This is a genomic window from Variovorax sp. SG517, from assembly GCF_013376045.1.
In the GTDB taxonomy this organism is placed as follows: Bacteria; Pseudomonadota; Gammaproteobacteria; order Burkholderiales; family Burkholderiaceae_C; genus Variovorax.
In genome coordinates this window covers 567,985-675,904 of the sequence record NZ_JABMJG010000003.1, presented here as the reverse complement: position 1 = coordinate 675,904, position 107,920 = coordinate 567,985, and the positions used below count along the sequence as shown (strand labels likewise).

Sequence of the window (107,920 nt, the reverse complement as noted above, 5' to 3'; positions counted from 1 at the left end):
CCCCTACTACCGCATGGTGCACAACAGCTGGGGCCAGAAGCTGCGCGAGGTGTTCGACAGCATCGAGGACCCGGTGTGGGACGACGCCCAGACCGAGCATCCCCTGAAGATGCCGGCCACGCGCCACAGCCCGCTGCGCAAGATCTCGACCCCCGACGAAAAGCTCATCTAATCCAGTGCCGCCCGTCGTCTTCTCGCACGGCAACAGCTTTCCCGCGAGCACCTACCGAGTCGTCCTCGACAGCCTGCGCAACCGCGGCTTCGAGGTCGACGCCATCGAGAAATTCGGGCACGACCCGAAGTACCCCGTCACCGACAACTGGCCGCACCTGGTGCAGCAGCTGGCCGACTTCGCCAAGCCACGCGCCGAGCGCGCCGGCGGCCCGGTATTCCTCATCGGCCATTCGCTCGGCGGCTTCCTGAGCCTCATGTGCGCCGCGCTGCACCCCGAACTGGCGCGCGGCGTGCTGCTGATCGACTCGCCCATCCTCGGCGGCTGGCGCGCGAACACGCTCAACGTGGTCAAGCGCACGCCGCTCATGAAGAGCGTGTCGCCCGGCGCCATCAGCCGCAAGCGCAGGAACAGCTGGGAACACCGCGAGGCCGTGTTCGAGCACTTCCGCAGCAAGAAGGCCTTCGCGAAGTGGGACGAGCAGGTGCTGCACGACTACATCGACCACGGCACCTTCGATGCCGACGATGCTCGCGCGCTGAGCTTCGACCGCGACGTCGAAACCGCCATCTACAACACCCTGCCCCACAACCTGGGCGCCCTGCTGCGCGCGCACCCGCTCAAGTGCAAGGCCGCCTTCATCGGCGGGCGCCAGTCGGCCGAGATGAAGCGCGTGGGCATGGCGATGACGCAGCAAGTCACCAAGGGTCGCATCGCCATGCTGGACGGCACGCACCTCTTCCCCATGGAAAAGCCGCTGGCCACCGCGGCGGCCATCGAGGCCGCGCTGCGCAACCTGCTCTGAGCCACCAGCCGACGGCCCCCGTCACGCCTGCGTGACGTGCACGCCCGGCCGGCGCCCCGCGTTCCACTTGCCGCCCAGCGCCCGCTCGATCTGAGCGGCCAGCTGCAGCAGCAGCCCGTCGTTCGCCTGAGCCGCCTGCGCCTGGATGCCCAGCGGCAGGCCGTTTTCCTGCTCGGCCATCGGCAGCGAGATGCCCGGCATGCCGCACAGGTTGGCCAGCGGCGTGTAGGCGAAGTTCTGCCAGAGGTTGGCGAACCAGTCGTATACCGAGGGGTTCGTGCTGGTCGTGAGGTATTCGCTGGTGCCCACCTTGGGCGTGGGCAGCGCGGTGATCGGTGTGAGGATGATGTCCCAGCGCTGGAAGAAATCGCCGAAGGCGCGCGAGGTGGTGTTGAACACCGCCTGCATCTTCGCGCGCTCGGTGTACGAGGTGTGCAGCCCGGCTTCCCAGATCTTGATGTTGATCGGCTCCAGCAGCTCGGCCGGCGGGCGCTCCAGGCCCAGCCGGTGCAGGTGGCCGTCGATGACCTGCGCGAAGTTGCTGATGTAGCAGGTGGTCTGGGCGTCGAAGGCGGTGCGGAAGTCCACCTCCGGCAGCGCCCATTCGACATGGTGGCCCAGCTCTTCGAGGAACCTGCCCGTGCGCTCCAGCTCGGCCACGAAATGCGGCGTGGCGCGAAAGTCGCCCCACTCGTGCGACAGCGCGATGCGCAGCCGCCCCGGATCGCGCTTGATGAGCTCGCTGTACGGCTCGGCCGGCGACCAGAAGGGCATGAACTCGCCGGGCGCGCCGCCGCGGCAGTGGTCGACGAAGGCGGCCGTGTCGCGCACGGTGCGGCTGTGGCAGCCCTGGATCGACACCAGCCCCGAAAGATCCGACAGCCCCGGCGCCAGCGAGAACACGCCGCGCGACACCTTCAGCCCGATGTTGCCGTTCACGCCCGCCGGAATGCGGATGGAGCCACCGCCGTCGGTGGCATGCGACAGCGGCAGCACGCCGGCGGCCACGATCGCCGCCGTGCCGGCCGAGGAGCCGCAGGTGGTGTATTCGAGGTCCCACGGGTTGCGCGTGACATGGAAGGCGTTCTCCGCCGAGCTGCACACGCCGAACTCCGGCGTCGTGCTGCGGCCCACGATGTTGAGCCCCGCCTTGCGCAATTGCTGCGTGAGGAAGCTGTCAGCCGCCGGTCGGTGGCCCTGCATCATCATCGAGCCGAACTCCTGCAGGCGGCCCTTCAACGTGGGGCCCAGGTCCTTCATCAGGTAGGGCAGCCCGGCGAAAACGCCTTCGGGGTTCATGCCGTCCTTGAGCGGATCGGCCACCACGTCGTCGAAGACCTCGACGACCGCGTCGAGCTGAGGGTCGAGCCTCGCGATGCCGGCAGCCGCCTGCGCGGCCAGTTCCGTCGCCGTCACCTCGCCCTTGCGCACCCGTTCGGCCAGGCCGATGCCGTCGTGGTCGGCCCATTCGCTCCAGCTCATTGCCAGCGTCATTCGCAGTGCTCCATTTCTTGTTCGGTGAGGAAAGTGCGTCCGATTTTGCCGAGCGTGTCGGCGCGACGCATACTCATCCGTCCTTGGGTGAGCAGGAACGAAGGACAAACAAGCGCACCGCATGACCGACACCGCCTGGATCGCCACCACGCTGACCGCCTCGCGCCCGCGCGCGGTGGCCGCGCTGCTTCGCTACTTCCGCGAGCTCGACATGGCCGAGGAAGCCTTCCAGGAAGCCAGCCTGCGCGCCCTGCGCCACTGGCCCGAGAGCGGCCCGCCGCGCGACCCGCTGGCCTGGCTGATCTTCGTGGGGCGCAACGCGGCGATCGACGAGGTGCGCCGGCGCGGCCAGCACAAGCCGCTGCCCGAGGACGACGCGCTCATCTCCGACCTGGACGACACCGAAGCCGCGCTCGTCGAACAGCTCGACCAGGCGCACTACCGCGACGACGTGCTGCGCCTGCTCTTCGTCTGCTGCCACCCCGAGCTGCCGCTGACGCAGCAGATCGCGCTGGCGCTGCGCATCGTCTCGGGCCTGTCGGTGCGCGAGATCGCGCGCGCCTTCCTGGTCGGCGAAAGCGCGATGGAGCAGCGCATCACCCGCGCCAAGAAGCGCGTGGCCACGGCCGGCATTCCCTTCGACACGCCGGGCCGGCGCGAGCGCGACGAGCGGCTGGCAGCCGTGGGCACCACGGTCTACCTGCTCTTCAACGAAGGCTATTCGGCCAGCGGCGGCGAGGAGCATGTGCGCGCCGCGCTGTGCGAAGAGGCGATACGCCTCGCGCGGCTGCTGCTCGAACTGTTCCCCGGCGAGCCCGAACTGATGGGCCTGCTCGCCCTGCTCCTGTTGCAGCATGCGCGCGCCGCCGCGCGGCTCGATGCCGGCGGCATGGTCGTGCTGCTCGAGGACCAGGACCGCGCGCGCTGGAACCGCGCGCTCATCGACGAGGGCCTGGCGCTGGTCGAAGGCGCGCTGCGGCAGCGCAGGCCCGGCCCCTGCCAGCTGCAGGCCGCCATCGCCGCCACCCACGCGCAGGCCGCGCGTGCCCAGGACACGGACTGGGCCGAGATCGACCGGCTCTACGCCGCGCTCGAAGCGCTGCAGCCCTCGCCCGTCGTCACGCTGAACCGCGCGGTGGCGGTGCACAAGCTGCACGGGCCCCAAACCGCGCTGGCGCTGACCGAGCCGCTGGCCGGCGCGCTGGACGGCTACTTCCACTTCCACGGGCTGCGAGGCGCGCTGCTGATGCAGCTGGAGCGCGCCGACGAAGCCCGCGCCGCATTCGCGCGCGCCCTTGGCATGGCCCGCACCGCCGCCGAGGCCGCGCACATCCGCACGATGCTCGACCGCCTCGGCACGCCCGGCTGACCCGAACCAATCCGCCCGCCACGAACCACGAAAAGAAAAGGAAGACCATGCTCTATTCCATCCTCATCTACGGCTCCGAATCGACGGTGGCCTCCTGGGAGCCCGGCGTCGAAGAGGAGATGCTCGAGCGCCACACCGACCTGCGCGAGGACTTCCAGGGACAGGGCAAGCTCGGCACCGTGCTGCGGCTGATGCCGAACGTGGCCAGCACGGTGCGCCGCGCGGGCGACCTGCATCCGCTGGTCACCGACGGCCCCTTCGCCGAGACGAAGGAGCAGCTCATGGGCATCTACGTCGTGGAGTGCGAGTCGGTGGAGGAAGCCACGCACGCCGCGCACCGGCTGGCCTTCGAGGGCGGCGTATTCGAGATCCGGCCGATCACCTGGTACGACCCCGGCGTGATTCCGGCGCGCATTCCGCAGGTCTGACGGAAAAAACCTGCCGGCGATGTCGGATCGGGCCGCCGCCCCGCGTCCTTGCTTGGAACGCCCGCATGTCGCGGGCGGCAATCCGAGGAGAAAAGACGATGTCGCAGGCATTCAAGGACAAGTGCGTGGTGGTTCACGGTGGCAGCGGTGCCATCGGCGGCGCGGTGGCCCGCGCCTTTGCGCGTGAAGGCGCCAGGGTGTTCATCACGGGGCGGAATCGCGCCAGGCTCGACGCGGCGGCGCGAGCCATCGAGGCCGAAGGCGGGCGGGCCGAGGCGGCCGTGGTCGATGCGCTCGACGAGCAGGCCATGCTGCGCCATGCCGCCGAAGTTGCAGAGCGCGCCGGCGGCATCGACATCGCGCTCAACGCCATCGGCGTGATGCACGTGCAGGGCACGCCGCTATCGGCGCTGGCGCTGGAAGACTTCTTCCTGCCCGTGCAGGCCTACACCCGCGCCTGCTTCCTCACGGCCAGGGCCGTGGCGCCGCACATGGCGAAGCGCGGCGGCGGTGTGATTCTTTCGGTGTCGACACCCGCTTCGCGCATGCCGGGCCCGGGCTACCTGGGCCACGCGGTGGCCTGCGCGGGCGTGGAGGCGCTCTCGCGGCACATGGCGGGCGAGCTCGCGGCGTTCAACATCCGCACCGTGTGCATCCGCTCGCACGCCATTCCCGAGGCGGTGACCGCAGGCTCGCACGCCCGCGAGGTGTTCCGCCCGGCGGCGGAGAGCATGGGGCTCACGGTCGAGCAGATGCTCGCAGCCAAGCCACCCGGCCTGCTGGTGAAGCGGCTGCCCTCGCTCGACCAGATGGCCGCCACCGCACTGTTCGCAGCCTCGGAAGGCGCCAGCGCGATGACCGGCGCGGTGCTGAACCTGAGCGGGGGCATCACGCTGGACTGACGCGGGGCCAGGCCCGGCTCCCTAGAATCGCCCGGGTCATTCCCGAACCTTGCCGATTCCGCATGCAGCCCGAATTCCCGTCAGCGCCCGCGCTGGCCGACGCCCTGATCGTCGACCCGTTCTATCTGGCGATCTCCGTCGATTTCGAGCACGACATGCCGGCCCGCAAGGCGGTGCTCGCCGACTACTTCGCCTACTCGCTGGGCGAGGCATCGCGCACCGGCCGCTACCTCACGGCCGAGGACGCCCGGCTCGGCGCGGCGGCCTGGCTGCTGCCTCGCGCGGAGGCGGTCGACGCGGCCGAGTCGGCGGCGAAGGGCGAATACCTCGCCGCCACGCTCGGCCCGCGCGGCCACGGCAACTACCGCCGCATCGTCGATTTCATGGCCGCGCGCTCGCCGGACGTGGTGCCGCCTGAAGCGTGGTACCTGTCGATCCTCGGCATCTCGCCGGCCGCGCAGGGGCGCGGGCTGGGCGCGCAGCTGCTGGCACCCACCCTGGCCGAGGCCGACGCGGCGGGCGTGCCCTGCTTCCTGGAGACCTTCACGCCGCGCAGCGTGGCCTTCTACGAGCGGCTGGGTTTCCGGGGCGAGGCGGAGCACCGGGAGCCGGTCACGAACTCGGCCTACCTGATCATGTGCAGGCCGGCGCGGCAGTAATCGGCAGTAATCGGCAGCAAACGGGAAAATTGGTAGATACGTTCCACTCGCCGCGCCAGGTCGGCCGAAGATTCCGCCGCATGTCCTCTCTCCCTGTCGAAGACGCCGAACCCGTTTCGCTGAGCCCCACGCTGATCGTCGAGGACGAGCCGGCCATGCAGGAGCGGCTGCGCCACGTGCTGTCCACCCTCGGCTGCGACGAGAACCGCATCGCGGTGACCGACAGCGTCGCCGGCGCCCGGCAGCTGCTCGACGGGCACGACTACGGCGTGGTGCTGGTGGACATCGGCCTGCCCGACGGCAGCGGGGTCGAGCTCATCGGCTGGCTGCAGGCCAACCGGCCGGCCATCCCGGCGGTGGTGATCTCGGCCTGGCGCACCGAGGAGGTCATCTTCGCGGCGCTGCGCGCCGGCGCCATCGGCTACCTGCTGAAGGAGCGCGACGACGTCGAGCTGGGCATTGCGCTGCGCAGCATCGAGCAGGGCGGCGCGCCCATCGATCCGAGCATCGCGCGCCATATCCTCGCCTGGGTGGCGACGCACCAGCCGCCGCCGCCGGCCGAGACGGCGACACAGCCCTCCGGAGAAGCACCGGCCGCGCTCACGCGCCGGGAGCGCAGGATACTCGAGCTCGTCTCGCAGGGCCTGAGCAACCGCGAAATGGCCGAGTCGCTATCGATCTCCAGACTGACCGTGGAATGCCACACCAAGAACATCTACCGCAAGCTCGCCGTCAGTTCGCGCACCGAAGCCGTCTTCGAAGCGCGAAGGCATGGCTTGCTGCGCTGACCGGCGCGGTCGTCCTGCTTCTTCTCGCGGCCTGCCCGGCCATCGCCGCCGGAGAAACCGCCGCTCCGACGCTGCGCGCGGAGGCCGTGCGCGGCACCGGCTGGAACGACACCGCCCCGCCCGCCGAGGGCTGGACGCCCGTCGCCCTGCCCGACAGCTGGGCCACCCGCTGGCCCGGCTTCGACGGCGTGGTCTGGTATCGCCTGACATGGGAGCAGCCCGAACAGCTGCGTGAAGCCGGCCTGCTGCTGAACTACCTGAACATGGCCGGCGAGGTGTCGCTCAACGGCACGACGATCTCGCGCGACGAAAGCCTGGTCGAGCCGCTCACGCGCGCCTGGAACACGCCGCGCTACTGGCTGCTGGCACCGCCTCTGCTGAAGCCCGGCACCAACACGCTGCTGGTGCGCGTTTCGGGGTTGGCGCCCTACCAGGCGGGGCTGGGGCCGGTCGAGGTCGGCGAGCCGGCGGCGATGCAGTCGCGATTCGAACGCGAGCGGCTGGTGCGGCGCGACCTGCAGGTGCTTGGCCTCGCGGTCAGCGCGGCGGTCTCGGCCTTCTTCGCCGCCTGGTGGTGGCTGCGCCGGCGCGAGACGGCCTACGGCTGGTTCGCCGTGATGTCGGTGCTGTGGCTGCTGTTCGCCTACAACCAGATCGCGACCAGCCCCTGGCCCTTCAGCTCCAACCATCACTGGCAGGCACTCAACACCTCGCTGCTGCTGGTGTTCAGCGTGTCTTACCTGCTCTTCGTGCTGCGCTACTGCGGGCGCCGCCTGCCACGGCTCGAAGGCGCGGCCGCGCTGGTGGCGCTGGCCGGCGTGCTCGACCTGTGGCTGGCGCCCGAGCCGTCGCTGGCGGTGCACCGGGCCATCTGGACGCTGGTGGGCGGCCTCACCATCATCGCGGTGAACAGCTACGCCCTCGTGTACGGCTGGCGCCATCGCGGCAGCCCGGTGCGCTCCATCGCGCCGTTCATGGCGATCTCGGCCGTGACGGGCGCGCACGACCTGCTGGTGTTCACGCAGGTGATCGACAGCAACGTCTACTACACCAACATGTCGTCGTACGTGCTGCTGCTGGGCATGGCGCTGACGCAGGCCGCGCGCTTCGCGCAGAGCCTGCGGCGCATCGAGAACTTCAACACCGAGCTGATCGAGGAAGTGAACGCGGCCAAGGCCGAGCTTGCCGCCACGCTGGCGCAGCAGCATGCGCTGGAGCTGGCGCATGCGCGCATCGGCGAGCGGGTGAACCTGGTGAGCGACCTGCACGACGGGCTCGGCGGCATGCTGGTGGGCAGCATCGCGACGCTGGAGCGCAAGCCCGAGAACCTCAGCGCGCCGGAGCTGCTGGCCATGCTCAAGCGCCTGCGCGACGACCTGCGGCTGATCATCGACGCCACCGGCCACGACCACGGCGCCCGCGCGCTCGGCGAGCTGCTGGTGCCGATGCGCCATCGCAGCGCGCAGCTGCTCGACGCCAACGGCATCGACTGCCGCTGGCAGGTGTCGGGCATCGAGACGCTGGAGCTGCCGCCATCGCAGAGCCTGGACCTGATGCGCTTCCTGCAGGAGGCGCTGACCAACGTGCTCAAGCACAGCGCGAGCCGGCGCGTGGACGTGACGGTGGAGCGCGCGGGCGCCGAGCTCCAGCTCAGCGTGCGCGACGACGGGCGCGGCTTCGCGGTCGATGACCAGACGGCGGGCGCAGGGCTGCGCAATCTGCGCACGCGGGCCCGCCGACTCGGCGCCGAGCTGCACCTGCAGTCGCGCCCCGGTGAGACCCGGGTGGCGCTGCGGATGCCGCTCGCCACCTGAGCTGAGACCTCAGAGCTCCAGCACCAGCCGCCCTTCGCAGGCGCGTGAGCAGCAGGCCATCATCTTCGTGTTCGCGTCGCGCTCCACCCGCGTGAGCACCACGTCGCGATGATCGACCTTGCCCGCGAGCACGCGTACTTCGCAGGAGCCGCACAGGCCTTCCTCGCAATCGCTCTGCACGTCGACGTTGGCGGCGCGCAGCGCGGTCAGCAGGGTCTGGTCGGGCGGCACGGTGAGGACGAGGCCCGAATCCTTCAGCTCCACCTCGAAGGCATGTTCCTTCGATGGATCGAGCGTGGCCAGCGTGGATTCGAAATGCTCCACGCGCAGCGCGCCCTCGGGCCATGCGGCGCAGCACTCTTCCAGCGCCTGCAGCATGCGCAGCGGGCCGCAGGCGTAGACCTGCGCGCCGGGCACCGGCTGCGCGAGCAGCGCCTGCAGGTCGTTGCGCCGGCCTTCATCGGCGACGTGCAGATGCAGCCGGTCGCCATGCAGCGCAGCGAGTTCGTCGACGAAGGCCATGCTGCGGCGGCTGCGGCCGCTGTAGTGCAGCTCGTAGTCCATGCCCAGCGCCTTGGCGCGGCGCGCCATCGCGCTCACCGGCGTGATGCCGATGCCGCCGGCGATGAAGATCGCCTTCTTCAGCGATTCGTCGAGCCTGAAGTGATTGCGCGGGCCGCGGATGCGCAGCCGGTCGCCCGGCTTCACATTTGCATGCACCCATGCCGAGCCGCCGCGCCCCTCGGGCTCGTGCAGCACGGCGATCTCGAAGGCGCCCGTGTCGTCGGGGTCGCCGCACAGCGAATACTGGCGCGAGAGTTCGGGCGTTCCGCATTCGACGTCGATGTGCGCGCCGGCGGTCCAGCGCGGCAGCGGCTTGCCATCGGGCGACACGAGGCGCAACCTGACGATGCCCTCGGCCACCGGCGTCACGCCCTGCACCACCACCGGCCGCGCGATGGAATGCGCCGAGGGCTCGCCGATGCGCACCGGCACGCGCACGTCGCGCAGGCCCGGGTTCTTGCGCTCGGGGTTGGCGGCCGGGTCCCATTCCACCCACAGGTGCTCGGGACCGCGGAACGAGGTGTTCGGCACGTAGGTGAAGCGCTGCTCCGACAACCGCATGTGCGGCAGCCGGCGCGTGAACTCCTCCAGGAAAATCTGCATCTCCATGCGCGCCAGGTTCTTGCCCATGCACTGGTGCGAGCCGTAGCCGAAGGTGAGATGGTCGCTGGCGTTGTCGCGGCGGATGTCGAACAGGTCGGCATCCGAGAAATGCCCCTCGTCGTGGTTGGCCGACGAGGTGACGATGAGCAGGCGCGAGCCCGCCGGCAGGTCGACGCCGCCGACCTGGGTGTCCTTGGTGACCATGCGCCGCCACGCGGCCACCGAGCCGTTGTGGCGCAGGCACTCCTCCACCGCGTTGGGAATGAGCCCCGGGTCTTCGCACAGCTCGCGCCACACCTGCGGGTGCTGCAGCAGCAGCTTCATCGCGTTGGCGGTGGCGTTGGCCGTGGTCTCGTGCGCGGCGACGATGCCGGCCATCATCATCGAGTGCAGGTACGAGTCGGTCACCACATCGGGTTGCTGCATCTGCTTGCGGATGCCGTACTGCATCCAACCGGGTGCGTCCGGGTCCTGGCGCATCTTGTCGAGCACCTTGCCGGCGTACTGCCAGAAGTTGCCGACCGCGTGCGCCACCGCCACCTGCTCCTCGGGCTTCGGGCGGCCCCAGGTGTTGACGGTGTGGGCGATGGAGTACTTGCGCAGCGTGTCCATGTCTTCCTCGGGCACGCCGAGGAAATGCAGCGCCACGGTGAGCGGGATCTCCCACAGCATCTGATCGACGAGGTCGGCGCGGCCGTCGTCGATGAAGCGGTCGACGTACTCGCGCGCCAGCTCGCGCACCATGGGCTCGTGGTGCTTCAGCGCCTCGGGCGTGAAGGGGTCCATCAGCGCGCGGCGGCGCGGCATGTGGGCGGGCTCGTCCTCGTTGACCAGCGTGCGGTTGAGCGCGAAGCCGTACGAAGCCAACACCGCGTTGGCCTCCTCGCCCGTGGGCGTGATCTTCTCGAGCGCGATCGACGGGCTGAAGGTGATGTTGTCGCGGAACACCGCCTTGATGTCCTCGTAGCGCGTGAGCACCCAGTAGCCCAGCTTGGGGCTGTAGAAGATGGGCTCCTGTTCGCGCGCCCAGCGCACGTACTCGGGCGGGTCCTGCTGGTAGCCGTCCTCGAAGGGGTCGAAACCGGCGGCGCGCTGGCTCACGGGGCAGCCGGTGGGCGTGCGCTCGGAGGACAGCGGCCCGTGCGCGACGGGGCAGCCGGAGGCGCGCGATGGCGTGACGGTATCGGACATGGCAGGCAGCTTCAGTCGAGGGTGATCTTCAGGTCGCGGATCAGCTTGTGCCAGCGCTCGGTTTCGCTCCTGAGCAGCGCGGCGTACTGCGCGGGCGTGTTGCCGACCGGCTCCACGCCGAAGTCGACCATGCGCGTGCGCACAGAGGGCTCGTTGATGGCGGCGACCAGCTGGCGGTTGAGCGTGTTCACCACGTCCGCGGGCGTGGCCGAGGGCACCACCACGCCGACCAGCGCGGCGGCCTCGACGTTCTTGTAGCCGAGCTCGGCGAAGGTGGGCACGTCGGGCAGCTGCGGCAGGCGCGTCGGGTTGGCAACCGCCAGCGCCTTCACCTTGCCGCCCTTGATGAAGCCGGAGCCCGCGGCCAGGTCGACCATCATGGCCGGCAGCTGCCCGCCGACCACGTCGGCCAGCGCCGGCGCGGCGCCGCGATACGGCACGTGGACCATGAAGAGCTTGGCCTCCACCTTCAGCAGCTCCATCGCCAGGTGGTGCGGACTGCCCGCGCCGGCCGAGGCGTAGTTGATGCCGCCCGGCTTGGCGCGGGCCTGGGCGATGAAGTCCTTGGCCGAGCTGAAGCCCGAGTTGGCGCCGACGACCAGGATCATCGGGAACTTGCCCATCAGCGTGACTGGCGCCAGATCCTTCGTGGGGTTGTAGCTCAGCGACTTGTAGAGCGCGGGGTTGAACACCAGCGTGCCGTTGTCGGCCGACAGCACGGTGTAGCCGTCGGCCGCGGCGCGCGTGGTCTCGGAAGCGGCCAGCGCGGTGTTGCCGCCGGGCTTGTTGTCCACCAGCACCGGCTGCCCGACCTGGGTCGACAGCGTCTGCGCAACCGTGCGCGCCAGGAAGTCGGAACCGCCGCCGGCTGCATAGGGAACGATCCAGCGGATCGGCTTGGCGGGATAGGCCTGCTGGGCGCCGGCGCTGGCGGCCGCGGCAGCCAGCGAAAGAACAGCGAGGCAGCGGGCGATGTGCTTCTTCATGAGGGAGTTTCCGTGAGGGATTTTGTGTATTGCGTAATTATCATACGCATAGCGTAATTCACGGATCGCGGGTTTACCCGGCCTCCCCGGGTGAGCACCTAACATCCAGCCGTCATGACCCAGCCCAACGAGTCCGAGCCCCTCTCATCCGCCTCCCCCGCCCGCGAACGCCGCCAGCGGGTGCAGTCCGCCGAGACCGGCATGTCGGTGCTCAAGGGGCTGGCGCACCTGGGCGGGCGCAGCAGCCTGACCGCGCTGTCGGCGCACGTCGCGGAGAGCCCGGCCAAGGTGCACCGCTACCTTGCGAGCCTGATGGAAGCCGGCCTGGTCCTGCAGGACGCCGTCTCGCAGCACTACTACCTGGGCACCGAAGCCATCCAGATCGGCCTGGCCGCCATGCGTCAGGCCGACCCGATCCGCGCGGCCGAGCCCTGCCTGATCCGCCTGCGCGAATCGCTGGAGGTGACCTGCTTCGTGGCGGTGATGGGCAACAAGGGCCCGACCATCGTGCGCTTCGAGGAGCCGGGCCTGCCGGTCACGGTGAACGTGCGCGCCGGCTCGGTGATGTCGATGCTGTGGTCGGCCACCGGACGGGCCTTCCTGGGGCTGCTCGACGAATCGCGCGTGGTCGCGCTGGCCGAGCAGGAACTGGGCGAGGCCACGCCGGAGATGCGCGCGCAGCTCGACGCGAAAGACCCAATCGGACAGCTGCGCCGCGAGGTGCGCCAGGCGCACTGCGCGAGCGTGAAGGACACCTACCTGCGCGGCATCAGCGCCGTGGCGGCGCCGGTGTACGACTACGCGGGAAGGGTCTGCGCCGTGATCACCGCGCTGGGTGCCACGGGCGGCTTCGATCCGTCGATCGACGGACCCATCGCCGCTGCGGTGCGGCAGGAAGCCAGGGCCGCGAGCGCCCTGCTGGGCGCCGCGAACTGAAGTTTCAGGATCGGATCAGTCGGCCCAGACCACGGTGCCGGTCCACGCGGTGGCCAGCACCAGGATGCCGAAGGCGATGCGGTACCAGGCGAAGGGAATGAAACTGTGGCTGCTGATGTACTTCAGCAGCCAGCGCACGCACAGCCAGGCGCTGATGAACGAAAACACCAGGCCCACGGCGAACAGCGGCACGTCGGCCATCGAGAGCGCCGCGCGCTCCTTGTAGATGCTGTAGAGGCCCGCGCCGATCAGCGTGGGAATGGCCAGGAAGAACGAGAAGTCGGTCGCCGCCTGGCGCGACAGGCCCAGCAGCATGCCGCCGATGATGGTCGAGCCGCTGCGGCTGGTGCCCGGGATCATCGCGAAGCACTGCACCAGGCCGACCTTGAGCGCGTCCCACGGCGTCATGTCGTCGACATGCTCGACGCGCACCGATCCTGGCGGACGCTTCTCGGCCCACAGGATGATGAAGCCGCCGATGATGAAGGTGCTGGCCACCACGGTCGGGATGAACAGGTGCTCCTTGATGACCTTGCCGAACAGCAGGCCCAGCACCACCGCGGGCAGGAAGCCGATGAAGATGTTGAGCGCCAGGCGCTGGGCCTTGGGCTGGCGGGGCAGCGCGACGACAGTCGATCGGATCTTCTGCCAGTAGACCAGGATCACCGCGAAGATCGCGCCGGTCTGGATGGCGATCTCGAAGACCTTGCCCCGGTTGTCGCCGAAGCCGCCGAGCAGGGAGCCCGCAAGGATCAGGTGGCCAGTCGAAGAGATGGGAAGAAATTCGGTGAGGCCTTCGACGATGCCCATGACGGCGGCCTTGGCCAGCAAAACAATATCCACGCGTACTCCTTTTCAAGTGCAGCCATTATCACGAGGGGGCAGGTCAGCCCCGGCTCAGCATCCCCTGTTTCGGTGATGTTCAGGCCCCCTGCATTGACACACAGTCACGTATCAGGGTGTGTGTGAGACGCCCGCAGGAGTCATCGGTAATGCGAACGTTCACGCGCAGCGACAGGCTGGAAGAACACGCGTCGACTTTCGACGATCACGGCGAGGACCGCCGCAAGAACGCCCAGGACCTCGAATGCGAGCAGCGCGCCTCGATGCGGCGCGTGGTCGAGGCCACGGGCGCATCGGCCCACGAACTGCAGCAGCTGATGCAGCGGCTGCTCGACATCGACCGCTCGGGCTCCAGCGCGGGCATCGTCGCGCAAGGGCACATCGAGGCCGACCGCATGCAGTCGGGCATGGCGGCACTCGACCTGGGCGACGGCAACGTGGCCGAGCAGCGCGGCGACGCCGTGCAGACCATCGATTTCTGGCTGCTCGAGCCGCTGGACCCCGCGCACGACAAGAAGTGGTACGCGCGCTGGAAGTTCTGGAGCTTCATCCTCGGCGCGGCCGGCTCCGAGGCCGCCCTCACCCTGCAGGGCCTGGCGCTGCGCCCCACAGAGCCCGGCGACACGCATGCCGATTTGGTGGCGAAGGCGCGCAAGGTGCTCGAGAGCTGGCGCCGCACCTCCGAGCCGCTCTTCTGGTCGGCCGTGGAGTGCTACGTGCGGCAGCAGTCGTTCTCGCTCGAGACACAGGCCTACCTGATGCACTGCATCGCCGTGGTGTTCGCGGGCGATCCGATGAAGCTGTCGAACGAGCAGAGCGAGCAGCTCGCGGGCGTGCTCGCCGACACGTACTGCGACGCGCTGGGCACCTCGGCGTGCATGCCCTCGGCGGACATCTACCGGCGCCTGTCGCAGGGGCTGGAAGCGACCGACCGCGAGACCGGCCTGGTCCGCAACCTGGGGCGCAGCGACGCGGCCCAGATCGCGATGACGGCGCTGTTCTCGGTGATCGAAGGCTCGCGCCTACGCTGAGCCCGAAGCGGTGCGCCGGCGCAGCGCGCGCACCGCGCTGTCGACCGTGGTGAGCACCGGCAGGCCGCTGGCCGCCTCGCACGCAGCGCGTGCCCGCGCCATGCTGAACTGCGCCAGCGCGATGCGCGTGCAGCCGCGCTCCCGCAGCGCGACCGCCTGCGCGGCGATCAGGGCGTCGTGGTGCTGCGTGTCGCCCGCGTTCAGGGCATCGAGCGCGCCTTCGGCAAGCGCGGTTTCCAGCGCGACCTCCGAAGGAAACTCCGGCGGCATCGACGCCAGCGTGGGCGCGAAGGTGGCGATGAGGCCCAGCCTGCCCTGCCCCTGCACCGCCTCGTCGATCATGGCCTCGTTGGGCTTGAGTACCGGAATGCCCGCGTGCCGCCGCGCCACCGCCTCGATGCACGGCCCGAAGGCCGAGCAGGTGAAGAGGATGCCCTGCGCGCCCGTGTCGACCGCGTACTGCGCCAGGCGCTGGAAGCGCTCGTGCATGGCGTCGTCGAGCCCCTTTCCATTGCGCGCCAAATCGGCCGAGAGGCTGTCGTCGAGCAGGTTCATGCGCACGGCCTCGGGCCAGTCGCGCGCGAAGGCTTCGTTGATGGGCGCGACGGAATGCGAGAGCGCGTGGATCAGGGCAATGCGGGTCATGAGCTCGGGGGAAATCGTTCAGATGCCTTTGGAGGAAGGATTGGCGAAGGCCTCCTTCGTCTCGGCATTCAGCGGGTAGTTGATGTTGATGCCCTTGGGCGGAATGGGCGACATGAACCACTTCGCATAGAGCTTTTCCATCTCGCCCGACTTCATCATGCCCGAGACCACGCGGTCGACCAGCGCCTTGAAGACCGGGTCATCCTTGCGGAACATCAGCGACTGGTTCTCGGTGCGCAGGCTCTCGCCGGTGATGATGAAGTCCTTGGGGTTGCGCGCATTCGCGATCTGCCCGGCCAGCAGGATGTCGTCGAGCACGAAGGCCTGGGCACGGCCGCTTTCCACCAGCAGGAAGGAGTCGCTGTGGTCCTTGCCCGCGAGGTTGGTCACTTCCAGGTTGCGGCCGCGGTCGGCCTCGCGCAGCAGGCGGAACGAGGTGGTGCCGCTGGTGGTGGCCACCGTCTTGCCCTGCAGGTCGGCGATGCTTTTGATGCCCGAATCGGCCTTCACCAGCATGCGCACGTTGTAGCGGAAGATGTCCGGCGAGAAGGCCACCAGCTTCTGCCGCTCGACGAGGTTGGTGGTGGAGCCGCACTCGATGTCGACCGTGCCGTTCTGCACCAGCGGAATGCGGTTGGCCGAGGTGACGGCCTGGTACTTGATCTCGACGGCCGGCATCTTCAGCTCGCTCTTCACCGCCTCGACGATGCGGTTGCAGATCTCGATGCTGTAGCCGATGGGCTTGAGGTTGGCGTCGAGGTACGAGAAGCCGAAGGACGACTCCCGGTAGCCGAAGGTGATGGAGCCGCTGGCCTTGATCTTGGCGAGCGTGTCGTTCTCCTGCGCCTGGGCGGCGGCAAAGGGCATGAGCACGGCCGCAAGCACGGCGGCGAAGGAAAACAGCGGACGAAGCTTGGGCATGGAACGCTCCTCGGAACGATGGTTGGGGGAAAACGAACGGACGGAAAAGGGAGCGCTCAGCGCGCCGCGGCACGCGTGACCGCGTCGATGGAGGCCGCGAGCCGCGCGGCGATCTCCTGCAGATCGGCCCGGGTGGCGATGAAGGGCGGCGCCAGCAGCACGTGGTCGCCCTGGCGGCCGTCGACCGTGCCGCCGAAGGGATAGCACAGCAGGCCGCGCGACATGGCGTCCTTCTTGATGGTGGCGTTGATCTTCAGCGCCGGATCGAAAGGCGCCTTGCTCGCGCGGTCGGCCACCAGCTCGATGCCCCAGAAGAAGCCCCGCCCGCGGATGTCGCCCACGTGCGGATGCGAGCCCAGCGCCTCGGCCAGCATCGCGCCGAAGGCGATGCCGTCTTCCCGCACCTTGGCGACCAGGCCGTCGCGGCGGATCACCTGCTGCACCGCGAGCGCGGCGGCGCAGGCCATGGGGTGGCCGAGGTAGGTGTGGCCGTGCTGGAAGAAGCCGCTGCCCTTGGACATCGCCTCGACGATGCGGCGCTGCGCCAGCACCGCGCCCACCGGCTGGTAGCCGCCGCCCAGGCCCTTGGCGACGGTCATGAGGTCGGGCACCACGCCCTCCTGCTCGCAGGCGTGCAGCGAGCCGGTGCGGCCCATGCCGCACATCACCTCGTCGAGGATCAGCAGCACGCCGTACTTGTCGCACACCGCGCGCACCGCCTTGAAGTAGCCCGGCACCGGCGTGAGCACGCCGGCCGTGGCGCCGCCGACGGTCTCGGCGACGAAGGCGATCACGCGGTCGGCGCCCTGCGCGACGATGGCCGCCTCCAGTTCGGCCGCGAGGCGCAGGCCGTACTGCTCGGCGCTCTCGTCGGCAAGCTGCTCGCGGTAGGGGTAGCAGGGCGACACGTGCGTGGCCGGCACGAGGATGGGCGCGAAGGGTTCGCGGCGCCATGCGTTGCCGCCCACGGCCAGCGCGCCCAGCGTGTTGCCGTGGTAGCTCTGGCGGCGCGCGATGAAGTGCGTGCGCTGCGGCTGGCCGATTTCCACGAAGTACTGCCGCGCCATCTTCAGCGCCGACTCCACCGCCTCGGAGCCGCCGCTCACCAGGTAGACGTGGCTCATGCCCTCGGGCGCGGAGCCGATCAGCTCGTCGGCCAGCTGCTCGGCCACTTCGCTCGTGAAGAAGCTGGTGTGGGCGTAGGCCAGTTTGTCGATCTGCGCGTGCATGGCGGCCATCACCTCCGGGTGCGCATGGCCGAGCGACGACACGGCCGCACCGCCGGAGGCGTCGAGGTACTCGCGGCCCTCGGCGTCGCGGATGAACATGCCCTGGGAGCCCACGGCGACGGGCGGGGTCTGGCGGAGATGGCGGTGGAAGACGTGTGTCATGGATGGGGGTTTGGAACTAACGTTTCCGCCGAATTATTGTTTGGAACATTTGTTCCGTCAACCTCCAGAGTTCCACGCCTCCGGTACATTTGTTCCAGACAGGCCAAAGAGAGACACCGCCATGGGCGCCAAAGAGCAGATCCGCCAGCGTTTCAACGAACTGAGCCCCGCCCTTCAGCAGGTGGCGCGCTACGTGCTCGACCATCCGAACGAGGTGGTCACGGGCTCGATGCGCAACGTGGGCACGCGTTCGCAGAGCACGCCCGCGACGCTCGTGCGTTTCGCGCAGCACATGGGCTTCGAGGGCTGGCCGCAGCTGAAGGAGGCTTTCGCCGCCGACATGGGCCTGGGCTCCGAGACCTACGGCGGCCGGGCCAAGCAGCTCGTCGGCCGCGCCAGCGACCAGACACTGACTGGCGAGATGTTCGAGGTGCAGCGGCGCAACCTGGAGGCCACGCACCAGCAGAGCGAGCAGGCGTTGCAGAAGGCCTGCGCGCTCATCGAGAAGGCGCCCACCGTGCACGCCGCCGGGTTCCGGGCCTGCTTTCCGATCGCGTTCTCGTTCGTGTACGTGTATCGGATCTTCCGCGCCAGCGTGCATCTGGTCGACGGCCAGGGGGGCTCGCTGGAGATGCAGCAGCGCGCCTTCGCCAAGGGCGACGCACTGGTGGTGGCGAGCTTCGCGCCCTACTCGCGCGAGGCGCTGCAGGTAACGCAGGCCGCAAAGGCGGCCGGCTGCCGCATCGTCGCCATCACCGACAGCGTGACGTCGCCGCTGTCGCTGCTGGCGGACGAGACGCTGCTCTTCACGATCAACAGCCCTTCTTTCTTCCCCTCGGTCGCGGCCGGGGTGGCGGTGACGGAAGCGCTGGTCGAGCTGCTGGCCAGCCGCGCGGGCAAGCCGGTGATCAAACGCATCGACCAGGCCGAGGCGCAGCTCTTCGAGTCGGGGGCCTACCTGCCGGCGCCGGCCGCGCGCGGCGGCCAGGGGAGCGCCTGAGCTTCTTTCAGACCAGCGCCCGAACGCGGGTCGGGTTCTTCTGGCTCAGGTAGAGCACCAGCAGGTCGCGATTGGCATTGACGTGGTCGCGCATGGCGACCTCGGCGGCGGCGGCCTCCTGCCGGCCCAGCGCCTCGACGATGCGGCAATGCTCCGCGAACGCCTGAAGGGCCTGCTCGTGCCGGTGCAGCAGCATCGAGGCCTCGCGGTTGTGGGGCCGCAGCTTGCTGTCGAAGATGATCGGCAACTGGCTGGCGCGCTGCACCGCCTCGGTGAGCCAGCGGTTGTCCGCCAGCGCCAGCAGCTTGTAGTGGAAGGCCTGATCCAGGTCCTGCCAGCGCGCGCCGCGGCCTTCGGACCATTCCCCGGTGTGGTGCAGCAGTTCGTGCTGCTCGTCGAGCATGGCCGTCAACTGCGCCAGCGCCGTGCCGTCGAGGCCGACATCGCCGATCAGCCGGCAGCACATGCCCTCCAGCGTGGCGCGCACGCTGAAGGCGTCGTGCACGTCCTTCGCGTTGAAGCGCCTCACCTGGAAGCCCTTGTTGGGCAGGTAGACCAGCAGCCCCTCGTCCGCCAGCCGTGCCATCGCGCCGCGAACCGGCGTGCGCGAGACGCCGAGCTCGGTGGCCAGCGATATTTCCATCAAGTGGGAGCCGGGAGCGATCTCGCCGTCGAAGATGCGGTCACGCAGCGTATCGGCCACGGACAACGCTCGTGTCCGGGAGGGATCTGGGGAAGTCATCGAAAGTCGGGAACTGGGGGAGGCCGGAAGCAGGCCGCGCGGATGGTACGGCGGAGTACAAAAGCTTCATATCCCCTGTTTCCGTAAAAATTTTATTTCGCGACTTTTTCGATGAATACGGAAATTTTCTTAATTTTTGTAAACAGCCACGCAGCAAAAAGCGTTACCGCGCTCTTCCCCCGGCTTTCGGCCCCATCCTGGCCAAAAACCGGCCCGTCAGCTCGCCACCGACCCGGCCGCGAGGTGGATCGCGGCCCGGATCCGCGGGTAGGTCCCGCAGCGGCAAATGTTACCGCTCATGGCGCTGGAGACGTCCTCGTCGCTGGGCTTGGGCGTCTTCCTGAGCAGCGCGCAGGCCGACATCAGCTGGCCGCTCTGGCAGTAGCCGCACTGCACCACGTCGACCTCGCTCCAGGCCCGGCGCAGGGCGTCGGCCTCCTTGCCCTTCAGCCCCTCGATGGTGGTGACCTCGCGGGCGCCCACCGCCTCGATCGGCGTGACGCAGGAGCGCACCGCCTCGCCGTCGAGGTGCACCGTGCAGGCGCCGCACAGGGCCTTGCCGCAACCGAACTTGGTGCCGACGAGCTTCATCTCGCCGCGCAGCACCCACAGCAGGGGCGTATCAGGCTCCGCATCGACGGTGGTGGTCTTGCCGTTGACGGTGATCGTGGTGGTCATGGCGTCTCTCTCTTGGATGGAAGGTACGAATGTCGGGAGTCAGACAAGCCGCAGCGGCAGGCTGCGCAGCCGCTGGCCGGTGAGCGCGAAGACTGCGTTGGCCACCGCCGGCGCGATGGGCGGCGTGCCGGGCTCGCCCACGCCGCCGGGCTCCTCGCTGCCGGCGACGATGTCGATCTCGATGACGGGGCACTCGTTCATGCGCAGCGGCATGTAGTCGTGGAAGTTGCTCTGCTGCACCTGCCCCTTTTCGACCGTGATCTCGCCGTGCAGCGCGGCCGAGAGGCCGTAGACGATGGCACCTTCCATCTGCTGGCGCACGAGGTTCGGGTTGACGGCCACGCCGCAGTCGATGACGCAAACCACGCGATGCACGCGCACCTGCTTCTCGGGCGAGACCGACACCTCGGCCACCTGCGCGACGATGCTGCCGAAGGAGCGATGGATCGCGAGGCCCCGCGCCCTCTTCGCGCCATCGGGCCCCGCTGCGGGCGGCTGGCCCCAGTTCGACAGCTCCGCCACGCGTTTCAGCACGCGCATGTGCCGCTCGTCCTTCGCGAGCAGCGCGGCGCGAAAGGCCACCGGATCCTTGCCGGCGGCGGCCGCGCATTCGTCGATGAAGCTCTCCACGAAGAAGGCGTTCTGCGAATGCGCGACGGAGCGCCACACGCCCGTGGGCATGGCCGATTCCACCGGCACGTGCGCCACGCGCGCATTGGGAAAGGCGTAGGCCGTGTTCCAGGCGCCGTCGGTGGCGGTGTCCATGAGCGAGGGCGCGCCCATGCTCGAACCGGCCGTGGTGGTCTGCCAGGCGACCAGCGCGCCGGCGGCGTCGAAGCCCGCCCTGCAGCGCGCCACGTAGGCGGGCCGATAGAAGTCGTGCGCCATGTCCTCCTCGCGCGACCAGAAGAGCTGCACCGGCGCGCCTGCGGTCTCGCGCGCCAGCGTGGCGGCCTGGGTGACGAAGTCGGTGCTGTAGCGCCGGCCGAAGCCGCCGCCGAGGTAGGTCACGTGCAGTTCGACCTTGTCCGCATCGATGCCTAGCGCCTTGGCCGCCGCGCTGCGCGTGAAGCCCGGCGCCTGCGTCGGCGCCCAGACTGTCGCCTTGCCGTCCTTGAACTGCACGGTGCAATTCATCGGCTCCATGGTCGCGTGGGCCAGGAAGGGCACGCGGTACTCGGCCTCGATGGTCTTGGCGGCCGAGCGGAACGCGGCGGCCACGTCGCCGTCGTCCAGCCGGGCGTTGCCGGGGCTGGTGCGCAGGGTCTGTGACAGGCGATCGATCATTTCCGCGCTGGAAAGACTGGCGGCCGGGCCGTGGTCCCATTCGATGACGAGTGCCTTCACCGCGCGCATCGCGTGGTACGGCGTGTCGGCGATCACGGCCACGCCGCCGGGCGTGGCGCCGGTGCCGATGAGCGTGGCGCCGACCGGCTCCAGCGCCATCACCTTGCGCACGCCGGGCAGCTTCTGCGCGGCGCTGGCGTCGAAGCTCGCCACGCGGCCGCCGGTGGTCGGGCACATCGCGATGCTCGCGTACAGCAGGCCCGGCGCAAGCACGTCGAGGCCGAAGGTGGCGGAGCCATCGAGCTTGGCCGCGCCGTCCATGCGCCGAGCGGGCTGGCCGATGAGCTTGAAGTCGGCCGGCTTCTTCAGCGCCACCTGCGCCGGCAGCGGCTGTTGCGCGGCCTTCGGCGCCAGTTCGCCGAAAGTGGCGCTCCTGCCGCTTGCCTGGTGCAGCACGCGCCCGGCCTCGGCGCGGCATTCGGCCGCCGGCACCTGCCACTGCGCGGCGGCGGCGCCCACTAGCATGACGCGCGCCGACGCGCCGGCTTCGCGCAGCGGCATCCACTGGTCGGTGATGCTCGACGATCCGCCCGTACCCGAAAGCCCCGGGATCGCGCGCAGCAGCTTGCCCATCACATGCTCGGTCGAGCGCTTCATGGCGCCCTCGTCGCCGGGCCGGAAGGGCAGCGCGTCGAGGATCGCCGCCTGGTTGTTGTAGATGGCGTCGGAGCCGGCCGTCTCCAGCCGGATCTGCTCGAGCGAGGCGCCCATCTCCTCGGCCAGAAGCATCGAAAGGCCCGTGTGCGTGCCCTGCCCCATTTCCGACTGCGACATCATCAGCGTGACCGTGTTGTCGCTGCCCACCTTGACCCAGCCGTTGAGCGCGACCTGCCCAGGGGCCGTGGGCAACGGTTGGGCGGGCACGAGCCGCGGGGCAACCGGCGTGGCCGACCAGCCGACGACGAGGGCGCCGACGGCCCCTACGGTGCCGAGGACGAAATGGCGGCGCTTGAGCTTGGGCATGGTGCGGTTTTCTTTCGTGGGAATCTGCGTGCGTGGAATCAGGCGACGACGATGCCGCGCCAGAAGGTTTCGAAGCCGGCTTCGCAGTAGTCGGCGCGCCCTTTCCTGCTCTTCGTCTGCGCGACGAAGACCATCGTGGCCTCGGCCATCGCGCCCAGCATCGCGCCGAGGAAGGGCAGCGGCTGGTCGCGGATCAGCTTCTTGCTGATGCATTCCTTGGCGAGCACCTCCAGCCGCAGGAACGGCGCCATGCCTGCGGCCTTGCTTTCGTCGCTCACCTGGTCGGACACCTTGAGCTGCGACATCACCTTGAATTTCTCCGGGTTGTCGACGCCCCAGTAGACGTAGCCATCCCAGATGTGGCGGAACTTGGTCCTGGGGTCGGCCTCCTCGGGCCAGTCGGCGAGCATGGCTTCGGCGAGTTCGGTCTTCAGCTGGCGGTAGAGCTCGTTGACCAGCACTTCCTTGTTCGCGAAGTAGGTGAAGAGCGTGCCCTCCGCCACGCCGGCCGCGCGCGAGACGGCCGAGGTGGGCGTGCTCCACGCGCCGCGCACGGCGAACTCGGCAATGGCTGCGTCGAGGATCGCGTTGCGCTTGTCTTCGCTTCTGGGTCTGGCCATGGTTCGCGGCGGCAGTCTTTATTGATTGAGTACGTACTCAATTATAGAAATGCCTCGTCAGGGCTGGCAATGGGCGTGAAACCCCGAGGCCGCAAGGCCACCGCGAGCCCTCATAATCGCGCCCTTTTTTCCGAAGGGAGCCGGGGATGAAACTGGAAATCGCGCAATCCACGCCGACCGCCGCGAGCATCGCGATGCTCGTGCAGGAACGCTACGGCCTGGGCGAGGTGGTCGAGAGCGAGTTCCTGCGGCGCAGCTTCAACCAGGTCTACCGGCTGGGCTTTGCCGAAGGGCGCCGCGTGGTGGCGCGGTTGAGCGCCGATCGACCCCGCGGCGGCCCCAACCTGCAGTTCGAGGCGGCCGCGCTCGACCACCTGGCCCGCTCGGGCTGCCGCGTCTCACGCTGCGTGCCGACCGCCGACGGCAAGATCGCCATCGAGGCGCCGCTGCCCGAAGGCCCGCGTGCGCTGATGCTGTTCGAGCACCTGTCCGGCGAATTCACCGGCGACGCCGCTCCCGACATCGAAGCCTTCGCCCGCGGACTCGCAGCCCTGCACACCGCGGGCGAAAGCTACCGGGGCCCGGCGAGCATCTACCGGCTGGACCTGGACTACCTGCTGCTACGGCCGCTGCAAGGCCTGCTGCGCGTGCCGACCATGACGCCCGAGCTGCGCCCGCAGTTCGAGGAACTCGGCGAGCGCCTGCATGCCGCCATCCTGGCGCTCGGCGAACTGAGCCAGGTGCTGTGCCACGGTGACGCGCATGGCAGCAACAACTTCATCGTCAGCACAGAGGCGCAGGGGCTGCGCGAGGCCGCGTTCTTCGACTTCGACGAGGCAGGCCCCGGCTACCTCTCCTACGAACTGGCGGTCTATCCATGGGTGCTGTATCCCCGTGCGGACGATGAGGTCCTGAGCGACAAGGCCGCGCAGCGATGGCGCCATTTCATCCGCGCCTATCGCGAGGCTCGGCCCATGTCCGAAGCCGACCTCGCCGCCATCCCCCGCTTCATGGCGGCGCGCCAGTTCTGGCTGCTGGGCGAGTACGCCGGCCGCATCCCCGTCTGGGGCTCCCAGGCCATGCCCACCGACTACCTCCGCCGCCAGGTGACCATGCTGCGCAAGTGGGAAACATTGGAGTTGCCACTCTAGGCGCCACGCCCCGCCGGCAGGAACCCCTCCCCCGCAGTGCGAGTCAAAAAACTGTCGCGGCGCCTTGTCGCGACAGGAGGCTATGACCATGAAGCAATTGAAGCATTGGCAAGACCCCGTCAACGCCGCCGCCGGCGCCTGGCTGATCGTCTCGCCCTGGGTCCTGGGCTTTTCGGGCATGACGGCCGCCATGTGGACGATGGTGGCGACGGGCATCGTGCTCGGCGCGGTGGCGCTGGGTGCGACCTTCGTGCCACGGCAGTGGGAAGAATGGACCGAGGTCGCGCTGGCGGCCTGGCTCGCGGTGTCGCCCTGGGTGCTCGGCTTCCGCGGCAACGAGACGGCGATGGTCAATGCGGTGCTCGTCGCCGCGGTGATCCTGGTGCTCGCGCTGTGGGTGCTCGTGACCGACAAGGACTACCTGGGCCACACCATCGACCGTACGGCGCATTGAACTGAGCACCGGCGCGCGCCGCCGATGGCGAGCCGGAGGACGGGCCTCATTTAGGCCCCTCCTCCACATCGATCAGCCGCTCACTGCGTGCGGGGAGCGGCGGGCTGGGTTGCTGCTGCCTGCGCACCGGCATTGCCCCCGCCCATCCACTCCGCCTGCCAGCCCCCGCCCATCGCCTGGATCAGCGCGACGGCCGTGGTCTGGCGGCTGACCTGCAGCTGCACCAGCGTGCGCCGCGCACTCAGCGCGGCCGCCTGCGCGGTGACCACGTCGGTGTAGCTCACCTGCGCGGCGCGATAGCGGTTCAGCAGTTGCTGCTCGGTCTTGTCGGCCGCGGCCGAAGCCTCACGGCGAAAGCCCTCCTGCTCGGCCAGCGCCGCGCTCGCGGTGAGTTGGTCTTCCACCGCCTGGAAGGCCGTGAGCACGGTCTGGCGGTAGCGCGCCACGCTCGACTCATAGGCGGCCTTGGCCGAATCGACGTTCGCGGCGATGGCGCCCGCGTCGAACACCACCTGCGCCACCGACAGGCCCAGCGACCACAGCGAGTTGGCGGAGCCGAACAGGTCCTTCACGCGGCTCGCGTTGCTGCCCACCGAAGCCGTGAGGCTGATGTTGGGGAAGTAGGCCGCGCGCGCGATGCCGATCTGCGCATTGGCCGCCGCCACCGAGCGCTCGGCGGCGGCGATGTCGGGCCGGCGCTGCAGCAGCGTCGAGGGCACGCCCAGCGGCACGCCGGGCACCGTGGGCGTCCATTGCGCGGCCGGCAGGCTGAAGTCGGCCGGCGCCACGCCCAGCAGCGCGGCAATCGCATGCTCATAGGTGGCCCGCGTGCGCTGCAGGCCGACGCGCTCGGCCTTGGCGTTGACGAGTTGCGTCTGCGCCTGCAGCACGTCGGTCTGCGCGGCGATGCCGGCGGCGTAGCGGTTGCTCGTGATCTCGAAGGCCCGCTGATAACCCTGGATGGTTTCGTCGAGCAGCACGATTTCCGCATCGGCCTCGCGCAGCGAGAAGTAGCTGGTGGCCAGGTCGCCAATGGCCGACAGGCGCGCGGCGGCCAGGTCGGCCTCGCTCGCCTGGGCGTTCGCCTGCGCGCTGCTCACGGCTTCGCGCAGGCGGCCCCACACGTCCGGCGTCCAGCTGGCGCCCAGCGTGGCCGAGAAGGCGTTGGCCGGGCTCGACGTGCTGCTGCCGCCCACCGTGCCCGAGCGCTTGCCGCTGCCGTCCAGCGACACCGACGGGAACAGCGCCGCCCGCTCGCCGCGCACCAGCGCCTGGGCCTGCGAGTAGTTGGCCACTGCCGCGGCGATGTTCTGGTTCGACACCTGCACGCGGCCGGCCAGTTCGTCGAGCTTGGCGTCGCCGAAGAGCTTCCACCACTCGCCGCGGTCGAGCGCATCGGCCGGCGCGGCGGGCAGCCAGCCTTCGGCCGCCTTCTGCTCCTTCCAGTTGACGGAGGCCGCGGTGGTCGGCTGCTCATAGCGCGGGCCGACCGCGCAGCCCGCGAGCACCGCGGCCACGGCAAGCGCCGAGAGCCGGAAGCGGCATGCGCGAAAGGGGCGAAAGGGGCGAAGGGAATAAGGAAAAGGCGATGCGTTCATGGCGATGTCGTTCTCAGGCTTGCGGCGCGACCTTGCTCAGTTCGTGCTCATGCTTGCCGCGGCGGCGCAGCTTGTCGAGCAGCAGGTAGACCACCGGCGTCGTCAGCAGGGTCAGCAGCTGGCTAGCGATGAGCCCGCCGATGATGGCCACGCCCAGCGGGCGGCGCAGCTCCGCGCCCTCGCCGAAGCCGATGGCCAGCGGCAGCGCGCCGAGCGCGGCCGCCATGGTCGTCATCAGGATCGGGCGGAAGCGCAGCAGGCAGGCCTCCCGCACCGCCTCCAGCGGCGTGAGCCCGCGCGAGCGCTCGGCTTCGAGCGCGAAGTCGATGATCAGGATGGCGTTCTTCTTCACGATGCCGATCAGCAGGAACACGCCGATCAGCGCGATGATGGAAAACTCCATGCGAAACATCAGCAGCGCCAGCACCGCACCCACGCCGGCCGAAGGCAGCGTCGAGAGCACCGTGATCGGGTGCACCAGGCTCTCGTACAGGATGCCCAGCACGATGTAGATCACGATCAGCGCCGCCAGGATCAGCATCGCCTGCTGCCCTTGCGACTGCTGCGCGCTCGCCGCCGTGCCGGCAAAGGAGCCGCGCACGTTGGTCGGCATCGCGATGTTGGCCTCGGCCTTGGCGATGGCCTCGCGCGCGTCGCCCAGGTTGGCGCCTTCGGCGAGGTTGAACGAGATGGTCGTGGCCAGCTCGCCGTCTTCATGGCTCACCGAGGTGGCCACCGACTGTTCCTCGAACTTCGCGACCGCCGACAGCGGCACGAGCGCCGTGGCCGTGTTGCTCAGCACGTTGCCGGTCGATGCGTTTCGCAGCGCCGCGTTGGCCGAGACCGGCACGCTGGCCGTGGAGGACGCCGAGGACGTCGACGATGAAGACGACTTCGACGCCGTCGATGACGATGACGATGACGACGAAGAAGAGCTCGACGTGCCGCTGGCCGCCACCTGCGTGGTCACGGTCTGCCCGCCCACCACCGACGTCTTGGTGGCAGGCACGTACACGTCGGCCAGCGAGTTCGGGCTGCGCGTGTAGCGCGGCGCCCACTCCATCACCACGTGGTACTGGTTCAGCTCGGTGTAGATAGTGGCCACCTGCCGCTGGCCGAAGGCGTTGTAGAGCGCGTTGTCGATGGCCGTGGAAGTCAGGCCCAGCCGGCGCGCGCTGTCGGGGTCGACCTTGGCGACCGTTTCCACGCCGTTCTGGTCCTGGTCGGTGTCGATGTCGGTCAGCACCGGCTGCGTCTTCAGTTCGTCGGACAGCTTCACGGCCCAGGTGCGCAGATCGGCGACGTTGTCGCTCTTGAGCGTGTACTGGTAGGTCGAGTTGCTGGCGCGGCCGCCGGAGCGCACGTCCTGCACGGTGCCCAGGAACACGCGCAGGCCGGTCACCTGGTTGAGCTGCGGGCGCAGCCGCGCGATCACCGCCAGACCGCTGTCCTTGCGCTGGCTGGCGGGCTTCAGGTTCACGAACATGAAGCCGCCGCCTGCCCGGCCCGCGCCGGTGAAGCCCACCACGGTGTCGACCGCCTCGTCCTTGCGGATGATGTCGACCACCTGCCGCAGCTTCTCTGCGAGCGCCTGCGACGAGATGCTCTGGTCGGCGCGCAGGCCGCCGTTGAGCTGGCCGCTGTCCTGCTGCGGGAAGAAGCCCTTGGGCGCCGCGCTGAAAAGGTACACGTTGAGCCCGACCACCGCCACCAGGATCAGCATCACCAGCGCCTTGCTGTCGAGCGCCCAGTCGAGGCTGCTCTCGTAGCGCTTGAGCACCCAGTCGTAGCTGCGCGCGGCCATGCGGCCCAGCCTGCCCTGCGGCTTGTTCCTGTCGTGCTCGCCGCCGGGCTTGAGCATCCAGGCGCACATCATCGGCGTGGTGGTCAGCGAGATCACCAGCGAGATCAGCACCGCCGCGGAGAGCGTCACCGCGAACTCGCGGAACAGCCGCCCCACCTGCCCGCCCATGAACAGCAGCGGGATGAACACCGCCACCAGCGACACGCTGATCGACAGCACCGTGAAGCCCACTTCCTTCGCGCCCAGCAGCGCCGCCTTCATGCGCGTCATGCCCGACTCGATGTGCCGGCTGGTGTTCTCCAGCACCACGATCGCGTCGTCCACCACGAAGCCGGTGGCCACCGTGAGCGCCATCAGGCTCAGGTTGTTGAGGCTGAAGCCCAGCAGGTACATCACCCCGAAGGTGCCCAGCAGCGCCGCCACCGTCGCCACCGCCGGCACGATCGTCGCTCGCACGCTGCGCAGGAACAGGCTGACCACCAGCACCACCAGGATCACGGAGATGACCAGCGTGAGCTCCACCTCCCGCAGCGAGCCGCGGATGGAATTGGTGCTGTCCGACGCCACCTGCAGCGTCACGTCCGGCGGCAGCTGCGCCTGCAGCTCGGGCAGCAGCGCGCGCACGCTGTCCACCGTCTCGATGATGTTGGCCGAAGGCTGCCGCGTGATCAGCACGATGATCGCCGGCTCGCCGTTGAAGAGGCCCAGCGTGCGCGTGTCCTCCACGCCGTCGATCACCTCCGCCACGTCTTGCAGCCGCACCGCCGCGCCGTTGCGCCAAGCGATGACCATCGACGCGTAGTCGCTGGCGCGCAGGGCCGGCGTCTGCGTATAGATCTGCAGCTTGCGCCCCTCGCCCTGCACCATGCCCTTGGGCCGGTTGGCGTTCGAGGCCTGGATGGCGGCGCGCACGTCGTCGGTGCTGATGCCGTAGCGGCTGAGCGCGAACGGCAGCAGCTCGATGCGCACGGCAGGCAGCGAGCCGCCGCCGATCTCCACGTCGCCCACGCCGTCGACCTGCGAGAGGCGCTGGCTCACGATGTTCGAGACGGCGTCGTAGATCTGGCCAGGCGTCTTCGTCTTCGACGTGAGCGCCAGGATGATCACCGGCGACGCCGCCGGGTTGGCCTTACGGTAGGTCGGGTTGCTGCGCAGCGTGGCGGGCAGGTCGATGCGGCTGGCGTTGATGGCTGCCTGCACCTCGCGGGCCGCGCCGTCGATGTTGCGGCTGAGGTCGAACTGCAGCGTGACGCGGGTGGAGCCTACCGAGCTGGTGGACGTCATTTCGTTGACGCCTGCGATGGTGCCCAGGTGGCGCTCCAGCGGGGTGGCTACGCTGGTGGCCATCGTTTCTGGGCTGGCGCCCGGGATCGCGGCTCTTACGGAGATGACTGGGTAGTCGACCTGCGGGAGGGGGGAGACTGGGAGGACGAAGAATGCGGCTATGCCGGCCAGGGCTACGCCTATGGTCAGTAGGACTGTGCCTATGGGGCGGCGGACGAAAGGTAGGGAGAGATTCATCTCGCTGCTCCTTCTGGGAGCATGCTGAGGGTTTGTTTCCCGAGGCCGGGTCTCGGCCCGGCGGCCGACCTACTTTTCTTTGCTTCGCCAAAGAAACGTAGGCAAAAGAAAGGCGACCCCACTGTCTGCGACCCCTTCGCTGCGCTACGGGGCAACCTGCGGTGCTCGCGTTTCGCGGGGTCCGCAGAACTCGCTTCGCTCAAACAGCTGCGGCCCTGATCCGCGAAACGCTCCGCTCCTCGGCGCAGCCAGAGGGGATTGAAGACCTGCGGGCCATCGCTGCGCTCGGCCACCAAGGCACAGCAAGCGCTTTGCGCTTGCTGTGCTTGGAATGAGGGAGCGACGGTGTGAGTGTCGGTGTCGGTGTCGGTGTCGGAGTCGCCGGAATCGGGCGCGCAGCCGAGCGAAGCGAAGGCCCGCGGAGGCTGTTCAGACGCCGAGCGAAGCGATGGCGCGTCCCACTCCCTTCTGGCTGTGCCGAGGAGCGCAGGCGCGGGAGGGATCAGGGCCGCAGCTGTTTGAGCGAAGCGAGTTCTGCGGACCCCCTCCTGCGCCGAGCACCGCAGGTTGCCCGTAGCGAAGCGAAGGGACACAGACAGTAGGGTCGCCTTTTCTTTGCCTACTTTCTTTTGGCGAAGCAAAAGAAAGTAGGTCGCCCGCCGGGGCGAGACCCGGCCTCGGAAAGCAAAACAACCAGAGGCGAACAAGATCAAACCGCCTCCTCCTCAACCTCAACCCGCCGCGAGCTCCCCCCACCCAACCGATCAAACGCCAGATAAATAACAGGCGTAGTGAACAGAGTAAGCAGCTGACTGACGATCAACCCCCCAAAAATCGCCAACCCCAAAGGCCTACGCAACTCAGCCCCATCCCCAAAACTCAACATCAACGGCACAGCAGCAAACAAAGCCGCCAACGTAGTCATCAAGATAGGCCGAAACCGCAACAGAGCAGCCTGGTGAATCGCCTCCCGAGGAGACTTCCCCTGAGTCCTCTCGGCATCGATGGCGAAGTCGATCATCATGATCGCGTTCTTCTTCACGATGCCGATCAGCAGGATGATCCCGATGATCCCGATCACCCCCAGGTCGTTGCCGGTGATCATCAGCGCCAGCAGCGCGCCCACGCCCGCCGAGGGCAGCGTGGACAGGATCGTCAGCGGATGCACGTAGCTCTCGTACAGCACGCCCAGCACGATGTACACGCAGACGACCGCCGCAAGAATCAGCCACAGCTGGTTGGACAGCGACTTCTCATAGGCGCCGGAAGCGCCCAGGAAGGTCATGGTCAGGCTGCTGGGCAGGCCGATTTCCTTGGCAGCGGCGCGAATGGCGTCGACCGATGCGCCGAGCGAGACGCCGGGCGCTGTGTCGAAGTTCAGCGTGCTCGCCGGGTACTGCGCCACGTGCGTGATCTGCAGCGGCGCCTGCTGCTCGGAGATCTGCGCGATGGCCGACAGCGGCGTGGCCGTGCCCGAGCCCGCGATCAGGCTCAGCTGCCCCAGCGTCTGCGGCGTGTTCACCATGCCGGGCTGGGCTTCGAGGATCACGCGGTACTGGTTGGTCTCGGTGAAGATGGTCGAGACGATGCGCTGGCCGAAGGCGCTGTAGAGCGCGTCGTCCACCGTGCTCGCAGTGATCGACAGCCGCGCCGCGGTGTCGCGGTTCACGTTCACGAAGGCGGCGAGGCCCTGCGCACCGGCGTCGCTGCTCACGTTGCGCACCTTGCTCGACTCCTGCAGCTTGGCCACGAGCTTCTTCATCCACTCGGTGACGGCTGCACTGTCGACGCCTTCGAGCGACATGCGGTACTCGGTGGGGCCGGTCTCGGCGTCGATGGTCAGGTCCTGCGTCGGCTGCAGGTAGAGGGTGACGCCCGCCACCTGCCGCACGCGCTCGCGCAGGCGGTCCATCACTTCCTGCCGGCTGTCGCGGCTCTTCGCCAGGTTGATGAGCATGCTGCCGGTGTGCAGCATGGTGTTGTTGGCGGCATCGACGCCGACAAAAGAACTGAGGTTCTCGACCGCCGGGTCTTCGAGGATGGCCTGGGCCGCCTGCTTCTGCAGCTGCGACATGCGCTCGAACGAGACGTCCTGCGCGGCCTGCACGCGGGCCTGCAGCTGGCCGGTGTCCTGCGTGGGGAACAGGCCCTTCGGGATCGAAAGGTAGAGCACCACCGTCAGCACCAGCGTCAGCAGCGCGACCAGCAGCGTGAGCGCCTGGTGCTCGATCACCCAGTGCAGCGAGCGGTCGTACCGCACCATCACGCCGCCGAAGAAGCGCTGGGCGCGCGCGCCGAAGCCCTTGTTCGAGGGCTCCTTCTTCTCCTCGTGCTTGAGCCATCGCGCCGACATCATCGGCACCAGCGTGAGCGACACCACGGCGGAGATCAGGATGGTGATGGCCAGCGTCACCGCGAACTCGCGGAACAGGCGGCCCACCACGTCGCCCATGAACAGCAGCGGGATCAGCACCGCAATGAGCGACACGGTCAGCGAGATGATGGTGAAGCCGATCTGCGTGGCGCCCTTGAACGCGGCCTGCAGGGGCTTCTCGCCCTCCTCGATGTATCGCGCGATGTTCTCGATCATCACGATCGCGTCGTCCACCACGAAGCCGGTGGCGATGGTCAGCGCCATCAGGCTGAGGTTGTTGAGGCTGTAGCCCAGCAGGTACATCAGCCCGAAGGTGCCGATCAGCGAGATGGGCACCGCGATGCTGGCGATGACGGTGGCGCGCAGGCTGCCCAGGAAGGCGAAGATCACCAGCACCACGAGCACCACGGCCAGCACCAGCTCCATCTCGACGTGCTGCACCGAGGCGCGGATGCCGGCCGTGCGGTCGCTGAGCACCTCGATCTTCAGTCCGGCGGGCAGGCCGGCCTGCAGCTCGGGCAACTGCCGCTTGATGGCGTCGACGGTGGCGATCACGTTGGCGCCGGGCTGGCGCTGCACGTTCATGATGATCGCGGGCGAGAGCCTGGTCGTGCCGTCGGCCTTGTTGCCGGCCCAGGCGGCGAGCTGGTTGTTCTCGGCGCTGCTGACCACCTGCGCCACGTCGACCATGCGGATCGGCGCGCCGTTCTTGTACGAGACGATCAGGTTCTTGTAGTCGTCGACCGTCATCAGCTGGTCGTTCGAATTGATCGTGTAGGCGCGCTTGGGCCCGTCGAAGCTGCCCTTGGCGCCGTTGGAGTTGGCCGCCGAGATGGCCGTGCGCAGCGTGTCCAGCCCGATGCCGTTGGCCGCCAGCGCCTGGGTGTTGGCCTGGATGCGCATGGCCGGGCGCTGCCCGCCGCTGAGCGACACAAGCCCCACGCCCGAGACCTGGCTGATCTTCTGCGCGAGCCGGGTGTTGACCAGGTTCTGCACGTCGGTGAGCGGCAGCGTGTCGGAGGTGATGGACAGCGTGAGCACCGGCGCGTCGGCCGGGTTGACCTTGGCGTACACCGGTGGCGCCGGCAGGTCGGCCGGCAGCAGCGAGCCGCCGGCGTTGATGGCGGCCTGCACTTCCTGCTCGGCCACGTCCAGCGTCTGGCCGAGCGAGAACTGCAGCGTGATGATCGACACGCCCGCGGCGCTGGTCGAGCTCATGCGGTCGAGCCCCGACATCTGGCCGAACTGCCGTTCCAGCGGCGCGGTGACGGTGTTGCTCATCACCTCGGGGCTGGCCCCGGGGTAGAGCGTCTGCACCTGGATGGTCGGGTAGTCGACCTGCGGCAGCGCCGACAGCGGCAGGAAGCGAAACGCCACCAGGCCGGCCAGCACGATGGCGACCATCAGCAGCGAGGTCGCCACCGGCCGGAGGATGAACGGACGGGACGGACTCACCGGGAAGCCTCCGCGCGATTGCGTTCAGCGCCGCTCGTCATGGGCCGCGCCTGCCCTGTCCGCCTTCGCCGCGGCCTTCGGACATGCGCTGCCAGCGCTCCAATGCCGCCGGATCGCCGCGGTCGAGTGCTTCAAGGAAGCGCTTGCGGCGCTCGAGCTGCTCGGGGTTGTCCTTGGCCGAGTCGAGCATGCGCTGGCGCTGCTCGGCGGTCGGGAGCTTCGCAGGCGCCGGGGCTGATTCGGCCGGGGACGGGGCGGCCGGAGCAGCGGGAGCCGTTGCAGCCGACGGCGCAGCCGGTGTCGCGGGTGTCGCGGGTGTCGCAGGAGCCTCGCCCTTCGGCCGCGCCTCACCGTTGGCGCCGCCAGCACCGCCATGCCGGCGCCCGCCGCGCGCACCGCCGGCGGGTGCCGACGCCGCGCCGGCCGGCCGGTCGACCTGGGTCTGCACCCGCGCGCCGTCCTTCAACCGGTCGCCGCCCTCGGTCACGACCTGCTCGCCGGCCTTCAGGCCGGACATGATCGCCACGTTGTCCACGCTCGACTCGCCGCGCGTCACCGGACGCTGCGACACCGTGCTGTCGTCGTTCAGCACATAGACGTAGTCGCCGTTGGGCCCGTGGCGCAGCGCCGTGACGGGCACGACCACTGCGCTGTTCACCGTGCGCAGCAGCAGCCGCAAATTGACGAACTGGTTGGGGAACAGCGCGTTGTCGGCGTTGGAGAAGCGGGCCTTGGCCTTCACGGTGCCGGTGGCGGTGTCGACCAGGTTGTCCAGCGTGGAGAAGGTGCCGTCGGCCAGCCGCCGCGTGCGGGTGCGGTCGAAGGCGGTGGCGTCGAGCTTCGCGCCCTGGCCCAGGCGCTCCTGCACCTCGGGCACGCGGTCCTGCGGAATGGCGAATTCGACGTCGATGGGCGCGATCTGCGTGATGGTCGCCACGCCGTTGGTGGTGCCCGTGGAGATGTAGTTGCCCGCGTCCACCGGGCGCAGGCCGATGCGGCCGCTGGCCGGCGCGGTGATGCGGCTCCAGGCGAGGTTGAGCCTGGCGGTGTTCTCGTTGGCGCGGTCGATGGCCACCGTGCCTTCGAGCTGCTTGACCAGCGCGGCCTGGGTGTCCACGTCCTGCCGGGCGATGGAGTCCTGGCCCAGCAGGGTCTGGTAGCGCTGCAGCGTCACGCGCGCCGCCGCGAGCTGCGCCTCGTCGCGCTGGCGGGCACCGGCGGCCTGGTCCAGCGCGTTCTGGAAGGGCTGCGGGTCGATGGTGGCCAGCACGTCGCCCTTCTTGACCATCTGCCCTTCCTGGAAGAGCACGGCCGTGAGCACACCCGACACCTGCGGCTGCACGATCACGTTCGCCAGCGGCGTGACGGTGCCCAGCGCCTCGAGCTGCACCGGAATGTCGGCCTGCCGGGCCGTGGCGATGCCGACCGTGCTGGAGGCCGCGCCGCCACCGCCGCCACGCCCACCCGGGCCGCCCGGACCTCCGGGACCGCCCTGCCGCCCGGCGCCCGGGCCCGCACCGGGGCCGGCGGCCGGCATCTTCGAGCGCTGGACCAGATACCAGGCGCCGCCGCCCAGCACCGCCAGCAGCAGCAATGCCAGCAGGCTGCCCATCCAGCGGCGTCTGCGTACCGTCGGATGCGTGGGGGACACGGTGGAAGGCAGAGGCTCGGTTGGTTTTTCTTGTTCCATGGACGGTGCGTGCGAAGGGTGCAGAGGTGCGGACCAGCGTAGTACAGCGCGGATGGTAGTCCGGCTCTTTGCTGGGCCGTAAAGCGACGGTAAAGCTGAACGGGAGCCTCTTGCGGCCTCCTCGATGTCTCCTCAGAGCCTCCTCGAAGTTTCCCCAAACCCGCTCGAAACCCCGCAATTCGCGCTGCCGGGCTGCAATTCGCGCCGCCTGCGCGCATTCCGTCGCACGCCGGTGGCCGGGGCGGGCGGGCATCGGCACAGTCCAACCCATCGATCCCATCCCCGCAGTCTTTTCAGTTTTCCTTCACCTTCCACGGAGTGCCGCCATGCTGATGCAAATCATCCTTCACACGCCCAAGTGGGTGTTCGCCGTCTTCTTCCTGCTGCTGTGGCTCGGCGCCCGCCAGCTGCTGACCAACCAGGTGAGCCTGACCCGCGTGACGCTGATGCCCCTCGCCATGGGCGGCCTGTCGGTCTACGGCGTGGTTTCGGCCTTCGGCGATTCCTTCGGCGCCCTGCTGGGCTGGGCCGCCGCCGCGGCCGCGATGGCGGCGCTGGTGCTGCAGCGCCCGCTGCCCGCCGCCACCCGATACGACGCGGCCGCGCGCCAGTTCCAGGTGGCCGGCAGCCCGGTGCCGCTGATGCTCATGATGGCCATCTTCCTGACCAAGTACGTAGTGGCCGTCGCGCTGGTCCTGCACCCCGAGCTGCGCCAGCAGGCCGCCTTCGCCATTGCGGTGCCCGTGCTGTACGGCGCGTTCAGCGGCGTCTTCGTGGCCCGCGCGGTGCGCCTGTGGAAGCTGGCCATCCGCACTGACGCTATGTCGGCCGCCGCCCGCGCCGCCTAATATTCCCGGGCCACGACTTCCAGAAGAAGACACGCCGCCATGAACGCGCTCTTGCTGATCCTCAAGATATCCGTCACGGTGGTGCTCGCCGCCTCCTTCGCCGAGGCCCTGGTGCTCTCATGGCGCAACGGCTGGCGCAGCTACGACTGGAAGGCCGCCGGCGTCTCGGTGTTCGACTTCCTGGTGCGCGAATACCCCCTGCGCTGGCTGCTGCCCCTGGCCTTCTGGACCGGCGCGATGGACTGGTTCTACGCCCACCGCCTCTTCACCCTGCCGATGGACCACTGGACCGGTTGGGCCGCCTGCTTCATCGGCCAGGAGTTCTGCTACTACTGGTACCACCGCGCGGCGCACCGGGTGCGCTGGTTCTGGTGCACCCATTCCATCCACCATTCGCCGAACCAGCTGAACCTGTCGGCCGCCTACCGCTTCGGCTGGACCGGCCGCCTCACCGGCACCCTGGCCTTCTTCATGCTGGCGCCGCTGCTGGGCATGCCGCCGCGGGTGATCCTGCTGATGCTCACGCTGAACCTGCTGTACCAGTTCTGGATCCACGCGACCTGGATCCCGCGCCTCGGACCGCTGGAATGGGTGCTCAACACCCCCTCGGCCCACCGCGTGCACCACGCCTCGAACCTGGAATACCTGGACGGCAACTACGGCGGCGTGCTGATCGTGTTCGACCGCCTGTTCGGCACCTACATTCCCGAGCGCGCCGACGTGCCCTGCCGCTACGGGCTGGTCAACCCGGTCACCACGCACAACATCCTGGAGATCGAGTTCGGCCAGTGGCGCGCTCTCTTTCGCGACCTCGCCTCGGCCCGCTCGGTGCGCGCCTTCGTCGGCTATCTCGTGAAGCCGCCCGGCTGGAAGCCCGACGGCCCCGGCGACACGACCGAGGAGCTGCGCCAGCGCGCGGCCCTGCAGGCGGCGCCGGCCGGCCAGCCTGCCGTTGCCGCCGCCGATTTCATTCCTGTCCAATACAAGGAGCTGTCATGACTTCCTACGCATCGTCCGATTCCTCCCGCTCCGACATCGAGCGCCTCGCCCGCCGCCGCGCCGGCGCCAAGATGGGCTGGTACGTCCATGCCTTCGTCTACGTGCTGGTCAACCTGGGGCTGGTCGCCATCTCGGCCGCCAACGGCCGCAGCTGGGCGATGTATCCGCTCATGGGCTGGGGGCTGGGGCTGCTGATCCATGGCGCGGTGATCTGGTTCATCGCGCCCGGCGGCGGCTTCTACGACCGGCTGGTGGAGCGCGAGCGCCGCGCGCTGGGCTCGCGGAACCACGGATGAGCCTGGTCCAGCCCGCGGCCGACGTTCCCGGCAGGTTCAGGCTCGAGAACCTGAAGTCCATGCTGCGGCATGGGCTGATCACCGCCGTCTTCTGCTGCCTCATCGCCACCGCGATGACCATCACGGGCGGCGACAACTGGGCCGGCCACCTTGTCTATTCGCTGGCGATAGGCACCGTGAGCTGGCTGTTCATCGACATCGGCCGGCTCCTGATCAGCGGGCACGGCGAATCGCTGTGGCCCAGGTGGCCGTGGGGATTCGTGCTGGTCGCGGCTGGCGCGACGGTCGGCTTCGTGGTGGGCAACCTCATCGGCGACGCCCTGTTCGGCGCGCCCCGGTACGACTTTCTCGACATCAGGGGCCACAAGCTGGCCACCGGCGTCACGATCACCCTCATCGCGACCGTCGGCATGTGCTTCTTCTTCTACAGCCTCGGCAAGAGCAAGCACATGCAGAGCCAGATCGAGCTGGCCCAGCGCAACGCCACCGAGGCACGGCTGAAGCTGCTGGAGACGCAGCTGGAGCCGCACATGCTCTTCAACACGCTGGCCAACCTGCGCGTGCTGATCACCGTCGATCCGCCGCGCGCCGTGGCCATGCTCGACCGGCTCAACAGCTACCTGCGCATGACGCTCAGCGGCTCGCGCGCGCTCTCGCATCCGCTGTCGGCCGAATTCGAGCGGCTGGGCGACTATCTGGAGCTGATGTCGGTGCGCATGGGCGACCGGCTGCGCTACACGCTCGACTTGCCGGCCGACCTGCGCGACGTGCCGGTGCCGCCGCTGCTGCTGCAGCCGCTGGTGGAGAACAGCATCCGCCACGGCCTGGAGCCGAAGGTGGAAGGCGGAGAGATCGTCGTGCGCGCGCGCACGGAAGCCGGACAGCTGGTGATCGAGGTGAACGACACCGGCGTGGGCCTCGGCGCGGCGCCGCCTTCGGAAGGCAGCGGCTTCGGGCTGGAGCAGGTTCGCGAGCGGCTGGCCACTGTCTACGGTGCGCAGGGCCGCATGAGCATCGGGCCTGCGCCCGGTGGCGGCACCAGCACCACGCTGAGCTTTCCGGCACCGGCCTGAATGCGAACAGCCCACACGACAACAACGACAAGATGACCAACCCGACCGCCCTCATCGCAGAAGACGAACCCCTGCTCGCCCAGGCCCTCAAGGCAGAGCTGGCCGCCGCATGGCGCGGGCTGCAGATCGTCGCCACCGCCGGCGACGGCCGAAGCGCCGTGCGCGAGGCGCTGAGGCTGCTGCCGCAGGTGCTGTTCTTCGACATCCGCATGCCCGGCCTCGACGGGCTGGGAGCCGCCGCCGAACTGGCCGACAGCTGGCCCACCGACGAGGCGCCCATGCCGCAACTGGTGTTCGTGACGGCCTACGACGAATACGCCGCCCGCGCCTTCGAGGCACAGGCCATCGACTACGTGCTCAAGCCGGTTCAGCCCGACCGCCTGCGCAAGACCGTTGGCCGGCTGCAACAGGCGCTGGCCGCGCGCCAGCCGGCGCCCACGCCCGCGCTGGCAGACGCGGCGCTGGAGCAGACGCTCGCCCAATGGCGCCAGGTGCTGGGGGCCGCCGGGGCCGGAGCCGCTTCGGCCGCGCCGGCTCCCCTGCGCATGATCGCCGCCAGCGACGCCGGCGGCAGCACGGTGCGCATGGTGCCGATCGACGAAGTTCTTTACTTCGAGGCGGCCGACAAATACCTGCGCGTGCTGACCGCCGCGCACGAGTACCTGATCCGCACCCCGCTGAAGCAGTTGCTGCCCCAGCTCGACGCCGACACCTTCTGGCAGGTGCACCGGGCGGTGGTGGTGCGCAGCTCGGCCATCGAATCGGTGCACCGCGACGAGGCCGGCAAGCTGCACCTGATGCTGCGAGGGCGGGCCGAGAAGATTCCGGTCAGCCGGCTCTACGCCCATCTTTTTCGCGCCATGTGAAATCAGGCGGGCGAGCGCCCAAAGAAAAGCCGGCCCTTTCGGAGCCGGCTTTTTTCATTCAGTCACGATTGCCGTGGCGTTTTAACGCCAGTGGCCATGTCCGCGGTAGTAGCCACGACCGTAGTAGCGCGGGCCGTAATAGGCCGGCGGACCGTAGTAGACCGGGGCCGGACGGTAGTACACCGGCGGCGGCGGCGCGTAGTAGACGGGAGCCGGCGGCGCGTAATAGACAGGTGCCGGCGGCGTGTAGACCGGGGCCGGGTAGTAGGCCGGGCTGCCCACGCCCACTGCCACGCCCGGAACGCCGACGCCGATCGACCAGCTCACATCGCTGCGGGCGCTGGCCGAAGTGGCGGCAAACAAAGCACCGGCTGCCACGACGCCCGCGGCGGCCCACTTGAAAAAGGTTGAACGCGTGAAGTTCATGATCCTGCACTCCTTGTATGGTCGGGCTGCGTTCGGGTATGAACCGCCCATGTGGTGTATTGAACGCGGCAAATGCAAAGAGGGTGCACTCGGCATTGTGAAGAAAGTTGCCAAAGGTAACCCATAAGGGGTGCACCCTAAAATGCAACGATGACCTCCCCGACCGACAAAAACGGTAGCAAAACAACCGCCGCCCCGAGCAATTTCCTGCGCCATGTGATCGAGAACGACCTCGCACAGGGTGCTTATTCTGGCCGCAAGTGGGGCGGATCGCCCGGCAACGCCGCTCATCATGCGCAGGGCATGGCCGATCCGGCCAAGGTGCGCATGCGCTTCCCGCCCGAGCCCAACGGCTACCTGCACATCGGCCACGCCAAGAGCATCTGGCTCAATTTCGAGCTGGCCAAGGAATACGGCGGCGTGAGCCACCTGCGCTTCGACGACACCAACCCCGAGAAGGAAGACCAGGAATACGTCGATTCCATCCGCGACGCGGTGAAGTGGCTCGGCTACGAGACCTACCTGGCCGACCGCCCCTGCGCCCCCGGCACGCTGCAGCCGCACGAGTATTTCGCGAGCGACTACTTCGACTTCATGTACGAGGCCGCCGAATACCTCATCGGCGCCGGCCTCGCCTACGTCGACGAGCAAACGGCCGAGGAAGTGCGCGCGAACCGCGGCGACTTCAACACGCCCGGCACCGACAGCCCCTTCCGCACCCGCACGCCTAAAGAGAACCTGGCGCGATTCCGCGCCATGCGCGACGGCCAGGTGGCCGACGGCGCCGCCATCCTGCGCGCCAAGATCGACATGGCCAGCACCAACATCAACATGCGCGACCCCGCGCTGTACCGCGTGCGCCGGGCCCACCACCACAACACCGGCGACAAGTGGTGCATCTACCCGATGTACACCTACGCGCACCCCATCGAGGACGCGCTGGAGCAGATCACCCACAGCATCTGCACGCTCGAGTTCGAAGACCAGCGCCCCTTCTACGACTGGCTGCTCGACCGCCTCGCCGAAGGCGGCCTCGTCGCCAGCCCGCACCCGCGCCAGTACGAATTCGCACGCCTGAACGTGACCCACGTGCTCACCAGCAAGCGCAAACTGCGCCAGTTGGTCGAAGAGAAATACGTCGACGGCTGGGACGACCCGCGCATGCCCACCATCGCCGGCCTGCGCCGCCGCGGCTATACGCCCGAGGCGCTGCGGCTGTTCTGCGAACGCAGCGGTACCACCAAGTCGGGCGGCTGGATCGACTACGCCAGCCTCGAAGCCGCGCTGCGCGACACGCTCGACCCCGTCGCACCGCGCGCCATGGCGGTGCTCGACCCGGTCAAGCTGGTCATCACCAACTGGGGCGAGCTGATGGGCGGGGACGATGCGCTCGACGACTGCTCCGCCCCGGTGCACCCGCACCACCCCGAAATGGGCCACCGCGAGTTCAAGCTTGGCCGCGAGGTCTGGATCGAGCGCACCGACTACGAAGAAGTGCAGCCCAAGGGCTTCTTCCGCCTGTTCCCCGGCAACAAGGTGCGGCTGAAGTACGGCCACGTCATCGAGTGCATCGGCGGCACGAAGGACGCAGATGGCAAGCTCGTCGAAGTGCAGGCCAAGCTGGTGCCCGACACCAAGAGCGGCACCCCCGGCGCCGACGCGATCAAGGTGAAGGGCAACATCACCTGGGTGGCGGCCGCCGACGCGGTGCCGGCGGAGGTTCGGCTGTACGAACGGCTGTTTGCCGCCGCCAACCCGGGCAGCGGCGAACTGCTGGAAGAGCTGAACAAGAACAGCCTGGAAGTGTGCTCGGCCTTCGTCGAGCCCTCGCTGACCAAGGCCGAGCCCGGCGTCGGCATCCAGTTCGAGCGGCACGGCTACTTCGTGCTCGACGCGAAGGCCAGCGGCGCCGTCGGCAAGCCGGTGTTCAATCGCGCGGCCGGGATGCGGGACAGCTGGGGCAAGTAAGCCCCACCGGCAGCCTCTATTCGGGCCGCTTGTAGACCACGCCCATCACCGCGCTGTTCTCGTCGGTGGTGCACACGGCGGATCTTCCCTGCGGCCCGACCTTCAGGTTGACCGTGTAGACGCCGTCGCGCGGCGTGCTGCCCTTGTCGGCCGCGATGCTGCCCGGCGGCACCCTGAGTTCGCGCGCAGCCGCCGCCACGCAGTTCTTCGCGCTGGCCTCGGGCGCGCCGCCCACGCGGATGGCCGTGCTGTTGCACGCCGCCAGCAGCAGGCTGGCCATCGCCGCGCAGGCGAGTTGGATGGAGCTTCGCATCGTGGTCGTCATACCGGATTCCCTGTGTCTCGAGTGAACAGGTCCATTGGAGCCTCGCCGGCCGCCGGAGGTTGCAGGACAGACCCGGGCTATCCTGTCGGCACATGAATCGTCCGAGCCCTTCTTCTCGTTCATCGTCCTCTTCCTCGCGGCTGATCCGCTTCAACAAGCCTTATGGCGTGCTCAGCCAGTTCACGCCCGAAGGCCGCTGGCGCGGCCTGAAGGAGTTCATCGACATCCCCGGCGTCTACGTCGCCGGCCGGCTCGACGCCGACAGCGAGGGCCTGCTGCTGCTCACCGACGACGGCAAGCTGCAGGCGCACATCGCCGACCCGCGCTTCAAGATGGAGAAGATCTACTGGGTGCAGGTCGAAGGCGAGCCGACCGAAGAGGTGCTCGCCGCCCTGCGCTCGGGCGTGCAGCTCAACGACGGCCCCACTCGCCCGGCTCGCGCCCGGCTGCTCGATCCGCCCCCCGAAGTGTGGGAACGGCAGCCGCCCATCCGCGAGCGCAAGAGCATTCCCACAGCGTGGATCGAACTGGGCATCCGCGAGGGCCGCAACCGGCAGGTGCGGCGCATGACGGCGGCCGTGGGGCTGCCAACGCTGCGGCTGATCCGCGCCGCAATCGGGCCGCATACGCTCGAAGGACTGGCGCCGGGAACCTGGCGCGAATAGCGCGGCCCTCCCCTCATCCAACCGAACCACTGCCTTTTTCTCAATGAAGCACATACCCGCTCCTCCTCGCGACTTCGCCGCTTTCGCCCTGAACCGCCGCAGCGCCGTCCTCGGCACCGTCGGCCTCCTCGCCACGATGCATGCCGGCGCTGCGACCCAGGCCAAGGCGAAGAAGCAACCGGCGGCGGCACCCGACGTGTGGCCCCACGCATCGCAGGTGCCGGGCGGCGTGGCCCGCCTGTCGCTGGGCCCGTCGGCCAAGCGGCCCCAGGCCTTCTCGGGCGACATCCCCGTGCTGGTGCTCGGCGACACCATCGAATGGACCGCCGTCGTCGGCATTCCCCTCACGACGGAACCCGGCGAAGCCCGCATCACGGTGCGCACCGAAGGCAAGCCCGAACGCCAGATCGCCTACACGGTCGCCCCGAAGCAATACCGCGAACAGCGCCTCACCGTGGCTCCGCGCACCGTCGACCTCTCGCCTGAGGACGAGGCCCGCTACGTCAAGGAGCGCGAGCACCTCGCCGTGGTGACGGCCACCCTCACCGACATGCGCCCCGACACCGTGCTGAAGATGCGCGTACCGGTGCCCGGCCGCCGCTCCAGCTCCTTCGGCCTGCGCCGCGTGTTCAACGGCCAGTCGCGCAATCCGCACAGCGGCATGGACATCGCCGCCGGCACCGGCACGCCGGTGCTCGCGCCAATGCCCGGCAAGGTGATCGATACGGGCGACTATTTCTTCAACGGCGGCACCGTCTGGCTAGACCACGGCGGCGGCCTGCTGACGATGTACTGCCACCTCAGCCGCATCGACGTGAAGGTGGGCGACGTGATGAAGACCGGCGAGCAGCTCGCCGGCGTGGGCGCGACCGGGCGGGTGACGGGGCCGCACCTGCACTGGTCGGTGATGCTGAACCGGGCGATGGTGGATCCGGCGTTGTTCATTGCGGCCTGACACGGAACCGCCGCGACGATGTCCGCCGCCCCCGCTTTCACCGAAGCCTGCCTCGCCACGTCGATCCGTCCCGGCAGCCGGCGAGACATCCTTGCGCTGCTCAACGAGCGCCTGCACCCTGCGCTGCAGGCCATCGTCGCGGCCGAGGTCGCCTCGGGAAATCGCGTCTGCGACGCCGGCACCGACTGGCCCGACACCGGTTCCGTGCACATCACGCTCGACAGGCACTTCGACAACCGCCACGCCAGCGCAGAGGCCGTCTTCAGCCCCTGCGACGACCCGCACTACTGGCATGCGGACTACAGCACCGTGGACAAGCCCCGGCACCTGCTGATCTGCTGACTGGCTGGCTGACCGACCAGCCTCGCGGTCTGAGGGCCCTGGAGCAGCCAAACATTACACTCGGCTCCATGCGCCCCTCCGAAGCCCTGTCGCTGCATCGTGATCGCATCCGCGAGATCGCATTGAGCCATCACGTCAGCAGCGTGCGAGTGTTCGGTTCAGCATTGCGCGGCGAGGACAGCGCCGACAGCGACCTCGATCTACTGGTGGAACCCACGGCGCAAACCACGCTCATGGACATCGGGGCCATCAGGCATGAGCTGAAGAGCCTGCTGGGCATGGAAGTGGACGTACTCACGCCCAACGGCCTGCCTCCCAAGTTTCGCGATCAGGTGCTGCGCGAGGCTGTGCCGGTATGAGCCGAAGAGATCCGCAACGGGTGGCGGATTATCTAGGTCACATCCTGCAAGCGATCGACAGCATCCGCGACTACACGAGCGGCGCTACAGCCGACAGTTATCTGGCCGATCGCAAGACCCAGGACGCGGTGGTGCGCAACCTGGAAGTCATCGGCGAAGCCAGCAACAACATCGTGAAGCATCACGCGGAATTCGCGGCGGCCCACTCCGCTGTTCCATGGCGCTTCGCCTACGAGATGCGCAACGCGCTTTCCCACGGCTACTTCACCATCGATCACACCCTTGTCTGGCAAACCGTCCAGCACGATTTGCCGTCGCTTCGCGAGCAGATCGTGCGGCTGTTGAAAAACTGAGCCCCCGTGCCCCTGGTTGGCGTGGGGACGCCGGGTATCAGATCGGCTTGGTCAGATACACCGCCTCCCGCCCCACGATCGTGCGCTGCGCTGGCATGAAGATCGTGCAGTCATCGCACAGCGCACGAATCTCCTCCTCGCCGTTGGTCGCGATCAGTTCGCCCTTGGCGAAGGTCTCGAAGCCGATCAGCGGGCGCACGAAGGCGAAGTCCGGCGACTTGATGACGTAGGTCTGCAACAGCTGGAAGCGGCGCTGCGGCTCGAGCGGCGGGCTCGCCGGGTCCTTGTCGACGAGGCCGAAGTAGGCGAGGAAGTCATACGTGACGGCGGTGGCGAGGTCGGAGGCCGAGCGCAGGAAGTGCTGGCCGCACTCGACCACCATCGCCACGCCCTTGCCATCGGGGCCGCCGTGGCTGCCGTACTGGATGAGCGGCGTGCCCGAGCCCAGGCCGTCGGGCATCACGAGGTGCACCGAGGGGCGGCCGATGGCCTGCGCGACCTTGGCGTTGCGCTCGAAGGCCGGGTACACCCAGAAAGGCACGACGGGCTGGCTGGTCGAGTGGATGTCGAGGATGTGGTCGGCCGCCTCCACCACCGGGCGCAGGATGCGCGCGCGGCTCAGCTCGGGGCTGTCTTCGGTGCCGTCGAGCCATTCGGGCGACCAGATGCGGTTGAGGTTGTGCACGAGCTGCCGGCTGTCGAAGGGCAGCGCCTCGTTGAACGACTCGTACGCCGCCACGTTGGCGAAGCTCACGGTGAGCGTGCCGGTCTTCGGGCGCACGTTGTTGTCGAGCAGGTGCGTGGCCGCCGTCATGCCGCAAATCTCGTTGCCGTGCGTGAGCGCGTTGATCAGCACGTGCGGGCCGGGCTTGCCGGACTCGAAGCGGTGCACGTAGTCGACGCCTACGTTGCCCTTGCGGTAGGCGGAGAGGTCTCGGGGGAGGACTTCGAGGGCGGGAGGAGCTTGGGTCATGGGGCGGATGGATGATGAAAGCGAAGCAGCCGGCCAGTTTGCTACAGGGCGCGCATTCGCGCCCGCGCTCGTCGCAACACCGGGCCGCGCCGCTCAAGCTTCACCGGTGGCTCATCGCACCTGCTGGTAGTCCACCGGCACCCAGACGTAGCCCTTGCCCTCGGCCCGCACGTGGCCCAGCCCCGGGAACGGCAGGTGTGCGCTGCCGACCAGGTAGCGGCCCTTGGCTGCATCGGCGTATGCCTTCTTGCGCTCGGCCGCCGCGGGCTTGGAGTCGACGTCAAAGGAAATGGTGATCTGCGGCTGCGCGAACTGCACCGCGGCCACGTGCATCAGGTCGCCCCACAGCACCAGCTTCTGGCCCTTGGACTCGACGACGTAGATGTTGTGGCCGGGCGTGTGGCCGTGGGCGGGCACGGCCTTGATGCCGGGCGCCAGCTCGGTGCCGCCCTTCATGCCCTTGAACTTGCCGGCTTCCACGTACGGGTTGAGCGAGGCCATCGCGCCCTGGAAGAAGCCCTTCATCTCGGCCGAGGCCTTCTCCAGGTTGGCCTTGTTCAGCCAGAAGTCGGCGTCTTCCTGCCCGGCGTGGATGGTGGCGTTGGGAAAGACCAGCTTGCCGTCCTGCACCAGTCCGCCGACGTGGTCGCCGTGCATGTGGGTGATGAGCACGTCGTCGACCTGCTCCGGCTGGTAGCCGGCGGCTTTGAGGTTGGCCTGCAGGTTGCCAAGCGTGGGGCCGAAGAGGCCGCCGGCGCCGGTGTCGACCAGCACCAGCTTGCTGCCGGTGTTGATGAGGTAGCCATTCACCGAGGTGGGCACGGCGTCCTTCTCGAAGCCGCGGTCGAGCAGCTTGCCGACCTGTTCCTGGGTGGTGTTGGTGAGCAGCTTCTTGGGCTCGAGGTCGAGGGTGCCGTCGAAGAGCGCCGTCACCTCGAAGTCGCCGAGCATCATCCGGTAGAAGCCCGGCGCCTGGGTCTTGACCTGCGGCGCGCCGGCGAGCGCCGTGGAAGAAAACAAAAGCATCAGCAGGCTGCCGGCCATCGCGGCGATGCCCTGGCGCAGCCAGCGAGCGGGTGTTGTTGTCATGGTTCGGCTCCTCGGTAGTTTGAAGGGGCGCCGAGAATAGCCGAGGCAGGCCGGCCCTGCAGCGTGCCTGCCTACCGGCTGGCTACCAGTTGACCTCGCGCTCCGGGGTCGCCGAGATGTGATGGATCGACAGGTCGGCGCCGTCGTACTCCTCTTCCTGCGACAGCCGCAGCCCCGCCACCGCCTTGAGCGCGCCGTACACCGCCGCACCCGCCAGCGCGGCCCAGGCCACGCCCATCACCGTGCCGATGAGCTGCGCCCACACGTTCACGCCGCCGATGCCGCCCAGCGCCTGCGTGCCGAAGATGCCAGCCGCGATGCCGCCCCAGGTGCCGCACAGGCCGTGCAGCGGCCACACGCCCAGCACGTCGTCGATCTTCCATTTGTTCTGCGTGAGCGTGAACAGCTTGACGAAGATGCCGCCCGCCACGCCGCCCACCACCAGCGCACCCAGCGGATGCATCAGGTCGGAGCCGGCGCACACCGCCACCAGGCCGGCGAGCGGGCCGTTGTAGACGAAGCCGGGGTCGTTCTTGCCCATGGCCAGCGCCACCAGCGTGCCGCCGACCATCGCCATCAGCGAGTTGACGGCCACCAGGCCGGAGATCTTGTCGATGCTCTGCGCGCTCATCACGTTGAAGCCGAACCAGCCCACGCACAGCACCCAGGCGCCCAGCGCCAGGAACGGGATGTTCGACGGCGGATGCGCGCTCAGCGAGCCGTCGCCCCGGTAGCGGTTGCGCCGCGCGCCCAGCAGCAGCACCGCCGGCAGCGCCAGCCAGCCGCCGACCGCGTGCACCACCACCGAGCCCGCGAAGTCATGGAACTCGTGGCCGGTGAGCGAGGCGATCCAGCCCTGGATGCCGAAATGCTTGTTCCAGGCGATGCCCTCGAAGAGCGGATAGACGAAGCCGACGATCACCGCCGTGGCAATGAGCTGCGGCCAGAACTTGGCCCGCTCGGCGATGCCGCCCGAGATGATGGCCGGAATGGCCGCCGCGAATGTCAGCAGGAAGAAGAACTTCACCAGCTCGTAGCCGCTCTTTGCCGACAGTTCGGTGGCGCTCACGAAGAAATGCGTGCCGTAGGCCACGCCGTAGCCGACCAGGAAATACACGATGGTCGAGACCGAGAAGTCGACCAGGATCTTCACCAGCGCATTGACCTGGTTCTTCTTGCGCACGGTGCCCAGTTCCAGAAAGGCAAAGCCGGCGTGCATGGCCAGGACCATGATGGCGCCGAGAAGGATGAACAGCGCGTCTGCGCCCTGTTTGAGTGCGTCCATTGGAGCTTGTTGCGGGTTTTTGGTTTGAATTGGTGCGTCGCACCGGAATCAACCAGCGCGACCGGCCAATGAAGCAAAAATGGTGCCTATAGGCTCTTCGATGGTGCGACATGAACCAATAGCGGGCCGATCAAGCCCCGCCACGCACCGCTTCAGCCCGCGCCGACGCCTGTCCGCAGCGCGTCCCTGTATCGCCGGCTGCAGGGCACGGTGGTGCCGTCATGCATGTGCAGCCGGGCGTCGCCGCCGTCCAGCGGCTCGATCTCCTTGATGCGCCCCAGGTTCACCGCATGGCTGCGGTGCACGCGCACGAAGAGCGCGGGGTCGAGCTGGGTCAGGAAGTCGGTCAGCGTGGATCGCAGCAGGTAGTCGTGCCCGTTGACGTGCAGGCCGACGTAGTTGCCCTCGGCCTGGAGCCAGTCGATGTTGGTGGCGGCGATGAGGAATTCGCGGCGCAGCTTGCGGACCAGGAAGCGCTCGGGGCGCGATGGCGGCGGCGCAGGAAGCGCTTCTGCGGCCGGGGGTTCAAATCCCCCCGCCTCCGCCGAGTTCGGGCCCGAGGCAACAGCCGGCGCGGCCACCGCCCCATCCTCCGGCACGTCCAACACTCGCGCCTCCCCCTGCAACCGCAGCAGGAACAGCCGATACGCCCAGATGCCGAAGACGATGCTCACGTACACCCGCACGTCCTTGAGGTACTCGTACCCCCACTGGCTCACCCAGCCCCCGAAGTCGTAGCGTTCGCCCGCCATGGCGTACACCAGCGCCCGCAGCCCGAACATGCCCACCACGTGGACCACGCTGAACGCCAAGCTCGCCACCGCATGCCAGGCAAGGAAGCGCAGCAGGTGTGTGCGCACCAGCGGCGACAGCCGGCGTTCCACCATCGCCAGCGCCGGCACCAGGAGCAGCAGCATCAGGTGGCTGGACACCTCCCACGTCGCGACCTCCCAGTTGGGCCGGGGCACGGCGCGCGTGCGCATGTCGACGATTGCCACCATCGTGCTGAACACGGCCTGCAGCGTCAGCAGCACGATCCAGAAGGCCACCTCCAGCGGACGGCGGATCCGCGCGTAGCGTTCGTACAGGTTCTTGCGGGGGTCTCCCATGCGGGGAATTTTCGCGAAAAGGCCCCGGGGACGGCCGGTTCGGGCCGGATTTCGTCCCAACCGGCCACCGCTCGTCACAAAGCGGGGGCGATCCATCCCCTGGCCGCACCTCGCGGAAGCGGCCCGGCCGAGCATGGCGGCCTTCCCGCTTCGAGAACCCGCCCATGACCGCAGACCCCAATCCCGCAACCCCACCCGACCACCGCCGCCACGACATCGACGCCCTGCGCGCACTGGCCTTCCTCTTCGTCATCCTGTACCACGTGGGCATGTACTACGTGGCCGACTGGCCCTGGCACCTCAAGAGCCCGCACGCGGCCGAATGGCTGCAATGGCCGATGCGCGTCCTGAACCTGTGGCGCATGGACCTGGTCTTCCTGATCTCGGGCGTGTCCCTCGGCTTCCTGAGCCGGGGACAGGGCACCTGGGCCCTGCTGCGCAGCCGAGGCCTGCGGCTGATGCTGCCGCTGGCCTTCGGCATGGCGGTGGTCGTGCCCTACCAGGCCTACGCGCAGGGCGTGGCCAACGGGCTGGTCGCACCAGGCTTCGGCGCCTTCCTGCTGCGCTACCTGTCGATGGCGCAACCGTGGCCGAAGCAGGCCTTCGACGGCGCGGAGTTCGGCATCACCTGGAACCACCTCTGGTACCTGCCCTACCTGTTCACCTACACGGCGCTGATCGCGCTGACGCTGCCGCTGTGGAAATCCGCCGCCGGCCAACGGGTGCGCGGCGCCTTCAACGGCCTGCGCGGCTGGAAGCTGCTGCTGTTGCCGGTGCTGCCGCTGCTGGTCTTCACGATGCTGCTGGCCTCGCGCTTCCCGGCCACGCACAACCTGGTGCGCGACTTCCACCTGCACAGCCTCTACTTCACGATGTTCCTCTACGGCTACTGGATGGGCGTGGACACCGGCATATGGAAGGAGCTGGAGCGGCTGCGCCGCGTGTCGCTCGCGCTGGCCGTCGCGGTGATCGCGGCCTTCATCGCACTGCGCGCCGGCATGAAGAGCCCGCTGCCGGGGCTGCTGGTGGACACGCTGCGCATGCTCTACCTCTGGCTGGCGGTGGCGACCATCCTCGGCCACGGCCATCGCCACCTGAACCGCCCCTGGCCCTGGCTGCGCTGGGCGAACGAGTCGGTGTACCCGTGGTACGTGCTGCACCAGACGCTGATCATCGTCGGCGTGACGCTGCTGGCGCCGCTCGCGCTCGGACCGGTCGTCGAACCCGCGCTGCTCATCGCGCTGACGCTGCTGGGCTGCTGGCTCCTGACGGACGGGCTGATCCGCCGCACCAACCTGCTGCGGCCACTCTTCGGACTCAAGCTCAGGCGGCGGGCTCCGGCTTCTTCGGCGGCACGGGGGCAGGCTCTTCCACAGGAACCAGGATGGCGTTCCCCGTCGCCACGAGCTTGAGCGAATCGGCACTGTCGCCCTGCGTATAGAGCTCTGCGGCCGCGAATACCTGCTTGCGCCCGGCCTTCACAACGCGCCCGCGTGCGACGAACGCGCGGCCGATGGCGGGCGAGATGCAGTTCACCGAGAAATGCGAAGCCAGCACACGGCCCGCCACGGTGGCGGCCGCGTAGCCGCTCACGGTGTCGAGCATCGCGCCGATCATCCCGGCGTGCAGGAAGCCGGCGTACTGGCCCATGTCCTCCTCGCGCCAGTCCATGCGCAGTTCGGCTTCGCCGTTGGCGGCGCTGGTCACTTCGAAGCCGGCCCATCGGTTGAAGGCGGCGGTCCTGTTGATGGCCTGGATGGTGTCGAGCATGGCTGCGTGTCCTTGTCCTGGGTTGCGGGAAAGACGATGCGGCCACTCTATGAAGCGCGCCCTGCATCCGCCGTCGCGCGCGCGACCGGAAACGCCGCGGCGGTTGCGTTGGCGACAGCACCGAGAGGCAGGCGAACTTTTTTTGGCGATGCCTTAACCCCGTTCGCCGGGGCCGTCCGTATGAGCCGGGGTCATTCATCAATTCCGCTCCAGAGGCACCCCATGAAAACATCGACTTCCGCCCTCCTCCGCGCCACCGCCGGTGCCGCTGTGCTGCTGGTCCTGAGCCTCAGCGCCCAGGGGCAGGCAGCAACGCAGCAGGCCGTGGCGGCCGATTCGCGCATCACGCAGGTCAAGGTCTACCCCGGCAGCGCCACCGTGGAGCGCGTGGCGCGCGTCTCGGCCGGCGCGCGCTCGGTCACCTTCGCCTGCCTGCCTGCGGGGCTGGACGTGCAGAGCCTGCAGGTGTCGGCCGATGCCTCGGTACGCATCGGCGAGACCTCCGTGCTCAGCGAGCAGCGCGAGCTCTCCGCACGCTGCTCGACCAGCCCGCTCGACGGCCGCATCCGCGAGCTCGAAGACCAGAAGGCCGCCCTGCAGGCCGAGAACGACGCGCTGGGCATGGTCACCGGCTACCTCAAGGGCCTGGCCGGCGGCGGCGATGCCAATTCAGGCGCCCGCGCACCGATGGACGCGCGCAACCTCGTCGCGACGACCGAGGCCATGCGCCGCACCGGGCAGGACTCGCTGCTCAAGCAGCACCAGATCCAGCGCAAGCAGGCCGAGATCGACCGCCAGCTCAACCCGCTGCTGGCCGAGCGCACCCGCACCCAGGGCAACGGCGGACAGGTGACCGCCGTCACGGTGACGCTGGCCGCCGGCGCCGACGCCGATGTGAAGCTCAGCTACCAGGTCGCCGGCCCCGGCTGGACGCCCACCTACCGCGCGCTGCTCGACACCGCCACGCGCAAGGTGCGCATCGAACGCCAGGCGCTGGTGGCGCAGGCCACGGGCGAGGACTGGCGCGGCGTGAAGCTGGTGCTTTCCACCGGCCAGCCGCGCCGTGAAACCACGGGCCGCCTGCCGACGGCATGGCGCATCGGCATCGAGCCGCCGCCGCGCCCGGCGGCCGAGATGGCCTTCCCCGCGGCACCGGCGGCAGCCATGGCGCCGTCCCCCATCATGGCCAGCAAGTCCATGGACAGCCGCGAGCGCCGGGTGGCGGAGCCGGTGTTCGACGTCAGCGTGTTCGACAGCAGCTTCGCCACCGAGTTTTCAGTGCCGCAGGCCATCGACGTGCCCTCCAACGGCCAGCGCGTGACCATGGCGCTGGGCCAGCACGAAGACACGGCCAGGCTGGCAGCCCGCACCAGCCCGCGCGTCGACGCCAGCGCCTTCCTCGTCGCCGAACTCGACCAGCCCGCCGGCGTGTGGCCCGCCGGCCCGATGCAGCTGTACCGCGATGGCGCCTTCGTCGGCAGCGGCCGCTGGACCGCGCCCACCGACGCGCGCCTGACGCTCTCCTTCGGCCGCGACGAACTGGTGCGCGTGCAGGCCGAGCCCGAGCGCGACAACCAGGGCACCGGCGGCTTCGCCGGCTCGCGCGCCGAGCGCAAGGTGCAGCGCGCCTACGTGGTCGAGAACCGCCACCGCACGCCGATCGCGGTGCAGGTGCTCGAAGCCGCGCCGGTCTCGGTCGACGAGAAGGTGCGCGTGGCCTCGGAGTTCTTGCCGCAGCCCGCCGAGCTGGCGTGGAACAAGCAGCCCGGCCTGGCGATGTGGCAGCTCGACCTCGCTGCCGGCCAGACCGCGCGCGTGACGGCCGACTACACCATCGGCTATCCGAAGGACGCGCGCCTGCAGATGCGCTGAGCGGCGCGCGGGCCGGCATCCCGAAGAGGCTGTCGGCATGCATCTCCTCGGCTCTCCTCAGCCAGCTGTCAGGCCCGCATGGCATCGTCCTGCGCTGAAAAGACAGAGATGGACAGCTTTTTCAGTGGAGAGAACAACGTGAGATGGTTCCATCGGCGTGATGCGCTGGTACTTTCCGCCGCGTGCGCCGCAACCGCCCTGCTGGCCGCGTCGGGTTGCGGGCAGTCGGGGGACACACCCGCGGCCGTCCCGGCGACGCCGCCCCAGCCGGGCAGCATCGAGATCACGCAGGCCGACATCGACTGGTTCCGCCGCAGCCATGCCGAGTGGGTCGGCTGCGAATCGGGCGCGCCCGCCATCGTGCCGCCCGACATGACGCTCGAGCAGTTCGGCGACGTGCTCGACGGCGGCAGCTCGCCGGTCTTCGACCGCTTCGTGGACGTGGCCGCCGCCTTCTTCCTGCACGCGAGCTTCGTGGCCGGGCACTACGCCTTCCAGCCGCCCTTCGAGAAGCGCACGGCCTTCGACGTGACGGCCGAACACATCCGCCTGCTGCAGCACGCCAACTGGAACAGCTTCATGATCGACTGCAAGCGCCCCTACGGCGACTTCACGCACTTCGAGATCGACATGGCCGACATCCTGGGCCTGCAGATCGCCAAGGACGCGAAGGGCCGCGCGCAGATCGGCATGGACGCGGAAAAGCGCATGAACGCACTGCACGCCGACATCCTGCCCACGCTGCAGGCGTACATCCGCTTCGCGCGGCTCAACCCGGGGCGCTACGTGGTGCCCGGGCGCGGCATTGCGCAGACGCGCGGAAGGCCGCTATGCAGGCCGGTGTCGGCCACGCGGCTGGCGATGTATCAGCGCGCGCTGCAGGCAGCCGGGCCTGGCTCCGGCTCGCGACGGGTCGCGGCGCTCGATGAGGCGGCTGCGGCGTTGTTCGCGCTGGACTGAGAGGCCCGCCCGGGGAGCTCGGCGCTCAACCTTCCTGCGAAGGCTGCGCCTCGGGCTTCGGCTTGCCCTTCTGCTTGCGCGCAGCCTTCTTCGCGGCGCGTTCGGCGTCCGCGTGCTGGCCGTCCGCCAGCCACGCGGCGAACTCCTCGGGCGTCTCGAGCGTGATTCGCCCCAGGTTGCCGGCGCGGAACTCGTGCATCACGATCTCGGCGGCCTTCTGCAGGTTGACGCGGCCCTTGCCCAGCAGCGCGCCGCGCTTGCGGCCGATGGTGTCGAGCAGGGCCTCGTCCTTCATGCCGGCCATGGTCTCGGCGTCGAGCTCCACCAGCTTGAAGCGCGCGGCAATGCCGGCGGCGTAGTTCGACTTGAGGTAGCCGAGCAGTTCGAGCGCCACTTCTTCCTCGTCGAAGGCGTTGCGCCCGACAGCGCCGCTGGCCGCGAGGTTGTAGCCGCTCTTGGGCACGATGATGCGCGGCCACAGCATGCCGGGCGTGTCCCAAAGATAGAAGTCGCCGGCCAGCGTGATGCGCTGTTCGAGCTTGGTGATGCCGGCCTCGTCGCCGGTCTTGGCCTTGCGGCTGCCGGTGAGCGTGTTGATGAGGGTCGACTTGCCCACGTTGGGAATGCCGCAGATCAGCACCCGCATCGGCTTGGCCAGCCCGCCGCGGTTGGGCGAGAGCTCGTGGCAGGCCTTCACGATCTGCTGGGCCGGAGTGGTCTGGCTCGCGTCGAGGGGAATGGCGCGGGTGGCCGGCAACGCGTTGTAGTGCGCCAGCCAGAGCGCGGTGCGCTCGGGGTCGGCGAGGTCCTGCTTGTTGAGCACCTTCAGCGTGGGCCGGCCGGCCGTGAGTTCGGCCAGCATTGGGTTGGCGCTGGAGCCGGGCAGGCGTGCGTCGAGCAGCTCGATGACCACGTCGATGTCCTTCACCCGCTCGGTGATGGCCTTCTGGGTCGAATACATGTGACCGGGGAACCACTGGATCGCCATCGGTGGGGGCTTCTTTCTTTCGCGCTGTCTCTGTGTGTGGGGAATGGGGCCGCGCAGGGCCGGTGCGCATTGTGAACCGGGAACCTGAACGCAAGCTGGTTGCTACGCTTTCGATAGCTGCATGCGGGCATTCTGCCTTCGTTGCCGGATTGTTCGCTCCTAGAATCCCTTGGCTGGCCACAGACTGCGGCTCGACAGCGGTCCGGCAGCGATTCCAACAACCCCGAGGGAAATCCAACCATGTTCAAGCGCCTTGCCGCTGCCGCCCTGCTGGCAGCCACCGTCGTGCCCGCGTCCATCACCGTCGCCCACGCCCAGCGGCCCTCCCCGCCGCCCGGCCCGCTGGTCAGCGGCTTCCTGTGCTGCAACATGCGCACCTACGGCGACTCGATCAGCGACATCAACTACGACGAGCAGGGCACGAGCATCGTCCCCGTGGGCACCCCGGCGCGCATCACGGCCTACGACTTCCGCTGGTTCAGCCTCGACCTCGCCGGCAAGCCGCAGCGCATCAAGAACGACTACAGCCGCAACATCCCGCTGCCGACTTTCGCGCAACGCTACGTGGTGACGGCAGACCCGAAGCAGAAGCTGGCGACCTTCCCCGCGCCGGTGCGCGACGCCATCCTCGCCGGCAAGGTGATGCCCGGCATGACGCGCGAGCAGGTGCTGATGGCCATCGCCTACCCGGTGTCCAGCGAGAACCCCAGCCTCGACGCACCCGTGTGGCGCTACTGGCGCGACAGCTGGTCGGAGTTCCAGGTGCAGTTCGACGAGAAGGGCCTGGTGAAGACGGTGGTGGGCGACGCCGTTGCGCTGAGCCGCGTGTTCATCGCCACCCCTGCGACGGCGACTGCGCAGCCTTAAGTTCTCGCGCATTGCGCGTGTCCTGCACACACGCGCATTCCCTTAGAGTTTTTTGCGCCGCGCGGTCATTCATCGCCCCTATGATTTGAGCGAGTGCGGCGCCCGAGCGTCGGTCGAATCGAAACCCTTCATGGAGTTGCCAACGATGAAACCCGTCTCCGAACTGCTCAAGCGCCATGATTCCGCGGCATGGCGCACCTCCCCCGACACCAGCGTGTTCGACGCGCTTTCCATCCTGGCGCGCTTCGAGGTGGGCGCGCTGATGGTGATGGACGGCGAGAGGCTGGTGGGCTTCCTCTCCGAGCGCGACTACACCCGCAAGGTGGCGCTGCAGGGCAAGAACTCGAAGGAAATGAAGGTGCGCGAGATCATGACGCCCGACGTGATGACCGTCACCCCCCAGACCCGCACCCGCGCCTGCATGGCGCTCATGAGCCAGCGCAAGTTCCGCCACCTGCCGGTGGTCGACGGCGACAAGGTGGTCGGCATGATTTCCATCCAGGACCTGATGGACGACATCATCTCGGACCAGGAAGCCACCATCGAGCAGCTGACCACCTACATCCAGAGCTGAGCGGGCCCGCGGCGGCATCGCAGACCCTGCCCGGCGCGCGGGTAGGGAATAGACCTACGCGCCATCCGGCGCCCGAGGGCGCACAGTGGGCCTTCGTTCATCCATCCAGCGGGGACATTGAATGCAGATACAGGTCAACACGAGCAACGGCATCACCAACAAGGACGCGCTGGAGCGTTGGGCCGATGCGGAGATCAAGCAGAACCTGAGCCGTTTCGTCGATGACGTGACGCGCGTCGAGGTACACCTGAGCGACGAGAACCACGACAAGGCCGGCAGCGGCGACAAGTGCTGCGTGATGGAGGCGCGCCTGGCGCACCACCAGCCGCTGGCGGTGACGCAGCACGCGGCGAGCCTCGACGAGGCCTTCCGGGGGGCGTCCGACAAGCTCAAGCGCCTGATCGAGAACACGCTGGGGCGGCTTCACAACCACCGGGACCGGGGCTCGATCCGCACCGATCCTGGCTTCATCGCCGAGTAGCGCCGTTTCTGCTTCTGCGCTTCCCTGGCGCGGGCGAGAGCGCCGCGGCAATGAGCGGCGGCCGGTGGCCGCTGGCCATCCACTCGTCGTAGAAGTCGATCTTGCGCTCGACCAGCGACAGCGCCCTCTTCCACCCGGCGATGGTCTCGTTGACCCGCTCGCGGTGCGCGGCCAGCATGTCGCGCCGCTCGCGTAGCGTGGTCTTGCCCTGCATGGCGAGCACGGTGTATTCGCGCATCTCGGCGATGGACATGCCGGTGCTGCGCAGCCGCTCCATCAGGTCGAGCCAGCCCACGTGCAACTCGACGTAGAGCCGCCGGCCGCCCTCGTCGCGCGCCACGCCGGGCACGAGCCCCTGCGTCTCGTACCAGCGGATGGCGTGCACCGTGCGGCCGGTTCGCGTGGCCAGTTCGCCGATGTGGAAGGGAGTGCCCCTCTCGACGGCTTTCTCAGCCGGCATGGACGGCGGCCGGAGGCTGCAACGCCTCCTGCACGAGGGCGGTGTCGAAGTACTCGGTCAGCTCTTTCACCTTGCCTCCTTCGAGTCGGTAGACGTAGCAGTAGCGGTTGTTGTAGCGCTTGCCGGCCTTGGTGGGCACGTCGCCGCTGAAGAGCACAACCACCCGGTCGCCCTCGGCGATGACGCGCTCGGTCTTGCTCCTGTAGGGCGCCGCGAACTGGGCGAAGAGCGGGTCCAGCAGCTCCTCGCGGATCGCCTTCTTGCCCCGATAGATGCGCGACCACGCGGTGCTGCCTTCGATCTTCCAGGTCGCGTCGTCGGCGAGGCTGTCGACGAAGGGCTGGCCGTTGCCCTTGTCCAGCTCGTCGTGGATGTGCTGGACGATGGCCTTGTTCTCGATCGTATTCATGGCGTGATTTCCTTTTTGTTGAACGAACCGGATACCCGGTGGATTCATTGGAAATGCTCGAGTGCGCTCTAGGTCAAGCGCGCCATGAACACAGCGGCGGAAATCAGCCCCGCTTCGCGTTCGCCATGCCCTTGGCGACTTCGTTGGCGCCCTGCGCCGCGCCGCTTTGCGGCACCGCCTCGCCTTCGCGGTCGGTCACTTCCGACAGGCGAGCCGCCAGTTGCTCGGGCGTGTCGGCCTCGATGCCCAGCCAGGCGCCCTGCGTCAGCGTGATGTGCGCGGCCTCGAAGGTGCCAGCGCCCGCGCAGAGGATGGTGCGGTTGGGCGCGTCCTGCGCGGCCAGCACCAGCATCGCCGGCACCACCGCCTCGGGGCGGAAGGCTTCGAGCATTTCCTTGGGGAACAGGTCCTCGGTCATGCGGGTGGCCGCCGTGGGCGCGAGGCAGTTCACGCGGATGTCGTTCTTCGCGCCCTCGATGCTCAGCGTCTGCATCAGGCCCACCAGCGCGAGCTTGGCCGCGCCGTAGTTGCTCTGGCCGAAGTTGCCGTACAGGCCCGACGAGGAAGTGGTCATCACGATGCGGCCGTACTTCTGCTCGTTCATGAGCGCCCAGACGGCCTTGGTGCAGTTCACGGCGCCCATCAGGTGCACGTCGACCACCAGCCTGAAGTCGGCGAGGTCCATCTTGGCGAAGCTCTTGTCGCGCAGGATGCCGGCGTTGTTGACGAGGATGTCGACGCGGCCCCAGGCGTCCACCGCCTCCTTGACCATGGCCTGCACCGCCTCGAAGTCGGTGACCGAGGCGCCGTTGGCGATCGCCTCGCCGCCAGCGGCCTTGATCTCGTCGACCACCGCCTGCGCGGCGCTTACCGAGCCGCCGGAGCCGTCGCGCGCGCCGCCCAGGTCGTTGACCACCACTTTGGCGCCGCGCGTGGCCAGCGCCAGCGCATGCTGGCGGCCCAGGCCGCCGCCCGCGCCGGTCACGATGGCCACGCGGCCCTTGAAATCGAGGTTGCTGCCGTTGCTCATGTCTCTGTGTCGCCTTCCATGGGAGTTGCCGTTGTTCGTGGCCGCGCCGGGCTTGCCTTGCCCGGGCGGCAGCGTGGCGTTTTACCGCAGAAAGCGGCCATGGAGCAGCTTCGGCGCGGCGAGCCCAGTCGCCAGCGCGTCAGGCTGCAACTGCGGTACGGCTGCGCGGGACGCCCAGGCGCGCGGGCGAGACGTACTGCTCGCGGTAGATCTCGAAGGGCATGGTGTCGGCCGCCTCGATGCGCTTCTGCTCCTGGATGGACTCGGCCGTCATCTGCTCGAACTCCGCCTGCTGCGCCGCCGAGAACGGCAGGTCCAGCAGCGTGGCGCGGGTCTGCTCGGAGCGGGCGCGCACGAAGCCGATGAAGGAGTTGGCGTGCTCGTTCTCGATGGCGGCGAGCACGCGGGCCGAAGGCAGGCTGTCGGGCTTGCGCAGCGCGGCCGCGGCGGCGCGCACCGCGTCGGCATGAGCCGTGCCGCTGCCCTGGGCCGCGTCGAGCGCGGCGGCGATGGGCAGGCACTGCCCGACCAGTTCCAGGCCCCAGTCGGCGAGCGTCACCTCGGTTCCATTGCGCCGCAGCTTCAGACCCGGCTCACGGCCGCGCGCGGCGGTGAGATGCTGGTTCTGCGCGAGATCGGCGATTTCCTGGGGCGTGTCGTCGGGGCTGTCGCTCAGCAGGCAGTGCAGCAGGAATACGTCGATGAAGCGCATGGTCTGCGCGTTGATGCCGACGGTCTCGAAGGGGTCGAGGTCCATCAGGCGCACCTCGACATATTCCACACCGCGCTCGCGCAGCGCATGCAGCGGACGCTCGCCGGGGTTGATCACGCGCTTGGGGCGGATGGTGCCGTAGAACTCGTTCTCTATCTGCAGCAGGCTGGTGCCGAGCTGGTTGTAGTCGCCGCCCAGGTTGCGGATGCCGATGGCCTCGTAGGCCGGCCACGGGCGGGTCAGCGCATCCTGCAGCGAGGCGGCGTAGCCTTCGAGGCTGTTGTAGCTCACGGCCAGCGAGGCCTGCGCGTCGCTCTGGTAGCCCAGGCGGCCCATGCGCAGCGAGGTGCCGTGCGGCATGAACATGCTGCCGTCGCCCAGCGGCTGCAGTTCGTGCGGGCGGCCCGCCACGAAGCTCGAACACAGCGCCGGCGAGGCGCCGAACAGGTACAGCAGCAGGAAGGCGTGGCGGCGGAAATTGCGGATCAGCGCGAAATACTCTTCGCTCGACACCTCGGGCAGCGACCAGTTGTAGTGGATGCCCGAGATCGTCTGCATGCGCCGGCCGTAGCGGTGGCTCAGGCCCATGCGATAGACGCTCTTGGCGCGGCCCACATTCGAGGAGCCGTAGCGGCCGATCGGAATGGTCTCGTCGGTCGGCAGGCCGCAGGGCATGCTCGACACCCAGAGGCGCTCGTCTCCCTGCGCGTCGAGCACGCGGTAGGTGAACTGGTGCACCCGCGTGAGCTCTTCGATGGCCGAGTCGACGTCCGCGTGCACGCCCGTGATGAGTTCGAGCTGCGATTCGCTGAAGTCGGTGGTGATGTGCGGATGCGTAAGCGCGGAACCCAGCGCCAGCGGATGCGGCGTCAGCGCGAGCTTGCCGTCGGGCAGCGCGCGCAGGCTTTCCTTCTCGATTCCACGTCGCATGCCTTTCAGTCGTGTGGCTGAAAGTGCACCCAACCTCTCCTGCAATCTGTTGCTCATATTGTTATGACCCATCAATCTTCTGAGGGGCTGGAAGGTAGCACGGGCAAGCGGGCACTGCTCGTGCAGGGAATCCCGGGGCTGGCTACCCTGTTGTGCGCTATGTTTTTGATAGCTGGCGGCACGCCGGAACCTCTTCAGCCCCCGGAGCGGCCCGCCGAGAGGTCGATTTCTTCGGACCGGTAGACATGCATCTGCGGCGTGCCCTCGGCCATGGCCGAGAGCGCCTTGGCGAAGGCGCGCGAGGCGTCCACGCGGAAGTGCGCCTGCAGCGCGTCCATGTCGCTCCAGCGCTCCACGAATGTCAGGCGCAGCGGCTCCTGGGCGTCCGTCGAGACTTCATGCGAGATGCAGCCGGGCTCGGCGCGCGAGCGCAGCACGTGCTCGGTGCTGATGGCGAGCATGGCCTGCAGGGTGTCCGGCTTGGCCAATGCGTGTCCGATGACGAGGATCATTTCGTGGCTCCTTCGTGCGAGCGTTGATTCAGGTTCAGCCGAGCACCCGCAGCAGGAAGCGGTTCAGGTCGGCGATTTCTTCCATGCACACCGAGTGGGCCATGGGGTATTCGTGCCACTCGACGGCGTAGCCGAGGGCGGTGAGCGCCTCGCGCGTGCGCACGGCGGCCGCATAAGGCACCACCGGATCCTGCCGGCCGTGGGCGAGAAAAACGGGCGTCTCGTGGTTGGCCGCATGCCGCTCGGCCGCAGTGGTGGCCGCGATCGGCAGGTAGCCCGAGAGCCCGACGATGCCGGCCAGCCGCTCGGTGTGGCGCAGGCCGGTCATCAAGGCCATCGCGCAGCCTTGCGAGAAGCCGGCCACCACGATGCGGCCGGCGGCGATGCCGCGGGCCTTCTCGTTGGCGATGATGGCCTCGATGGCCGCCTGCGAGCGGCGCAGGCCGTCTTCGTCCTCCTGCACCTGGAGGTCGGCCACCGCGATGTCGTACCAGGCCGGCATCTGGTAGCCGTCGTTGATGCTCACGGGCATGACGGGCGCGTTGGGGAACACGAAGCGCACCGCCCCCACGGCCGAGAGATCCATCTCGCCGGCGATGGGCACGAAGTCGTTGCCGTCGGCGCCGAGGCCGTGCATCACGATCACCGTGGCAGTGGGGTTGGGAGCGGTTTCGATCTCGATGGGAGGACGGGACATGGTCGGCAAGGGTATTCAGGAACGGATGCCCGGACCTTAGCGCATCCCGGCCCGGCACTCCGAAACGGCCGGTAGGCCGACTTGCACATCGTTTCGATGTGCGGCCCTGCCGTTACCTCCAAGGGCGAAACGTTGCGATTCGGCCTTGATGCCGACGGCCTTGACGATCTGCGCATAGCGCTCGTACTCGGCCGACACCTGCGTCTGGAACTGGCGCTGCGCATAACCCGTGGCCTCGATGCCCTGCGCCGCGAGTTCGGCGCGCGCGGCCGGGGCCTGCACGATGCGCCCGGCCTCCGCGGCGATGGCGTCGAGCACCGGCTGCGGCGTGCGCGCCGGCGCGAACAGGCCGAACCACGTGCCCGAGCGATATCCCTTGTAGCTCTCGGCCACCGTCGGCACCTCGGGCAGCAGCGCATGGCGCTTCTCTCCGCTGGTGCCCAGCGCCACCAGCCGGCCGCTGCGGATGTGCGGCAGCGCGGGCCCGACCGCGATGAACATCACGTCGACCTGCCCCGCGATCACGTCCTGCATGCCCAGCGGGCCGCCGCGGTACGGGATGTGGGTGACGTAGATGCCCGCCTTCTGCTTGAGCAGCTCCATGCTCAGCTGCTGCGGGCTGCCGTTGCCGGCGGAGGCGTAATTGATGTGCCCCGGCCTGGCCTTGGCCGCGCGCACGAAGTCGGCCACCGTGCGAAAGCCCGTCTTCGGGTTGGCGACCAGCACGAAGTCGATCTGCCCCAGCGACACCACCGGCACCAGGTCGCGCCGTGCGTCGTAAGGCAGGCCGGCCTGGAGGTTGGGGAGGATGGTGATGGGCCCGTCGGCGCCCACCAGCAGCGAGTAGCCGTCGGGCTGCGCCTTGGCCAGCCCGTCGGCGGCCAGGATGCCGCCCGCGCCCGCTCGGTTGTCGACCACCACCGGCTGCTTCCATTGCTCGGACAGCCGCTGCCCCAGGTAGCGCGCCAGCACGTCGGGCGAGCTGCCGGGCGTGTTCGCCACAGTGATGTGCACGGGCTTCGATGGATAGGCCGCTCCAGCCGGTTGCGCCTGCGCCGCCACCGTCAACGAAGCACAAGCTCCCAGCAGCAGGATTGGCTTGAGCAGCTTCGACAGGAAAGGATGGGCACTCATGGCGGACTTTCGATCGCAAAAGACAAAGGGCGCGATTCTGTCGCGCCTCGCTGTCCAGGCGAACGACCCATTCGTCAGATGCTTAGGCGCATTCCGGCATATGCGCCCGGGCCGGGCAGGACATCGCCAGGGAGGTCATTTCCGCCGCCCCTACCCTCGCCGCCCCGGGATGCAACACAATGGCGTTTCGCAAGAAGACCGCATGAAGACCCCGACCTCGCACCCAAAGCCCCAGCGCGCAGCCCCGTTCGACAGTGCAACGCTGCTGCGCGAAAGCGGCCTGCGCGTGACGCGCGCTGCCCAGACCGTGCTCGAACTCCTGGAGCACAGCTCGCAGCCCCTGACGCACGAGGAAGTGGCCGCCGCCTACACCGCCGCCGCCGGCGAGGCGCCCGACCGGGTGACGGTCTACCGCGTGCTCGACCGCCTCGTCGAAGCCGGCCTGTGCGACCGCCGCGTGGGCGCCGACCGCGTCAACCGCTTCTCGCGCCACGTGGAGGCCGAGTCGGGCAACACCTTCGAATGCGACCAGTGCCACAAGGTGCTGGCCCTGCCCTCCGACCCGGAGCTGCCGAAGGTGATGGGCCGGCTGGGGCGGGCGCTGCGCAAGCAGGGCATCGACACGCGCCACACCGCCCTCACCCTCCACGGCACCTGCGGCGATTGCGCCAGATAGCGCGCCTTAGACGTTCCAGGACGGAAACGGATCCGGGAAGTTCTGCCACCACGAGGCGCCGAAGCGCATCTCGTCTTCGGTGAGCAGGCAGGCGTCGAGCTTGGCGCGCAGCGCGTCCTCGTCCATGCCGATGCCGATCAGCACCAGCTCCTGGCGGGCGTCGCCGGTGGCCGGGTCCCAGTTCCTGCGGATGAGCTCCAGCGCCTCCGGGTCGGTCGGCCAGTGCTCGCGTGGCACCGCCGCCCACCAGAAGCCCGCCGCGCCGTAGCGGCAGGCGCCGCCCGCCTGCGACCACGAGCCGGCGCGCGTCGCGCGGCTGGCGAGCCAGAAGAAGCCCTTGGAGCGCACCACGCCCTCCCATTCGCTCTGCACCAGCTTCCAGAAGCGCATCGGATGGAACGGCAGCCGCGAGCGGTAGACGAAGCTGCGGATGCCGTACTCCTCGCTCTCGGGCACGTGCTCACCGCGCAGCTCGGCCAGCCAGCCGGGCGCCTGTTCGGCCTGCTCGAAGTCGAAGAGGCCGGTGTCGAGCACGCGGTCGAGCGCGACGCGGCCGAACTCCGACACCTCGATGCGCGCGCGCGGGTTCAGGCTGCGCAAGATCGCCATCAGCCGCTCGCGCTCCTCGGGCGTGACGAGGTCGGTCTTGTTCACCACCAGCACGTCGCAGAACTCGATCTGCTCGATCAGCAGGTCGACCACCGTGCGCGTGTCCTCGTCGCCCAGCGACTGGCCGCGCTGGCCCAGGCTGTCGGGCGAGCCGTAGTCGCGCAGGAAGTTGAAGGCATCGACCACCGTCACCATGGTGTCGAGACGCGCCACGTCCGAGAGGCTCTTGCCGTCCTCCCCCGCGAAAGTGAAAGTCTCGGCCACGGGCAGCGGCTCGGAGATGCCGGTCGACTCGATCACGAGCTGGTCGAAGCGCTTTTCCTTGGCCAGGCGCCTGACCTCCAGCAGCAGGTCTTCGCGCAGGGTGCAGCAGATGCAGCCGTTGCTCATCTCCACCAGCTTCTCGTCGGTGCGCGACAGCGCGGCCCCGCCGTCGCGCACCTGGGCCGCGTCGATGTTGACCTCGCTCATGTCGTTGACGATGACGGCCACGCGCCGGCCTTCGCGGTTGTGGAGGATGTGGTTCAGCAGCGTGGTCTTGCCGGCGCCGAGGAAGCCGGAGAGCACGGTGACGGGAAGGCGGTCGGCCATGGGGCAGGCTCCATATATGCAACAGGATTGCATTATATGAAGCCAATGCAACCGTGTTGCAGTTAACGCCGCATCCGACCCTCGCCTGACCGCCAACGACAAGGCGCACTTCGTCGTGACCTGCACGTGGCGCGATGCGGCGGGCGCGGTGCTCAGCACGCACGTCAACCTGTGGATCGTGGTGCGCATCGACGGGCGATGGGGAATCGCCCTGCGTTCTCACTGAGCTGGGGATTCGCCAGGCCGGCCGGAGCCGGGGGCGCTACATCTCGAAAGCCGCCACCTGCCTGCCGTCAATGTCGGTGAACCCGTATTCGCGCGCAAGGTCGCCCACGCGCAGCACCTCGCCGCTCCTGTCCATCACGTTCGGGTCGCCAGCCAGCGCCGCAATGGCCCGGCCCAGGTAGTGCGGCGACTCGGTGCGCGCAAGCTCGGGCCGCTCCTGCCAGTGGGCCTCGTCGGTCTTGTGGCCGGCCAGCACGAACTCCGTGCGCATCCAGCCGGGCGACACCGCCACCGAGGCCACGCCGTGCGGCTTCAGGTCCTGCGCCATGCCGAAAGCCAGCCGCGTCATCGATGCCTTGGCCAGGTCGTAGAAGAGGCTGCCGCGCACGTAGTGGCCTCGGTCCCAGAAAGTGATGGTGACGATCAGGCCCTTCTTCCGCTTCACCATCAGCGGTGCGGCGCAGCGGCTGGCCAGAAGGTGGTTGCGCACGCCGCGGTCGAACATCGAGTCCCAGTTCGACAACGGGTGCTCCCAGAACGGCGCCTCGAACACGCCGTTGAAGGTCTCGTGTCCGCCCCAGGCGTTGTTCACCAGAAGATCGATACGGCCCGCCTCGCGCTCCACCCGGGCGAAGAGCGCGGCGACCTCCTCTTCGTTGGTATGGTCGCAGCGCACCGCAATGCCGCGCCCGCCCATGCGCGAGACCTCGTCCGCGGTGTCGTCGATGCTGCCGGGCACGGTCGCCATGTCGGAAAGGGCCAGCAACTGGCCGTAGGTGTCGGCGGGCTGCCCGCGCGTGCTGCGCCCGGTGACGTACACGGTGGCGCCGGCAGCGCCCAGTTCGATCGCTATGCCACGTCCCCCGCCGCGGCTCGCGCCGGTCACGACCGCCACGCAGTCCTTCAACGGCCGGCCTGGCGTCTTTTCTTCGTCGTTCATCCTGATGGCTCCTTTGATCCTTTTGCCTGAGAGCGGATGAAGATAGCCAGCGCTCAACCCGCCGTCTTGGAAGAACCCGAAACCGCCTGGTCGAGGAACTCGGTCGGCGTGACGCCGCACAGCGCGCGGAACTCGTTGACCAGGTGCGACTGGTCGTAGAAGCCGCCCTCCAGCGCCACCTCGGCCCAGGCCGGCGAGGGCTGCTGCCGCAGCGCGCGCAGGCAGCCGTGCATGCGCGCAAGACGGCTCCAGGCGCGCGGCGAGAGCCCCACGTGGGCATGGAAGAGTTGCTGCAGACGCCGCTCTCCGATGCCGACTGCGGCCGCCACCTCGCGCAACGGGCGCCGCCCGCCCGAGTCTGCAATGAGCTGCGCCGCTCGGATGGCGGCAGCGTTGCCCCCGGCATCGCCGTCGCGGAGCCTGCGCAGCAGCACGGCCTGCAGCAGCGCCACCCGCGCCGCATCGTCGCGCGCTTCGGTCATGCATTCGAGCAGTTCCGCGCCTTCGCCCCGCCAGAGCTCGTCGAGATGCACAGCCGTGCCGCCGATCTCTCCGGCCGGCAGTCCCAGCAGTGCGGCGGCGGCGCCGGGGCGGAGGGTGACGGAAAGGCCCTCCACCTTCCGCCGCATGCGCAACATGACCGGCGTGGTCGAGGCGCCGACGGCCTCCACCGCCTGCCCCTGCTCGTCCCCGACGAAGGGCGCATCGCCGAAGTTGAAGATCAGCCGCACGGCGCCGTCAGGCAGCACGCGCTCGCGTACCTCGTGGCCGTCGGCAAGGTTCTCGCGGCACAGCATGAGGTGCGAGACATGCCCGCGCAGCGCGGCCGCGACCGGAAACGCGCGCAGCGTGCCGGCGGGCGCGCCCGACTCCGGCCCGTGCAGCGGGTCGTCGTCGAGCCGGAGGAAGAGGCGGTCGGCCATGGGGTCCGATTGTCGGGAAAACCGACCATGGCATGCCCGAAAATCTCTGACTCCGCCCCTCCGAATCGAATGCCTTCCGCCCTGTCCGTTCTCTATTCGTTCCGCCGCTGCCCCTATGCGATGCGGGCCCGCCTCGCGCTGGTCGCCGCGGGGCAGCGCTGCGAGCTGCGCGAGGTGGTGCTTCGGAACAAGCCGGCCGAGATGCTTGCGGCCTCGCCCAAGGGCACGGTGCCGGTGCTGATCGTGGAAGACGGATCGGTGCTGGAGCAGAGCCTCGACGTGATGCTGTGGGCCCTGCGGCGCAGCGATCCGCAGGGCTGGCTCCAACCCGAGGTGGGCACGCTGCAGGACATGCTCGCGCTGGTCGCCGCCTGCGACGACGGCTTCAAGCCCCTGCTCGACCGCTACAAGTACCCCGAGCGGCATCTGGATGGCGGCGAACCGGCACGCGAGCGCGGCGCGGCCTTCCTGCTCGATCTCGAAGCCCGATTGTCGGCCTCGCAGCAGTTGGCCGGCGCCCACTCGACGCTGGCCGATGCCGCACTCATGCCCTTCGTGCGCCAGTTCGCGATGGTCGACACGGCATGGTTCAACGCCCAGCCCTGGCCGCGCCTGCAGGCCTGGCTATCAGCCTGGACAACCTCCGAGCTCTTCGAGCGCGCCATGCACAAGTACGAGCCCTGGAAGCCGGGCGAGGCCGGCGTGCTCTTCCCTCCTTCGCGCTAGGCAGCCATCGCCGCCACCGAGGCCCGCTGGATGCATTCCACGAAATGCTGCGCGGCCGGCGTCAGCAGCTGTCCGCGCCGCTTGATGACGCAGACGTTCAGCACAGGCAGTTCTTCCTCGATCTCCACGCGGCGGATGCCGTGGCGCTTGAAGGTCAGCGTGGCCAGCGGCTCGACGAACAGGCCGACGAGGTCCATCTGCCCGACCAGCGCCAGCGCCACCGTGACGGATTGCCCCTGGATCACCCGCGCCGGCGGCGGCAGACCCAGCGGCAGCAACGGCGACACGGCCTCGCGGCCGCTGAAGTGGTCGTCGCCTGGAAGAATCCATTCAGCCTTGTAGAGATCGCGTATCGAACGGCTCGCGCGCAGCGGGTGACGCTCGCGCAGGCCCACCACCAGCTTCACCGGAAAGAGCTCCATCGCCTCGAACTGCGGGTCGAGCCGACCGGGCACCACGTGCGCCACCGCGAAGTCGAGCGAGCCCTCGCGCAGGCGGGCCAGCATCCAGGGCAGCACTGTTTCGCTGAACTGCACGTCGACGGCAGGCAGCCGGGCGTGAAAGTCCTTGAACGCGGCCGGCAGCACGGTGAGCGCGAAGGAGGTGCTGACGGCCAGGGAGACCTTGCCGGTGAGCCCGTCGCGGATCTGCGCGATCTCGTCGCGGGCACGCTGCATGTCGGCCAGCAGCAGCCGGGCGCGCGGCGCGAAGGCCTTGCCGAATTCGGTGAGCTGCACGCCCTTGACGCTGCGCTCCACCAGCGGCGCGCCGACTTCGCGCTCCAGTTCGCGCACGATCTTGGTGACCGCCGGCTGCGAGATGCCCAGCACGCGCGCGGCGGCGCGGATGCTCAACTGCTCGACCACGGCCACGAAGGCATGCAGCTGGTTGGGTTTCATGAAAACCAAAAGTTATCTTCGACGCCCAATTATTGTCTTTTCATGACAGCAGTGAGTCTCTAGCATCCGGCGCGACCAGGCCCGTAGACCTTCGACCGACACCCGCGAAGACCCATTCCAAAAAGCCAATCCACAACTGGAGACACATGAGCACCCCAAGCAACCGGCCCGCGCCCTCCTCGTCCCCCTCCTCCCCCGCGCGCCGCCGCCAGACCATCGTGGCCACCACCATCGGCAACGGGCTGGAGTTCTTCGACTTCACCGTCTACGGTTTCCTGGCGCTCGTGATCGGCAAGCTGTTCTTCCCGACCTTCAGTTCCTACGGCCAGCTGCTGCTGACGGTGGCCAGCTTCGGCGTGGGCTTCATCATGCGGCCGCTGGGCGGCATCGTGATCGGCGCGTACGCAGACCGCGCGGGCCGCAAGAAAGCCATGACGCTCACCATCTTCCTGATGGCGCTGGGCTGTGCGCTCATTGCCTTCACGCCCACCTACGCGTCGATCGGCGTGGCGGCGCCCATCGTCATCGTGCTGGCGCGGCTCATCCAGGGCTTCTCGGCCGGCGGCGAAGTGGGCGCATCGACCACGCTGCTGGTGGAGCACGCCACGCCGGCCAACCGCGGCTACATGGCAAGCTGGCAGTTCGCCAGCCAGGGCCTGGGCGTGATGCTCGGCGCCATCGTGGTGGGCCTCTTGACCTTCACGCTGCCGGCCGAATCGATGCAGAACTGGGGCTGGCGCATTCCCTTCGTCATCGGCATGCTGATCGCGCCCGTGGGCATGTACATCCGCCGCCACCTGGAGGAATCGCTGCACATCTCGCCCCAGGAGGCCGCCGCGCCGCGCGAGAGCAGCCTGAAGATCGTCTGCACGCAGCACGGCAGGACGGTGCTGGCGGCCATCCTGTCGCTGGTCGGCGGCACCACGGCCGCGTATGTCGTGACCTTCTACATGCCGACCTACGCCGTGCGCGAGCTGGGCTTCACGCCATCGGTGGCGCTCTTCGGCGCCGCGCTCACCGGGCTGATCTCCTTCGCCTTCGCACCCTTCGTCGGCAAGCTGTCGGACGTGGTGGGCCGCAAGACGCTGATCGTCTGGAGCCGCGTCGCGCTGGCGCTGCTGATCTACCCCGGCTTCCTGTGGCTCAACGCCTCGCCCACGCCCACGGTGCTTTTCGTGGTGCTCGGCGTGTTCAGCTTTGGGCTGGTCGTGCAGACGGTGCCGGGCATCACGATGCTGCCGGAGATGTTCCCGAAGGCGGTGCGCGCCAGCGGCATGTCGCTGGTGTACAGCGTGGGCGTGGCGCTCTTCGGCGGCTTCGCGCCCTTCATCAGCACCTGGCTGCTTAACGCCACGGGCAGCAAGCTCGCGCCAGCGTGGTACCTGGTGGCGATGACCGTGGTCTCGCTGCTGGGCCTGCTCTGGCTGCGCGACCATACGGGCCGCGACATCGACGCCGCCGGCGCCCACGCGAACGCCTGACGGCCTTCCTCAACATTCCAAGCACGCCAAGCACAGGAGTACCCACCTCATGCAAGCACAACCCACTGCCGCCACGCGGTTCTTCTCGGGCACGTACGTCGAGGCCCGCGCCAAGTTCCTGGAAGCCGCGGCGCAGCGCGGCGCCGCCGTCGAGTCCTTCGTGATGGAAGCGCACAGGGGCGCGCTCGGCGAAGAGCTGGCCACCGACGTCGCGCTGGTCGGCGCCATCGACGCGAAGAAGGTGCTGCTGGTGAGCTCCGGCACGCACGGCCCCGAAGGCTTCTGCGGCTCGGGCACGCAGATCGCCACGCTCAACGATGCGGACCTGCTCTCGCGGCTGGAGCAGGCCGGCGTCTCGCTGCTGCTGGTGCACGCGATCAATCCGCACGGCTTCTCGCACCTGCACCGCACGAACGAAGACAACATCGACCTGAACCGCAACCACATCGACTTCAATGCGCCGCTTCCGGTGAACGCCGAGTACGCCGAGGTCGAACCCCTGGTGCTGCCCGCCACCTGGCCGCCGACGTCCGCAGACGAGGCGGCCGTGGCCGCATACGTGGCGAAGCACGGCATGCGCGCCTTCCGCGCCGCCGTGACGCGCGGCCAGTACACCTCGCCCGACGGCCTGTTCTACGGCGGCACCGCGCCTTCGTGGAGCAACGGGACCATCCGCAATATCCTGCGCAAGTACGCCGCCTCGGCCACGCACCTGGGCTGGATCGACGTGCACACTGGCCTGGGCCCCTACGGCCACGGAGAGAAGATCTACCCCGGCCGCAACACGCCCGAAGACCTGGCGCGCGCGCACGCCTGGTGGGGCGCCGACGTGTTCGCGCCCTTCGCAGGCGACTCGGCCTCGGCCGACGTGTCGGGCCCGGTGATCTCCACCGCGTACGACGAATGCCCGAACGCGAAGATCGCGCCCATGGGTCTCGAGTTCGGCACCCTGCCCGACGGCGAAGTGCTGACCCGCCTGCGCGCCGACACCTGGCTGCGCCGCCACCCCGAGGCCCCCGAAGCACAGAAGCGCGAGATCCGCACGCGGCTGCGCGACGCCTTCTACTGCGACAACGACGAGTGGAAGGGAATGATCCTGGGGCAGACCCGCGTGGTGCTGCTGCAGACGCTGCAGGGCCTGAAAGCGGGCTGACCCCTCAGTCTTCGCGCACTTCGCGTCGATTCGCCACCCCCTTTCAGGGGGCGACACCTGCGGCCCGGCAAAGCCGGTTCCGCGGTGTCTCGCGAAAAATCAAAACCTCAGCTGAAGTCCGGCGCGCGCTTCTCGCGCAGTGATGCGACGCCCTCGCGCACGTCGGCGCCCGCGAAGCCCATGAATTCGAGTGCCAGCGATGCATCGAAGGTCGGCCCGGCCTGGCGCAGCCAGTTGTTCAACGCGTACTTGGTGAAGCGGATGGCGCTCTGGCTGCCGGCTGCGAGGCGGTCGGCCACCTCGTAGGCGCGCGCCAGCAGGTCGGCCTCTTCCACCGCGAGCGACACGAGGCCGATGCGCTCGGCCTCCTCGCCGCTCACCGGCTCGCACAGCAGCAGGTGGTACTTGGCCTTGGCCATGCCGCACAAAAGCGGCCAGACGATGGCCGCGTGGTCGCCCGCCGCCACGCCCAGGCGGGTGTGGCCGTCGACGATCTTCGCGTTCTTCGCGGCAATGGAGATGTCGGCCAGCAGCCCCGCCACCAGGCCCGCGCCCACCGCAGGGCCGTGCATGGCGCTCACGATGGGCTTGTCGCAGTTGACGATGTTGTAGACGAGGTCGCGCGCCTCGCGCCACACGCGCTGGCGCACCGCGTCGTCGGTGGTCATGTCCTGCACCATGGCCAGGTCGCCGCCGCCCGAGAAGCCCAGCCCCTCGCCCCGCAGCACCGCGCAGCGCACGCTGTCGTCGGCCGACACGTCGCGCCAGATCTCGGCGAGTTCGCGATGCCCGTCATGGCCCGCCGTGGGCAGCTTGCCGTTGGCCGCCAGCATCCGGATGTCGAGCACCGCGCCGTTCGCCCCACGGCGCTCGATGGCGAGGGTCCTGTAGCGGGCGGCGTAGTCCATGGCGAGTGTCTCTTCCGGTTGTTCGCTTATTTTTTCGCGGCCACTTCGCGGCAGCGCTGCACGTTCGCGTCGAAGCGCGAGGCCAGGCCCGGCTCGCACTCGTCGGACGGCGTGAGCCTGCACATGCCGACCACAGCGTAGTCCATCACCGCCGCCGTGCACATCGGGTATGCAGCGAGCTCGGGATTGGCCTTGCTCTTGAAGCCCCAGCGCTCCGAGAACTCCAGCGTGCGGACCATCGCGCCGTGGAAGAAGCTGCGGTCCTTGGCGGCGATGGCTGCCTCCATGCGGGGCAGCTCCTCGTTCAGGTAGCCGACCGAGTCGAGCGGAAAGCCCGACGGATCCTGCTGTGCGGTGGCGAAGGATGCGGCGAGCACGAGGGGCAAGGCCGCGAGAGCGCGCAGAACGGGGGAAGTCGCGCGGCGTTGGAAAGTGCGGTGAAGGTGCATGGCCCCGAATTCTGCAACGTTTTGAAGCATTTCCGAACCCGCCGCGATGCGCAGGCACCACGCCGCCCGGCTTTGCTAGCGGCCCTTCTTCTGCTTGTCGAACTTACGCCAGTACTGGAACTCGTCCTCGTGTACCTCGAGGTCGATCTCCGAAACGCGCGCCTGCAGCCGCTCCTGCACCTCGGCCACCGCCCGGTTGTAGACCAGCGGCCCGATCTCCTCGAGGAAGAAGCCCAGCAGCGCGCCGGCCGCGACGTTGCCGATGGGCTCCTCCATGTTCTCGCGGAAATAGCGCTCGATGGAGGTGATGGCCTGCTGGCGGGCTTCTTTCGGGATCTCGATGGTCATGGGTCTTCTGTCCTCGGGAGGTTCGGGCCGTCGATTGTGCAGGGCACCGGCCCCGCCCTTCGCTACCATGCGCGCTCACAACAACACCGGAGACGCACACCATGAAGTTCCGCCCTGCCACCCTCGCGGCGCTCGCGGCCCTGGCCGCCCTCGTCGGCTGCACGAACCTCACCCCCACCGTGCCGCAGCGCCAGCTGATGCTGGTGGCCAACGACGAAAAGCAGTCGTGGAACGACGCCGGCGCGGTGATCCTCGGGCCAATGGGGCGCGACACGGTGCAGGTGCTGGACATCGGCACCGATCCGCTCGCTCCCAAGGTGCTCGGCACGCTGCAGCTGGACAACACCATCGCCGGCCCGCCGACCAACCTCGCGATCACGCCCGGCGAGACGCTGGCGCTGGTTGCCAACTCGCTCAACGTGGTCGAGGAGAACGGCGCGCGCAAGCAGGTGCCGGACAACCGGCTCTTCGTGATCGACCTGACCACCACGCCGCCCAAGCTGCTCGACACCCTTCAGGTGGGCAGGCAGCCCTCGGGCCTGTCGATCAACCGCGCAGGCGACCTCGCGCTGGTGGCCAACCGCGCCGACAACTCGGTGAGCGTGCTGCGCATCTCGGGCAAGAAGGTGACGCTGGTCGACACGGTGGCCATGGGCGACTCGGTGGCGCACGTGCGCTTCACGCCCGACGGCAAGCGCGCGCTGGCGGCCAAGTTTCCGAGCCACAAGATCGCGCTGCTCGACGTGAACGGCGAGAAGGTCAGCTACAACAAGGTCGATCTCGCCGCCGGCCTGTGGCCCTACAACGTCGACGTGACGCCCGACGGCAAGCTCGCGCTGACCGCCGACAACGGCAACTCGGGCGCCTCCGACGGACAGGTCGACACGGTCAGCGTGATCGACCTGGAAGCCGCGCCGCCGCGCGTGATCGACAAGGTGGTGGTCGGCGACGGCCCCGAGGGCCTGGCCGTGAGCCCGACCGGCCGGCATGCGGTGGCCGTGATCCTGCGCGGCAGCAACGCGGCGAAGAACGCCTACTTCTACAACCGCAACGGCTCGGTGGTGCTGCTGAAGATCGACGGCAAGAAGGTCACGCGCGCCAACGAGGTGGTGGTGCGCGGGCTGCCCGAGGGCGCGGTGTGGAGCGCCGATGGCCGGTATCTGTACGTGGGCAACTTCATCGACCAGGACATCACCATCCTGCGGCTCGATGGAGACACGCTGGTGCCCACGGGCCAGTCGTTCCAGCTTCAGGGCCATCCGGCCGCGATGCGCGGGAAAATGACGCACTGACAGACCAGCCTCCCCCGAAAGAACGAAGACCCATGGCCCAGCCCAAACGACCTCTCCGCACGCTCGAACGCGGCATCCTCTGCCTAGTGATCGGCGCTGCCGTCCTGCTGGGGCCGCGCTTCCTGCAGGGCACGCGCTGGTTCGAGATGGTGGCGGGGGCCTATCTGGTGGGCTGGTTCGCGGTGGTGCTGGGGGTGGTGCTGATTGTGGTCGAGCTGTTGAAGCTGGGCAGGAAGCGTCAGTAGGGCCCGTTGAGGCGGCGGCACCCGCCGCCTGGTCGGTCCACTGCAGAAAAATCCTGAGGCATTCATGGCACTCACCCGCGACAACTGGCCTGGCCGACCGGCCATTCAGGCCTCGCTGACTGCACAGTTCACGCTGCCGCCTCTGCCCCCGCCGATCCAGGAGTGGTTCGCCTGGTGCCGCAGTGTGGAGGCGCAGTCCCTGGTGTTGGACGAGACGGGTTGGCGCGACGGCTGGCGCGGCGAGCTCACGGGCTCGGGCGCTTTCGATGAGCCTGGCCTGATGGCGCAAATGGAGGGCTACCGTTTCATCCTGGACCAGGCAGCCAGCACGCCGGAACATCTGGTGTGGCGCGACGCCGTGGCCAAGGGCCAATGGCAGCCGCATTGGGTGGTTCTGCACACCGCGGACGGCGATCCGTTGATCGGCGACATCAGCAAGCCCGAAGTACCCGTCCTCTGGGACTGGCATGGAAGCGGACGCTGGTCGCCGCAGCCGTTGTTCCCGAATCTTCGAATGCTGATGGAGCGCATCGAGGTCGATGTGCCGGCTCTACCGGACGGCGTTGCGTCAACGGTCCTCTTCTACACGGTGCATCTGACGGATCTGGGCACTCAGCCCTTGCAGGTGCTGACCGCGCTCAAGGAGCTTTCGAACTACAGGCACCTGGCGGGCGCAGCCCTGTTGAAGCTCAAGCATCAGCTGCCGTTGGAGTTGTTGGCCGACAACCCAAGCGTCGCGGCGAAGGACTACCTGGTCCAGCGCTTCGAGGCGCTTGGCGCCCGGGTGACGGTCGTCGAACGGGGCCTGTGAAGAGTCGGTCAGCCGGGCAGCCGGGCCGTATCAAGCCTTCTTGCCGCGCATCTTGCCGATCAGTTCCACGACCACCAGCACGATCGCACCGGCCACGAGGCCCACGCCCGCATTCACGCCCATCGAGCCCAGCGTGCCGAACACGCCGCCCGTGGCCTTGGCCCAGTCTTCGACCGCGTGGCCCAGCGCCGGCACGCCGTGCACGAGGATGCCGCCGCCCACGAGGAACATCGCGGCCGTGCCGGCCACCGACAGCGCCTTCATGAGCCACGGCGCCGCGGCCAGGATGCCGCGGCCCAGGGCTTGCGCTCCCGCGCTCGCGCGCTGGCTCAGGTAGAGGCCGGCGTCGTCGAGCTTCACGATGCCGGCCACGAGGCCGTAGACGCCGATGGTCATGATGAGCGCGATGCCCACCAGCACGGTCAGCTGCGTGGTGAAGGGCTGGCCCTGCACGGTGCCCAGCGTGATGGCGATGATCTCGGCCGAGAGGATGAAGTCGGTGCGCACCGCGCCCTTGATCTTGTCCTTCTCCATCGCAACCACGTCGACCGAGGCATCGGCCATGGCCTTCTCGTGGCGTTGCGTGTCGGTGTCGTGTTCTTCCTTGTGCAGGAACTTGTGTGCCAGCTTCTCGGCGCCTTCGAAGCAGAGGAATGCACCGCCGATCATCAGCAGCGGCGTCACCAGCCAGGGCAGCCAGGTGCCGATGGCCAGCGCGGCCGGCACGAGGATGGCCTTGTTGACGAAGGAGCCCTTGCACACGGCCCACACCACCGGGATCTCGCGCTCGGCCTTGACGCCGGTGACCTGCTGCGCGTTGAGCGCGAGGTCGTCGCCCAGGACGCCGGCCGTCTTCTTGGCGGCTACCTTGGTGAGGACCGATACGTCGTCGAGAACGGTGGCGATGTCGTCGAGCAGCAGAAGCAGGCTGGAGGCCATGGGCAGGATTCGGGCTGAAAAGAAAGCGGCGAGCTTATCCGCAGCCGGGTTGCGCCCCGGCAATACCCGTACGCCGGCGCCGCCCTGGCCCTCAGAGCGCGCTCAGAGCGCGCTCAGCGCAATGGCCAGCATGGCCGCCAGCGAGGCGCCGAAGAGCGCCAGGCCCACGCGGCGGCGGCGATGCGTGAGCATCCACAGCGCCACGCCCGAGATCGACAGGAAGATCAGGCTGCCTGCCAGCGTGTCGACCAGCAGGATCCACGGCAGCGGCATGGCACCGCCCTTGTGCATGTTGGTGAGCGTGGCCACGATGCCGTTGTGCGTGGTGGTGACGCCCACCGAGCGGTTGCCCTGCCAGTACTCGGCCTGGACGATCTCGCTGGGACCGCCGAAGCTGAAGATCCAGTGCGCCGGCTGCGTGAGCGCGGGCGCGTTCTTGTCGCTCTTGTCGGCCCATGCGACGGGCTTGGCGGGCTCGATGCGGCTGGAATTGGGCGGGCCGCTCATGCGCAGCGCCTCCTGCAGCCAGCGGCTCATGGCCTCGGGCGTTTCCGGCGCCGGATCGGGCAGCGAAAGCTGGGCGCGCGTACGTTCCTGGGCCTGCGGCAGCTTCATCACGTTGCGGTGGTTGAGCCAGATGCCGCTGAAGCCGAACAGCAGCCCCAGCACCGCGCCCCAGAGGCCGAACCAGCCGTGGGTGCGGCGAATCCACTGCACGGCGGCCGTGCGGCGCTGGTGCGAACGCACGCGCGCGGCGTGGCCCAGGGTGTTGCTGCCGGCGGCGTCCATGTCAGGCCACGGCGCGCTTCAGCCGGATCTCTTCGACGCGCACGGTGCCGAAGGCGGTGGTCTTGGCGGTCTTCATCTCGCGCTTGAAGCCCGCGAGTTCGTGGAAACGCATGGCGCGTTCGTTGCGGATGGGCACCCAGATGGTGACCGTGGTGCAGCCCTCTTCCTCCAGGCCTTCGCGCGCGGCGTCCCAGAGGGCCACGCCCGCGCCCTTGCCCCAGTGCTCGGGCTTGACGTAGATGGCCCAGATCTCGCCGGTGGTGGGCGGCGTCTTGGGGTCGCGCGAGCGGTCGAAACCGACGAAGCCGATGATCTCGCTGCCCGACACGGCCACCCACACCTGCGGCTCGCTGTATTCGATGGCCTCGCGCCACTTGGCTTCGCGGCTGGCCGGGGCCAGGGCGCGCAGCTCTTCCTCGGGCAGGATGCCCTCGTAGGCGGCCTTGACGGCGAGAGCGTGGATTTCTGCGACGGCCTTGGCGTCGCGCAGGGTCGCGGGGCGAACTTCGTAATCTGACATGAATGCGGGAAATCGAATGGAACCGCATATTGTCGCCGCACCGCTAAACTGCACGCCGCATTGCCGCAACAACCGGAGAAATCGACATGGCCAAGGGTCAGCAACGCAGCAACAAGGAAGCGAAGAAACCGAAGAAGGACAGCTCGCCGCCCAAGCCCGTGAACACCGGTGGCGGCTTCGAGCCGGTCCGTACGGTCACGACCGAGGTCATTCCCCGCGGCAAGCTCAAGAACAAGTGATGAGCGAAGCGCCAGCGCCCGCCCCCAGGCCCCAGCCGCGCAACCCGCTGCACGGGGTCACCCTGGAGGCCATCGTGACGGCGCTGGCCGATTACTACGGATGGGAGCACCTGAGCGAGCTCGTTCCCATCCGCTGCTTCACGCTCGACCCGAGCGTGAGCTCCAGCCTCAAGTTTCTGCGCAAGACGCCATGGGCGCGCGAGAAAGTCGAGAGCCTTTACCTCTTCATGCTGCGCGAGCAACGCCGCGAGCAGCAACAACAGCAGCAACAGCCATGAAGGTCCGGATCGAGCCTTCGGGCCTCGACTTCGAGACCGACGCCGAAACCACCCTTTTGAAGGCCGCCGAGGCCGCCGGCATCGAACTGCCGAGCTCGTGCCGCAATGGCACCTGCCGCACCTGCATCTGCCTGCGGCTCGCGGGCGAAACCCGCCACATCATCGAATGGCCCGGCCTGAGCGCCGAGGAAAAGGCCGAGGGCTGGATCCTGCCCTGCGTGGCGCAGGCGCTCGGCGACATCACGCTCGAAGTGCCGGGCGCACGCGCCCTGTTTGCAGACTAGGCGCTCGGCGGCCTGACCGAAGGCGCCGCCACCACCAGCCGGTCGCGGTGCGCCAGCGAGGGGAATATCCTGAACCAGCTCAGCGCGACCAGCATCGTGCCCACGCCGCCCACCACCACCGAGCCGACCGGCCCGAGCAGCGCCGCCGTGGCCCCCGATTCGAACTCGCCGAGCTGGTTGCTCGCGCCGATGAAGATCGAGTTGACCGCGCTCACCCGTCCGCGCATGGCATCGGGCGTTTCCAGCTGCACCAGCGTCTGGCGGATCACCACGTTGACCATGTCGGCGCCGCCGGAGACCGCAAGCGCAATCAGCGAGACGATGAAGCTCTTCGAGATGCCGAACACCACCATGCACAGCCCGAAGAGCCCGACGGCCAGCAACAGCGTGCGCCCCACGTTGCGCTCCACCGGCCTGCGCGTGAGCGCGATCGACATCACCAGCGCGCCCACGGCCGGCGCGCTGCGCAGCAGGCCGAGCCCCCAGGGGCCGGTGTGCAGGATGTCCTTGGCATAGATCGGCAGCAGCGCCACCGCGCCGCCCAGCAGCACGGCGAACAGGTCGAGCGAGACGGCGCCGAGCACGGGCTTGCGCTTCCAGATGAAATCGACGCCCGCGAACACCGTGGCCAGCGTGACGGGCTCGCGCGCGGCCGGCGTGTAGGCGTAGCGCAGCCGCAGCACCAGCGCGCAGGCGATGGCGAAGAAGACCACGCTGGCGCCATACACCACCGCCATGCCCGCCACGAACAGCAGGCCGCCCAGGGCCGGCCCGCCGATGATCGCGCCCTGCATGCCCGCCGAGCTGAAGGCCATCGCGCGCGACAGCATCGAAGGCGGCACCAGCAGCGGCGTCAGCGCCTGCTGCGCCGGCATCTGGAATGCCCGCACCGCGCCCAGCACCAGCGACAGGCCCAGCAGCAGGCCGCGCGTGTCGTGCTTCTCGAGCACCGCCAGCAGCAGCACCAACGCCACCAGCCCCTGCACGGCGAAGCAGGCCGCCACGATGCGCCCGCGATGGTGGCGGTCGACGACGTGGCCGGCCAGCAGCGCCAGCACCAGCGCGGGCACGAACTGGTAGAGGCCGACCAGCCCCAGGTCCCAGGCGCTTCCGGTGAGTTCGTACATGTGCCAGCCGATGGCCACCAGCAGCATCTGCGAGGCGGCGGTGCCGAACAGGCGCGCAGTCCACATCTGCATGAACGGGCGTTCGCGCGTCAGGTCGGAGAAGCTGGGGGGAGAAATCGCCGCAGCCGGCAATGGGGCTTGGGCGTCGGGGGAGGAGGAAGCAGAGACTGGGGCGGGGCCGGACATTCGCCCGAGGATAGCCGAGGCCGGATGAGCGGGGCGTGAGGGCCAGCAAGCGGCGGCCGGGGCCTGTCTACACTCGGCGGCTCCCATGACCGCCCCGCCGCCGCTGCAACCCGTTCACGAAGACGCCCACCTGCTGGTGCTCGACAAGCCCGCCGGCCTGCTCTGCGTGCCCGGCCGTGGCGAGGACAAGCAGGACTGCCTGAGCGCGCGCGCCACGCGGCAGTGGCCCGACGCGCTCATCGTGCACCGCCTCGACATGGCCACCAGCGGACTGGTGGTGATGGCGCGGGGCATCGAGATGCAGCGCGCGCTGAGCGCCGAATTCGCCGAACGCAGGGTGCACAAGCGCTACGAAGCCGTCGTCGACGGCGAAATGCCGCTGCGGGAGGATTGGTCGGCGATCGACGCGCCCCTGATGGCCGACTGGCCGCGCCGCCCCCTGCAGAAGATCGACCCTGCCGGCAAGCCCAGCGTCACGCGATGGAAGGCGCTTTCAGTGCTGCCGGGAGAGCCCGCCGCCACGCACGTGCTGCTGGAGCCTCTGACGGGCCGCTCACATCAACTGCGGGTGCACCTGCTGTCGATCGGCCATCCGATCCTGGGCGATGCGCTGTACGGCGATGCCGCGCTGCAGGCACGAGCGCCGCGGCTGATGCTGCATGCGAGCGAGCTGGGGTTCGTGCATCCGGCGACGGGCGAAGTGCTTCGCTTCGAGCGGCCCTCCGGGTTCGCCTGAGGCTCCGCCCGTTCGTTCCTAGATTGCGCTACAGACGCCGCGGTTTGCGTTGTTGCCGTCGTTGCCGCTGCCGCTCAGCCGCCCTTGACGACCAGCACCGGCATGTTCGCGTCCTGCAGCACGCGCTGCGTCACGCTGCCCAGCAGCAGTTTCTCGATGCCGCTGCGGCCGTGGGAGCCCATCACGATCAGGTCCGCCGCGATGGCGATGGCCGTGTCGACGATGCCTTCGTGCACCACGTGGCCGTCGATCACGCGCTGGTCGCTGTGAAGGCCCTCGGCCGCGAGCGCCGCCACGCCGCGCGCCAGTGCGGCATTGGCACTGGCAGTGGCCGCCGCGAGGTATTCGTTCTGGCCGAGCGCGTAGTCCGCGCCCACGCCGATGAAGGGGTAGTTGTCGATCACGTGGATCAGCGTGATGCGGCTACCGAAGGCCAGCGCGAGGCCGCTGGCCTTGCTGACGGCGAGCATGGAAGTTTCGGAGCCGTCGATCGGAACCAGGATGTGATTGAACATGGCGGGACCTCGCTTTCGTTCGCAGACAGACTCGGCCCATACCGGACCGGGGCCCCGAATTTAACCGCTGTTGCTCGGCGCGGGCTGTAGGACTCGTACCAGCAAGGGCAAGCCCCCGTATTGCAGGGCGTCAATCCCCCTGGAAACCCTCTGCCCGGCAGGTGATCACCAGCGTGTCGCGCCAGCCTTCGCCGCCCTCTTCGAGCGGCTGGATCGGCGTCGACTCGTGGATCACGCGCGCGTCGTCGAGCAGCAGCAGCGTCCACGGCTCGGTCATCGTGAAGCGCTCGCCGCGACGCCCGTTGGCTTCGAACACGCGCGTCTCGCCGCCCTTGATGCCGTGCCGCCCCACGAGCGCCACCGCCACCAGATCCACGCCATCGCGGTGCGCCCCCTCGGGCGTGGGGCGGCCGATGCCGCCGGCGGTGTCGATGCGGAACTGGTGCGCTTCCACGTACCAGCGCTGCGCCGAGCCGCGCATCTCGCTGCTGGCCCTGCCGAGCTGCTGCAGCAGCCGCTGCCACACGGGCTGTGCAACGGTGCCCTCGAGCATCGGCGCGAACCAGCGCTGCATGCCGCCGTGCAGCGCGTTGTATTCGACCGGCTGCCAGTGCGCGCGATGCGGCACCTGCGCCAGCGAGGCCTGCGCGTCGGCCTCGACCGTGAAGCAGGCATGGCGCCGCGTACGGTAGCGGCCGCCGTCCTTCAGGTAGTCGTCGGGCGGAAGGCCATTCCAGTCGGCGTGCAGTGCCTCGAGCTGCGAGATCGGAACGCCGAGCCATTCGCTGACGCCCTGCGGGCTCAGCACGGCATAGCCCTGGTCGCGCAGCGCGGCGGGCAGCTCGGCCGGGGCGATGAACGGAGGAGCGAAGGCGGCGGTGGTCACTGGGCGCTGACCTTCACGTCCTTCCAGAACGCGACGCGGTCGCGGATCTCTTCGGCTTCGGGCTTCGGATCGGCGTAGTACCAGGCGGCATCGGTGTTGAGCTCGCCGTTGACCAGGAGCGAGTAGTAGCTCGCGGTGCCCTTCCAGGGGCAGGTGGATCTGTGGTTGCTGAAGGTGACGAAGTCGCGGTTGAGCGAGCTCATCGGGAAGTAATGGTTGCCTTCGACGAGGACGGTGTCGTCGCTTTCGGCGATGGTTACGCCGTTCCAGGTTGCTTTCATGGTGCTTGGGGTCTCCGGGGGCGGCCGGGTGCCGCTTTCGAAGGATATTGTGCCGCTGCTGCGGGGTTGGGCTTCCTTGGCTTCTATCTACCCTGTAGAGGGTTTGGATTCTGGAGCCGGGGGCCGGCTTCACTTTCGTTGGCCTTGCCTCGGTGGGACGCTGTTGGGTGATTGCTTCCCGAGGCCGGGTCTCGGCCCCGGGAAGCAAACCCCTCACAAGGCTAAGCAGCCAGCCAATGAACGCTGAAGAGCCTCTCCGGATCAGTCCAAACCGCCCCAGGCCGAAACCCAGCCCTCACAGCCAGCCCCCGAAGCCCTTCCACAGTGAACTTGTGCGAGTACTCCGTATGAATAGTCTCCCCTTCGGCAAACCCGAACACTTGCCCGTTCAGGCAAACGCTCTGATCCCGCCGGCTCACAAGGTGCATCTCGATCCTCTGCCGAGGCGCGTTATAGAACGCCGCATGCGAGAACCCATCGAGATCGAAGTCGGCATCCAGTTCGGCATTCGCACGCCGCAACAGATTGAGGTTGAACTCCGCAGTCACCCCCTGTGCATCGTTGTACGCAGCATGCAGCCGCGCCGGATCCTTCACCAGATCGACCCCGATCAGCAACCCGCCCCCGCGCAGCATCCGCGCAGCCAGCTGCAGGAAGGCCAGCGCCTCGTCAGGTTCGAAGTTCCCGATGGTCGAGCCCGGAAAGAACCCCACACGGCGACCGGAGCCAGCCATCGGCGCGGGCAGCACCAAGGGCATCGTGTAGTCCGCAGCGATGGGCTGCACCACCAGCTCCGGATAGTCCGCCTTCAGCCGCGCGGCCGCCGCCTCCAGGTGCTCACCTGAAATGTCGATGGGCAGGTAGCGCCTGGGCGTTTCCAGTGCATCGAGAAGCAGCCGCACCTTGGTGAGCGACCCCGCGCCGAACTCGACGATCTCCGCGTTCGGCCCGATCTGCCCGGCGATCTCGCCGGCGCACTCGCCGAGGATGCGCAACTCGGTGCGCGTCGGGTAGTACTCGGGCAGCTCGCAGATGCGGTCGAACAGCTGCGAGCCGGCCACGTCGTAGAAGAATTTCGGCGAGACGCTGCGCGGCGAGCGCGCGAGCCCCGCCTGCATCTCGCGGCCGAACTCCGACAGAGGCGGCGTCGCAGCCGCCGCTTGCGAGGGCGACGCTGCCGGCTTCTGCCGTGCCGTCGCGGGCACGAAGGACGACAGCGAGGACGAGGAAATTGGATTGCGCATGATCAGAGGTCTTTCGCGAGCCGCAGCCCCGTGAACTGCCAGCGCGCCGCCGGCGGGAAGAAGTTGCGATAGCTGGGCCGCGCATGCCCGGCTGGCGTGGCGACGCTGCTGCCGCGCAGCACCAGTTGCCCCACCATGAACTTTCCGTTGTATTCGGCCGCGATGCCCGCCAGCGGCCTGAAGCCCGGGTACGGGTCGTACGACGACCGCGTCCATTGCCAGACGTGCCCCGTCATCTGCGAGATGCCCGGCGCGTCGCATGCGGCTTCCCATTCGAACTCGGTCGGCAGCCGCGCGCCGGCCCATTCGGCGTATGCGGCGGCCTCGTAGAAGCTGAGCTGCGACACGGGTGCATCCGCCTCCATCGGCCGCACGCCGTGCAGGCCGAACACATGCCAGCCGCCGGCGCTCTGCGGCGACGAAGACCCGGCGAAGCGCAGCCTCGGATCGTCCTGCGCCAGCCAGCAGGCCGGATGCCGCCAGCCGTTGGCCTGCACCGCGGCCCAGCCGTCGGACAGCCACAGCTCGGGCCGCTGGTAGCCGCCGTCCGCGATGAACTGGGCGTAGTCGCCGCAGTTCACGAGGCGATCGGCAATCGCGTAGGGCTGCAGCAGCGCGCGGTGGCGCGGCGTCTCGTTGTCGAAGGAAAAGCCCGTGCCGTCGTGCCCCACCTCGACCATGCCGCCGGGCTGCTCGATCCAGCGCATCGCGGGCGGCACGGCGGCAAGCCGCAGGGCGGGCCCGCCTGCCGGCTTGTAGGCGGGCAGCATGGGGTTGCACGAGAACGCATGCAGGATGTCGGTGAGCAGCAGCTCCTGGTGCTGCTGCTCGTGGTTCAGGCCCAGCGTGACGATGGGCTCGATCACGGTCCAGTCGAAGCCGCCGTCCTCGAGCAGCGCCACCACCGCCTCGTCCACATGGCGGCGGTATTCGTGCACCTCCTCCAGAGAGGGCCGCGTGAGCAGGCCGCGCTGCGGGCGCGGATGGCGCGGGCCGAGCGCCTCGTAGTACGAGTTGAAGAGGTAGAGGAAGCGCGCGTCGAAAGGCTGGTAGCCGCCGGCATGCGGCTGCAGCAGCACGCTTTCGAAGAACCAGGTGGTGTGCGCGAGGTGCCACTTGGTGGGGCTCGCGTCGGGCATGGACTGGATGCACTGGTCTTCGGCGGAAAGCGGGGCGGCAAGCGCCAGGCTCGTGGCGCGCACTTCGCGGAACCTGTCGCGCAGCGCGCCCGCCGCCTGAGTGATCGGCCGGGAAAGCGTCATGGAATCTCCAGTCGGGTCAGCCGCAAGTTGTAGCCCATCCGGGTCGCGGCGGCGCGTAGGACAAAACGCCGCAGGCCTGCCGCCGCGACTTCGGCAAAGAGCGCAAACGAGCGCAAGGGGCAGCCACTGTGGCACAAGACGCCGGGGCGTGCAGGGCGGCTGCGTATCATCCGACGCATGCAAACGATCAACCCCTCGGGCAGGCCCAAAGTCGTCATCGTCGGCTGCGGATTCGGCGGACTCGAAGCGGCGCGCAAGCTGCAGAAGTCAGACGTCGACGTGACGGTGATCGACAAGACCAACCACCACCTGTTCCAGCCGCTGCTGTACCAGGTGGCGACCGCGGGACTCGCAGCTCCGTCCATCGCGGCGCCTGTGCGCGGGCTCTTTCGCAAGCAGCCGAACATCACCACGCTGCTGGGAGAGGTGAGCGGCATCGATCCGTCCACCCGGTCGGTGCACCTGGCCAACGGCGACCGCGTGCCCTACGACCACCTGATCGTTGCGGCCGGCGCCACGCACAGCTACTTCGGCCACGACGAGTGGTCCACCGTCGCGCCCGGGCTGAAGACGCTGGCCGACGCCTTCGAGATCCGCCGCCGCGTGCTGCTGTCGTTCGAGAACGCCGAGATCACGGCCGACCTGGAGCGCCGCCGCGCCCTGCTCACCTTCGTGGTGATCGGCGCCGGGCCCACGGGCGTCGAGATGGCGGGCACGCTGGCCGAGATCGCCAAGCACACGCTGTCGGGCGAGTTCCGCCACATCGACCCCGGCAGCGCGCAGGTGCTGCTGGTCGAGGGCGGCCCGCGCGTGCTCCAGGCCATGCCCGAATCGCTGAGCCAGAAGGCGCTCGAGCAGTTGGAAAGACTGGGCGTCGAAGTGCGCCTGAACGCGCGCGTGACCGCCATCGATGCCAACGGGCTCGAAGTGCAGACCGGTGGCGGCGCAGACGGAGCGCCTGTCACCAGCTACCGAATCGATAGCAGCTGCGTGGTGTGGGCGGCCGGCGTGGCGGCCTCGCCGCTGGGCCGCATGCTGGGCACCGCCACGGGCGTCGAATGCGACCGCGCGGGCCGCATCAAGGTCGAGCCCGACCTGAGCCTCGCGGGCCACCCGGAGATCAGCGTGGTCGGCGACCTCGCCGCCGCCATGAGCCATGCGCCCGGCAAGCCGCCCAAGCCCGTGCCGGGCGTGTCGCCCGGCGCCAAGCAGATGGGGCGCGCGGCGGCAGCCAACATCCTGCGCCGCATCGCGGGCCAGCCGACGGTGCCGTTCCGCTATGCCGACTACGGCAACCTCGCCACCATCGGCCGCAATTCCGCGGTGGTCGACCTGGGCACGCCTTTCGGCCCGCTGCGCTTCAGCGGCCGGCTCGCATGGCTGTTCTGGCTGTTCGCGCACGCGTACTTCCTGATCGGCTTCCGCAACCGCATCGTCGTGATGATGGACTGGGCCAGCGCCTACTGGAGCTTCCAGCGCAACGCTCGCGTGGTAGCCGATGTGCAAGGCAAGAGCGAATCCTGACCGTGGAACTCCCCCAGGCTTCGCGCACTTCGTGTCGCTTCGCCAACCCCCTCACCGGGGGCGACACCGGCGGGCCGGCAAAGCCGGTTCCGCGGTGTCCCGCCAACCGGCTGCGCCAGTTCTATGCGTCGCGGGTCACGCGAACGCGGGGCAGAAAAATGGGCCTTCCATGTCTCTGACCCTATGGATCGCAGCGCATGCCGCCGAAGCGCTGTTCTGCCTCTGGGTGCTGCGCTGGGGCGGCGCGCAGCGGCTCGAAGGCAGCTTCGCCTCGGGCCTCATCAGCACCTTTGCACCGCGCTGGAGCGCCCAGGGGCTGAAGCTGGCGGCGCTGATCCTACTGTTCTTCTGCGCCGTCAGCTTCGCGGCGGGGCTTTTCGTGCCCTCGCTGCGATGCTGGGGAAGCTGCTGAGGGGCGCCTTCTTCAGGTCCCGATCACGCCGCCGTCGTTCTTGGTGATGGCAATGGTCGCCGAGCGCGGCCGGCCTGCGCCGTCGGGCCACTTCGACACGGCGAGCGGGCGATCGGGGTCGCTGCGCTCGTTGGCGGGCTCGCCCGGGTGCTGGATGTTGATGAATAGCGTGCGCAGGTCGGGCGTGGCGGTGAGGCCGGTGATCTCGCAGCCGGCCGGGCCGAGCAGGAAGCGGCGGATCTCGCCCTTGGTCGGGTCGCAGGCCAGCATCTGGTTGTTGGGCATGTTGGCGTACTCGCCCTTGCCCAGCGTCGATGTCGACACGTCGGTCTCGATCCACAGCACGCCGCGCGCATCGACCATCAGGCCGTCGGGGCTGCCGAAGAAGTCGCCCTTGACGTTGCCCTGCGCCTCGTAGCGCACCTGCTTCGGGTCGCCCGCGAGCACGAGGTGGTTCCAGGCGAACTTGGTCGCGTCGAGGTCGCCGCTTTCCTTCCAGCGGATGATCTGGCCCATCGTGTTGTTGGAGCGCGGGTTGGCCGCGTCCATGAAGGGCTGGCCGGCGCCGCCGCGGTTGCTGTTGTTGGTGAGCGTGCAGTAGACCTCCTTGGTAAGCGGGTCCACCGTGGTCCATTCGGGACGGTCCATCTTCGTGGCGCCCAGCAGGTCGCTGGCCTGGCGCGCCTTGATGAGCACGTCGCCCTGGGTCGCGAAGCCCTTGTCGGCCACGAGGCCGCCCTTGCCCTGCGTGAGCGGCAGCCATTCGCCGGTGCCGTCCACGTCGAAGCGCGCCACGTACAGCGTGCCGTGGTCGAGCAGGTCGCGGTTGGCGGCTGCGCCGCCGGGCTTGACCGCGTCTCGGCTCACGAACTTGTAGATGTATTCGAAGCGCGAGTCCTCGCCCATGTAGATCACGGCGCGGCCGTCGTCGGTGAGCGCGGTGGCGGCGCCCTCGTGCGCGGCGCGGCCCAGCGCGGTGCGCTTGCGCGGCGTGGAGGCGGGGTCCTGCGGGTCGATCTCGACCACCCAGCCGTAGCGGTTCGATTCGTTGGGGTGCTTCGACACGTCGAAGCGCGCCTCGTGCTCGTGCCAGCGGTACTTGGCGCCGTTGCCCTTCCTGATGCCCCAGCGCTTCTGGTGGGCGTCGGGCGTGTCGGTGCCCTCGAAGTAGTCGGCGAAGTTCTCCTCGCAGGTGAGGTAGGTACCCCACGGCGTGTGGCCGTTGGAGCAATTGTTGAAGGTGCCCAGCACCTGCGTGCCGGAGGGATCGGCAGCGGTGCGCAGCATGGCGTGGCCGGCGGCGGGGCCGGTCAGCGTCATCGGGGTGAGCGCGGTGACGCGGCGGGCGAAGCGCGAAGGCGTGAGCTGGGTCCACCTGCCGGCGCCGTCGCGCTGCAGTTCGATGACCGACACGCCGTGCGCGTTCATCGACTTGCGCACTTTCTCTGGCGTCCAGGTCTTCATGCCGTCGGGGTGCAGCAGGCCGTCGTCGACGTACTCGTGGTTCAGAACCAGCAGGCCGCGGCTGGAGCCTTCGAGCGGAAAGAAGGCCATGCCGTCGTGGTGCATGCCGGCCTGCAGCGCCTGCTCTTCGGCGGTGTTGGAGCCGTCGGCCTTGAAGGCGGGCATGGCGCCCGCGATGCCGGTCGGGTCGCCCCAGCGGTAGAGAACCTGCGTGCTGTAGCCCTCGGGCACGACCACGGTGTCGACGGCCGCCATGGGCACGCTCTTGAAGCCGATGGCGCGGCCCACGCCGCTCACGTTGCCGCCACTGCCGCCGGTGGTGGCGCAGCCGGCCAGCGTGCCGGCCGCCAGCGGGCCGAAGAGCCCGGCTACCGCCGCCGCCATGCCGCCGCGCACGAACACGCGCCGGGCCGGGTCGGAAACTTCATGGATGGTGGGGTTGGCGCAGGGATTGGAGTCTTCCATGCGGGCGAAGTCTTTTGCCATGTCGTTGTCGCGGGGATTGTGGGAACCCGACATGGTCCTGCCCTCCCGTGAATCCGCCGTGACATGAGGCCGGTCGCAGAGGCCCCGGGGGCAATCAGAAGAGCCTGCCCCAATGGCTGCCGCCCCAGTGCGGCTGCCCTTCCCGCAGCTCCTCGCGCTGCTCCTTGCGCCACTCCCAGGGCGGCGTCGGGCGAGGGTCGGCCCAGAGGCCCGCGCGCCGGGCCCGGGCGCTTTCCTGCAGCTTGAAGAGCCCGCCGCCGCGCCTGGTGGCAAGGCGGTTGTAGTCGTACACCCAGGCCCAGCCGTCGGCCACCATTCGGCTGCCGGCGTCCTCGCCGTTGCAGCTCACGTCGGCGACGGTGCGGCCGTAGCGGTCGGTGTCGATCTCGGTGATGAGCGCCTGCTCGCGAAAGCAGATGCTGCTCAGCGCCTGCCGGCTGCGCTGGCCGTAGGGCTGGGCTTTTTCCGGCGCGTCGATGGCGGCGATGCGCACCTTCACGCGCTCGTAGGCGCCGATGCGCCCGCAGCGGGCGGTGAGTGTGTCGCCGTCGCTGATGCCGACGACGAGGCAGTCGCGGGGTGCGGCCTGGGAGAAAAGAGGAAGGGCGAAGAGGAGAAGACTGGAAAGCAGCGCGCGAAAGTGCATGAAGGAGCCGGAAAGACCTGGAGATTGGCAGAATCGCCAAACCGATCAAGGCTAAGTGATCCGTGCGCCGGCAAAGATCGGGACACAGTTTTTTTCTTTCTCGCGTTCTTTGCGGAACGGCCGCTTCGAAGGAGACCCCGCACATGCAGGAACCCACCCGGGACGACTGGTTTTCCGCCGCCAACGACGCATGGGACTCCGGCGCGCACAAGAAGGCGCTGTCGCTGTTCCTCAAGGCGGCGGCCGCTGGCGAGACGCATGCGCTCAACAGCGTCGGCTACTTCCTCGACCACGGCATCGGCGTGAGGCAGGACAGCACCGCCGCCCGCCAGTGGTACCGCAAGGCGGCCAAGGCGGGCGACGTGGCGGGCTGCGCCAACCTCGCCATCTGCTACCGCGACGAAGGCAACTTCCGCTGGGCCCGCTTCTGGTTCGAGCGCGCCTACGCCGGAGGCGATGGCGACGCGGCACTGGAACTGGGCCGCCTCTTCCTCTGGGAAGGCCCGCACAAGAACCACCGCAAGGTTGTCGACTACCTCACGAAGGCGGTGGCGGCGGCATCCGTCACGCCAGCGGGAAAAGAAGAAGCCGGGAAGCTGCTGAAATCGCTGGGCCGCAAGTGAAAGGCCCCGATCTCGTTTCGCCTCACTTCGCCTCGCTCTCCGCCTCCTGCAGCAGCCGCCACATCACCTTTCCGCTCCCGCTCTTGGGCAGCGCGTCGACGAACTGCACCTTGCGCGGGATCTTGTAGACGGCCATGTTCTCGCGGCACCAGTCGATGATCTGCTGCTCGGTGGTGTCCTTGTGGGTGGGGCGCAGCACCACCACGGCCTTGACGGATTCGCCGCGGTAGTCGTCCTTGGTCGAGATGACGCAGGCTTCCTGGATGGCCGGGTGGCGGAACATCAGCAGCTCGACCTCGGCGGGCCACACCTTGAAGCCGCTCGCGTTGATCATGCGCTTGAGGCGGTCGGTGATGAAGAAGTAGCCGTCCTCGTCCATGCGGCCCATGTCGCCCGAGCGGAAGAAGCGCTTGCCCTCGAATTCGACGAAGGCGGTGGCCGTGGCGTCGGGGCGCTTCCAGTAGCCCTGGAACACCTCGGGGCCGTGGATGATGATCTCGCCCGATTCGCCGATGGGCATTTCCTTGAGCGTGTCGGGGTCGACCACGCGCGCGTCGGTGCTCATGAACGGGATGCCCAGGCACTGCTGCTTGGGGTGGTCCGAGGGGTTGGTGTGCGATGGAGCGGCGGTCTCGGTCAGGCCGTAGCCCTCCTGGTACTTCAGGCCGTACTGCTCGAGGAGGCGCTGCGCCACGGCCTGCGGCATGGCGGCCCCGCCGCCGCCGATGTAGGTCATGCTCGACAGGTCGTAGTCCTTGAAGTTGGGGCTGGCCATCAGGTCGATGACCATGGTCGGGATGTTGGTCCAGGCCGTGACCTTCCAGCGCGAGATGAGCCGGCCGGCCACGTCGCGGTCCCAGCGCGGCATGATGATCAGCGTGGCCGCCGCGAGGATGGCGGTGTGCATCATGCTCACCACGCCGGTGATGTGGAACATCGGCACCACGGCCAGCACCACCGTCTCGGAGGTGGAGCCGCCCCACATCTGGCCGGCGACGGCGTTGTGCATCAGGCTGGAGTGGTTGTGGATGCAGCCCTTGGGCAGGCCGGTGGTGCCGCTGGTGTAGGGCAGCAGCGCCATGTCGTTGGCTCCCACCACGTGCTCGGGCGGCGGGTGGCCGGCCTCTAGCGCGTCGGTCCAGGCGATGACCGTGCCGCCATCGAGCGCGGGCAGCGGGTGGCGGGTGGTGAGCCATTCCTTCCAGGCGGGCGCCGGGGCATCGTCGCCCGAGGCGTCGGCGTCGAAGGCGTCGGTGAACTGGGTCACGATCATGTGGTCGAGCCGCTGCTCGGGCGGCAGCGCGTTGCTGGCCTTGGCCAGCTCGGGCGCCAGGTCGCCGGTGATGAGGGCCACCTTGGCGTCGGGGTCGGTGATGTAGTGCTTGAGCTCCTCGGCCCGGTTCATCGGGTTGACCGGCACCACCACCGCGTTGGCGCGCAGGATCGCGAAATGCGCGATCACCAGCTGCGGGCAGTTCTGCATGTCCAGCATCACGCGGTCGCCGCGCTTCACGCCCAGCGCATGCAGCGTGCCGGCCAGCCGGTCGACCTGGGCGGCGAACTCGCGGTAGCTGGTCACGCGGCCGAAGAACACCAGCGCGGGCTTGTCGGGGTAGCGCGCGGCCGAGGTGGCCAGGTTGTGCCAGAGCGAGGTGGCGGGGACGGTGATCGAGTGCGGGAGGCGCTTGGGCCAGAACTTGTAATGCGGGCGTTGTTCCATGGTGGTCACGGTCGGGGGCGGGAGGGCGGGAAGATGGATGCCCGCCAGCCTAAGCCGCCACGTCCGCCGCTCGCATCGGGGAAGCCCCCGGGGGCGTCGCCTAGGTGACGCCAATTTTTCTCACATGCCCGGCCCTGCCGGATGCGCTCTGCGACTACAGACAGGCGCCGCCTTCCGCGCGATACCTGCAGGCTCTTCTCCTTTCCCCCCATCCACCCACCCAAACGAAGGAGCTTCCATGGCAGTAGAAAAGCACGCGAGCGTTCACTGGGAAGGCGCCGGCAAGACCGGCAAGGGCCTGGTCAGCACCGAGACCGGCGCCCTCAAGGACTACCCCTACGGCTTCGCCAGCCGCTTCGAGGACGACAAGCGCGGCACCAACCCCGAGGAAATCGTCGGCGCCGCGCACGCCGCCTGCTTCACGATGGCCTTCGCCTTCGCGCTGGAGCGGGAAGGCCTGGCGGCCACGAAGATCGACACCCGCGCGGCCGTGCGGCTGGCCAAGGACGGCGACGGCTTCAAGATCGACCGCATCGCGCTCGAACTCGACGCCAGCGTGCCCAACCTCGACGAGGCGAAATTCCAGCAGATCGCGGCCGCAGCCAAGGCCGGCTGCCCGCTGTCGAAGGCGCTGGCGAGCGTGCCGGAGATCACGCTGAAAGCCACGCTGGCCGGCTGAAGGCGCTGCTTATGATCGTCTCCCAACAAAAAGGAGACGGATCATGAACAAGCCCCTGCGGACCGCGCTCGCGGCCCTTTCCCTCGGCCTCGGCGCCACGGCGGCAATGGCCGCCTTTCCCGACAAGCCGATCAAGATCGTCATCGGCTTCCCGGCCGGCGGCCCGCTCGACCAGCACGCGCGCCTGCTGACCGACAAGCTGCAGGCCGTGCTGGGCCAGCCGCTGATCGTCGACTACAAGCCCGGCGCGGGCGGCTCGGTGGGCGCCGATGCAGTCGCCAAGAGCCCGGCCGACGGCTACACGCTCATGCTGGCCAACACCGGCGTGGCGGTGATCAACGGTGCGCTCTACAGCAAGCTGCCCTACAACACGCAGCGCGACTTCGTGCCCATCGCGCGCACCGCGATGCAGCCGCTGGCGCTCTTGGTCACCCCCAAGCTGCCGGTGCAGAACCTGAAGCAGTTCATCGACTACGCCAAGGCGCGGCCCGGCCAGGTCAACTACGGCTCGGCCGGCAACGGCGGCATCAGCCACCTGGTGCCGGAGATGTTCAAGACCGCCACCGGCATCTTCATGGTGCACATCCCCTACCGCGGCAGCGCCCCGGCCTTCACCGACCTGATGGGCGGGCAGGTGCAGTTCATGGCCGAGTCGATCCCGCAGGCGGCCAACTATCACAAGCAGGGCAAGGTGCGCGCACTGGCCGTGACCAGCCGCGAGCGCAACCCCGCCCTGCCCGAGATCCCGACCGTCATAGAATCGGGCGTCAAGGGCTTCGAGGTGGTGGGCTTCTACGGTTTCCTCGCGCCGAAGGACACGCCCAAGGACGTGGTCGCCAAGCTGAGCGACGCCTTCAAGCAGGTGCTGAACAACCCCGAGGTGCGCGAGCGCATGGTGAGCCAGGGCGCAGACCCGGCCTTCCTGGGCAGCGAGGATTTCGCGCGCTTCCTCGCGACGGAAACACCGCGCTGGGAGAAGGCGGTGAAGGCATCCGGCGCGCGGATGGACTGATCCCGCGCAGAACGCCGCTCAGGGCGGCGTGGCCGCGTGCCGCTCGAGCCGTGCGCGGTCCAGCAGCTCGATGGCGCGGTAGCGCACGCGCAGCGTGCCGTCCTCCTCCCACAGCTTGAGCTGCCGGTTCACGCTCTGGCGCGACACGCCGAGCATGAACGACAGGTCTTCCTGCGACACGCCCAGCAGCGCGCTGCCTCCCTTGTCCGCGCCCTCGCCCGTGCCCTCCGCGCGCGCGTCCAGCGTGAGCAGGCGGTGCGCGAGCCGCACCGGCAGCGGCATCAGGATCACGTCGTCGATCCACGCCAGCGCCTGGCGCAGCCGCAGGCACACCAGCCGGGTGAAGGCCATGTGCACGTCGGGATGCTCGGCCACGAGGCGATGGAAGTCGGCCGCAGCGACCACGGCCATCTCGGTGGTGTCGACTGCGCAGGTGTCGTAGACGCGCTCGCGCCCCACCAGCAGCGACACCTCGCCGAACCAGTGGCCGGGTTCGAGCATCGCGATCACCGCCTCGCGTCCGCCCGGCGCCACCACGCTCACGCGCAGAGAACCGGCCACCACGCCAAAGAGCGCGTCGGGCGACGAGCCCTTGTGGAAGAGCGATTCGCCGCGCGCCAGCGTGCGCCGGTGCGCCACTTCGAGCAGGCGCCGCTGCACGTCCTCGGCCAGCCGCATGTCGCCGTTGTGCACCGGCGATGGCTGCGCGTCCGGGGCCGTGTCGGGGGATGAAGGGGGCGTGCGTGGCATCGCGGGTTTGTCCGTAGCGTCGATTGCCAACACCGGACAGTCTTGTTTCAGGGGCGTGCCGATAGTACGCAGCGAGCCCGGAGCGGCGCATTCGCGCCAACCCGATGTCAGCAGCCATTCCTGTCACATGGAGCACACCCCGATGAGCAAAGACGACACCCCACGCACAGCACTCCAGGCCCGCCGCGAGCGCCTCGTGCTCGACCACTTCGCCGACGAGACCCGGCAGGACTTCGACGCGGTGCTCGGCACCTTCCCACATCCGCACTACGAGCTGGTTCCCAGCGGCGAGGTGCACGACGGCATCGCCGAGGTGCGCCAGTACTACATCGACACGCGCCGTGCCTTTCCAGACCAGCGCCACGAGATCATCCAGCTGCGCCACGCCGACGATTCGGTGATCGTCGAGTTCTGGCTGCTGGGCACGCACAAGGGCCCGCTCAAGGGCCTGCCGCCCACCGGCAACAGCTTCCGCTGCCGGATGAACGCCTTCTTCATCTTCGAGGGCGACCGGCTGGTGTGCGAGCGCGTCTACTTCGACACCCTGACGATGCTGCGGCAGCTGCTGGCGGGCGTGCCGGCAGAACAGGTCGGCGCGCTGGTGGCGGGGCTGCTGGGCCAGCCGGCCGCCTCGCGCACTCCCGAAACGGCCGCGGCATGAACGCGCTGCGCGGCGATGCGCTCGCCGGCCGGCATGCCATCGTGACCGGCGGCGCGCGCGGCATCGGGTTGGCGATTGCGCGGCACTACCTGGCGGCCGGCGCGAGCGTCGCGCTCTGGGACCTCGATGCGCTGGCGCTCGCCGATGCCCTGGAGACGCTCGCGCCGCTCGGCACCGCCGCGTCGGCAGTCGTCGATGTGCGTGAAGAAGACCAGATCGCCCGCGCGGCCGCGCAGTCGCAGGAGCGCTTTGGCGGCATCGACATCCTCGTCAACAACGCCGGGGTGCTCGGGCCGACCGTGCCGGCCTGGGAGCACACGCCGGCGCAGTGGCGCAACGTGCTCGACGTCAACCTCACGGGCGCATGGCTGTGCTGCCGGGCAGTGGCACCGGCGATGCTCGAGCGGCGGCGCGGCCGCATCGTCAACATAGCCTCGGTCGCGGGCAAGGAGGGCAACGGCTTCAACGCCGCCTACTCCGCCTCGAAGGCCGGGCTCATCGCGCTCACCAAGTCGCTGGGCAAGGAGCTGGCTTCCTCGGGCGTGCTGGTGAACTGCATCACACCCTCGGCGGCCGATACCGAGGTGTTCGCTGCCGTTCCGGCCGAACACCGCGAGCAGTTGCGCATCGCCCTGCTCTCGCGCGTGCCGATGGCGCGCTTCGTGGAGGTCGACGAGGTGGCCGCCATGGCGGCATGGCTCGCGTCGGACGACTGTTCCTTCAGCACCGGCGCGGTGTTCGACATCTCGGGCGGGCGCTCGATGTACTGAGCGCCTGCGCGCCAAAAAGCCAAGGAGAACTTCCCATGACCCGAGACCCCGACCCGACCGGCTTCGCCCAGCTGGCTGATTTCGACGGCGCGCGCAACGCCGCCATGCCGCAGGACCGCCTGCGTGCCATCCGCCGCGCCGCCGAGGGCCTGCGCGAGCGCCTGCTCGACGCGCCGCCGGTGCGCTTCGCACGCAGCTTCGACCTGCTGCGCATTCCGTATCCCGCGTGGTTCGCCTTCACCGGCGTGTACTCGCAGAAGCTGCTCAAGCCGCACATGGTGCATCTGCTGGCGCGCACGGTGCTGGTCCAGTACGACGACTTCGAGGGCCGGCTGCGCACGCTGCTGTTCACCCCGGCCGACTTCGAGGCCGGCAACGAGACGCCTTACTTCAAGCGCCTGGCCGAGCAGACACCGAAGTTCTTGCACAAGGCGATCGCGCCGGTCTACCGGACCGTGCCGCAGGCGCTGGCGAGCTGCGGCATCGCGCCGGAGCAGGTCGACTACATCACCTACGACCACCTGCACACGCAGGACCTGCGCCGCTGGCTGGGCGATGCCGGCACGCCTGGGATGCTGCCGAACGCCAAGCTGCTGGTGCACCGCCAGGAACTCGCGAGCGTGCAGGGCCTGATGCCGGTGCAGGCCGAGTGGTACTGCCCGCACGGGCTCGACGGCATTCCGGCCGAGCGAATCGTGGCTTTCGAAGGCAGCATCCAGCTCGGCCGCGGGCTGGCGCTGGTGCACACGCCGGGCCACACCGAAGGCAACCATTCGCTGGTCTATCGCGCCGCCGACGGCCTGCGGGTGAGCAGCGAGAACGGCGTGTCGGCCGACAGCTGGGCGCCGCTGCAGTCGCGGCACAACGGCATCCGCCGCTATGCGCAGGCCACCGGCGCGGAGGTGATCCTCAACGGCAACACGCAGGAAAGCAGCAACGACCAGTACCTGTCGATGGTGCTGGAGAAGACGCTCGCGGGCACTTCTTCCTCGCACGGCTTCAGCAACGTGGTGCCGTCGGCGGAATGCACGCCGCACTGGCTCTTTCCGGGCGCGCCGGCCAGCTTCCTCTGGGGCGAGACCAGCTTCGGAACGCCGGTGAAAGCCTGACCGAACGACCGACAACGAGGAGACAGACGATGAACACAGCCACCCTGGCCGGGGCGCAGGCAAGTACCTCCCCGGGCGCCACCGCCCGCGAGGACGCCGCCCTCTTCCGCAAGATCACCTGGCGCCTGATGCCGCTGCTGTGCGCCTGCTACGTGCTGAACTACCTGGACCGCACCAACGTCGGCTACGCGCAGCTGCAGATGAAGGAGCAGCTCGGCTTCAGCGACGCGGTGTTCGGCCTGGGCGCGGGCATCTTCTTCATCGGCTACGCGGTGTTCGAGATTCCGAGCAACCTGATGCTCGCGAAGATCGGCGTGCGCGCGACGCTGCTGCGCATCATGGGCCTGTGGGGGCTGGCCTCGGCCGCGATGATGTTCACGACGACGCCCACGCAGTTCTACGTGCTGCGCTTTCTCATCGGCGTGTTCGAGGCCGGCTTCGCGCCGGGCGTGCTGTTCTACCTGACGCTGTGGTTTCCGTCGCACCGCCGCGCGCAGGCCACGGCCCTCTTCTTCATGGCCTTCGGCGCGGCGCCCATCGTGGCCGGGCCGATCGCGGGGCTGACGATGACGTACCTCGACGGCGCGCTGTCGCTGCGCGGCTGGCAGTGGCTCTTCCTGCTGGAGGGACTGCCGAGCGTGCTGCTCGGCATCGCGGCCTTCGGCTGGCTGTCGAACGGCCCGGCGCAGGCGGCCTGGCTCAGCGCTGCCGAGAAGCAGCGCGTGGCCCGCCTGCTGGCCGAAGACCAGGCCGCGCACGGCGCCGCCGGGCGCCACACCTTCGGCGCGGCGATGCGCGACGGCCGGGTCTGGCTGATCGGCTTCATGTCGTTCCTGATCATCCTGGGCATCTACGCGCTGTCGTTCTGGCAGCCGACGATCCTCAAGTCGATGGGACTGAGCGTGCTGCAGATCGGCTTCTATTCGGTGATTCCGGCGGTGGCGGGCATCGCGGCCAACATCGTGGTGGGCCGGCATTCCGACCGCAGCAAGGAGCGGCGCTGGCACTTCGCGCTCAGCGCGGTCGCGGGCGCGGCCGGGTTGGCGCTGACGACGCTCTTCATGCATGACGCCATAGCCGCCGTGCTGTGCCTCGCGCTGGCGGCCATGGGCATCTCGGCGGCGTTCACCGTGCTGTGGGCGGTGCCGGGCAATTTCATGTCGAAGAGCGCGGCAGCGGCGGGCATCGCGCTCATCAGCACCATCGGCGGCAGCGCGGGGCTGGTGATGGTCGGCTGGCTCAAGACGCTCACGGGCGGCTTCACCGCCAGCCTCTACGTGCTGAGCGGGGCGCTGGTGCTGTCGGCATTGCTCATGCTTGTGGCACTGCCGGCCAGCGCGCTGGGCCGCGCCAGGCACTGAACCGGAGCATCCGCAGGGACCCCGCACCAGGGTCGCGCTCCATTCAGGTGCGCAAATCTTGCATACCAGTTGGCACAGAAGCTGCTGGTATGCAGGCATATGGCCATCTCCGCATCCGAAATCAGTGCACGCATCGTCGAGGCGGTGATGGCACAGAAGCTCGCGCCGGGTTCTCGCCTGGGCGAGCAGCAGCTGGCAATGCTGTTCGACTGCAGCCGCACCATCGTGCGCGAGGCGCTCACGCGGCTGGCGGCGCGCGGTATCGTCACGGTGAGCGCGCGGCGCGGCTGGTTCGTCATCGAGCCCTCGCAGGACGAGGCGCGCGAGGCCTTCGAGGCGCGGCGCGTGATCGAACTGGGGCTCATCCGAAGCGTGGGCAAGATCGAGAAGACCGCCCTGCGGCAGCTCAAGGCGCACCTGCAGCGTGAAAAGGCCGCACTGAAAGAGAGCGACGTCGGCAACCGCAGCTTCCTGCTGGGCGATTTCCACGTCTGCCTGGCCGAGTGCCTGGGCAACACGCTGCTGGCCGACACGCTGCGCGACTACACGGCGCGCACCACGCTGATCGCCATGCTCTACCAGTCCACGCACGACGCGGTGCAGTCCTGCGAAGACCACGTGCGCATCGTCGCGGCGCTGGAGCGCGGCGACCACGCCGCCGCCGAGGCGCTGATGGCCGAGCACATCGGCACGGTGCAGTCGGCGCTGCGCGTGCAGGCGCCCACCGACCCGCTGGCGCAGTTGCGCGACGCGCTGGCGCCGCTTCAGAACACGACCGCTGCGCCCGCCGCAGCCAAAGGCAGGCGCCGCAAGCCCGGCGCAGCCCCCGATTCCGATTCTTCGACTTACCTAGGAGCCCTGCTATGACCTTCTCTGCATCCAAACGCCGCGTCGCCCTGGCGCTCGCTTCCGCCGCCATGCTGGCCTCGGCCGGCGCCGCGCACGCCCAGAACGCGCTGGACAACGTGCTCAAGGCCAAGACGATCAAGATCGCAGTGCCCACGGACTACCCGCCCTACGGCTCGGTCGACAAGAACATGAAGCCGCAAGGCCTCGACGTCGAGATGGCCGAACTCATCGCCGCCAAGCTGGGCGTGAAGGTCGAGCTGGTGCCGGTGACCAGCGCCAACCGCATCCCGTACCTGCAGACCAAGAAGGCCGACCTGGTGATCTCCACGCTGGGCAAGAACCCCGAGCGCGAGAAGGTGATCGACTTCTCGTCGGCCTACGCGCCCTTCTTCCAGGCCGTGTACGCAGCCAAGAGCATGAAGCTCACCAGCTTCGCCGACATGGCCGGCAAGACCGTGGCCGTGACGCGCGGCGCGATGGAAGACCAGGAACTGAACAAGGTGGCGCCGCCGAACGTCGACTACCGCCGCTTCGAGGACAACAACGCGACCATCGCCGCCTTCGTGGCCGGCCAGACGCAGACCCTCGCGACCAGCGCCGCCGTTGCCGGCGACATGCTCGCGAAGAATCCGAAGGTCAGCGCCGAGTTCAAGCTGCTGCTGAAGGACAGCCCCTGCTTCGTCGGCATCGCCAAGGGCGAGACCGCGCTGAAGACCAAGGTCAACGAGATCATCGCGGCCGCCAAGAAGGACGGCACGCTCGATGCCATGTCCAAGAAGTGGCTGGGCAAAGCCGCTGGCGACCTCCCCGTCTGAACAAGCACTCCCCCATGCTTCGCGCACTTCGTGTCGCTGCGCACACCCCCTCGCCGGGGGCAACGCCTGCGGCCCGGCAAAGCCGGTTCCGCGGCGTTCCACGAAGAGAAGACTGACTTATGAACATCGAGTTTGACTTTGCTGCGGTGCTCTCCGAGTGGCCGCTGCTGCTGCGCGGCGTGGCGTGGACCATCGGCCTGACCGCCGTCGGCACCGTGCTGGGCATGATCGTGGGCACCTTCTGCGCGTGGGCGCGCGCCGACGGTCCGAAGTGGCTGCGCGCCATCGTGGGCACGTACGTGGAGCTGATCCGCAACACGCCCTTCATCGTGCAGCTTTTCTTCATCTTCTTCGGGCTGCCGGCCGCGGGCGTCAAGCTCACGCCGGAGGTGGCTTCGGTGATCGCGATGGTGCTGAACCTGGGCGCCTACTCCACCGAGATCATCCGCGCCGGCATCGAAGCCACGCCCAAGGGGCAGATCGAGGCCGCCGTGAGCCTGGCGCTCAGCAAGTCGCAGGTGTTCCTGCGCGTGGTGCTGCCGCCGGCGCTCAAGAAGGTGTGGCCCGCGATGGTGAGCCAGATCGTCATCGTGATGCTGGGCTCGGCGGTGTGCGGGCAGATCTCCACCGAGGAGCTGAGCTACGCGGCCAACCTCATCCAGAGCCGCAACTTCCGCGCCTTCGAGGCCTTCATCGTCGCCACGCTGATCTACCTGGCGCTGTCGGTGGCGCTGCGGCGGCTGCTCGACTGGGCGGGGCCGAAGTTCTTCTTCGGGCGCTGAGCGAACACGGGCACTTTCACCACCATGGCGGACTTTTCACTTTGGGACATCCTGCGCAACCTGCTGCTGGCACTGCGCTGGACTGTCGTGCTCTCGCTCATCGCCTTCATCGGCGGCGGCATCGTGGGCGCGCTGCTGCTCTTCCTGCGGCTGCGCGGCGGCAAGGTTGCCGGCCGGGCCGTGGGCCTCTACGTGCAGCTCTTCCAGGGCACGCCGCTGCTGATGCAGCTCTTCCTGGCCTACTTCGGCATCGCGCTCTTCGTCGTGGACGTGTCGGCGTGGACCGCCGCCAGCCTGGCGCTCACGCTCTACACCAGCGCCTTCCTCACCGAAATCTGGCGCGGCTGCGTGGCCTCGATCCCGAAGGGGCAGTGGGAGGCCTCGGGCAGCCTCGCGCTGAGCTTCGGCGAGCAGCTTCGCCACGTGATCCTGCCGCAGGCGGTGAAGATCGCCATCGCGCCCACGGTGGGCTTCCTGGTGCAGGTCATCAAGGGCACCGCGCTCGCGTCGGTGATCGGCTTCATCGAACTCACCAAGGCGGGCAGCATGATCTCGAACGCCACCTTCCAGCCCTTCGTGGTGTTCAGCTGCGTGGCCCTGCTTTATTTCGTGCTGTGCTTCCCGGTGAGCCTGTACGCCAAGAACCTCGAGAGGAAATCCCATGGCCGCCGTGCTTGAACCCCAACAACAACCCGCCACCGCGGTGGGCTCGCCCATCGTGCGCATCACGGCGCTGCGCAAGTCGTACGGCACCAACGAGGTGCTCAAGGGCATCGACCTCGACGTGAAGCGCGGCGAGGTGATCGCCATCATCGGCAAGAGCGGCTCGGGCAAGAGCACGCTGCTGCGCTGCGTCAACGGGCTGGAGGTGTTCCAGGAAGGCTCGCTCACGGTGGACGGCAAGCCGCTGCTGCACGAGAGCGCCATGGCCATGCGCGAGCTGCGCCAGCGCGTGGGCATGATCTTCCAGGGCTTCAACCTGTTCCCGCACCTCACGGTCGGCAAGAACGTGATGCTCGCGCCCACGCTGGTGAAGAAACGCACCAGCCTCGAAGCCGCCTCGCAGGCACGCAAGCTGCTCGCGCGCGTGGGCCTGGCCGAGAAGTTCGACGCCATGCCCGATCAGCTCTCGGGCGGCCAGCAGCAGCGCGTGGCCATCGCCCGCGCGCTGGCGATGGAGCCGGCCGTGCTGCTGTGCGACGAGATCACTTCCGCGCTCGACCCCGAGCTGGTGGGCGAGGTGCTGCGCGTGGTGGAGTCGCTGGCCGACGAGGGCATGACGCTGCTGATGGTCACGCACGAGATGAGCTTCGCGCGCAAGGTCAGCGACCGCGTGATCTTCATGCACCAGGGCCGCGTGCACGAGATGGGGCCGCCGGCCGAGCTGTTCGGCAATCCGCAGACGCCGGAGCTGAAGCAGTTTCTCTCTTCGCTGCACGACTGAGCCGCTGCCGGCCGGGCTGCTATCCTCCGCCCATGGCCAGCCTGCGTACCGCGTCCATTATTCGACCCATCCGGAAAACGGTGGGTTAGCGCGCGGCACTTAGAACGACACGTCAGGTACACGCCATGCAACCCGCCCCACGAGGCGGGTTTTTCGTTTCCTGGGGCATTTTTCTTCCACCCTCCAGGAGACCGAAATGACACCACTCCCCCGCCCCGTGCTCCACATGGTCTGCGGCAAGATCGGCGCCGGCAAGTCCACGCTCACGCGGCAGCTCGCCGAGGCGCCTGCCACGGTATTGATCAGCGAAGACGCCTGGCTGGCGGCGCTATACCCCGGCGAAATCCGCGAACTGCCCGACTACGTGCGCTGCGCGGGCCGGCTGAAGCAGGCCATGGCGCCCCACGTGGCCGGGCTGCTCGGGGTCGGCGTGTCGGTGGTGCTCGACTTTCCCGCCAACACGGTGGCCAGCCGCCGGTGGATGCGAGGCATCTTCGAAGCGGCCGGCGCCGCGCACAGGCTGCACTTTCTCGACGTGCCCGACGCCGTCTGCAAGGAGCGCCTGCGGGCACGCAACGCGAGCGGCACGCATCCCTTCGAGACGACGGACGCGCAGTTCGACCAGATCAGCAGCCACTTCGCCGCGCCTTCGCCGCAGGAAGGCTTCGACGTCCTCAGGCATGCCTGAAACCCGGCGCCGCTATGCTCTGGCCCCGATGCAGATCGAACAAGCCAAGCCCTCCGAGGCCGCCACCGTCGCGGCCGTGCTGAACGAAGCCGCCCGATGGATCGCCGCCGAAGGCCGGCCGCTGTGGTCGGCTGCCGACGTCGCCCTCGAGCGCATCCAGCGCGACACCGATGCCGGCAGCTACTTCATCGCGCGCGAAGGCGGCGATGTGGCCGGCGTGGTGCGGATCGACCTGGAAGACCCGGGCTTCTGGCCCGAAATGGAAAGCGGCGACTCGCTCTACGTGCACAAGCTCGCCGTGAGCCGGGCCTGGGCGGGGCGCGGCGTTTCCGTGCGGCTGCTGGAATTCGCACGAGAACGCACGACGCAGGCCGGCCGCCCGTACCTGCGGCTGGACTGCGTGGCCGACCGGGCGCCGCTGCGCTCGCTGTACGAACGCTTCGGTTTCTCTTTGCACAGCGTGATACACAAGGGCGAGCGGGCCTTTGCGCGCTACGAGATGCGGGTACAAGCCGTCGGCGCGCCGCCCGACACCGGGAAACCTACCTCCTGTGGCAAGCTCCCAACCGTATGAACCACCGCAACCTGCCCACCATCTCCCGCCGCCGCGTGCTGCACGCATTGCTGGGCGCGACGGCCCTGCAGGCGCCCTTCGCAGCGCTGGCCGGCTTCAATTTCTTCACCAGCGAATACACCGCCAGCCGCGACGAGCTGCAGGCGCAGATCGCCAAGCGCTTCCCGGTGGCCGAGCGCTATGCCGAGATCTTCATGGTCGGCCTGCGCGATCCGCAGCTGGGCCTGAACGCGCAGGCCAACCGCGCGGCCATCACCGCCACCTTGACCATCGCGAGCCCGCTGCTGGCCGCCTCGCCGGTGCAGGGCGTGGTGTCGGTCAGCAGCGCGCTGAAGTACGACGCCACCGCGCGCGCCCTTCGGCTCGACCAGCCCAAGGCCGAGCGCCTGGAGCTGCAGGGCATGGAGGGCCGCGACGCCGAGCGGCTGCAGAAGGTGGGCGCGGTGGTCGCGCAGGAACTGCTGCAGGGACAGGTGCTGCGCAGCTTCACGGCCGACGAGCTCACGGTCGGGCGCAAGACCTATGAGATCGGCGACATCACGGTGCAGGACAACGGGATCAAGGTACAGCTCAAATGAAGAAGAAATACACGCTCGTCGTCTGCGCCCTGCTGCTGGCCGGCTGTGCCGCCGTGGCCCCCAAGGCAAAGCAGCATTTCGATCTCGAGGCCCATCGCGGCGGACGCGGGCTGGCACCCGAGAACACGCTGGCCGCGTTCTCCAATGCCATCGACATGGGCGTGACCACGCTGGAGCTCGACGTCGGCCTCACGGCCGACGGCGTGGTGGTGATCTCGCACGACACCTCGCTCAACCCCGACCACACGCGCGACGCCAGCGGTGCCTGGCTGGCGCCGAAGAGCGGCGCGCCGATCCGCTCGCTCACGCTCGCGCAGCTGCAGACCTACGACGTGGGCCGCCTCAACCCGGCGAGCAACTACGGCAAGCAGTTCGCGCTGCAGATGCCACGCGACGGCGAGCGCATTCCCACGCTGGCCTCGCTCTTCGCACAGGTGCAGGCGCGCGGCGCCGACGCGGCCACGGTGCGCTTCAACATCGAGACCAAGATCGATCCCACCAGGCCCGACGAAACCGCCGCACCCGAGCCGATGGTGCGCGCTCTGCTCGCCGAGATCGACAAGGCGAACATGGCCGGGCGCGTGACCATCCAGAGCTTCGACTGGCGCACGCTGACGCTGGTCGGCAAGCTCGCGCCGCAGATGCCGCGCGCCTACCTCACGACGCCCCGCACGCTGAAGGACAAGCGCTGGACCGACGGCTTCGACGCCGCCAGCTTCGCCTCGGTGCCGCAGATGGTCAGGGCGGCGTCGGCCAATGCGCCGGGACCCGTCATCTGGTCGCCGGCCTTCGCCGACCTGACGCCGGAAGTCATCCGCGAGGCCCAGAAGATCGGCATGAAGGTGCTGCCCTGGACGGTGAACCAGCGCGCCGACATGCTGCGGCTGATGGACTGGGGCGCCGACGGGATCATCACCGACTACCCCGACATCCTGCGCGACCTGATGCGCGAGCGCGGCCTGTCGCTGCCGCCTCCCGGAAAGAACGCATCGTGAGCGCCGCGCTGCAGCAGCTCGATGCCGTCGCCGCGCGCGTCGCGGCCCTGCGTGCCGGGCGCGGCTCCGTCACCACGCTGTCGGACGAGGCCCGCGCCGGCACCGAGCTGCTGGGCGCGCTGCCCCCGCGCTACGGCGAGGTGCTGCTGGGGCTGCTCGACCGGCTGGAATCGAGCGCGCTCTTCAGCGAGGAAAGCTGCTCGTTCAGCCAGAAGGATTTGCTCGACAACCTGCAGGTGTGGGTCGACAAGGCCCGCGGACAGCTGGTGTCTTGAGGCACCGGTTTATCATCCGCCCTCATGCGCACCCTGCTGCTCGCCCTCATGATCGTCCTGCTGCCCGTTCGCGGCTGGCTGGGCGATGCCATGGCGGTCGAGATGGTGCGCCACTCGCTGCCGGCGGCCATGGAGGCCGCGACCGTGGCTTCCGCCGCGGCCGAAGCCCATTGCCACGAGGCGATGGATGCGGCCGGCGACATGGCGATGGACATGTCGGCCCACGCCGGGCATGACGACGGCGGCACCGGCACCACCAATCACGGCGATCACCAGGGCTGCGGCACCTGCGTCGCATGCCAGGTCTGCCACACGGTGGCGCTCGGCGGCATGCCGCTGGTCGCCATCGTCCACGGCGCGCCCCAGGCGTCGCCCGCGGCCCACGCGGCCCGCTTCGCCAGCGCGGAGCCCGTCCAGGGCCTGAAGCCGCCCATTTCCTGATCTCCCTGCCCGTAGTCCGTCCGCAGTGAGCCTGTTCCGGCTCGCGGCGTCCGTCGTATTGCTCATGGAGATCGAAAGTGAATTCCCCCGTTCGCCGGCATGCCGCCGGCACTCATCGCTATCGGAAGCGTAGCGAAGCACACCTGCCTGGCCCGAACAAGGTCGGCGACAAGCCCCTACTTCCACTCATCCGAACCGGCGCCGCGCTGGCGGCCGCGCTGGTGCTCGCCGGCTGCGCCAGCCTCTCGCCCGACGGCGGCAGCGCCGACGTGCAGGCGCTGGTCGGCAACAACCCGCTCATGGCGGGCACCACCGCCCAGCGCACGCCCGACGAGGCCTCGCAGAAGAGCGTCGACGAGCTGCTCGCCAGGCCGCTCGATGTCGAATCCGCGGTGCGCATCGCGCTCATCAACGGCCCGCGCGTGCAGGACGCCTTCGCCACCCTGCAGCTGAGCGACGCCGACCGCGTTCAGGCCGCGAGCCTGCCGAACCCCGTGCTTTCCTTCAGCCGCCTGGCGCAGGGCCGCGAGCGCGAGTTCGAGCGCATGCTCAGCTTCAACGTGCTGGGCCTCGTCACGCTGCCATGGCAGGCCCGGTGGGCCGGCCAGCGGCATGAAGCGGCCAAGCTGCAGGCCGCGCAGAGCGTGCTGGTTTTGGCCGCCGACACGCGACGCGCCTGGGTGCGCGCGGTGGCGGCGCAGCAGAGCGTGGCCTACCTGCGCGACGCGAAGGAAGCCGCCGAAGCCGGCGCCGAGCTCGCGCACCGCATGGCCCAGGTCGGCAACTGGAGCGCGCTGCAGCGCACGCGCGAACAGCTGCTGCTGGCCGATGCCGCCGCGCAGTTGGCGCGCGCCGAGCAGGCCGCCGTGGCCTCGCGCGAGCAGCTCACGCGCCTGATGGGTCTGAGCGGCGAGCGCGCCACCCGCTACACCCTGCCCGATCGCCTGCCACCGCTGCCGAAGGCCGCGCCGGAACTCGGCGACGTGCAGGCGCTGGCCCTGCGCGACCGGCTCGACGTGCGCTCGGCGCAGGCGCAGAACACCGCCGTGGCCGGCTCGCTCGGCCTCACGCGCGCCACCAGCGTCGTCAATGCGATGGAGCTGGGCGTGGTGCGCAACACCACCTTCGAGAACGACGCCGACCGCACGAAGACCACCAAGCGCGGCTTCGAGCTCGACCTGCCGATCCCGATCTTCGACTGGGGCCAGTCCCGCAACGGCCGCGCCGAGGCGCAATACCTGCAGTCGGCCGCCCGTGTGCGCGACGTGGGCGTGCTCGCCGCGAGCGAGGCGCGCGAGGCATGGCAGGGCTGGAACACGGCCTATGCGCTGGCGCGCCGCTATCGCGACGAGGTGCTGCCGCTGCGCAGGAAGGTCAACGAGGAAATGGTCCTTCGCTACAACGGCATGCTCGCCAGCGTGTGGGAACTGCTGGCAGAGACGCGCGCCAGCATGCTCGCGGTGAATGCGGGCATCGAGGCGCAGCGCGATTTCTGGATCGCCGACACCGACCTGCAGCTGGTGCTCACGGGCAGTTCGCCCGGCGGCATGTCGGCGCTGCAGACCGCTTCGGCCGCCGAAGCGCCGGCAACGGGAGGCCACTGACATGAACCGCCGCAACTTCTTCGCGGGCGCGGCCACGGCCGTTGCCGCCACGAGCGTGAGCCGCGTGTCCATGGCCGCACTGCCCGAACCGGTGTCGCAGGCCTCCACCGCCACCGCGCCACCGCTTTCGCCGCCCAACGGCCGGCCCTACAACCCCGTCGTCACGCTCAACGGCTGGACGCTGCCCTGGCGCATGAACGCCGGGGTCAAGGAATTCCACCTCGTCGCCGAACCGGTCGTGCGCGAGATGGCGCCGGGCTTCAAGGTCAACATGTGGGGCTACAACGGCCAGTCGCCCGGGCCGACCATCGAGGTGGTCGAGGGCGACCGCGTGCGCATCTTCGTCACCAACAGGCTGCCCGAGCACACCACCGTGCACTGGCACGGCCAGCGCCTGCCCAACGGCATGGACGGCGTGGGCGGCATCACGCAGCCGCACATACCGCCGGGCAAGACCTTCGTCTACGAGTTCACCGCGCGCCGGCCCGGCACCTTCATGTACCACCCGCACGCCGACGAGATGGTGCAGATGGCGATGGGGATGATGGGTTTCTGGGTCACGCACCCGAAGGCCGAACACCCGCTGATCGAGAAGGCCGACCGCGACTTCTGCTTCCTGCTCGGCAGCTTCGACGTGGAGCCCGGCAGCGCCACGCCCAAGGTCAACACCATGACCGACTTCAACATCTGGAGCTTCAACAGCCGGGTGTTCCCGGGCATCGACACGCTCAACGTGCGCAAGGGAGACCGCGTGCGCATCCGCGCGGGCAACCTGACGATGACCAACCACCCGATCCACATCCACGGCCACGAGTTCGAGGTGACCGGCACCGACGGCGGCCCCGTGCCGCGCACCGCGCGCTGGCCCGAGGTGTCGGTGGACGTGGCGGTGGGCCAGATGCGGCAGATGGAGTTCATCGCCGACGAGGAAGGCGACTGGGCCCTGCACTGCCACAAGTCGCACCACACGATGGGCCCGATGGGCCACGACGTGCCGACCATGATCGGCGTCGACCACAAGGGCGTGGCCGAGAAGATCAGGAAGCTCGTGCCCGACTACATGGTGATGGGCGACAAGGGCATGGCCGACATGGGCGAGATGGAGATGCCCATTCCCGACAACACCGTACCGATGATGACCGGCACCGGCCCCTTCGGCTCGGCCGAGATGGGCGGCATGTTCACGCTGCTGAAGGTGCGGCGCGACCAGAAGCCGGGCGACTACCGCGACCCGGGCTGGTTCAGGCACCCGGCAGGCACCGTGGCGCGCGAGGTGCCGAACGCGAACGTGCCGCCAGCGACCCGCAAGGAAACGCCAGCCTCGCCAACGGGCGCCAGGCCCGACGCGACCGTGCGCAAGCCCTCCGGGCACGACGCGCACAACCACTGACCTCTTCTATCTAGTCCTCCTTTCTCACGGAGCTCACCTCATGAAAAAGACACACCTGAAGTCCATCGCCGCGGGCCTTGCGCTCGCGGCACTCGCCAGCGCCTCGTTCGCGCACGAGGCCCACGACAAACCAAAGCCGAAGGGCGCCGCAGAACTCGCGCCCGAGCAGAAGCCCTGGGGCATCGCCGGCAAGAACGGCGCGGTGAAACGCACCATCGACATCGCGATGGCCGACGACATGAGCTTCACGCCCTCGGTCATCGAGGTGCGCGAGGGCGACACCGTCCGCCTGCGGCTGAAGAACCGCGGCAAGGAACTGCACGAGCTGGTGCTGGGCACCACCGCCGAGATCGAGGCCCACGCGGCCATGATGAAGAAGTTTCCGGACATGGAGCACGACGATCCGTGGATGGTCCACGTGCCCGCCGGCAAGACCGGCA

General features: G+C 68.7%; 115 protein-coding genes (2 of these 115 running past the window's edge). 65 read left to right on the top strand and 50 right to left on the bottom strand.

What is annotated here, in order from left to right:
- Both FHT32_RS12510 and FHT32_RS12505 read left to right on the top strand, forming a co-directional pair.
- On the top strand, positions 1–172 hold the 3' end of the coding sequence (locus FHT32_RS12510) for a proteasome-type protease (protein ID WP_176664939.1). It extends 668 nt beyond the left edge of the window; 172 of the gene's 840 nt are visible here — the last part of the coding sequence; the start codon falls outside the window, past its left edge; the stop codon is at positions 170–172.
- A gap of 4 nt (positions 173–176) precedes the next feature.
- On the top strand, positions 177–977 hold the full coding sequence (locus tag FHT32_RS12505; RefSeq protein WP_176664938.1) for an alpha/beta fold hydrolase: 801 nt from the start codon (positions 177–179) through the stop codon (positions 975–977).
- A 21-nt stretch (positions 978–998) separates the two neighbouring features.
- Here the strand turns inward: FHT32_RS12505 and FHT32_RS12500 are convergent, their stop codons facing one another.
- Positions 999–2,471 carry an amidase gene (locus FHT32_RS12500; RefSeq protein ID WP_176664937.1) on the bottom strand — a complete coding sequence of 491 codons (1,473 nt, stop codon included), beginning with the start codon at positions 2,469–2,471 and terminating at the stop codon, positions 999–1,001.
- Between the two features lie 121 nt (positions 2,472–2,592).
- On the opposite strand from FHT32_RS12500, the gene FHT32_RS12495 reads away from it, so the two are divergent.
- The 6 genes from FHT32_RS12495 to FHT32_RS12470 all read left to right on the top strand — a co-directional run bounded on the left by FHT32_RS12495 (position 2,593) and on the right by FHT32_RS12470 (position 8,431).
- Positions 2,593–3,840, top strand: coding sequence for an RNA polymerase sigma factor (locus tag FHT32_RS12495; protein WP_176664936.1), 1,248 nt, complete (start codon positions 2,593–2,595; stop codon positions 3,838–3,840).
- 47 nt (positions 3,841–3,887) lie between these two features.
- Positions 3,888–4,268, top strand: coding sequence for a YciI family protein (locus tag FHT32_RS12490; protein ID WP_176664935.1), 381 nt, complete (start codon positions 3,888–3,890; stop codon positions 4,266–4,268).
- 98 nt (positions 4,269–4,366) lie between these two features.
- Positions 4,367–5,170: an SDR family NAD(P)-dependent oxidoreductase gene (locus tag FHT32_RS12485; RefSeq protein ID WP_176664934.1), complete on the top strand. Its 804-nt coding sequence runs from the start codon at positions 4,367–4,369 to the stop codon at positions 5,168–5,170.
- A gap of 62 nt (positions 5,171–5,232) precedes the next feature.
- Positions 5,233–5,829 carry an N-acetyltransferase gene (locus FHT32_RS12480; protein WP_176664933.1) on the top strand — a complete coding sequence of 199 codons (597 nt, stop codon included), beginning with the start codon at positions 5,233–5,235 and terminating at the stop codon, positions 5,827–5,829.
- Positions 5,830–5,909: 80 nt separating this feature from the next.
- The gene (locus tag FHT32_RS12475) at positions 5,910–6,617 is read left to right on the top strand and encodes a response regulator transcription factor (protein ID WP_176664932.1); all 708 of its coding nucleotides are present in this window, start codon (positions 5,910–5,912) and stop codon (positions 6,615–6,617) included.
- Positions 6,527–8,431: an ATP-binding protein gene (locus tag FHT32_RS12470; RefSeq protein ID WP_176664931.1), complete on the top strand. Its 1,905-nt coding sequence runs from the start codon at positions 6,527–6,529 to the stop codon at positions 8,429–8,431. The genes FHT32_RS12475 and FHT32_RS12470 overlap by 91 nt, the downstream gene beginning before the upstream one ends.
- A gap of 9 nt (positions 8,432–8,440) precedes the next feature.
- Here FHT32_RS12470 and FHT32_RS12465 read toward each other — a convergent pair whose 3' ends face one another.
- A complete protein-coding gene (locus FHT32_RS12465; RefSeq protein WP_176664930.1) occupies positions 8,441–10,789 on the bottom strand; it encodes a cytochrome P450/oxidoreductase in 2,349 nt (782 codons plus the stop codon).
- Positions 10,790–10,800: 11 nt separating this feature from the next.
- Positions 10,801–11,775: a tripartite tricarboxylate transporter substrate binding protein gene (locus FHT32_RS12460; protein ID WP_176664929.1), complete on the bottom strand. Its 975-nt coding sequence runs from the start codon at positions 11,773–11,775 to the stop codon at positions 10,801–10,803.
- Between the two features lie 114 nt (positions 11,776–11,889).
- Here FHT32_RS12460 and FHT32_RS12455 point away from each other — a divergent pair, with 114 nt between their 5' ends.
- Positions 11,890–12,711, top strand: a complete 822-nt coding sequence (locus tag FHT32_RS12455) for an IclR family transcriptional regulator (RefSeq protein ID WP_176664928.1) — start codon at positions 11,890–11,892, stop codon at positions 12,709–12,711.
- 15 nt (positions 12,712–12,726) lie between these two features.
- Here FHT32_RS12455 and FHT32_RS12450 read toward each other — a convergent pair whose 3' ends face one another.
- A complete protein-coding gene (locus FHT32_RS12450; protein ID WP_126469236.1) occupies positions 12,727–13,554 on the bottom strand; it encodes an undecaprenyl-diphosphate phosphatase in 828 nt (275 codons plus the stop codon).
- 149 nt (positions 13,555–13,703) lie between these two features.
- On the opposite strand from FHT32_RS12450, the gene FHT32_RS12445 reads away from it, so the two are divergent.
- Entirely contained in the window at positions 13,704–14,585 is an 882-nt protein-coding gene (locus FHT32_RS12445; RefSeq protein WP_176664927.1) for a hypothetical protein, read from the top strand.
- On the opposite strand, the gene FHT32_RS12440 is transcribed toward FHT32_RS12445, so the two are convergent.
- Genes FHT32_RS12440 through FHT32_RS12430 form a run of 3 tightly spaced genes read right to left on the bottom strand, consistent with a single transcriptional unit; the run spans position 14,577 to position 17,542 of the window.
- Complete coding sequence (locus FHT32_RS12440) at positions 14,577–15,230, bottom strand: aspartate/glutamate racemase family protein (protein WP_176664926.1); 654 nt, start codon at positions 15,228–15,230, stop codon at positions 14,577–14,579. The genes FHT32_RS12445 and FHT32_RS12440 overlap by 9 nt on opposite strands.
- An 18-nt stretch (positions 15,231–15,248) precedes the next feature.
- The gene (locus FHT32_RS12435) at positions 15,249–16,151 is read right to left on the bottom strand and encodes a transporter substrate-binding domain-containing protein (protein WP_176664925.1); all 903 of its coding nucleotides are present in this window, start codon (positions 16,149–16,151) and stop codon (positions 15,249–15,251) included.
- 56 nt (positions 16,152–16,207) lie between these two features.
- Positions 16,208–17,542 carry an aspartate aminotransferase family protein gene (locus tag FHT32_RS12430; protein ID WP_176664924.1) on the bottom strand — a complete coding sequence of 445 codons (1,335 nt, stop codon included), beginning with the start codon at positions 17,540–17,542 and terminating at the stop codon, positions 16,208–16,210.
- Between the two features lie 121 nt (positions 17,543–17,663).
- Between FHT32_RS12430 and FHT32_RS12425 the strand changes: the two genes are divergently transcribed.
- Positions 17,664–18,542 carry a MurR/RpiR family transcriptional regulator gene (locus tag FHT32_RS12425; RefSeq protein ID WP_176664923.1) on the top strand — a complete coding sequence of 293 codons (879 nt, stop codon included), beginning with the start codon at positions 17,664–17,666 and terminating at the stop codon, positions 18,540–18,542.
- A gap of 7 nt (positions 18,543–18,549) precedes the next feature.
- On the opposite strand, the gene FHT32_RS12420 is transcribed toward FHT32_RS12425, so the two are convergent.
- From FHT32_RS12420 to FHT32_RS12405, 4 genes are all read right to left on the bottom strand, one after another.
- Positions 18,550–19,245 carry a GntR family transcriptional regulator gene (locus FHT32_RS12420; protein ID WP_176664922.1) on the bottom strand — a complete coding sequence of 232 codons (696 nt, stop codon included), beginning with the start codon at positions 19,243–19,245 and terminating at the stop codon, positions 18,550–18,552.
- 255 nt (positions 19,246–19,500) lie between these two features.
- Complete coding sequence (locus tag FHT32_RS12415) at positions 19,501–19,962, bottom strand: (2Fe-2S)-binding protein (RefSeq protein ID WP_176664921.1); 462 nt, start codon at positions 19,960–19,962, stop codon at positions 19,501–19,503.
- A 39-nt stretch (positions 19,963–20,001) separates the two neighbouring features.
- Positions 20,002–22,272, bottom strand: a complete 2,271-nt coding sequence (locus tag FHT32_RS12410; RefSeq protein WP_176664920.1) for a xanthine dehydrogenase family protein molybdopterin-binding subunit — start codon at positions 22,270–22,272, stop codon at positions 20,002–20,004.
- A gap of 38 nt (positions 22,273–22,310) precedes the next feature.
- Positions 22,311–22,892, bottom strand: coding sequence for a TetR/AcrR family transcriptional regulator (locus tag FHT32_RS12405; protein WP_176664919.1), 582 nt, complete (start codon positions 22,890–22,892; stop codon positions 22,311–22,313).
- A gap of 146 nt (positions 22,893–23,038) precedes the next feature.
- Here FHT32_RS12405 and FHT32_RS12400 point away from each other — a divergent pair, with 146 nt between their 5' ends.
- On the top strand, positions 23,039–24,043 hold the full coding sequence (locus FHT32_RS12400) for a phosphotransferase enzyme family protein (protein ID WP_176664918.1): 1,005 nt from the start codon (positions 23,039–23,041) through the stop codon (positions 24,041–24,043).
- Positions 24,044–24,131: 88 nt separating this feature from the next.
- Positions 24,132–24,497, top strand: a complete 366-nt coding sequence (locus FHT32_RS12395) for an SPW repeat protein (protein WP_176664917.1) — start codon at positions 24,132–24,134, stop codon at positions 24,495–24,497.
- Between the two features lie 80 nt (positions 24,498–24,577).
- Here the strand turns inward: FHT32_RS12395 and FHT32_RS12390 are convergent, their stop codons facing one another.
- From FHT32_RS12390 to FHT32_RS12375, 4 genes are all read right to left on the bottom strand, one after another.
- Complete coding sequence (locus tag FHT32_RS12390; RefSeq protein ID WP_176664916.1) at positions 24,578–26,095, bottom strand: efflux transporter outer membrane subunit; 1,518 nt, start codon at positions 26,093–26,095, stop codon at positions 24,578–24,580.
- Between the two features lie 13 nt (positions 26,096–26,108).
- A complete protein-coding gene (locus tag FHT32_RS12385) occupies positions 26,109–29,420 on the bottom strand; it encodes an efflux RND transporter permease subunit (protein WP_176664915.1) in 3,312 nt (1,103 codons plus the stop codon).
- 709 nt (positions 29,421–30,129) lie between these two features.
- Positions 30,130–33,249 carry an efflux RND transporter permease subunit gene (locus FHT32_RS12380; RefSeq protein ID WP_176664914.1) on the bottom strand — a complete coding sequence of 1,040 codons (3,120 nt, stop codon included), beginning with the start codon at positions 33,247–33,249 and terminating at the stop codon, positions 30,130–30,132.
- Between the two features lie 37 nt (positions 33,250–33,286).
- Positions 33,287–34,939, bottom strand: coding sequence for an efflux RND transporter periplasmic adaptor subunit (locus FHT32_RS12375; RefSeq protein WP_176664913.1), 1,653 nt, complete (start codon positions 34,937–34,939; stop codon positions 33,287–33,289).
- A 326-nt stretch (positions 34,940–35,265) separates the two neighbouring features.
- Between FHT32_RS12375 and FHT32_RS12370 the strand changes: the two genes are divergently transcribed.
- The 5 genes from FHT32_RS12370 to FHT32_RS12350 are packed head-to-tail and all read left to right on the top strand — an operon-like array spanning position 35,266 to position 39,021.
- A complete protein-coding gene (locus tag FHT32_RS12370; RefSeq protein ID WP_176664912.1) occupies positions 35,266–35,787 on the top strand; it encodes a DUF6622 family protein in 522 nt (173 codons plus the stop codon).
- Between the two features lie 39 nt (positions 35,788–35,826).
- Positions 35,827–36,786 carry a sterol desaturase family protein gene (locus tag FHT32_RS12365; RefSeq protein WP_176664911.1) on the top strand — a complete coding sequence of 320 codons (960 nt, stop codon included), beginning with the start codon at positions 35,827–35,829 and terminating at the stop codon, positions 36,784–36,786.
- Positions 36,783–37,082: a 2TM domain-containing protein gene (locus tag FHT32_RS12360; protein WP_176664910.1), complete on the top strand. Its 300-nt coding sequence runs from the start codon at positions 36,783–36,785 to the stop codon at positions 37,080–37,082. Before FHT32_RS12365 ends, FHT32_RS12360 begins: the two co-directional genes overlap by 4 nt.
- Positions 37,079–38,155 (top strand): sensor histidine kinase, encoded by a 1,077-nt coding sequence (locus FHT32_RS12355; RefSeq protein ID WP_371132169.1) that lies wholly within the window; start codon positions 37,079–37,081, stop codon positions 38,153–38,155. The genes FHT32_RS12360 and FHT32_RS12355 overlap by 4 nt, the downstream gene beginning before the upstream one ends.
- 32 nt (positions 38,156–38,187) lie before the next feature.
- The gene (locus tag FHT32_RS12350) at positions 38,188–39,021 is read left to right on the top strand and encodes a LytTR family DNA-binding domain-containing protein (protein ID WP_176664909.1); all 834 of its coding nucleotides are present in this window, start codon (positions 38,188–38,190) and stop codon (positions 39,019–39,021) included.
- 81 nt (positions 39,022–39,102) lie between these two features.
- On the opposite strand, the gene FHT32_RS12345 is transcribed toward FHT32_RS12350, so the two are convergent.
- Positions 39,103–39,447: a hypothetical protein gene (locus FHT32_RS12345; protein ID WP_176664908.1), complete on the bottom strand. Its 345-nt coding sequence runs from the start codon at positions 39,445–39,447 to the stop codon at positions 39,103–39,105.
- Between the two features lie 150 nt (positions 39,448–39,597).
- Here FHT32_RS12345 and FHT32_RS12340 point away from each other — a divergent pair, with 150 nt between their 5' ends.
- A complete protein-coding gene (locus FHT32_RS12340) occupies positions 39,598–41,415 on the top strand; it encodes a glutamine--tRNA ligase/YqeY domain fusion protein (RefSeq protein WP_176664907.1) in 1,818 nt (605 codons plus the stop codon).
- 16 nt (positions 41,416–41,431) lie between these two features.
- Here FHT32_RS12340 and FHT32_RS12335 read toward each other — a convergent pair whose 3' ends face one another.
- Positions 41,432–41,740 carry a hypothetical protein gene (locus FHT32_RS12335; RefSeq protein ID WP_176664906.1) on the bottom strand — a complete coding sequence of 103 codons (309 nt, stop codon included), beginning with the start codon at positions 41,738–41,740 and terminating at the stop codon, positions 41,432–41,434.
- Between the two features lie 92 nt (positions 41,741–41,832).
- Between FHT32_RS12335 and FHT32_RS12330 the strand changes: the two genes are divergently transcribed.
- From FHT32_RS12330 to FHT32_RS12310, 5 genes are all read left to right on the top strand, one after another.
- Positions 41,833–42,405 carry a pseudouridine synthase gene (locus FHT32_RS12330; RefSeq protein WP_176664905.1) on the top strand — a complete coding sequence of 191 codons (573 nt, stop codon included), beginning with the start codon at positions 41,833–41,835 and terminating at the stop codon, positions 42,403–42,405.
- Positions 42,406–42,448: 43 nt separating this feature from the next.
- Complete coding sequence (locus FHT32_RS12325; protein ID WP_176664904.1) at positions 42,449–43,360, top strand: M23 family metallopeptidase; 912 nt, start codon at positions 42,449–42,451, stop codon at positions 43,358–43,360.
- Between the two features lie 18 nt (positions 43,361–43,378).
- Entirely contained in the window at positions 43,379–43,702 is a 324-nt protein-coding gene (locus tag FHT32_RS12320; protein WP_176664903.1) for a hypothetical protein, read from the top strand.
- Between the two features lie 68 nt (positions 43,703–43,770).
- A complete protein-coding gene (locus FHT32_RS12315; protein WP_176664902.1) occupies positions 43,771–44,061 on the top strand; it encodes a nucleotidyltransferase family protein in 291 nt (96 codons plus the stop codon).
- Positions 44,058–44,414, top strand: a complete 357-nt coding sequence (locus FHT32_RS12310; RefSeq protein ID WP_176664901.1) for a DUF86 domain-containing protein — start codon at positions 44,058–44,060, stop codon at positions 44,412–44,414. Before FHT32_RS12315 ends, FHT32_RS12310 begins: the two co-directional genes overlap by 4 nt.
- 37 nt (positions 44,415–44,451) lie before the next feature.
- Here FHT32_RS12310 and FHT32_RS12305 read toward each other — a convergent pair whose 3' ends face one another.
- From FHT32_RS12305 to FHT32_RS12290, 4 genes are all read right to left on the bottom strand, one after another.
- Positions 44,452–45,387 carry a succinylglutamate desuccinylase/aspartoacylase family protein gene (locus FHT32_RS12305; RefSeq protein WP_176664900.1) on the bottom strand — a complete coding sequence of 312 codons (936 nt, stop codon included), beginning with the start codon at positions 45,385–45,387 and terminating at the stop codon, positions 44,452–44,454.
- Positions 45,388–45,498: 111 nt separating this feature from the next.
- Complete coding sequence (locus FHT32_RS12300) at positions 45,499–46,476, bottom strand: MBL fold metallo-hydrolase (protein ID WP_176664899.1); 978 nt, start codon at positions 46,474–46,476, stop codon at positions 45,499–45,501.
- A gap of 82 nt (positions 46,477–46,558) precedes the next feature.
- Positions 46,559–47,761 (bottom strand): ammonium transporter, encoded by a 1,203-nt coding sequence (locus FHT32_RS12295; RefSeq protein ID WP_176664898.1) that lies wholly within the window; start codon positions 47,759–47,761, stop codon positions 46,559–46,561.
- 152 nt (positions 47,762–47,913) lie between these two features.
- The gene (locus FHT32_RS12290) at positions 47,914–48,870 is read right to left on the bottom strand and encodes a LytTR family DNA-binding domain-containing protein (protein WP_176664897.1); all 957 of its coding nucleotides are present in this window, start codon (positions 48,868–48,870) and stop codon (positions 47,914–47,916) included.
- A 164-nt stretch (positions 48,871–49,034) separates the two neighbouring features.
- Here FHT32_RS12290 and FHT32_RS12285 point away from each other — a divergent pair, with 164 nt between their 5' ends.
- Positions 49,035–50,282, top strand: a complete 1,248-nt coding sequence (locus FHT32_RS12285; RefSeq protein WP_176664896.1) for an acyltransferase family protein — start codon at positions 49,035–49,037, stop codon at positions 50,280–50,282.
- Here FHT32_RS12285 and FHT32_RS12280 read toward each other — a convergent pair.
- The gene (locus FHT32_RS12280) at positions 50,194–50,640 is read right to left on the bottom strand and encodes a PaaI family thioesterase (protein ID WP_176664895.1); all 447 of its coding nucleotides are present in this window, start codon (positions 50,638–50,640) and stop codon (positions 50,194–50,196) included. The genes FHT32_RS12285 and FHT32_RS12280 overlap by 89 nt on opposite strands.
- 222 nt (positions 50,641–50,862) lie before the next feature.
- On the opposite strand from FHT32_RS12280, the gene FHT32_RS12275 reads away from it, so the two are divergent.
- Both FHT32_RS12275 and FHT32_RS12270 read left to right on the top strand, forming a co-directional pair.
- Entirely contained in the window at positions 50,863–52,512 is a 1,650-nt protein-coding gene (locus FHT32_RS12275) for a DUF4139 domain-containing protein (protein ID WP_176664894.1), read from the top strand.
- A gap of 138 nt (positions 52,513–52,650) precedes the next feature.
- Positions 52,651–53,472: a hypothetical protein gene (locus FHT32_RS12270; protein ID WP_176664893.1), complete on the top strand. Its 822-nt coding sequence runs from the start codon at positions 52,651–52,653 to the stop codon at positions 53,470–53,472.
- Positions 53,473–53,497: 25 nt separating this feature from the next.
- On the opposite strand, the gene ylqF is transcribed toward FHT32_RS12270, so the two are convergent.
- Positions 53,498–54,460 (bottom strand): ribosome biogenesis GTPase YlqF, encoded by a 963-nt coding sequence (gene ylqF, locus FHT32_RS12265; protein WP_176664892.1) that lies wholly within the window; start codon positions 54,458–54,460, stop codon positions 53,498–53,500.
- A 240-nt stretch (positions 54,461–54,700) separates the two neighbouring features.
- Here ylqF and FHT32_RS12260 point away from each other — a divergent pair, with 240 nt between their 5' ends.
- From FHT32_RS12260 to FHT32_RS12250, 3 genes are all read left to right on the top strand, one after another.
- A complete protein-coding gene (locus tag FHT32_RS12260; RefSeq protein WP_176664891.1) occupies positions 54,701–55,327 on the top strand; it encodes a cell envelope protein SmpA in 627 nt (208 codons plus the stop codon).
- Between the two features lie 145 nt (positions 55,328–55,472).
- A complete protein-coding gene (locus tag FHT32_RS12255; protein WP_176664890.1) occupies positions 55,473–55,901 on the top strand; it encodes a CBS domain-containing protein in 429 nt (142 codons plus the stop codon).
- Positions 55,902–56,022: 121 nt separating this feature from the next.
- Entirely contained in the window at positions 56,023–56,382 is a 360-nt protein-coding gene (locus tag FHT32_RS12250; RefSeq protein ID WP_176664889.1) for an HPF/RaiA family ribosome-associated protein, read from the top strand.
- Here FHT32_RS12250 and FHT32_RS12245 read toward each other — a convergent pair.
- The 7 genes from FHT32_RS12245 to FHT32_RS12215 all read right to left on the bottom strand — a co-directional run bounded on the left by FHT32_RS12245 (position 56,369) and on the right by FHT32_RS12215 (position 62,266).
- Positions 56,369–56,842, bottom strand: a complete 474-nt coding sequence (locus FHT32_RS12245; RefSeq protein WP_176664888.1) for a MerR family transcriptional regulator — start codon at positions 56,840–56,842, stop codon at positions 56,369–56,371. The two genes, FHT32_RS12250 and FHT32_RS12245, sit on opposite strands and share 14 nt — an antisense overlap.
- Complete coding sequence (locus FHT32_RS12240; protein ID WP_176664887.1) at positions 56,832–57,251, bottom strand: nuclear transport factor 2 family protein; 420 nt, start codon at positions 57,249–57,251, stop codon at positions 56,832–56,834. Before FHT32_RS12240 ends, FHT32_RS12245 begins: the two co-directional genes overlap by 11 nt.
- A 103-nt stretch (positions 57,252–57,354) precedes the next feature.
- The gene (locus tag FHT32_RS12235; RefSeq protein WP_176664886.1) at positions 57,355–58,281 is read right to left on the bottom strand and encodes an SDR family NAD(P)-dependent oxidoreductase; all 927 of its coding nucleotides are present in this window, start codon (positions 58,279–58,281) and stop codon (positions 57,355–57,357) included.
- A 139-nt stretch (positions 58,282–58,420) separates the two neighbouring features.
- On the bottom strand, positions 58,421–59,980 hold the full coding sequence (gene gshA / locus FHT32_RS12230) for a glutamate--cysteine ligase (RefSeq protein WP_176664885.1): 1,560 nt from the start codon (positions 59,978–59,980) through the stop codon (positions 58,421–58,423).
- A gap of 137 nt (positions 59,981–60,117) precedes the next feature.
- Positions 60,118–60,435 carry a putative quinol monooxygenase gene (locus FHT32_RS12225; protein ID WP_176664884.1) on the bottom strand — a complete coding sequence of 106 codons (318 nt, stop codon included), beginning with the start codon at positions 60,433–60,435 and terminating at the stop codon, positions 60,118–60,120.
- Positions 60,436–60,469: 34 nt separating this feature from the next.
- Entirely contained in the window at positions 60,470–61,132 is a 663-nt protein-coding gene (locus FHT32_RS12220) for an alpha/beta hydrolase (RefSeq protein ID WP_176664883.1), read from the bottom strand.
- 36 nt (positions 61,133–61,168) lie between these two features.
- Positions 61,169–62,266 carry a tripartite tricarboxylate transporter substrate binding protein gene (locus tag FHT32_RS12215; RefSeq protein WP_256098970.1) on the bottom strand — a complete coding sequence of 366 codons (1,098 nt, stop codon included), beginning with the start codon at positions 62,264–62,266 and terminating at the stop codon, positions 61,169–61,171.
- A 202-nt stretch (positions 62,267–62,468) separates the two neighbouring features.
- On the opposite strand from FHT32_RS12215, the gene FHT32_RS12210 reads away from it, so the two are divergent.
- Positions 62,469–62,942: a Fur family transcriptional regulator gene (locus FHT32_RS12210; protein ID WP_176664882.1), complete on the top strand. Its 474-nt coding sequence runs from the start codon at positions 62,469–62,471 to the stop codon at positions 62,940–62,942.
- Between the two features lie 6 nt (positions 62,943–62,948).
- Here the strand turns inward: FHT32_RS12210 and zigA are convergent, their stop codons facing one another.
- On the bottom strand, positions 62,949–64,142 hold the full coding sequence (gene zigA / locus FHT32_RS12205; RefSeq protein WP_176664881.1) for a zinc metallochaperone GTPase ZigA: 1,194 nt from the start codon (positions 64,140–64,142) through the stop codon (positions 62,949–62,951).
- A 115-nt stretch (positions 64,143–64,257) separates the two neighbouring features.
- Here zigA and FHT32_RS34795 point away from each other — a divergent pair, with 115 nt between their 5' ends.
- Positions 64,258–64,368 carry a tRNA(His) guanylyltransferase Thg1 family protein gene (locus FHT32_RS34795; RefSeq protein WP_218088177.1) on the top strand — a complete coding sequence of 37 codons (111 nt, stop codon included), beginning with the start codon at positions 64,258–64,260 and terminating at the stop codon, positions 64,366–64,368.
- A 36-nt stretch (positions 64,369–64,404) separates the two neighbouring features.
- Here FHT32_RS34795 and FHT32_RS12200 read toward each other — a convergent pair whose 3' ends face one another.
- Together FHT32_RS12200 and FHT32_RS12195 are read right to left on the bottom strand one after the other, a co-directional pair.
- Positions 64,405–65,307: an SDR family NAD(P)-dependent oxidoreductase gene (locus FHT32_RS12200; RefSeq protein ID WP_176664880.1), complete on the bottom strand. Its 903-nt coding sequence runs from the start codon at positions 65,305–65,307 to the stop codon at positions 64,405–64,407.
- Positions 65,308–65,360: 53 nt separating this feature from the next.
- Positions 65,361–66,230: an AraC family transcriptional regulator gene (locus FHT32_RS12195; protein WP_176664879.1), complete on the bottom strand. Its 870-nt coding sequence runs from the start codon at positions 66,228–66,230 to the stop codon at positions 65,361–65,363.
- A gap of 69 nt (positions 66,231–66,299) precedes the next feature.
- On the opposite strand from FHT32_RS12195, the gene FHT32_RS12190 reads away from it, so the two are divergent.
- On the top strand, positions 66,300–66,956 hold the full coding sequence (locus FHT32_RS12190) for a glutathione S-transferase (RefSeq protein ID WP_176664878.1): 657 nt from the start codon (positions 66,300–66,302) through the stop codon (positions 66,954–66,956).
- On the opposite strand, the gene FHT32_RS12185 is transcribed toward FHT32_RS12190, so the two are convergent.
- Positions 66,953–67,855, bottom strand: a complete 903-nt coding sequence (locus tag FHT32_RS12185; protein WP_176664877.1) for a LysR family transcriptional regulator — start codon at positions 67,853–67,855, stop codon at positions 66,953–66,955. The genes FHT32_RS12190 and FHT32_RS12185 overlap by 4 nt on opposite strands.
- A gap of 146 nt (positions 67,856–68,001) precedes the next feature.
- Between FHT32_RS12185 and FHT32_RS12180 the strand changes: the two genes are divergently transcribed.
- Together FHT32_RS12180 and FHT32_RS12175 are read left to right on the top strand one after the other, a co-directional pair.
- Positions 68,002–69,336, top strand: a complete 1,335-nt coding sequence (locus FHT32_RS12180; protein WP_176664876.1) for an MFS transporter — start codon at positions 68,002–68,004, stop codon at positions 69,334–69,336.
- A gap of 49 nt (positions 69,337–69,385) precedes the next feature.
- Positions 69,386–70,489 (top strand): M14 family metallopeptidase, encoded by a 1,104-nt coding sequence (locus tag FHT32_RS12175; RefSeq protein ID WP_176664875.1) that lies wholly within the window; start codon positions 69,386–69,388, stop codon positions 70,487–70,489.
- Between the two features lie 107 nt (positions 70,490–70,596).
- On the opposite strand, the gene FHT32_RS12170 is transcribed toward FHT32_RS12175, so the two are convergent.
- The 3 genes from FHT32_RS12170 to FHT32_RS12160 form a co-directional block, all read right to left on the bottom strand.
- Positions 70,597–71,397, bottom strand: coding sequence for an enoyl-CoA hydratase/isomerase family protein (locus FHT32_RS12170; protein WP_176664874.1), 801 nt, complete (start codon positions 71,395–71,397; stop codon positions 70,597–70,599).
- Positions 71,398–71,423: 26 nt separating this feature from the next.
- A complete protein-coding gene (locus FHT32_RS12165; RefSeq protein WP_371132168.1) occupies positions 71,424–71,774 on the bottom strand; it encodes a hypothetical protein in 351 nt (116 codons plus the stop codon).
- A 147-nt stretch (positions 71,775–71,921) separates the two neighbouring features.
- Positions 71,922–72,194, bottom strand: a complete 273-nt coding sequence (locus FHT32_RS12160) for a DUF2164 domain-containing protein (RefSeq protein ID WP_126024178.1) — start codon at positions 72,192–72,194, stop codon at positions 71,922–71,924.
- A 101-nt stretch (positions 72,195–72,295) separates the two neighbouring features.
- On the opposite strand from FHT32_RS12160, the gene FHT32_RS12155 reads away from it, so the two are divergent.
- From FHT32_RS12155 to FHT32_RS12145, 3 genes are all read left to right on the top strand, one after another.
- The gene (locus FHT32_RS12155; protein ID WP_176664872.1) at positions 72,296–73,486 is read left to right on the top strand and encodes a YncE family protein; all 1,191 of its coding nucleotides are present in this window, start codon (positions 72,296–72,298) and stop codon (positions 73,484–73,486) included.
- Positions 73,487–73,518: 32 nt separating this feature from the next.
- Positions 73,519–73,731, top strand: coding sequence for a hypothetical protein (locus FHT32_RS12150; RefSeq protein WP_176664871.1), 213 nt, complete (start codon positions 73,519–73,521; stop codon positions 73,729–73,731).
- Between the two features lie 64 nt (positions 73,732–73,795).
- Positions 73,796–74,542, top strand: coding sequence for a hypothetical protein (locus FHT32_RS12145; protein ID WP_176664870.1), 747 nt, complete (start codon positions 73,796–73,798; stop codon positions 74,540–74,542).
- A 30-nt stretch (positions 74,543–74,572) separates the two neighbouring features.
- On the opposite strand, the gene FHT32_RS12140 is transcribed toward FHT32_RS12145, so the two are convergent.
- The 3 genes from FHT32_RS12140 to FHT32_RS12130 all read right to left on the bottom strand — a co-directional run bounded on the left by FHT32_RS12140 (position 74,573) and on the right by FHT32_RS12130 (position 76,790).
- Entirely contained in the window at positions 74,573–75,481 is a 909-nt protein-coding gene (locus FHT32_RS12140) for a DUF808 domain-containing protein (RefSeq protein WP_176664869.1), read from the bottom strand.
- Between the two features lie 102 nt (positions 75,482–75,583).
- Positions 75,584–76,270: a PepSY-associated TM helix domain-containing protein gene (locus FHT32_RS12135; RefSeq protein WP_176664868.1), complete on the bottom strand. Its 687-nt coding sequence runs from the start codon at positions 76,268–76,270 to the stop codon at positions 75,584–75,586.
- A 1-nt stretch (position 76,271) separates the two neighbouring features.
- Positions 76,272–76,790, bottom strand: a complete 519-nt coding sequence (locus FHT32_RS12130; RefSeq protein ID WP_176664867.1) for a GNAT family N-acetyltransferase — start codon at positions 76,788–76,790, stop codon at positions 76,272–76,274.
- A gap of 86 nt (positions 76,791–76,876) precedes the next feature.
- Here FHT32_RS12130 and FHT32_RS12125 point away from each other — a divergent pair, with 86 nt between their 5' ends.
- Genes FHT32_RS12125 through FHT32_RS12115 form a run of 3 tightly spaced genes read left to right on the top strand, consistent with a single transcriptional unit; the run spans position 76,877 to position 77,591 of the window.
- A complete protein-coding gene (locus FHT32_RS12125; RefSeq protein WP_176664866.1) occupies positions 76,877–77,029 on the top strand; it encodes a hypothetical protein in 153 nt (50 codons plus the stop codon).
- The gene (locus FHT32_RS12120) at positions 77,029–77,307 is read left to right on the top strand and encodes a VF530 family DNA-binding protein (RefSeq protein ID WP_176664865.1); all 279 of its coding nucleotides are present in this window, start codon (positions 77,029–77,031) and stop codon (positions 77,305–77,307) included. Before FHT32_RS12125 ends, FHT32_RS12120 begins: the two co-directional genes overlap by 1 nt.
- Positions 77,304–77,591, top strand: coding sequence for a 2Fe-2S iron-sulfur cluster-binding protein (locus FHT32_RS12115; RefSeq protein WP_176664864.1), 288 nt, complete (start codon positions 77,304–77,306; stop codon positions 77,589–77,591). The genes FHT32_RS12120 and FHT32_RS12115 overlap by 4 nt, the downstream gene beginning before the upstream one ends.
- On the opposite strand, the gene FHT32_RS12110 is transcribed toward FHT32_RS12115, so the two are convergent.
- Positions 77,588–78,790, bottom strand: a complete 1,203-nt coding sequence (locus FHT32_RS12110) for an MFS transporter (RefSeq protein WP_371132167.1) — start codon at positions 78,788–78,790, stop codon at positions 77,588–77,590. The genes FHT32_RS12115 and FHT32_RS12110 overlap by 4 nt on opposite strands.
- A 199-nt stretch (positions 78,791–78,989) precedes the next feature.
- Here FHT32_RS12110 and FHT32_RS12105 point away from each other — a divergent pair, with 199 nt between their 5' ends.
- The gene (locus FHT32_RS12105; protein WP_176664862.1) at positions 78,990–79,640 is read left to right on the top strand and encodes an RluA family pseudouridine synthase; all 651 of its coding nucleotides are present in this window, start codon (positions 78,990–78,992) and stop codon (positions 79,638–79,640) included.
- Positions 79,641–79,714: 74 nt separating this feature from the next.
- On the opposite strand, the gene FHT32_RS12100 is transcribed toward FHT32_RS12105, so the two are convergent.
- The 5 genes from FHT32_RS12100 to egtB all read right to left on the bottom strand — a co-directional run bounded on the left by FHT32_RS12100 (position 79,715) and on the right by egtB (position 83,828).
- Positions 79,715–80,155 carry a universal stress protein gene (locus FHT32_RS12100; RefSeq protein WP_007833935.1) on the bottom strand — a complete coding sequence of 147 codons (441 nt, stop codon included), beginning with the start codon at positions 80,153–80,155 and terminating at the stop codon, positions 79,715–79,717.
- Positions 80,156–80,285: 130 nt separating this feature from the next.
- Positions 80,286–81,041 carry a 2OG-Fe dioxygenase family protein gene (locus tag FHT32_RS12095; RefSeq protein WP_176664861.1) on the bottom strand — a complete coding sequence of 252 codons (756 nt, stop codon included), beginning with the start codon at positions 81,039–81,041 and terminating at the stop codon, positions 80,286–80,288.
- Positions 81,038–81,322, bottom strand: coding sequence for a DUF427 domain-containing protein (locus FHT32_RS12090; protein ID WP_176664860.1), 285 nt, complete (start codon positions 81,320–81,322; stop codon positions 81,038–81,040). Before FHT32_RS12090 ends, FHT32_RS12095 begins: the two co-directional genes overlap by 4 nt.
- A 221-nt stretch (positions 81,323–81,543) precedes the next feature.
- Positions 81,544–82,566, bottom strand: coding sequence for an L-histidine N(alpha)-methyltransferase (gene egtD, locus FHT32_RS12085; RefSeq protein ID WP_176664859.1), 1,023 nt, complete (start codon positions 82,564–82,566; stop codon positions 81,544–81,546).
- A gap of 2 nt (positions 82,567–82,568) precedes the next feature.
- Positions 82,569–83,828, bottom strand: coding sequence for an ergothioneine biosynthesis protein EgtB (gene egtB, locus FHT32_RS12080; RefSeq protein ID WP_176664858.1), 1,260 nt, complete (start codon positions 83,826–83,828; stop codon positions 82,569–82,571).
- Positions 83,829–84,005: 177 nt separating this feature from the next.
- On the opposite strand from egtB, the gene FHT32_RS12075 reads away from it, so the two are divergent.
- Entirely contained in the window at positions 84,006–85,352 is a 1,347-nt protein-coding gene (locus FHT32_RS12075) for an NAD(P)/FAD-dependent oxidoreductase (RefSeq protein WP_176664857.1), read from the top strand.
- Positions 85,353–85,521: 169 nt separating this feature from the next.
- Positions 85,522–85,764 (top strand): hypothetical protein, encoded by a 243-nt coding sequence (locus FHT32_RS12070; protein ID WP_176664856.1) that lies wholly within the window; start codon positions 85,522–85,524, stop codon positions 85,762–85,764.
- Positions 85,765–85,776: 12 nt separating this feature from the next.
- Here the strand turns inward: FHT32_RS12070 and FHT32_RS12065 are convergent, their stop codons facing one another.
- On the bottom strand, positions 85,777–87,714 hold the full coding sequence (locus FHT32_RS12065) for a PhoX family phosphatase (protein WP_176664855.1): 1,938 nt from the start codon (positions 87,712–87,714) through the stop codon (positions 85,777–85,779).
- A gap of 94 nt (positions 87,715–87,808) precedes the next feature.
- Positions 87,809–88,360 (bottom strand): thermonuclease family protein, encoded by a 552-nt coding sequence (locus tag FHT32_RS12060; protein ID WP_176664854.1) that lies wholly within the window; start codon positions 88,358–88,360, stop codon positions 87,809–87,811.
- Positions 88,361–88,503: 143 nt separating this feature from the next.
- Here FHT32_RS12060 and FHT32_RS12055 point away from each other — a divergent pair, with 143 nt between their 5' ends.
- The gene (locus FHT32_RS12055) at positions 88,504–88,983 is read left to right on the top strand and encodes a tetratricopeptide repeat protein (RefSeq protein ID WP_176664853.1); all 480 of its coding nucleotides are present in this window, start codon (positions 88,504–88,506) and stop codon (positions 88,981–88,983) included.
- Positions 88,984–89,005: 22 nt separating this feature from the next.
- Here FHT32_RS12055 and FHT32_RS12050 read toward each other — a convergent pair whose 3' ends face one another.
- Complete coding sequence (locus tag FHT32_RS12050) at positions 89,006–90,703, bottom strand: long-chain fatty acid--CoA ligase (protein WP_176664852.1); 1,698 nt, start codon at positions 90,701–90,703, stop codon at positions 89,006–89,008.
- Between the two features lie 238 nt (positions 90,704–90,941).
- Here FHT32_RS12050 and FHT32_RS12045 point away from each other — a divergent pair, with 238 nt between their 5' ends.
- Positions 90,942–91,382, top strand: coding sequence for an OsmC family protein (locus tag FHT32_RS12045; RefSeq protein ID WP_176664851.1), 441 nt, complete (start codon positions 90,942–90,944; stop codon positions 91,380–91,382).
- 43 nt (positions 91,383–91,425) lie between these two features.
- Positions 91,426–92,394 carry a tripartite tricarboxylate transporter substrate binding protein gene (locus FHT32_RS12040; protein WP_176664850.1) on the top strand — a complete coding sequence of 323 codons (969 nt, stop codon included), beginning with the start codon at positions 91,426–91,428 and terminating at the stop codon, positions 92,392–92,394.
- Between the two features lie 18 nt (positions 92,395–92,412).
- Here the strand turns inward: FHT32_RS12040 and FHT32_RS12035 are convergent, their stop codons facing one another.
- Entirely contained in the window at positions 92,413–93,144 is a 732-nt protein-coding gene (locus FHT32_RS12035) for a Crp/Fnr family transcriptional regulator (RefSeq protein ID WP_176664849.1), read from the bottom strand.
- 142 nt (positions 93,145–93,286) lie between these two features.
- Between FHT32_RS12035 and FHT32_RS12030 the strand changes: the two genes are divergently transcribed.
- From FHT32_RS12030 to FHT32_RS11945, 18 genes are all read left to right on the top strand, one after another.
- Positions 93,287–93,805 carry an ester cyclase gene (locus tag FHT32_RS12030; protein ID WP_176664848.1) on the top strand — a complete coding sequence of 173 codons (519 nt, stop codon included), beginning with the start codon at positions 93,287–93,289 and terminating at the stop codon, positions 93,803–93,805.
- Positions 93,802–94,575 (top strand): SDR family NAD(P)-dependent oxidoreductase, encoded by a 774-nt coding sequence (locus FHT32_RS12025; protein ID WP_176664847.1) that lies wholly within the window; start codon positions 93,802–93,804, stop codon positions 94,573–94,575. Before FHT32_RS12030 ends, FHT32_RS12025 begins: the two co-directional genes overlap by 4 nt.
- A gap of 35 nt (positions 94,576–94,610) precedes the next feature.
- On the top strand, positions 94,611–95,684 hold the full coding sequence (locus FHT32_RS12020) for a hypothetical protein (protein WP_176664846.1): 1,074 nt from the start codon (positions 94,611–94,613) through the stop codon (positions 95,682–95,684).
- Positions 95,685–95,713: 29 nt separating this feature from the next.
- The gene (locus FHT32_RS12015; protein WP_176664845.1) at positions 95,714–97,045 is read left to right on the top strand and encodes an MFS transporter; all 1,332 of its coding nucleotides are present in this window, start codon (positions 95,714–95,716) and stop codon (positions 97,043–97,045) included.
- 99 nt (positions 97,046–97,144) lie between these two features.
- Positions 97,145–97,912 carry a GntR family transcriptional regulator gene (locus tag FHT32_RS12010; protein ID WP_176664844.1) on the top strand — a complete coding sequence of 256 codons (768 nt, stop codon included), beginning with the start codon at positions 97,145–97,147 and terminating at the stop codon, positions 97,910–97,912.
- Positions 97,909–98,709 (top strand): transporter substrate-binding domain-containing protein, encoded by an 801-nt coding sequence (locus tag FHT32_RS12005; RefSeq protein ID WP_176664843.1) that lies wholly within the window; start codon positions 97,909–97,911, stop codon positions 98,707–98,709. The genes FHT32_RS12010 and FHT32_RS12005 overlap by 4 nt, the downstream gene beginning before the upstream one ends.
- A gap of 119 nt (positions 98,710–98,828) precedes the next feature.
- Positions 98,829–99,491, top strand: coding sequence for an amino acid ABC transporter permease (locus FHT32_RS12000; RefSeq protein ID WP_126024151.1), 663 nt, complete (start codon positions 98,829–98,831; stop codon positions 99,489–99,491).
- A gap of 24 nt (positions 99,492–99,515) precedes the next feature.
- Positions 99,516–100,169 carry an amino acid ABC transporter permease gene (locus tag FHT32_RS11995; protein ID WP_176664842.1) on the top strand — a complete coding sequence of 218 codons (654 nt, stop codon included), beginning with the start codon at positions 99,516–99,518 and terminating at the stop codon, positions 100,167–100,169.
- On the top strand, positions 100,153–100,935 hold the full coding sequence (locus FHT32_RS11990) for an amino acid ABC transporter ATP-binding protein (protein WP_218088176.1): 783 nt from the start codon (positions 100,153–100,155) through the stop codon (positions 100,933–100,935). The genes FHT32_RS11995 and FHT32_RS11990 overlap by 17 nt, the downstream gene beginning before the upstream one ends.
- A 196-nt stretch (positions 100,936–101,131) precedes the next feature.
- Positions 101,132–101,623 (top strand): ATP-binding protein, encoded by a 492-nt coding sequence (locus FHT32_RS11985; RefSeq protein ID WP_176664841.1) that lies wholly within the window; start codon positions 101,132–101,134, stop codon positions 101,621–101,623.
- A gap of 28 nt (positions 101,624–101,651) precedes the next feature.
- Positions 101,652–102,197, top strand: a complete 546-nt coding sequence (locus FHT32_RS11980) for a GNAT family N-acetyltransferase (protein ID WP_176664840.1) — start codon at positions 101,652–101,654, stop codon at positions 102,195–102,197.
- Positions 102,194–102,775 (top strand): DUF1439 domain-containing protein, encoded by a 582-nt coding sequence (locus FHT32_RS11975; RefSeq protein WP_176664839.1) that lies wholly within the window; start codon positions 102,194–102,196, stop codon positions 102,773–102,775. Before FHT32_RS11980 ends, FHT32_RS11975 begins: the two co-directional genes overlap by 4 nt.
- On the top strand, positions 102,772–103,770 hold the full coding sequence (locus tag FHT32_RS11970) for a glycerophosphodiester phosphodiesterase (protein WP_176664838.1): 999 nt from the start codon (positions 102,772–102,774) through the stop codon (positions 103,768–103,770). The genes FHT32_RS11975 and FHT32_RS11970 overlap by 4 nt, the downstream gene beginning before the upstream one ends.
- Complete coding sequence (locus FHT32_RS11965) at positions 103,767–104,045, top strand: hypothetical protein (protein ID WP_176664837.1); 279 nt, start codon at positions 103,767–103,769, stop codon at positions 104,043–104,045. The genes FHT32_RS11970 and FHT32_RS11965 overlap by 4 nt, the downstream gene beginning before the upstream one ends.
- A gap of 24 nt (positions 104,046–104,069) precedes the next feature.
- Positions 104,070–104,486, top strand: a complete 417-nt coding sequence (locus FHT32_RS11960; RefSeq protein WP_176664836.1) for a DUF2946 family protein — start codon at positions 104,070–104,072, stop codon at positions 104,484–104,486.
- Between the two features lie 77 nt (positions 104,487–104,563).
- The gene (locus tag FHT32_RS11955; protein ID WP_176664835.1) at positions 104,564–106,090 is read left to right on the top strand and encodes a TolC family protein; all 1,527 of its coding nucleotides are present in this window, start codon (positions 104,564–104,566) and stop codon (positions 106,088–106,090) included.
- Between the two features lies 1 nt (position 106,091).
- Positions 106,092–107,480 carry a multicopper oxidase family protein gene (locus tag FHT32_RS11950; RefSeq protein ID WP_176664834.1) on the top strand — a complete coding sequence of 463 codons (1,389 nt, stop codon included), beginning with the start codon at positions 106,092–106,094 and terminating at the stop codon, positions 107,478–107,480.
- A gap of 40 nt (positions 107,481–107,520) precedes the next feature.
- Positions 107,521–107,920: the 5' portion of a plastocyanin/azurin family copper-binding protein gene (locus FHT32_RS11945; RefSeq protein ID WP_176664833.1), read on the top strand. The gene runs 122 nt beyond the window's last position; the window shows 400 of its 522 coding nt (coding positions 1–400); it begins with the start codon at positions 107,521–107,523; its stop codon lies off the right edge, out of view.

Coding starts and splice junctions, on each gene's coding strand:
- FHT32_RS12500 (WP_176664937.1), bottom strand. CDS start 2,471: ATGACGCTGGCAATGAGCTGGAGCGAATGGGCCGACCACGACGGCATC.
- FHT32_RS12495 (WP_176664936.1), top strand. CDS start 2,593: ATGACCGACACCGCCTGGATCGCCACCACGCTGACCGCCTCGCGCCCG.
- FHT32_RS12490 (WP_176664935.1), top strand. CDS start 3,888: ATGCTCTATTCCATCCTCATCTACGGCTCCGAATCGACGGTGGCCTCC.
- FHT32_RS12485 (WP_176664934.1), top strand. CDS start 4,367: ATGTCGCAGGCATTCAAGGACAAGTGCGTGGTGGTTCACGGTGGCAGC.
- FHT32_RS12480 (WP_176664933.1), top strand. CDS start 5,233: ATGCAGCCCGAATTCCCGTCAGCGCCCGCGCTGGCCGACGCCCTGATC.
- FHT32_RS12475 (WP_176664932.1), top strand. CDS start 5,910: ATGTCCTCTCTCCCTGTCGAAGACGCCGAACCCGTTTCGCTGAGCCCC.
- FHT32_RS12470 (WP_176664931.1), top strand. CDS start 6,527: ATGCCACACCAAGAACATCTACCGCAAGCTCGCCGTCAGTTCGCGCAC.
- FHT32_RS12465 (WP_176664930.1), bottom strand. CDS start 10,789: ATGTCCGATACCGTCACGCCATCGCGCGCCTCCGGCTGCCCCGTCGCG.
- FHT32_RS12460 (WP_176664929.1), bottom strand. CDS start 11,775: ATGAAGAAGCACATCGCCCGCTGCCTCGCTGTTCTTTCGCTGGCTGCC.
- FHT32_RS12455 (WP_176664928.1), top strand. CDS start 11,890: ATGACCCAGCCCAACGAGTCCGAGCCCCTCTCATCCGCCTCCCCCGCC.
- FHT32_RS12445 (WP_176664927.1), top strand. CDS start 13,704: ATGCGAACGTTCACGCGCAGCGACAGGCTGGAAGAACACGCGTCGACT.
- FHT32_RS12440 (WP_176664926.1), bottom strand. CDS start 15,230: ATGACCCGCATTGCCCTGATCCACGCGCTCTCGCATTCCGTCGCGCCC.
- FHT32_RS12435 (WP_176664925.1), bottom strand. CDS start 16,151: ATGCCCAAGCTTCGTCCGCTGTTTTCCTTCGCCGCCGTGCTTGCGGCC.
- FHT32_RS12430 (WP_176664924.1), bottom strand. CDS start 17,542: ATGACACACGTCTTCCACCGCCATCTCCGCCAGACCCCGCCCGTCGCC.
- FHT32_RS12425 (WP_176664923.1), top strand. CDS start 17,664: ATGGGCGCCAAAGAGCAGATCCGCCAGCGTTTCAACGAACTGAGCCCC.
- FHT32_RS12415 (WP_176664921.1), bottom strand. CDS start 19,962: ATGACCACCACGATCACCGTCAACGGCAAGACCACCACCGTCGATGCG.
- FHT32_RS12410 (WP_176664920.1), bottom strand. CDS start 22,272: ATGCCCAAGCTCAAGCGCCGCCATTTCGTCCTCGGCACCGTAGGGGCC.
- FHT32_RS12405 (WP_176664919.1), bottom strand. CDS start 22,892: ATGGCCAGACCCAGAAGCGAAGACAAGCGCAACGCGATCCTCGACGCA.
- FHT32_RS12400 (WP_176664918.1), top strand. CDS start 23,039: ATGAAACTGGAAATCGCGCAATCCACGCCGACCGCCGCGAGCATCGCG.
- FHT32_RS12395 (WP_176664917.1), top strand. CDS start 24,132: ATGAAGCAATTGAAGCATTGGCAAGACCCCGTCAACGCCGCCGCCGGC.
- FHT32_RS12390 (WP_176664916.1), bottom strand. CDS start 26,095: ATGAACGCATCGCCTTTTCCTTATTCCCTTCGCCCCTTTCGCCCCTTT.
- FHT32_RS12385 (WP_176664915.1), bottom strand. CDS start 29,420: ATGAATCTCTCCCTACCTTTCGTCCGCCGCCCCATAGGCACAGTCCTA.
- FHT32_RS12375 (WP_176664913.1), bottom strand. CDS start 34,939: ATGGAACAAGAAAAACCAACCGAGCCTCTGCCTTCCACCGTGTCCCCC.
- FHT32_RS12370 (WP_176664912.1), top strand. CDS start 35,266: ATGCTGATGCAAATCATCCTTCACACGCCCAAGTGGGTGTTCGCCGTC.
- FHT32_RS12365 (WP_176664911.1), top strand. CDS start 35,827: ATGAACGCGCTCTTGCTGATCCTCAAGATATCCGTCACGGTGGTGCTC.
- FHT32_RS12360 (WP_176664910.1), top strand. CDS start 36,783: ATGACTTCCTACGCATCGTCCGATTCCTCCCGCTCCGACATCGAGCGC.
- FHT32_RS12355 (WP_371132169.1), top strand. CDS start 37,079: ATGAGCCTGGTCCAGCCCGCGGCCGACGTTCCCGGCAGGTTCAGGCTC.
- FHT32_RS12350 (WP_176664909.1), top strand. CDS start 38,188: ATGACCAACCCGACCGCCCTCATCGCAGAAGACGAACCCCTGCTCGCC.
- FHT32_RS12345 (WP_176664908.1), bottom strand. CDS start 39,447: ATGAACTTCACGCGTTCAACCTTTTTCAAGTGGGCCGCCGCGGGCGTC.
- FHT32_RS12340 (WP_176664907.1), top strand. CDS start 39,598: ATGACCTCCCCGACCGACAAAAACGGTAGCAAAACAACCGCCGCCCCG.
- FHT32_RS12335 (WP_176664906.1), bottom strand. CDS start 41,740: ATGACGACCACGATGCGAAGCTCCATCCAACTCGCCTGCGCGGCGATG.
- FHT32_RS12330 (WP_176664905.1), top strand. CDS start 41,833: ATGAATCGTCCGAGCCCTTCTTCTCGTTCATCGTCCTCTTCCTCGCGG.
- FHT32_RS12325 (WP_176664904.1), top strand. CDS start 42,449: ATGAAGCACATACCCGCTCCTCCTCGCGACTTCGCCGCTTTCGCCCTG.
- FHT32_RS12320 (WP_176664903.1), top strand. CDS start 43,379: ATGTCCGCCGCCCCCGCTTTCACCGAAGCCTGCCTCGCCACGTCGATC.
- FHT32_RS12315 (WP_176664902.1), top strand. CDS start 43,771: ATGCGCCCCTCCGAAGCCCTGTCGCTGCATCGTGATCGCATCCGCGAG.
- FHT32_RS12310 (WP_176664901.1), top strand. CDS start 44,058: ATGAGCCGAAGAGATCCGCAACGGGTGGCGGATTATCTAGGTCACATC.
- FHT32_RS12305 (WP_176664900.1), bottom strand. CDS start 45,387: ATGACCCAAGCTCCTCCCGCCCTCGAAGTCCTCCCCCGAGACCTCTCC.
- FHT32_RS12300 (WP_176664899.1), bottom strand. CDS start 46,476: ATGACAACAACACCCGCTCGCTGGCTGCGCCAGGGCATCGCCGCGATG.
- FHT32_RS12295 (WP_176664898.1), bottom strand. CDS start 47,761: ATGGACGCACTCAAACAGGGCGCAGACGCGCTGTTCATCCTTCTCGGC.
- FHT32_RS12290 (WP_176664897.1), bottom strand. CDS start 48,870: ATGGGAGACCCCCGCAAGAACCTGTACGAACGCTACGCGCGGATCCGC.
- FHT32_RS12285 (WP_176664896.1), top strand. CDS start 49,035: ATGACCGCAGACCCCAATCCCGCAACCCCACCCGACCACCGCCGCCAC.
- FHT32_RS12280 (WP_176664895.1), bottom strand. CDS start 50,640: ATGCTCGACACCATCCAGGCCATCAACAGGACCGCCGCCTTCAACCGA.
- FHT32_RS12275 (WP_176664894.1), top strand. CDS start 50,863: ATGAAAACATCGACTTCCGCCCTCCTCCGCGCCACCGCCGGTGCCGCT.
- ylqF (WP_176664892.1), bottom strand. CDS start 54,460: ATGGCGATCCAGTGGTTCCCCGGTCACATGTATTCGACCCAGAAGGCC.
- FHT32_RS12260 (WP_176664891.1), top strand. CDS start 54,701: ATGTTCAAGCGCCTTGCCGCTGCCGCCCTGCTGGCAGCCACCGTCGTG.
- FHT32_RS12255 (WP_176664890.1), top strand. CDS start 55,473: ATGAAACCCGTCTCCGAACTGCTCAAGCGCCATGATTCCGCGGCATGG.
- FHT32_RS12250 (WP_176664889.1), top strand. CDS start 56,023: ATGCAGATACAGGTCAACACGAGCAACGGCATCACCAACAAGGACGCG.
- FHT32_RS12245 (WP_176664888.1), bottom strand. CDS start 56,842: ATGCCGGCTGAGAAAGCCGTCGAGAGGGGCACTCCCTTCCACATCGGC.
- FHT32_RS12240 (WP_176664887.1), bottom strand. CDS start 57,251: ATGAATACGATCGAGAACAAGGCCATCGTCCAGCACATCCACGACGAG.
- FHT32_RS12235 (WP_176664886.1), bottom strand. CDS start 58,281: ATGAGCAACGGCAGCAACCTCGATTTCAAGGGCCGCGTGGCCATCGTG.
- gshA (WP_176664885.1), bottom strand. CDS start 59,980: ATGAGCAACAGATTGCAGGAGAGGTTGGGTGCACTTTCAGCCACACGA.
- FHT32_RS12225 (WP_176664884.1), bottom strand. CDS start 60,435: ATGATCCTCGTCATCGGACACGCATTGGCCAAGCCGGACACCCTGCAG.
- FHT32_RS12220 (WP_176664883.1), bottom strand. CDS start 61,132: ATGTCCCGTCCTCCCATCGAGATCGAAACCGCTCCCAACCCCACTGCC.
- FHT32_RS12215 (WP_256098970.1), bottom strand. CDS start 62,266: ATGAGTGCCCATCCTTTCCTGTCGAAGCTGCTCAAGCCAATCCTGCTG.
- FHT32_RS12210 (WP_176664882.1), top strand. CDS start 62,469: ATGAAGACCCCGACCTCGCACCCAAAGCCCCAGCGCGCAGCCCCGTTC.
- zigA (WP_176664881.1), bottom strand. CDS start 64,142: ATGGCCGACCGCCTTCCCGTCACCGTGCTCTCCGGCTTCCTCGGCGCC.
- FHT32_RS12200 (WP_176664880.1), bottom strand. CDS start 65,307: ATGAACGACGAAGAAAAGACGCCAGGCCGGCCGTTGAAGGACTGCGTG.
- FHT32_RS12195 (WP_176664879.1), bottom strand. CDS start 66,230: ATGGCCGACCGCCTCTTCCTCCGGCTCGACGACGACCCGCTGCACGGG.
- FHT32_RS12190 (WP_176664878.1), top strand. CDS start 66,300: ATGCCTTCCGCCCTGTCCGTTCTCTATTCGTTCCGCCGCTGCCCCTAT.
- FHT32_RS12185 (WP_176664877.1), bottom strand. CDS start 67,855: ATGAAACCCAACCAGCTGCATGCCTTCGTGGCCGTGGTCGAGCAGTTG.
- FHT32_RS12180 (WP_176664876.1), top strand. CDS start 68,002: ATGAGCACCCCAAGCAACCGGCCCGCGCCCTCCTCGTCCCCCTCCTCC.
- FHT32_RS12175 (WP_176664875.1), top strand. CDS start 69,386: ATGCAAGCACAACCCACTGCCGCCACGCGGTTCTTCTCGGGCACGTAC.
- FHT32_RS12170 (WP_176664874.1), bottom strand. CDS start 71,397: ATGGACTACGCCGCCCGCTACAGGACCCTCGCCATCGAGCGCCGTGGG.
- FHT32_RS12160 (WP_126024178.1), bottom strand. CDS start 72,194: ATGACCATCGAGATCCCGAAAGAAGCCCGCCAGCAGGCCATCACCTCC.
- FHT32_RS12155 (WP_176664872.1), top strand. CDS start 72,296: ATGAAGTTCCGCCCTGCCACCCTCGCGGCGCTCGCGGCCCTGGCCGCC.
- FHT32_RS12150 (WP_176664871.1), top strand. CDS start 73,519: ATGGCCCAGCCCAAACGACCTCTCCGCACGCTCGAACGCGGCATCCTC.
- FHT32_RS12145 (WP_176664870.1), top strand. CDS start 73,796: ATGGCACTCACCCGCGACAACTGGCCTGGCCGACCGGCCATTCAGGCC.
- FHT32_RS12140 (WP_176664869.1), bottom strand. CDS start 75,481: ATGGCCTCCAGCCTGCTTCTGCTGCTCGACGACATCGCCACCGTTCTC.
- FHT32_RS12135 (WP_176664868.1), bottom strand. CDS start 76,270: ATGGACGCCGCCGGCAGCAACACCCTGGGCCACGCCGCGCGCGTGCGT.
- FHT32_RS12130 (WP_176664867.1), bottom strand. CDS start 76,790: ATGTCAGATTACGAAGTTCGCCCCGCGACCCTGCGCGACGCCAAGGCC.
- FHT32_RS12125 (WP_176664866.1), top strand. CDS start 76,877: ATGGCCAAGGGTCAGCAACGCAGCAACAAGGAAGCGAAGAAACCGAAG.
- FHT32_RS12120 (WP_176664865.1), top strand. CDS start 77,029: ATGAGCGAAGCGCCAGCGCCCGCCCCCAGGCCCCAGCCGCGCAACCCG.
- FHT32_RS12115 (WP_176664864.1), top strand. CDS start 77,304: ATGAAGGTCCGGATCGAGCCTTCGGGCCTCGACTTCGAGACCGACGCC.
- FHT32_RS12110 (WP_371132167.1), bottom strand. CDS start 78,790: ATGCAGATGTGGACTGCGCGCCTGTTCGGCACCGCCGCCTCGCAGATG.
- FHT32_RS12105 (WP_176664862.1), top strand. CDS start 78,990: ATGACCGCCCCGCCGCCGCTGCAACCCGTTCACGAAGACGCCCACCTG.
- FHT32_RS12100 (WP_007833935.1), bottom strand. CDS start 80,155: ATGTTCAATCACATCCTGGTTCCGATCGACGGCTCCGAAACTTCCATG.
- FHT32_RS12090 (WP_176664860.1), bottom strand. CDS start 81,322: ATGAAAGCAACCTGGAACGGCGTAACCATCGCCGAAAGCGACGACACC.
- egtD (WP_176664859.1), bottom strand. CDS start 82,566: ATGCGCAATCCAATTTCCTCGTCCTCGCTGTCGTCCTTCGTGCCCGCG.
- egtB (WP_176664858.1), bottom strand. CDS start 83,828: ATGACGCTTTCCCGGCCGATCACTCAGGCGGCGGGCGCGCTGCGCGAC.
- FHT32_RS12075 (WP_176664857.1), top strand. CDS start 84,006: ATGCAAACGATCAACCCCTCGGGCAGGCCCAAAGTCGTCATCGTCGGC.
- FHT32_RS12070 (WP_176664856.1), top strand. CDS start 85,522: ATGTCTCTGACCCTATGGATCGCAGCGCATGCCGCCGAAGCGCTGTTC.
- FHT32_RS12065 (WP_176664855.1), bottom strand. CDS start 87,714: ATGGCAAAAGACTTCGCCCGCATGGAAGACTCCAATCCCTGCGCCAAC.
- FHT32_RS12060 (WP_176664854.1), bottom strand. CDS start 88,360: ATGCACTTTCGCGCGCTGCTTTCCAGTCTTCTCCTCTTCGCCCTTCCT.
- FHT32_RS12055 (WP_176664853.1), top strand. CDS start 88,504: ATGCAGGAACCCACCCGGGACGACTGGTTTTCCGCCGCCAACGACGCA.
- FHT32_RS12050 (WP_176664852.1), bottom strand. CDS start 90,703: ATGGAACAACGCCCGCATTACAAGTTCTGGCCCAAGCGCCTCCCGCAC.
- FHT32_RS12045 (WP_176664851.1), top strand. CDS start 90,942: ATGGCAGTAGAAAAGCACGCGAGCGTTCACTGGGAAGGCGCCGGCAAG.
- FHT32_RS12040 (WP_176664850.1), top strand. CDS start 91,426: ATGAACAAGCCCCTGCGGACCGCGCTCGCGGCCCTTTCCCTCGGCCTC.
- FHT32_RS12035 (WP_176664849.1), bottom strand. CDS start 93,144: ATGCCACGCACGCCCCCTTCATCCCCCGACACGGCCCCGGACGCGCAG.
- FHT32_RS12030 (WP_176664848.1), top strand. CDS start 93,287: ATGAGCAAAGACGACACCCCACGCACAGCACTCCAGGCCCGCCGCGAG.
- FHT32_RS12025 (WP_176664847.1), top strand. CDS start 93,802: ATGAACGCGCTGCGCGGCGATGCGCTCGCCGGCCGGCATGCCATCGTG.
- FHT32_RS12020 (WP_176664846.1), top strand. CDS start 94,611: ATGACCCGAGACCCCGACCCGACCGGCTTCGCCCAGCTGGCTGATTTC.
- FHT32_RS12015 (WP_176664845.1), top strand. CDS start 95,714: ATGAACACAGCCACCCTGGCCGGGGCGCAGGCAAGTACCTCCCCGGGC.
- FHT32_RS12010 (WP_176664844.1), top strand. CDS start 97,145: ATGGCCATCTCCGCATCCGAAATCAGTGCACGCATCGTCGAGGCGGTG.
- FHT32_RS12005 (WP_176664843.1), top strand. CDS start 97,909: ATGACCTTCTCTGCATCCAAACGCCGCGTCGCCCTGGCGCTCGCTTCC.
- FHT32_RS12000 (WP_126024151.1), top strand. CDS start 98,829: ATGAACATCGAGTTTGACTTTGCTGCGGTGCTCTCCGAGTGGCCGCTG.
- FHT32_RS11995 (WP_176664842.1), top strand. CDS start 99,516: ATGGCGGACTTTTCACTTTGGGACATCCTGCGCAACCTGCTGCTGGCA.
- FHT32_RS11990 (WP_218088176.1), top strand. CDS start 100,153: ATGGCCGCCGTGCTTGAACCCCAACAACAACCCGCCACCGCGGTGGGC.
- FHT32_RS11985 (WP_176664841.1), top strand. CDS start 101,132: ATGACACCACTCCCCCGCCCCGTGCTCCACATGGTCTGCGGCAAGATC.
- FHT32_RS11980 (WP_176664840.1), top strand. CDS start 101,652: ATGCAGATCGAACAAGCCAAGCCCTCCGAGGCCGCCACCGTCGCGGCC.
- FHT32_RS11975 (WP_176664839.1), top strand. CDS start 102,194: ATGAACCACCGCAACCTGCCCACCATCTCCCGCCGCCGCGTGCTGCAC.
- FHT32_RS11970 (WP_176664838.1), top strand. CDS start 102,772: ATGAAGAAGAAATACACGCTCGTCGTCTGCGCCCTGCTGCTGGCCGGC.
- FHT32_RS11960 (WP_176664836.1), top strand. CDS start 104,070: ATGCGCACCCTGCTGCTCGCCCTCATGATCGTCCTGCTGCCCGTTCGC.
- FHT32_RS11950 (WP_176664834.1), top strand. CDS start 106,092: ATGAACCGCCGCAACTTCTTCGCGGGCGCGGCCACGGCCGTTGCCGCC.